Source organism: Mesorhizobium sp. M2E.F.Ca.ET.209.01.1.1 (assembly GCF_004010375.2).
Taxonomy (GTDB): domain Bacteria; phylum Pseudomonadota; class Alphaproteobacteria; order Rhizobiales; family Rhizobiaceae; genus Mesorhizobium.
Map to the genome: position 1 here is coordinate 1 of NZ_SADP02000020.1, position 106,989 is coordinate 106,989.

At 63.9% G+C, this 106,989-nt stretch carries 109 protein-coding genes and 6 pseudogenes; 55 read left to right on the plus strand and 60 right to left on the minus strand.

Translation table 11 applies throughout. From position 1 onward, the window contains the following. Positions 1–81, plus strand: a pseudogene (locus EN852_RS27770) (IS3 family transposase); the annotation flags it as partial. Between the two features lie 283 nt (positions 82–364). After that, the gene (locus tag EN852_RS27775; protein ID WP_127879069.1) at positions 365–883 is read left to right on the plus strand and encodes a TIGR00645 family protein; all 519 of its coding nucleotides are present in this window, start codon (positions 365–367) and stop codon (positions 881–883) included. A 7-nt stretch (positions 884–890) separates the two neighbouring features. Here the strand turns inward: EN852_RS27775 and EN852_RS27780 are convergent, their stop codons facing one another. The 3 genes from EN852_RS27780 to EN852_RS27790 all read right to left on the minus strand — a co-directional run bounded on the left by EN852_RS27780 (position 891) and on the right by EN852_RS27790 (position 3,379). Beyond that, positions 891–1,757 (minus strand): NAD(P)-dependent oxidoreductase, encoded by an 867-nt coding sequence (locus tag EN852_RS27780; RefSeq protein WP_127879067.1) that lies wholly within the window; start codon positions 1,755–1,757, stop codon positions 891–893. Positions 1,758–1,850: 93 nt separating this feature from the next. Continuing rightward, positions 1,851–2,495 (minus strand): response regulator transcription factor, encoded by a 645-nt coding sequence (locus EN852_RS27785; RefSeq protein WP_127879065.1) that lies wholly within the window; start codon positions 2,493–2,495, stop codon positions 1,851–1,853. A gap of 8 nt (positions 2,496–2,503) precedes the next feature. Then, positions 2,504–3,379 (minus strand): S1C family serine protease, encoded by an 876-nt coding sequence (locus tag EN852_RS27790; RefSeq protein ID WP_127879063.1) that lies wholly within the window; start codon positions 3,377–3,379, stop codon positions 2,504–2,506. Positions 3,380–3,539: 160 nt separating this feature from the next. Here EN852_RS27790 and EN852_RS27795 point away from each other — a divergent pair, with 160 nt between their 5' ends. Then, positions 3,540–4,487, plus strand: coding sequence for a trypsin-like peptidase domain-containing protein (locus tag EN852_RS27795; RefSeq protein WP_127879061.1), 948 nt, complete (start codon positions 3,540–3,542; stop codon positions 4,485–4,487). 12 nt (positions 4,488–4,499) lie between these two features. On the opposite strand, the gene EN852_RS27800 is transcribed toward EN852_RS27795, so the two are convergent. Further along, positions 4,500–4,925, minus strand: a complete 426-nt coding sequence (locus tag EN852_RS27800) for a VOC family protein (protein ID WP_127879060.1) — start codon at positions 4,923–4,925, stop codon at positions 4,500–4,502. 66 nt (positions 4,926–4,991) lie between these two features. Between EN852_RS27800 and EN852_RS27805 the strand changes: the two genes are divergently transcribed. Continuing rightward, the gene (locus EN852_RS27805) at positions 4,992–5,618 is read left to right on the plus strand and encodes a TetR/AcrR family transcriptional regulator (RefSeq protein WP_127879058.1); all 627 of its coding nucleotides are present in this window, start codon (positions 4,992–4,994) and stop codon (positions 5,616–5,618) included. On the opposite strand, the gene EN852_RS27810 is transcribed toward EN852_RS27805, so the two are convergent. Further along, positions 5,560–6,507, minus strand: coding sequence for a LysR family transcriptional regulator (locus EN852_RS27810; RefSeq protein ID WP_127879056.1), 948 nt, complete (start codon positions 6,505–6,507; stop codon positions 5,560–5,562). The two genes, EN852_RS27805 and EN852_RS27810, sit on opposite strands and share 59 nt — an antisense overlap. A gap of 115 nt (positions 6,508–6,622) precedes the next feature. Here EN852_RS27810 and EN852_RS27815 point away from each other — a divergent pair, with 115 nt between their 5' ends. The 3 genes from EN852_RS27815 to EN852_RS27825 are packed head-to-tail and all read left to right on the plus strand — an operon-like array spanning position 6,623 to position 8,539. Next, complete coding sequence (locus EN852_RS27815; RefSeq protein WP_126081769.1) at positions 6,623–7,261, plus strand: FMN-dependent NADH-azoreductase; 639 nt, start codon at positions 6,623–6,625, stop codon at positions 7,259–7,261. 6 nt (positions 7,262–7,267) lie between these two features. After that, on the plus strand, positions 7,268–7,585 hold the full coding sequence (locus EN852_RS27820) for a hypothetical protein (RefSeq protein ID WP_246694434.1): 318 nt from the start codon (positions 7,268–7,270) through the stop codon (positions 7,583–7,585). A 21-nt stretch (positions 7,586–7,606) separates the two neighbouring features. Continuing rightward, a complete protein-coding gene (locus EN852_RS27825; RefSeq protein WP_095817398.1) occupies positions 7,607–8,539 on the plus strand; it encodes a 3-keto-5-aminohexanoate cleavage protein in 933 nt (310 codons plus the stop codon). Positions 8,540–8,562: 23 nt separating this feature from the next. On the opposite strand, the gene EN852_RS27830 is transcribed toward EN852_RS27825, so the two are convergent. Continuing rightward, positions 8,563–8,856, minus strand: a complete 294-nt coding sequence (locus tag EN852_RS27830; RefSeq protein ID WP_127879054.1) for an HlyU family transcriptional regulator — start codon at positions 8,854–8,856, stop codon at positions 8,563–8,565. Between the two features lie 67 nt (positions 8,857–8,923). Then, the gene (locus EN852_RS27835; RefSeq protein WP_127879052.1) at positions 8,924–9,565 is read right to left on the minus strand and encodes a TetR/AcrR family transcriptional regulator; all 642 of its coding nucleotides are present in this window, start codon (positions 9,563–9,565) and stop codon (positions 8,924–8,926) included. 178 nt (positions 9,566–9,743) lie between these two features. Here EN852_RS27835 and EN852_RS27840 point away from each other — a divergent pair, with 178 nt between their 5' ends. Together EN852_RS27840 and EN852_RS27845 are read left to right on the plus strand one after the other, a co-directional pair. After that, the gene (locus EN852_RS27840; RefSeq protein ID WP_127879050.1) at positions 9,744–10,421 is read left to right on the plus strand and encodes a PspA/IM30 family protein; all 678 of its coding nucleotides are present in this window, start codon (positions 9,744–9,746) and stop codon (positions 10,419–10,421) included. 41 nt (positions 10,422–10,462) lie between these two features. Then, complete coding sequence (locus EN852_RS27845) at positions 10,463–10,723, plus strand: YiaA/YiaB family inner membrane protein (protein ID WP_127879048.1); 261 nt, start codon at positions 10,463–10,465, stop codon at positions 10,721–10,723. A gap of 84 nt (positions 10,724–10,807) precedes the next feature. Here the strand turns inward: EN852_RS27845 and EN852_RS27850 are convergent, their stop codons facing one another. The 6 genes from EN852_RS27850 to EN852_RS27875 form a co-directional block, all read right to left on the minus strand. Beyond that, the gene (locus EN852_RS27850; RefSeq protein ID WP_127879046.1) at positions 10,808–11,479 is read right to left on the minus strand and encodes a PadR family transcriptional regulator; all 672 of its coding nucleotides are present in this window, start codon (positions 11,477–11,479) and stop codon (positions 10,808–10,810) included. A gap of 136 nt (positions 11,480–11,615) precedes the next feature. Further along, positions 11,616–11,996: a DCC1-like thiol-disulfide oxidoreductase family protein gene (locus EN852_RS27855; protein WP_189546227.1), complete on the minus strand. Its 381-nt coding sequence runs from the start codon at positions 11,994–11,996 to the stop codon at positions 11,616–11,618. 63 nt (positions 11,997–12,059) lie between these two features. Further along, on the minus strand, positions 12,060–12,353 hold the full coding sequence (locus tag EN852_RS27860; RefSeq protein WP_112126880.1) for a GYD domain-containing protein: 294 nt from the start codon (positions 12,351–12,353) through the stop codon (positions 12,060–12,062). Positions 12,354–12,517: 164 nt separating this feature from the next. Next, positions 12,518–14,545 (minus strand): RNA polymerase sigma factor RpoD, encoded by a 2,028-nt coding sequence (gene rpoD, locus EN852_RS27865; protein ID WP_127864612.1) that lies wholly within the window; start codon positions 14,543–14,545, stop codon positions 12,518–12,520. Positions 14,546–14,974: 429 nt separating this feature from the next. Further along, positions 14,975–16,921, minus strand: a complete 1,947-nt coding sequence (gene dnaG / locus EN852_RS27870) for a DNA primase (protein ID WP_127879044.1) — start codon at positions 16,919–16,921, stop codon at positions 14,975–14,977. Between the two features lie 140 nt (positions 16,922–17,061). After that, positions 17,062–17,424, minus strand: a complete 363-nt coding sequence (locus tag EN852_RS27875) for an RcnB family protein (RefSeq protein WP_127879042.1) — start codon at positions 17,422–17,424, stop codon at positions 17,062–17,064. Positions 17,425–17,777: 353 nt separating this feature from the next. Between EN852_RS27875 and EN852_RS27880 the strand changes: the two genes are divergently transcribed. After that, complete coding sequence (locus EN852_RS27880) at positions 17,778–19,442, plus strand: Na/Pi cotransporter family protein (protein WP_127879040.1); 1,665 nt, start codon at positions 17,778–17,780, stop codon at positions 19,440–19,442. Between the two features lie 99 nt (positions 19,443–19,541). Then, a complete protein-coding gene (locus tag EN852_RS27885; RefSeq protein WP_127879038.1) occupies positions 19,542–20,726 on the plus strand; it encodes an MFS transporter in 1,185 nt (394 codons plus the stop codon). Between the two features lie 6 nt (positions 20,727–20,732). On the opposite strand, the gene EN852_RS27890 is transcribed toward EN852_RS27885, so the two are convergent. Continuing rightward, a complete protein-coding gene (locus tag EN852_RS27890; RefSeq protein WP_189546229.1) occupies positions 20,733–22,109 on the minus strand; it encodes a PLP-dependent aminotransferase family protein in 1,377 nt (458 codons plus the stop codon). 114 nt (positions 22,110–22,223) lie between these two features. Here EN852_RS27890 and EN852_RS27895 point away from each other — a divergent pair, with 114 nt between their 5' ends. After that, the gene (locus EN852_RS27895) at positions 22,224–22,610 is read left to right on the plus strand and encodes a DUF983 domain-containing protein (RefSeq protein ID WP_127879035.1); all 387 of its coding nucleotides are present in this window, start codon (positions 22,224–22,226) and stop codon (positions 22,608–22,610) included. 18 nt (positions 22,611–22,628) lie between these two features. Here the strand turns inward: EN852_RS27895 and EN852_RS27900 are convergent, their stop codons facing one another. Beyond that, positions 22,629–23,186, minus strand: coding sequence for a GNAT family N-acetyltransferase (locus EN852_RS27900; RefSeq protein WP_127879033.1), 558 nt, complete (start codon positions 23,184–23,186; stop codon positions 22,629–22,631). 44 nt (positions 23,187–23,230) lie between these two features. After that, entirely contained in the window at positions 23,231–23,941 is a 711-nt protein-coding gene (locus tag EN852_RS27905) for a DNA helicase (protein WP_127879031.1), read from the minus strand. Positions 23,942–24,226: 285 nt separating this feature from the next. On the opposite strand from EN852_RS27905, the gene EN852_RS27910 reads away from it, so the two are divergent. After that, complete coding sequence (locus tag EN852_RS27910; protein ID WP_127879030.1) at positions 24,227–25,225, plus strand: hypothetical protein; 999 nt, start codon at positions 24,227–24,229, stop codon at positions 25,223–25,225. A gap of 125 nt (positions 25,226–25,350) precedes the next feature. On the opposite strand, the gene EN852_RS27915 is transcribed toward EN852_RS27910, so the two are convergent. Continuing rightward, positions 25,351–25,800: a GatB/YqeY domain-containing protein gene (locus tag EN852_RS27915; protein WP_127879028.1), complete on the minus strand. Its 450-nt coding sequence runs from the start codon at positions 25,798–25,800 to the stop codon at positions 25,351–25,353. 261 nt (positions 25,801–26,061) lie between these two features. On the opposite strand from EN852_RS27915, the gene carA reads away from it, so the two are divergent. After that, positions 26,062–27,309: a glutamine-hydrolyzing carbamoyl-phosphate synthase small subunit gene (gene carA / locus EN852_RS27920; RefSeq protein ID WP_127879026.1), complete on the plus strand. Its 1,248-nt coding sequence runs from the start codon at positions 26,062–26,064 to the stop codon at positions 27,307–27,309. A gap of 81 nt (positions 27,310–27,390) precedes the next feature. On the opposite strand, the gene EN852_RS27925 is transcribed toward carA, so the two are convergent. The 4 genes from EN852_RS27925 to mntR form a co-directional block, all read right to left on the minus strand. After that, positions 27,391–28,677, minus strand: coding sequence for a TCR/Tet family MFS transporter (locus EN852_RS27925; RefSeq protein WP_127879024.1), 1,287 nt, complete (start codon positions 28,675–28,677; stop codon positions 27,391–27,393). 164 nt (positions 28,678–28,841) lie between these two features. Next, positions 28,842–29,753, minus strand: a complete 912-nt coding sequence (locus EN852_RS27930) for a neutral zinc metallopeptidase (protein ID WP_127879022.1) — start codon at positions 29,751–29,753, stop codon at positions 28,842–28,844. A 177-nt stretch (positions 29,754–29,930) separates the two neighbouring features. Further along, positions 29,931–30,119: a hypothetical protein gene (locus EN852_RS27935; RefSeq protein WP_041002355.1), complete on the minus strand. Its 189-nt coding sequence runs from the start codon at positions 30,117–30,119 to the stop codon at positions 29,931–29,933. 95 nt (positions 30,120–30,214) lie between these two features. After that, positions 30,215–30,673 (minus strand): manganese-binding transcriptional regulator MntR, encoded by a 459-nt coding sequence (mntR, locus tag EN852_RS27940; RefSeq protein ID WP_041002353.1) that lies wholly within the window; start codon positions 30,671–30,673, stop codon positions 30,215–30,217. A 221-nt stretch (positions 30,674–30,894) separates the two neighbouring features. Here mntR and EN852_RS27945 point away from each other — a divergent pair, with 221 nt between their 5' ends. From EN852_RS27945 to EN852_RS27960, 4 genes are all read left to right on the plus strand, one after another. Further along, positions 30,895–32,253 carry an Nramp family divalent metal transporter gene (locus tag EN852_RS27945; protein ID WP_127879020.1) on the plus strand — a complete coding sequence of 453 codons (1,359 nt, stop codon included), beginning with the start codon at positions 30,895–30,897 and terminating at the stop codon, positions 32,251–32,253. Between the two features lie 36 nt (positions 32,254–32,289). Then, positions 32,290–33,138 carry a methyltransferase domain-containing protein gene (locus EN852_RS27950; RefSeq protein ID WP_127879018.1) on the plus strand — a complete coding sequence of 283 codons (849 nt, stop codon included), beginning with the start codon at positions 32,290–32,292 and terminating at the stop codon, positions 33,136–33,138. A gap of 85 nt (positions 33,139–33,223) precedes the next feature. Continuing rightward, positions 33,224–33,874 carry a dihydrofolate reductase family protein gene (locus EN852_RS27955; protein WP_127879016.1) on the plus strand — a complete coding sequence of 217 codons (651 nt, stop codon included), beginning with the start codon at positions 33,224–33,226 and terminating at the stop codon, positions 33,872–33,874. Positions 33,875–33,974: 100 nt separating this feature from the next. Next, complete coding sequence (locus EN852_RS27960) at positions 33,975–34,625, plus strand: glutathione S-transferase family protein (protein WP_127879014.1); 651 nt, start codon at positions 33,975–33,977, stop codon at positions 34,623–34,625. Between the two features lie 12 nt (positions 34,626–34,637). On the opposite strand, the pseudogene EN852_RS27965 reads toward EN852_RS27960, so the two are convergent. Beyond that, positions 34,638–35,504 (minus strand): annotated as a pseudogene (locus EN852_RS27965) (LysR substrate-binding domain-containing protein). A gap of 99 nt (positions 35,505–35,603) precedes the next feature. Here EN852_RS27965 and EN852_RS27970 point away from each other — a divergent pair. Beyond that, a complete protein-coding gene (locus EN852_RS27970) occupies positions 35,604–36,203 on the plus strand; it encodes a LysE family translocator (RefSeq protein WP_127879012.1) in 600 nt (199 codons plus the stop codon). A gap of 177 nt (positions 36,204–36,380) precedes the next feature. Here EN852_RS27970 and EN852_RS27975 read toward each other — a convergent pair whose 3' ends face one another. Continuing rightward, a complete protein-coding gene (locus EN852_RS27975; protein WP_127879010.1) occupies positions 36,381–37,175 on the minus strand; it encodes an SDR family oxidoreductase in 795 nt (264 codons plus the stop codon). 188 nt (positions 37,176–37,363) lie between these two features. Here EN852_RS27975 and EN852_RS27980 point away from each other — a divergent pair, with 188 nt between their 5' ends. Then, on the plus strand, positions 37,364–37,828 hold the full coding sequence (locus EN852_RS27980; protein WP_127864593.1) for a MarR family winged helix-turn-helix transcriptional regulator: 465 nt from the start codon (positions 37,364–37,366) through the stop codon (positions 37,826–37,828). A gap of 31 nt (positions 37,829–37,859) precedes the next feature. Here the strand turns inward: EN852_RS27980 and EN852_RS27985 are convergent, their stop codons facing one another. Next, positions 37,860–39,038: an MFS transporter gene (locus tag EN852_RS27985; RefSeq protein ID WP_127879008.1), complete on the minus strand. Its 1,179-nt coding sequence runs from the start codon at positions 39,036–39,038 to the stop codon at positions 37,860–37,862. A 193-nt stretch (positions 39,039–39,231) separates the two neighbouring features. On the opposite strand from EN852_RS27985, the gene EN852_RS27990 reads away from it, so the two are divergent. The 5 genes from EN852_RS27990 to EN852_RS28010 all read left to right on the plus strand — a co-directional run bounded on the left by EN852_RS27990 (position 39,232) and on the right by EN852_RS28010 (position 46,410). Further along, positions 39,232–39,588 (plus strand): helix-turn-helix transcriptional regulator, encoded by a 357-nt coding sequence (locus tag EN852_RS27990; RefSeq protein WP_127879006.1) that lies wholly within the window; start codon positions 39,232–39,234, stop codon positions 39,586–39,588. Between the two features lie 3 nt (positions 39,589–39,591). Next, positions 39,592–40,350, plus strand: a complete 759-nt coding sequence (locus EN852_RS27995; protein WP_127879004.1) for a metallophosphoesterase family protein — start codon at positions 39,592–39,594, stop codon at positions 40,348–40,350. 92 nt (positions 40,351–40,442) lie between these two features. After that, entirely contained in the window at positions 40,443–41,246 is an 804-nt protein-coding gene (locus tag EN852_RS28000; protein ID WP_127864589.1) for an SH3 domain-containing protein, read from the plus strand. 159 nt (positions 41,247–41,405) lie between these two features. Beyond that, a complete protein-coding gene (gene carB, locus EN852_RS28005) occupies positions 41,406–44,909 on the plus strand; it encodes a carbamoyl-phosphate synthase large subunit (protein WP_127864588.1) in 3,504 nt (1,167 codons plus the stop codon). 28 nt (positions 44,910–44,937) lie between these two features. After that, positions 44,938–46,410: an HAD family hydrolase gene (locus tag EN852_RS28010; protein ID WP_127879002.1), complete on the plus strand. Its 1,473-nt coding sequence runs from the start codon at positions 44,938–44,940 to the stop codon at positions 46,408–46,410. Between the two features lie 70 nt (positions 46,411–46,480). Here EN852_RS28010 and EN852_RS28015 read toward each other — a convergent pair whose 3' ends face one another. From EN852_RS28015 to EN852_RS28030, 3 genes are all read right to left on the minus strand, one after another. Beyond that, positions 46,481–46,873: a RidA family protein gene (locus EN852_RS28015; RefSeq protein WP_127864586.1), complete on the minus strand. Its 393-nt coding sequence runs from the start codon at positions 46,871–46,873 to the stop codon at positions 46,481–46,483. A 332-nt stretch (positions 46,874–47,205) separates the two neighbouring features. Further along, positions 47,206–47,766 carry a DUF4142 domain-containing protein gene (locus EN852_RS28025; protein WP_127864585.1) on the minus strand — a complete coding sequence of 187 codons (561 nt, stop codon included), beginning with the start codon at positions 47,764–47,766 and terminating at the stop codon, positions 47,206–47,208. A gap of 112 nt (positions 47,767–47,878) precedes the next feature. After that, positions 47,879–48,634, minus strand: a complete 756-nt coding sequence (locus EN852_RS28030) for a DUF899 family protein (protein WP_127864584.1) — start codon at positions 48,632–48,634, stop codon at positions 47,879–47,881. Between the two features lie 159 nt (positions 48,635–48,793). Here EN852_RS28030 and EN852_RS28035 point away from each other — a divergent pair, with 159 nt between their 5' ends. Then, a complete protein-coding gene (locus tag EN852_RS28035) occupies positions 48,794–49,132 on the plus strand; it encodes a hypothetical protein (RefSeq protein ID WP_127864583.1) in 339 nt (112 codons plus the stop codon). Positions 49,133–49,193: 61 nt separating this feature from the next. Here EN852_RS28035 and EN852_RS28040 read toward each other — a convergent pair whose 3' ends face one another. The 5 genes from EN852_RS28040 to EN852_RS28060 form a co-directional block, all read right to left on the minus strand. Then, complete coding sequence (locus EN852_RS28040; protein ID WP_189401077.1) at positions 49,194–50,012, minus strand: carbohydrate ABC transporter permease; 819 nt, start codon at positions 50,010–50,012, stop codon at positions 49,194–49,196. Positions 50,013–50,019: 7 nt separating this feature from the next. After that, on the minus strand, positions 50,020–50,892 hold the full coding sequence (locus EN852_RS28045; RefSeq protein WP_127879075.1) for a sugar ABC transporter permease: 873 nt from the start codon (positions 50,890–50,892) through the stop codon (positions 50,020–50,022). 71 nt (positions 50,893–50,963) lie between these two features. Next, positions 50,964–52,226 (minus strand): ABC transporter substrate-binding protein, encoded by a 1,263-nt coding sequence (locus tag EN852_RS28050; RefSeq protein WP_127879000.1) that lies wholly within the window; start codon positions 52,224–52,226, stop codon positions 50,964–50,966. 429 nt (positions 52,227–52,655) lie between these two features. Continuing rightward, entirely contained in the window at positions 52,656–53,153 is a 498-nt protein-coding gene (locus EN852_RS28055) for an N-acetyltransferase (RefSeq protein WP_127878998.1), read from the minus strand. Positions 53,154–53,187: 34 nt separating this feature from the next. Next, a complete protein-coding gene (locus EN852_RS28060; RefSeq protein ID WP_127878996.1) occupies positions 53,188–54,186 on the minus strand; it encodes a transglycosylase SLT domain-containing protein in 999 nt (332 codons plus the stop codon). Between the two features lie 165 nt (positions 54,187–54,351). On the opposite strand from EN852_RS28060, the gene EN852_RS28065 reads away from it, so the two are divergent. Continuing rightward, positions 54,352–54,921, plus strand: coding sequence for a methylated-DNA--[protein]-cysteine S-methyltransferase (locus EN852_RS28065; protein ID WP_127878994.1), 570 nt, complete (start codon positions 54,352–54,354; stop codon positions 54,919–54,921). A gap of 15 nt (positions 54,922–54,936) precedes the next feature. Here the strand turns inward: EN852_RS28065 and EN852_RS28070 are convergent, their stop codons facing one another. Beyond that, positions 54,937–55,266, minus strand: a complete 330-nt coding sequence (locus EN852_RS28070; protein ID WP_127878992.1) for a hypothetical protein — start codon at positions 55,264–55,266, stop codon at positions 54,937–54,939. A 280-nt stretch (positions 55,267–55,546) separates the two neighbouring features. Here EN852_RS28070 and EN852_RS28075 point away from each other — a divergent pair, with 280 nt between their 5' ends. Next, positions 55,547–55,759: a cold-shock protein gene (locus EN852_RS28075; protein ID WP_027168154.1), complete on the plus strand. Its 213-nt coding sequence runs from the start codon at positions 55,547–55,549 to the stop codon at positions 55,757–55,759. Positions 55,760–56,164: 405 nt separating this feature from the next. On the opposite strand, the gene EN852_RS28080 is transcribed toward EN852_RS28075, so the two are convergent. From EN852_RS28080 to EN852_RS28090, 3 genes are all read right to left on the minus strand, one after another. Beyond that, positions 56,165–56,776, minus strand: coding sequence for a glutathione S-transferase family protein (locus EN852_RS28080; protein WP_127878990.1), 612 nt, complete (start codon positions 56,774–56,776; stop codon positions 56,165–56,167). A gap of 117 nt (positions 56,777–56,893) precedes the next feature. Beyond that, positions 56,894–57,754 (minus strand): EAL domain-containing protein, encoded by an 861-nt coding sequence (locus tag EN852_RS28085; protein WP_127878988.1) that lies wholly within the window; start codon positions 57,752–57,754, stop codon positions 56,894–56,896. After that, entirely contained in the window at positions 57,751–58,644 is an 894-nt protein-coding gene (locus EN852_RS28090) for an EAL domain-containing protein (RefSeq protein WP_127878986.1), read from the minus strand. Before EN852_RS28090 ends, EN852_RS28085 begins: the two co-directional genes overlap by 4 nt. A 219-nt stretch (positions 58,645–58,863) precedes the next feature. On the opposite strand from EN852_RS28090, the gene EN852_RS28095 reads away from it, so the two are divergent. Then, a complete protein-coding gene (locus EN852_RS28095; protein ID WP_127878984.1) occupies positions 58,864–60,066 on the plus strand; it encodes a pyridoxal phosphate-dependent aminotransferase in 1,203 nt (400 codons plus the stop codon). 64 nt (positions 60,067–60,130) lie between these two features. Here EN852_RS28095 and EN852_RS28100 read toward each other — a convergent pair whose 3' ends face one another. Both EN852_RS28100 and EN852_RS28105 read right to left on the minus strand, forming a co-directional pair. Beyond that, positions 60,131–60,526, minus strand: a complete 396-nt coding sequence (locus EN852_RS28100; RefSeq protein ID WP_127864573.1) for a cupin domain-containing protein — start codon at positions 60,524–60,526, stop codon at positions 60,131–60,133. 39 nt (positions 60,527–60,565) lie between these two features. Next, entirely contained in the window at positions 60,566–61,120 is a 555-nt protein-coding gene (locus EN852_RS28105; protein ID WP_245519494.1) for an isoprenylcysteine carboxylmethyltransferase family protein, read from the minus strand. 148 nt (positions 61,121–61,268) lie between these two features. Between EN852_RS28105 and EN852_RS28110 the strand changes: the two genes are divergently transcribed. The 3 genes and pseudogenes from EN852_RS28110 to EN852_RS28120 all read left to right on the plus strand — a co-directional run bounded on the left by EN852_RS28110 (position 61,269) and on the right by EN852_RS28120 (position 65,677). Next, a complete protein-coding gene (locus EN852_RS28110; protein ID WP_127878982.1) occupies positions 61,269–62,126 on the plus strand; it encodes an alpha/beta hydrolase in 858 nt (285 codons plus the stop codon). Between the two features lie 328 nt (positions 62,127–62,454). Further along, positions 62,455–64,503, plus strand: coding sequence for an elongation factor G (locus EN852_RS28115; protein WP_127878980.1), 2,049 nt, complete (start codon positions 62,455–62,457; stop codon positions 64,501–64,503). 676 nt (positions 64,504–65,179) lie between these two features. Then, a pseudogene (locus tag EN852_RS28120) lies at positions 65,180–65,677 on the plus strand (isoprenylcysteine carboxylmethyltransferase family protein). Positions 65,678–65,828: 151 nt separating this feature from the next. Here the strand turns inward: EN852_RS28120 and EN852_RS28125 are convergent. Both EN852_RS28125 and trxB read right to left on the minus strand, forming a co-directional pair. Beyond that, positions 65,829–66,725, minus strand: coding sequence for a LysR family transcriptional regulator (locus EN852_RS28125; protein ID WP_042646207.1), 897 nt, complete (start codon positions 66,723–66,725; stop codon positions 65,829–65,831). 72 nt (positions 66,726–66,797) lie between these two features. Further along, the gene (gene trxB, locus EN852_RS28130; RefSeq protein WP_095817347.1) at positions 66,798–67,772 is read right to left on the minus strand and encodes a thioredoxin-disulfide reductase; all 975 of its coding nucleotides are present in this window, start codon (positions 67,770–67,772) and stop codon (positions 66,798–66,800) included. Between the two features lie 238 nt (positions 67,773–68,010). Between trxB and EN852_RS28135 the strand changes: the two genes are divergently transcribed. Further along, on the plus strand, positions 68,011–68,487 hold the full coding sequence (locus EN852_RS28135) for an Lrp/AsnC family transcriptional regulator (protein ID WP_127225967.1): 477 nt from the start codon (positions 68,011–68,013) through the stop codon (positions 68,485–68,487). A gap of 66 nt (positions 68,488–68,553) precedes the next feature. On the opposite strand, the gene EN852_RS28140 is transcribed toward EN852_RS28135, so the two are convergent. The 5 genes and pseudogenes from EN852_RS28140 to EN852_RS28160 all read right to left on the minus strand — a co-directional run bounded on the left by EN852_RS28140 (position 68,554) and on the right by EN852_RS28160 (position 72,545). Next, positions 68,554–69,183, minus strand: a complete 630-nt coding sequence (locus EN852_RS28140) for an HAD family hydrolase (RefSeq protein WP_127864569.1) — start codon at positions 69,181–69,183, stop codon at positions 68,554–68,556. After that, positions 69,176–69,748: an SIS domain-containing protein gene (locus tag EN852_RS28145; protein WP_127878978.1), complete on the minus strand. Its 573-nt coding sequence runs from the start codon at positions 69,746–69,748 to the stop codon at positions 69,176–69,178. Before EN852_RS28145 ends, EN852_RS28140 begins: the two co-directional genes overlap by 8 nt. 7 nt (positions 69,749–69,755) lie before the next feature. After that, positions 69,756–71,240 (minus strand): D-glycero-beta-D-manno-heptose-7-phosphate kinase, encoded by a 1,485-nt coding sequence (rfaE1, locus tag EN852_RS28150; RefSeq protein ID WP_127878976.1) that lies wholly within the window; start codon positions 71,238–71,240, stop codon positions 69,756–69,758. A 150-nt stretch (positions 71,241–71,390) separates the two neighbouring features. Continuing rightward, positions 71,391–72,022: pseudogene (locus tag EN852_RS28155) on the minus strand (LysE family translocator). Between the two features lie 61 nt (positions 72,023–72,083). Beyond that, a complete protein-coding gene (locus EN852_RS28160; protein ID WP_210238263.1) occupies positions 72,084–72,545 on the minus strand; it encodes a thioesterase family protein in 462 nt (153 codons plus the stop codon). 162 nt (positions 72,546–72,707) lie between these two features. Here EN852_RS28160 and rfaD point away from each other — a divergent pair, with 162 nt between their 5' ends. The 3 genes from rfaD to waaC are packed head-to-tail and all read left to right on the plus strand — an operon-like array spanning position 72,708 to position 75,615. Next, positions 72,708–73,658 carry an ADP-glyceromanno-heptose 6-epimerase gene (gene rfaD, locus EN852_RS28165; protein WP_127864566.1) on the plus strand — a complete coding sequence of 317 codons (951 nt, stop codon included), beginning with the start codon at positions 72,708–72,710 and terminating at the stop codon, positions 73,656–73,658. After that, the gene (gene waaF / locus EN852_RS28170) at positions 73,631–74,638 is read left to right on the plus strand and encodes a lipopolysaccharide heptosyltransferase II (RefSeq protein ID WP_127878974.1); all 1,008 of its coding nucleotides are present in this window, start codon (positions 73,631–73,633) and stop codon (positions 74,636–74,638) included. Before rfaD ends, waaF begins: the two co-directional genes overlap by 28 nt. Continuing rightward, on the plus strand, positions 74,635–75,615 hold the full coding sequence (waaC, locus tag EN852_RS28175) for a lipopolysaccharide heptosyltransferase I (RefSeq protein WP_127878972.1): 981 nt from the start codon (positions 74,635–74,637) through the stop codon (positions 75,613–75,615). Before waaF ends, waaC begins: the two co-directional genes overlap by 4 nt. 249 nt (positions 75,616–75,864) lie before the next feature. On the opposite strand, the gene greA is transcribed toward waaC, so the two are convergent. Both greA and EN852_RS28185 read right to left on the minus strand, forming a co-directional pair. Next, positions 75,865–76,338 carry a transcription elongation factor GreA gene (greA, locus tag EN852_RS28180; RefSeq protein WP_027168132.1) on the minus strand — a complete coding sequence of 158 codons (474 nt, stop codon included), beginning with the start codon at positions 76,336–76,338 and terminating at the stop codon, positions 75,865–75,867. Between the two features lie 261 nt (positions 76,339–76,599). Next, entirely contained in the window at positions 76,600–77,145 is a 546-nt protein-coding gene (locus EN852_RS28185) for a tetratricopeptide repeat protein (RefSeq protein WP_127878970.1), read from the minus strand. 178 nt (positions 77,146–77,323) lie between these two features. Between EN852_RS28185 and EN852_RS28190 the strand changes: the two genes are divergently transcribed. The 7 genes and pseudogenes from EN852_RS28190 to EN852_RS28215 all read left to right on the plus strand — a co-directional run bounded on the left by EN852_RS28190 (position 77,324) and on the right by EN852_RS28215 (position 83,010). Then, entirely contained in the window at positions 77,324–77,749 is a 426-nt protein-coding gene (locus EN852_RS28190) for a DUF3775 domain-containing protein (RefSeq protein WP_127878968.1), read from the plus strand. A 114-nt stretch (positions 77,750–77,863) separates the two neighbouring features. Next, entirely contained in the window at positions 77,864–78,874 is a 1,011-nt protein-coding gene (locus EN852_RS28195; protein ID WP_127879071.1) for an extensin family protein, read from the plus strand. A gap of 139 nt (positions 78,875–79,013) precedes the next feature. Continuing rightward, positions 79,014–79,844, plus strand: coding sequence for an extensin family protein (locus tag EN852_RS28200; RefSeq protein ID WP_127878966.1), 831 nt, complete (start codon positions 79,014–79,016; stop codon positions 79,842–79,844). 126 nt (positions 79,845–79,970) lie between these two features. Beyond that, positions 79,971–80,663: pseudogene (locus EN852_RS28205) on the plus strand (LssY C-terminal domain-containing protein); the annotation flags it as partial. A gap of 476 nt (positions 80,664–81,139) precedes the next feature. After that, a complete protein-coding gene (locus EN852_RS28210) occupies positions 81,140–82,450 on the plus strand; it encodes a hemolysin family protein (RefSeq protein WP_127878962.1) in 1,311 nt (436 codons plus the stop codon). 49 nt (positions 82,451–82,499) lie between these two features. Continuing rightward, positions 82,500–82,676 (plus strand): hypothetical protein, encoded by a 177-nt coding sequence (locus EN852_RS41040; RefSeq protein ID WP_189546233.1) that lies wholly within the window; start codon positions 82,500–82,502, stop codon positions 82,674–82,676. Positions 82,677–82,815: 139 nt separating this feature from the next. Then, on the plus strand, positions 82,816–83,010 hold the full coding sequence (locus EN852_RS28215) for a hypothetical protein (RefSeq protein WP_127878960.1): 195 nt from the start codon (positions 82,816–82,818) through the stop codon (positions 83,008–83,010). A gap of 854 nt (positions 83,011–83,864) precedes the next feature. On the opposite strand, the gene EN852_RS41045 is transcribed toward EN852_RS28215, so the two are convergent. Continuing rightward, the gene (locus tag EN852_RS41045; RefSeq protein ID WP_189546235.1) at positions 83,865–84,491 is read right to left on the minus strand and encodes a hypothetical protein; all 627 of its coding nucleotides are present in this window, start codon (positions 84,489–84,491) and stop codon (positions 83,865–83,867) included. Positions 84,492–84,505: 14 nt separating this feature from the next. Here EN852_RS41045 and EN852_RS43370 point away from each other — a divergent pair, with 14 nt between their 5' ends. From EN852_RS43370 to EN852_RS28225, 3 genes are all read left to right on the plus strand, one after another. After that, complete coding sequence (locus EN852_RS43370; RefSeq protein ID WP_348643480.1) at positions 84,506–85,246, plus strand: autotransporter outer membrane beta-barrel domain-containing protein; 741 nt, start codon at positions 84,506–84,508, stop codon at positions 85,244–85,246. Then, entirely contained in the window at positions 85,153–85,905 is a 753-nt protein-coding gene (locus EN852_RS43375) for an autotransporter outer membrane beta-barrel domain-containing protein (protein ID WP_348643483.1), read from the plus strand. Before EN852_RS43370 ends, EN852_RS43375 begins: the two co-directional genes overlap by 94 nt. Positions 85,906–85,983: 78 nt before the next feature. Then, entirely contained in the window at positions 85,984–86,235 is a 252-nt protein-coding gene (locus tag EN852_RS28225; RefSeq protein ID WP_127878957.1) for a hypothetical protein, read from the plus strand. Positions 86,236–86,265: 30 nt separating this feature from the next. Here EN852_RS28225 and EN852_RS28230 read toward each other — a convergent pair whose 3' ends face one another. The 5 genes from EN852_RS28230 to EN852_RS28250 all read right to left on the minus strand — a co-directional run bounded on the left by EN852_RS28230 (position 86,266) and on the right by EN852_RS28250 (position 90,909). Beyond that, positions 86,266–87,828: a DHA2 family efflux MFS transporter permease subunit gene (locus tag EN852_RS28230; RefSeq protein ID WP_127878955.1), complete on the minus strand. Its 1,563-nt coding sequence runs from the start codon at positions 87,826–87,828 to the stop codon at positions 86,266–86,268. A gap of 7 nt (positions 87,829–87,835) precedes the next feature. Continuing rightward, on the minus strand, positions 87,836–88,789 hold the full coding sequence (locus EN852_RS28235) for an HlyD family secretion protein (protein WP_246694435.1): 954 nt from the start codon (positions 88,787–88,789) through the stop codon (positions 87,836–87,838). Positions 88,790–88,925: 136 nt separating this feature from the next. Beyond that, positions 88,926–89,465 (minus strand): helix-turn-helix domain-containing protein, encoded by a 540-nt coding sequence (locus tag EN852_RS28240; protein ID WP_127878953.1) that lies wholly within the window; start codon positions 89,463–89,465, stop codon positions 88,926–88,928. Between the two features lie 250 nt (positions 89,466–89,715). Next, positions 89,716–90,081, minus strand: a complete 366-nt coding sequence (locus EN852_RS28245) for an avidin/streptavidin family protein (RefSeq protein WP_127878951.1) — start codon at positions 90,079–90,081, stop codon at positions 89,716–89,718. A 222-nt stretch (positions 90,082–90,303) separates the two neighbouring features. Next, positions 90,304–90,909, minus strand: a complete 606-nt coding sequence (locus tag EN852_RS28250; RefSeq protein ID WP_127878950.1) for an NADPH-dependent FMN reductase — start codon at positions 90,907–90,909, stop codon at positions 90,304–90,306. Positions 90,910–90,999: 90 nt separating this feature from the next. Here EN852_RS28250 and EN852_RS28255 point away from each other — a divergent pair, with 90 nt between their 5' ends. Continuing rightward, positions 91,000–91,368, plus strand: coding sequence for a helix-turn-helix domain-containing protein (locus EN852_RS28255; protein ID WP_095817326.1), 369 nt, complete (start codon positions 91,000–91,002; stop codon positions 91,366–91,368). 170 nt (positions 91,369–91,538) lie between these two features. Here the strand turns inward: EN852_RS28255 and EN852_RS28260 are convergent, their stop codons facing one another. Together EN852_RS28260 and EN852_RS28265 are read right to left on the minus strand one after the other, a co-directional pair. Next, positions 91,539–91,742 carry a hypothetical protein gene (locus tag EN852_RS28260; RefSeq protein ID WP_127878948.1) on the minus strand — a complete coding sequence of 68 codons (204 nt, stop codon included), beginning with the start codon at positions 91,740–91,742 and terminating at the stop codon, positions 91,539–91,541. A 107-nt stretch (positions 91,743–91,849) separates the two neighbouring features. Further along, the gene (locus EN852_RS28265) at positions 91,850–92,245 is read right to left on the minus strand and encodes an acyl-CoA thioesterase (protein ID WP_042646168.1); all 396 of its coding nucleotides are present in this window, start codon (positions 92,243–92,245) and stop codon (positions 91,850–91,852) included. Between the two features lie 191 nt (positions 92,246–92,436). On the opposite strand from EN852_RS28265, the gene EN852_RS28270 reads away from it, so the two are divergent. The 3 genes from EN852_RS28270 to EN852_RS28280 are packed head-to-tail and all read left to right on the plus strand — an operon-like array spanning position 92,437 to position 96,175. Next, a complete protein-coding gene (locus tag EN852_RS28270) occupies positions 92,437–94,053 on the plus strand; it encodes a GMC family oxidoreductase N-terminal domain-containing protein (protein ID WP_127878946.1) in 1,617 nt (538 codons plus the stop codon). Beyond that, positions 94,050–95,261 (plus strand): mandelate racemase/muconate lactonizing enzyme family protein, encoded by a 1,212-nt coding sequence (locus tag EN852_RS28275; RefSeq protein ID WP_127878945.1) that lies wholly within the window; start codon positions 94,050–94,052, stop codon positions 95,259–95,261. The genes EN852_RS28270 and EN852_RS28275 overlap by 4 nt, the downstream gene beginning before the upstream one ends. Continuing rightward, positions 95,258–96,175: an NAD(P)-dependent oxidoreductase gene (locus tag EN852_RS28280; RefSeq protein WP_127878943.1), complete on the plus strand. Its 918-nt coding sequence runs from the start codon at positions 95,258–95,260 to the stop codon at positions 96,173–96,175. Before EN852_RS28275 ends, EN852_RS28280 begins: the two co-directional genes overlap by 4 nt. A gap of 71 nt (positions 96,176–96,246) precedes the next feature. Here EN852_RS28280 and EN852_RS28285 read toward each other — a convergent pair whose 3' ends face one another. Then, positions 96,247–97,185 (minus strand): diacylglycerol kinase family protein, encoded by a 939-nt coding sequence (locus EN852_RS28285; RefSeq protein WP_127878941.1) that lies wholly within the window; start codon positions 97,183–97,185, stop codon positions 96,247–96,249. An 844-nt stretch (positions 97,186–98,029) separates the two neighbouring features. Between EN852_RS28285 and EN852_RS28290 the strand changes: the two genes are divergently transcribed. Next, positions 98,030–98,545: a hypothetical protein gene (locus tag EN852_RS28290; protein ID WP_042646161.1), complete on the plus strand. Its 516-nt coding sequence runs from the start codon at positions 98,030–98,032 to the stop codon at positions 98,543–98,545. A 58-nt stretch (positions 98,546–98,603) separates the two neighbouring features. Here EN852_RS28290 and EN852_RS28295 read toward each other — a convergent pair whose 3' ends face one another. After that, the gene (locus EN852_RS28295) at positions 98,604–99,230 is read right to left on the minus strand and encodes a hypothetical protein (RefSeq protein WP_127878939.1); all 627 of its coding nucleotides are present in this window, start codon (positions 99,228–99,230) and stop codon (positions 98,604–98,606) included. Between the two features lie 232 nt (positions 99,231–99,462). Here EN852_RS28295 and EN852_RS28300 point away from each other — a divergent pair, with 232 nt between their 5' ends. Then, complete coding sequence (locus EN852_RS28300) at positions 99,463–99,864, plus strand: DUF2314 domain-containing protein (RefSeq protein ID WP_246694436.1); 402 nt, start codon at positions 99,463–99,465, stop codon at positions 99,862–99,864. Positions 99,865–99,867: 3 nt separating this feature from the next. Here EN852_RS28300 and EN852_RS28305 read toward each other — a convergent pair whose 3' ends face one another. Together EN852_RS28305 and EN852_RS28310 are read right to left on the minus strand one after the other, a co-directional pair. After that, a complete protein-coding gene (locus EN852_RS28305; protein ID WP_127878935.1) occupies positions 99,868–100,839 on the minus strand; it encodes a DUF3137 domain-containing protein in 972 nt (323 codons plus the stop codon). 81 nt (positions 100,840–100,920) lie between these two features. Further along, on the minus strand, positions 100,921–101,964 hold the full coding sequence (locus EN852_RS28310) for a CapA family protein (RefSeq protein ID WP_127878933.1): 1,044 nt from the start codon (positions 101,962–101,964) through the stop codon (positions 100,921–100,923). 157 nt (positions 101,965–102,121) lie between these two features. On the opposite strand from EN852_RS28310, the gene EN852_RS42565 reads away from it, so the two are divergent. From EN852_RS42565 to uvrB, 3 genes are all read left to right on the plus strand, one after another. After that, positions 102,122–102,541: a hypothetical protein gene (locus tag EN852_RS42565; protein WP_246694437.1), complete on the plus strand. Its 420-nt coding sequence runs from the start codon at positions 102,122–102,124 to the stop codon at positions 102,539–102,541. Then, the gene (locus EN852_RS28315) at positions 102,511–103,371 is read left to right on the plus strand and encodes a hypothetical protein (RefSeq protein WP_246694438.1); all 861 of its coding nucleotides are present in this window, start codon (positions 102,511–102,513) and stop codon (positions 103,369–103,371) included. Before EN852_RS42565 ends, EN852_RS28315 begins: the two co-directional genes overlap by 31 nt. A 306-nt stretch (positions 103,372–103,677) precedes the next feature. After that, on the plus strand, positions 103,678–106,773 hold the full coding sequence (gene uvrB / locus EN852_RS28320; protein ID WP_127878932.1) for an excinuclease ABC subunit UvrB: 3,096 nt from the start codon (positions 103,678–103,680) through the stop codon (positions 106,771–106,773). 71 nt (positions 106,774–106,844) lie between these two features. Here uvrB and EN852_RS42570 read toward each other — a convergent pair. After that, a pseudogene (locus tag EN852_RS42570) lies at positions 106,845–106,989 on the minus strand (IS110 family transposase); the annotation flags it as partial.

The following is a 106,989-nucleotide window of genomic DNA, read 5'->3' on the forward strand; positions in this document are numbered from 1 at the left end:
TACATCGACTATTACAACCACCGCCGCATCAAATTGAAACTGAAAGGGCTGAGCCCTGTGCAATACAGGACCCAGCCCTTAAACCTACCCAGCTCAATGAACCGTCCAACTTTATGGGGTCAGTTCAGCTCGGACGGGCCTTTCCTTTCCTGGCTCAACAAGATTTGTCCTGTCGATTAGAGCTAACTCATTGAATTGCCGCATTGCGACACCAGATTCAAAGCAGGGCGTTCCCTGCCCTGTCCCGACTCCAGCGGGACATGACTGAGCCCCGCCGGTCCCCCTCTCCGGCGGGGTTTTTTGTCTTGAAAACCGGCCCCGTCTGGCCGAAATACCCTCTATCGCAACTTGACCGGAACCCTTCATGAAGCGTCTCGAACTCGCCATCGAATCCGTCATCCTCGCCTCGCGCTGGCTGCTGGTCGCCTTCTATCTCGGGCTCGGCGTCGCACTCGCGACATATGCCCTGTCCTTCGGCAAGAAACTTTACGAGTTCGTGATCAGCGCCTTCACGCTCGGCGACACCGACACGATCCTGAAGATGCTCGGCCTGATCGATGCCGCGCTGGTCGCCTCGCTGGTGGTGATGGTGATCATCTCGGGCTACGAGAATTTCGTCAGCCGCTTCGACGATCAGGATGGCGAGGTCCATTGGCTGGGCACGATCGATGTCGGCTCGCTGAAGGTGAAGGTGGCCTCGACCATCGTCGCGATCTCGTCGATCCATCTGCTGCAGATCTTCCTCAACCACGCTTCTTACACGGCGGAGCAGTTGATGTGGCTGACCATCATGCATCTGGCCTTCGTGCTTTCGGCGCTGATGCTGGCCTATATCGACCGGGTGATGGCGCTGGCCAAGGGCAAGAAGGCCGCGGCGGAGTAAGGTCCCTTCAGTAGATTCTTCTGACTTTCGTCTGCGAGTTCGCAAACACCTCGTCTGGAACGAAGAAGTCGCCCGCGAGCTGATCGGCCGCGCCAGGCGCATAGACCGAAAAATCGGTCACACCTTCGGCGCGCAGCACCTCTTCGTCGATATAGAAATTGCCGGTCGCCTCGCGCGAGGGACGCAGGAAGATCGCATGCGCCGCATCGGCCATGATGTCGGGCGAGCGGCTCATCGCCGCCACCGTCGCTCCGCCCAGAAGATTGCGTACCGCGGCCGTATCGATGGTCGAGATCGGCCACAGCGAGTTGACGGCAATGCCAGCTCCAGCGAATTCGGCGCTCATGCCAAGCGTGCACATCGACATGCCGAACTTCGCCATCGTGTAGGCGACGTGGTTCTTGAACCACTTGGCCTTCATGTCGAGCGGCGGCGCCAGATTCAGGATGTGAGGGTTCTTGGCCAACTTCAGGTGCGGAATACACATTTTGGAGACGAGGAACGTGCCGCGCGTGTTGATCTGATGCATCAGATCGTAGCGCTTCATGTCGGTCTCCAGCGTGCCTGTGAGCTGGATGGCGCTGGCATTGTTGACGCAGATGTCGATGCCGCCAAACCGCTCCACGGTTTTCGCCACCGCATCGGCGACCTGGGCCTCGTCGCGGATGTCGCAAAGCACAGGCAGCGCCTTGCCGCCGGCCTGCTCGATCTCTTGCGCCGCGGTGTAGATGGTGCCCGGCAGCTTCGGATGCGGCTCGGCGGTCTTGGCCGCGATCGTCACATTGGCGCCGTCGCGCGCCGCCCTGAGCGCGATGGCCAACCCGATGCCGCGCGATCCGCCCGAGATGAACAGGGTCTTTCCCTTGAGCGACATCTTTGCCTCCCTCTGCAACAGGGAGGCAACTTGCGCGGTGGACCGGCTCGGCGCAAGGGCCAAGGCGGATTACGCAGCGTCGTTCCGGAAGGGCTAGACCAGCACCAGCCCCTGCCTCATCGCGATTGCGATGGCATCGGTGCGGTTGGCGGCGCCGAGCTTGATCAGGATGGCGGCGACATGGAACTTCGCCGTGTGGACCGAAATATTGAGCCGCCTGGCGATCACCTTGTTCGGCGCGCCTTCGGCGAGCAGCGCAAGCACCTCCGCCTCGCGCGGCGACAAGGCCGGGCGCGCCTGGTTGTCGTCCGGTGCGTCTTCTTCGGCGAGCCCATCATGGAAATCGCCATGCGCGACCTCCGATGCCCCAGCCCTTTCGATGCGATAGCCGGAGGCGGCCAGCCGCGCCCCGGCAGCGATCAGCAAACCGTCGGCAGATGGCGGCAGCACGGCGACCACATTGCCGGGAAGCCGCTCGTGCTCGCTGCGGCGGGACAAAAGCACAACAGGTATCGTCGAGCCGACGGCCCGGCTTTCCAAGGCCGCATCGTCGGTCACCGCGACATCCGCTAGCTGGTCGGTGCTGCTCCCGGCCAGTATCGGCAGCAGATCGTCACTGGCGGCAAGCGCATCGGCAAGCTGCTCGGCGCGCTGGGCATCGCCGAGCGCCACCAGCACCGTCAGCCGGTGGGCTGACGGTTCCGGTCGTGCGATCATCTGTGCCGCGCTGCTTGCCATCGATCCTCTCAGCTCAGCGGCTTCTCGCCGATGGTGATCGAAACGTCGCGTTGCGTACCGCCGCTCGAGATACCAAGCGTCACGGTGGTGCCAGCGCTGTCCGGCCCGAGCTTGCGGATCAGTTCGCGCGGGCCATGCACGGCCTCGCCGTTCCAGGCGACGACGATGTCGCCGACATGCAGGCCGGCGGCCTTGGCCGGACCGTTGTCGTCGAGGCTCATGACCATAGCGCCTTTGGTGTCGCCGTTGCGGATCGGATGCAGCCCGGCGCCGAGATAGCCGCGCGCGACATGACCTTTCTCGCGCAACGTGGCAACCGCGCGCTCGATCGTCTCGTAAGGCATGACCAGCGCCCGCCGGCGCGGCCCGAACAGAAGCATGCCGACCAGGCCGCCCTTGGCGTCGAGCACCGGCCCGCCCTCGAAGCGACCGCCGGTATTGATGGCGAGGTTGATGCGCCGGTCGATCGTGCCGCCGCGCATCGAGCGCCAGGCCGGCCCGACCTCGCAGACCGTACCGAACACGGCAAGCGATGCGCCATCGCTGTTTCCGATGGCAATCGCCAGATTGCCGGGCCGCACCGCGCCGGCCTGAGTGAGTTGCGGCAAACCGGCGGAAGCGAAAGCCGGCTTCAGCAGCGCAACGCCTGTCGACGGATCGCGGCCGACGAGTTCGGCCTTGGCGGTTTCGCCGGAGGCAAGCGTCAATTCGATCTCTTCGCCGGCTTCGACCGCTTCCTCGGCGGTAACGAAGTAGCCGTCGCGCCAGTGGAAGGCGCTCGCGGTGCGGTGATGGTGCGTGACGAAACTCGCGAGCGCGGGCGCAGCGGTGGCCGCGACATCGGCGATCGCGTCGGAAAAGGCACTGAGATTGAAGTCGCTCATAAGACTGTCTCCTGGGTTCGGTGACCCAGATATCGCTCCACAATGCCGTCGCGGATACTCGCCTGACGGCTAGTCACCGCCCCGACTGGCCATCTGGTCAGGTCGCGGCAATTGCGGCCGCTTCGCACATATAGTCATCATTCCACGAGGGAACACACCGATGGCCTTCGCAGCCGAAAAACTTCCATCCGATGACGCTTTGCTCGACGCTTACTCGGTATCCGTTGCCGACGCCGTCGACCGCATCGGACCGGCCGTCTGCCGCATCGAACGCATCGGCGCCGGCGGTCACGGCTCCGGCTTCGTCATCGCGCAGGACGGGTTGGTCGTCACCAACTTCCATGTCGTCGGCGACGCGCGCGCCGTGCGCGTCACCATGCCGGATGGCGCCTCGCGCGAAGGCCACGTGCTTGGCCGCGATCCGGACACCGACATCGCGCTGGTCCGCGCCGACGGCAGTTTCGCCGATGTCGCGCCGCTCGGCGACTCCAAGCGCCTGCGCCGCGGCCAGATCGCGATCGCCATCGGCAATCCGCTCGGCTTCGAATGGACCGTCACCGCCGGCGTCGTCTCCGCGCTCGGCCGCTCGATGCGCGCCTCGACCGGCCGGCTGATCGACGACGTCATCCAGACCGATGCCGCGCTCAATCCCGGCAATTCCGGCGGACCGCTGGTGTCGTCGGCCGGCGAGGTGATCGGCGTCAACACCGCCATGATCCACGGCGCGCAAGGCATTGCCTTCGCGGTTGCCTCCAACACCGCCAATTTCGTCATCTCGGAAATCATCCGCTTCGGCCGCGTGCGCCGCGCCTTCATCGGCGTCTCCGCCGATACCACCAACCTGCCGCGCCGGGCGGCCCTGTTGTCGCAGGTGACCACGAACACGGCGGTGCGCCTGCGCAGCGTCGAGAAGAACGGCCCCGCCGCCAAGGCAGGCCTGAAGGAAGGCGACATCATCGCGGCAATAGACGGCCGGCCGGTGACCGGCGTCGATGACCTGGTGCGCATGCTCGATGCCGAGCGCATCGGCCGCGAGACGCTCTGCACCGTCGTGCGCCGCACCGGTGTCAGCCAGGTGGCGGTGACACCGGTGGCGCGGACGAGCTAAGCCTCGCTGGCTTTAGCTTCCCGCCATCCCCTCGGCATATTGGGCCAGGAATTCCTCGCTTGGCGGGATTGGTTTGATGACGTCGATCAGGACACCATTGGGGTCCCTGGTGATGAAATGGCGCTGGCCGAACGGCTCGTCGCGCAAGCTGCGCAGGATCGGCAGGCCGGCGGCGACGGCACGCTCATAGACGGCGTCAGGGTCGCGGACCTCGAAATTGATCAGCAGGCCGGACGTGAGTCCCCGCCCCTCCTCCGGGATCGTCTCGTGATCCCCTTGCACGACGCCTAGATTGACGCGCCTGTCCTCAGCCGATTGCAGATGCACATACCAGTCGCTTTGGAAGAGCAGCTTGAAGCGGAAATGCTCGACATAAAAGGCCGCCGTGCCTTCGACATCGCCCGTCATCAGCACCGGATAATAGCTGGTCGTCTTCATCTTTCCTTCTCCTCGTATCCAACATACAGTCTGTATGTAAGTGAAAATAACATACAGGCTGCATGTATGCAACAACAGTCCGGACGCCGCTCCAACCGCGACCGCACCGAGGCGACGCGCGCCGATCTGATCCGCGCGGCGCGAAAGCTGTTCACGGAAAAATCCTATGCCGAGACCGGCACGCCGGAGATCGTCGCCGAGGCCGGCGTGACGCGCGGCGCGCTCTATCATCATTTCGCCGACAAGCAGGCCCTGTTCGCCGCGGTCGTGGAACAGGAAGCGGCGGCCGTGGCGGCCGAGATCGATCATGCCTCGCCGCCGCCGCTCTCCGCGCGCGACGCGCTGATCGCCGGATCGGACGCCTATCTCGAGGCAATGCGGGCGCCCGGCCGCACGCGGCTTCTGCTGCTCGACGGACCGGCCGTGCTCGGCCGCGCCGCCATGGACGAGATCGACAACCGCCACGGCAACCGCTCGCTGCGCGAAGGCTTGGTCGCCGCGATGCGGGCGCAGCAGCTGACCAGATTGCCGGCCGAGGCGCTGACCGCCCTGCTTGCCGCCGCCTTCGACCGGGCGGCTCTGGCCATCGAGGCCGGCGCGCCTGCCGAGGATTATCGCGCGGTGCTGATCGCGCTCATGGACGGGTTGTCTCCGGTTCCTCCTCCGTCCACACGCCCGGCTCCATCTCGTTGAAGCAGCCCAGCTGGCGCCTGAACTCGTCGATAAGCCAGGTCGCCGCCGGCTTGGGGCTGCGATCGTTGCGGTGCATGGCATAGAGCGGCGAGCGCACCTCGCGATAGGGCTCCAGATCGAGTTCCACCAATCGGCCGCTGGCTAGGTCGTCGGCGATCAGCCAGCGCGGCAGGCCGCCCCAGCCGAGGCCCTCGCGCATCAGCGCATGCTTGGTGCGCATATCGGTCAGCCGCCAGGTGCGATAGGCAAAAACGCCATAGTCTCGCCCGCGCGTCCGCTCCGACTGGTCGGTGACGACAAGCTGGATGTGCTCGCGCAGGTCCTCGACACCGACCGGCTTCGGCAGTTTGGCCAATGGATGTTCGGGCGCCGCCGCGGGCACCAGGGAGGTGAAGCCGATGCGCAGTAGATTGACGTCGGCATCGCCTTGCAGGCCGCCGAAGCCGAGATCCACCTGGCCGTTGACGACCTGGTCGACGATCAGGCCGAGCGAGCCGATATAAAGCCGCAGCATGACCGCGGGGAACTGCGCCTCGAAGGCCTTGAGCACGCGCACCAGCGCCGGTGAAGGCAGCGTCACGTCGACCGATATCGCCACTTCCGCTTCCAGCCCTTGCCGGTAGCCGTCGGCGCGCGAGCGGATGCGCTGCAGCACGCCGATCATGCGCCGCGCATCCTCCAGCATCGCCTTGCCGACATCGGTCAGCTGCGGCTCGCGCACGCCTTCGCGCTCGAACAGCTTCAGCCCAAGCTGCGCTTCGAGATTGGCGATGCCGTAGCTCACCACCGACTGCGCCCGGTTGAGCTTGCGCCCTGCTGCCGAGAAGCTGCCGGTATCGGCGACTGCCACCAGGATCTGGAGTTGGTCCAATGTCGGGTTCGGCTGCATGGCTATGTATCCATTTTGTTGATGGATTGTATACATATTATACCAGTTATCCTGATGGAGCAGCAATCCCATATTGGCGTGGAAAGTTTCAATCCAACCCCAAGGGGACACCGCCATGTCTATTCTTCTCGTTACCTCCAGCCCGCGCGGCGCCGCTTCGCACTCGACCCGCGTCGCCACCGATCTCGCCCGGAAGCTTGTTGCCGCCGATCCGTCCAACACGCTTGTCGTGCGCGATCTGGTCGCCAATCCGCTGCCGCATATCGACCCTGACTACGCCACCGGCATCTACACGCCGGCCGAAGCCCGCACGCCGCGCCAGGCCGAGGTCGTGGGCGTTTCCGACGCCGTGCTCGACGAGGTCTTCGCCGCCGACACGATCATCCTCGCCACCGGCTTCATCAACTTCAACATCTCCTCGACGTTGAAGTCCTGGGTCGACCACGTTGCCCGCTCCGGCAAGACCTTCGCTTACGGCGAGAACGGTCCGAAGGGCCTCGTCGCCGGCAAGAAGGTCTACATCGTGCTCGCTTCCGGCGGCATCTATTCGGAAGGCGCCGCGGTGCAGATGGACCATGCCGTCCCGTATCTGCGCAGCGTGCTCGGCTTCCTCGGCATGACCGACGTTGAAGTGATCCGCGTCGAGGGCGTCGGCATGGGCGCCGATGCCGTGACCGCCGCGCTCGCCAAGGCCACCGCCAAGGTCGACGCGATCGCTGCTGCCAATGCCAACCAGGCCGCCGCCGCGGCCTGATCGCCGATGGCAGGACATGAAAAGGCAGGCGCCCGCCAGCGCCTGCTTTTTTTTGCATTTGGCCTGGCGCGGCTGGCGCTGGTAATCGTGGCGATCCAGAACGCGGTGCCGATCTGGAACGACTTTTTCTTCCCCCTGGTCCTGATCACCTCCGACAATTTGAAGACACTGCCGCAAGGGCTGACCGTGTTCGTCGGCGAATTCACCACCGACTGGGGGGTGCTGTTCACCGGGCTGACACTGGCGGCACTGCCGATTACGCTGCTCTATATCGTGCTGTCGAAGCAGTTCATCTCCGGCATCACGCAAGGCGCGGTCAAATAGCGAAGAGATCGAGGATCATAAGTGGCGAACCAGAACAAGATCATCATCACCTGCGCCGTAACCGGCTCGATCCACACGCCATCGATGTCGCCGCATCTGCCGGTGACGGCGCAGGAGATCGCCACCGCCGCAATCGAGGCGGCCGAGGCGGGTGCTGCGATCGTCCACCTTCACGCCCGCAATCCGGTCGATGGACGCCCCGACCAGTCGACCGAAGCGTTTGCCCCCTTCCTGCAGGTCATCAAGCAGCGCTCCAACTGCGTCGTCAACATCACCACCGGGGGTGCGGCGACGATGAGCGTGGAGGAGCGTGTCAGGCCGGCGAAGGTGTTCGCTCCGGAAGTCGCCTCGCTCAACATGGGCTCGATGAATTTCGCGCTGTTCCCGATGCTGGAACGCTTCAAGACCTTCGAGCATGACTGGGAGCGGCCCTATCTTGAATCCTCGCGCGACCGCATCTTCCGCAACACCTTCGGCGACATCGAGCACATATTGCGCACCTGCGCCGACAACGGCACGCGCTTCGAGATCGAGTGCTACGACATCGGCCATCTCTACACACTGGCGCATTTCGTCGAGCGCGGCCTGGTCAAGGCGCCGTTCTTCGTCCAGAGCGTGTTCGGCATCCTCGGCGGCATCGGCACGCATCCGGAAGACGTCGCCCATATGAAACGCACCGCCGACCGCCTGTTCGGCAACGACTATCACTGGTCGGTGCTTGGCGCCGGACGTCATCAATTGCCCATCGCCACGCAGGCGATCGCGCTCGGCGGCAATGTGCGCGTGGGGCTCGAGGATTCGCTGTGGATCGGCAAGGGCAAGCTCGCCCGCTCCAGCGCCGAACAGGTGACCAAGGTGCGCCAGATCATCGAAGGCCTCGGTGCCTCGATCGCCACGCCCGACGAAGCGCGCCAGATCCTGCAGCTCAAGGGCGGGGACAAGGTCGCGTTCTGATCGGGCAAAAAGGACCGCGGCGGCTATCCAAACATCCGCTCGCCCTGCTCGTCGACCAGCTGTATGCCCTTCTTGATCGAGATGTCGACGGCGTCGTCCAGCCCGGCGAAGCGGTCGGCGCGGATGAAGCGGTGTTCTTTCATCACGCCGTCCACTTCCTTGGAGACGACGCCGCAGGTCTGGTACTGGCCCTCGGCCTTGTAGGGCGTCGCGCTGACCAGGAAGCCCTTGTGCTCGACCTGCTTGGCCGGCTTGGCGCTGCCGGCTTCCGTTGCCTCGCCACCGCCGCCGCCAAAAAGCTTCTTCAGAAAAGACATTTTTCAAAACTCCCATTTCAGCGGGCACCAGGAAATCGCGGCGCCCCTTGTTCACGCTGGCCCCTGTTCACGCGGGCTTTGTCTCAGCATGCGCGAATGCGCCGCCGTGTTCCAGTCCCTTGACGAAGACGCCGACCAGCAGCTCGACCTGATGCCAGATCTCCTCGGCCTGGCGGCTGTCCGAATTCGCGACATAGCCGCTGGTCACGATGCCATGCACGCTTGACCACAAGGTCCGCGCCGCAAGCGCGCGGCGCTTGTCGTCGAGGCCGAAGTCTCCGGCCTTGAGCACGCCGGCGACGATGTCGAACAACTCGTCGAGCAGCGCGTCATAGGCGTCGGGGCCCGGCCGCGTCGCGCGCCGGCGGTTGAAGGCAAGCACCGCTGGCCAGCTGCCGGGATGCGCCTCGACGAACCGCACATAGGCCGCCGCCATCGCCAGGATGCGATGCTGGACATCGGTCACCCCTTGCCTTTCGAGATCGGCCATGGCCGCGAGGCCTGTCGCGCCGAGCCGGTCGAGCAGCCGCATGTTGACGGCGCGGTGCACTTCGTCGAGATCGGCAAAGAGGTTGTAGACCGATCCGACCGAAATGCCGGCCTGCTCGGCGATGGTGCGCGCTTTCAGGTTCTCGGCGCCGCCCTCGTTCAGCAGCGCCTCGGCGATGGCGAGCACTTTCTCGCTCATCTCTTCCTTGTCCAGCGCCATGCTCTTTCCTGTCTTTCTGTCCGGAAACCGGCACGCAAGGCCCGGAATTCATCTCCATTTCTCTCCGTTTACCATGTCCCACGCCTCATGAACAGCGTTCAAAATAGTTCTTGAACAATGTTCATTTCCTGATATGTTGGCTTCGTGAACAATGTTCACGCCAACAGGGAGATGACCCATGTTTAGCCTGATCAAGACATTGCTTGACGGCGCCAGCGCTCGCGCCGAGGACAATCTGAAGGACCGTTTCGCCATCGACCTCCCGGCGCAGCGCATCCGCGACGCGGAGGCGGGCCTCGCCGCCGCCAAGCAGACGCTCGCCTCGCTGATCGTGCGTCAGCGTGCCGAGCAGACCAGCCTCGACCAGCTCGACCGCCGCATCGCCGATCTGGAGGCCCGCACGCTGAGCGCGCTTTCGGCCGACAACCAGGCGCTCGCCGAAGGCGGCGCTTCGGCGATCGCAGAACTCGAGAATGAGCGCGAGGTGCGCCGCGCCACCGTGAAGAGCCTCGGCGAGAAGACCTTGCGGATGCGCCTGTCCCTCGAGCGGGCGCATCGCCGCATCATCGATCTCAACCAGGGCATGATCTCGGCGCGGGCGATCGATGCAGAGCGCAAGGCGCAGTCGCGCCTCAACCGTTCGATCGGCCGGACCGCAAGCATCAACGAAGCGGAAGAGCTGCTGGCCCGCATCAAGGACAGTCCCGACCCGTTCGAGGAAGCGGACATCCTCGACGAGATCGACGGCGAGCTGCGTCACGAGGCGATCCGCGAGCGCCTCGCCGAAGCAGGTCACGGACCGGCCACCAAGGTGCGCGCTGAGGACGTTCTGGCGCGCCTGAAATCCCTGAACTGAGCCCGAAATTTCCGAAACAGATCAATCCAAGGAGCAATACGATGAACGGCAATCAGACCTATATACTGTTCAACACCGTCTCGGTGGGCACCGCCTATTTCATGCTCGGCCTGTCGCTGTGGCTGGCGCCGGTCGACCTCTCGACCAAGGGCTACTGGGCCATGGGCGTCCTCCTGCTCACCGGCAGCCTCGTGAACCTGGTCAAGTACCGCACCGACGAGCGGATTGCGGCCGAGACAACCGCCAAGATCGAGAAGGCGCGCAACGACAAGCTGATCAGCGAATATGTCGGCAAGGATTGACCTGCCTTGCTGATCGCCAACCGAACGAAATTAGCCTGGATTGCTCCGGGCTTATTTCGTTGTTCTGAAGAATTGCGGAGAGCGTTAGCGCCGTGCCAGCGCCTCGATCGCCTCGGCTGCGTCTTCGAGGATGCTGATCGCCTCGGCCTGCTTGTCTTCCGGCGCGTCGGCGATGTCGCCGAGCGCGGCGCGCAGCCGGTGGCGCAGCGCGCGGAACTGGTCGCGCTTTTCCGAACGGCCGCGGCGCCCCTCGTCCTTGTCGTCGCCCCAGCCGAACCATTCGCGCGCCGCCGCCATCTTGCGGCCGAAGCGCTCGAGATGGTCGAGCACGCCGTCGATCATCTCGCGGTTCTCCTCGAGATGCGCCTTGCCGGCCTCGGTGATCGAAAACACCTTCTTGTTGCCCTCGCTGGACGACACCGCGTAGCCCGCCTCTTCCAGGAAGGTCAGCGTCGGATAGACCACGCCCGGGCTCGGGCTGTAGACGCCGCTGGTGCGCTCTTCCAGCGCCTTGATAATGTCGTAGCCGTGGCGTGGCGCATCGGCCAGCAGCGACAGCGTGATCAGCTTGAGATCGCCGTCGGCGAGCATCCGGCCGGCGCGGAACATGTCGCCCGGGCCGCGGCCGCCGCCCCTGCCCCCAAACGGACCGAAACCGCCGCCCCCTCTGCCACCAAATTTGCCGCCGAATCTGCCGGCCATATGCATGAACATGCGCTCGCCGAAATGGTGCCCGGAATGGTCGTGTCTGTGCATGAATTGCTCCTTGAGTATATCTTACGATATATCTTAAATAAAGCGCGTCGCCCATTGTGTCAAGATATATCTTACGATGTATCGCAGGATGCGCCAAGACCCCTTATAACGCTATAGTTTGGGGTGGAGTTGCCGCCTACCAGCGGCCCTTGCGCCGGTTCCAGGCGTAGAGAAGGTCGGCGAAACGGTCATAGGCGATGCGCGTCAAAGGCAGCGCGATCACGTTGCCGAACAAGCTCGCCAGCCACCCCTCGCCGGGCGTGAGCCGCCAGACCGCGATCGCCACATCGGCGCCGACCAGCAGCCGGCCTTCGCTATCGGTCGCGTGCAGGCGCCGGCGGATATCCTCAAGCGAGGCGCCGAAGGCCGAAAGCGCTTCGGGTTCGAAATTGATGTCACGGAATTCGAGGCGGCCCGCCTTGACCGCCTCGATGAGCCGCCGCCTCTGACGATTGATGCCGGCGTCGCACACCGGGCAGCGCGTGTTGTACCAGACGGTCAGCAAAGGCTTGGGCATGGCGCGGCTATCGGGAATGCGGCGCGGCTTCGCAACAGCCGCGCCGGTCCCGGCTTCAGCCGCCTACCCGAGCGAACTGATGATCTCGCGATAGGCGAATTCCGGAAACGCCTTCAATGTCCGCGTCCGCACGCTGCCACCGGAAGACAGCATGAGCGCGAAGCGCGCCAGCACCGCGTCGTCAGGCGCCTCGACCACGGCCACCATGTCGCATTCGCCCATGGTGAGATAGAACGCCTTGAACGACCCACCCATATCGCCGAGCTGCTTCTTGGCGGCATCGAGCCGCTTCGGCGACTCTCGCACATTCCTGGCGCCCTGCTCGGTCCAGTTGAGAAGCAAGATGTAAGTCGTCATGGCACACCTCCCATCGGAGCGGAGTGGCCGGGGCATCCGGCCAACCGTCCGGAAATGCGTTCGACATTGAGTATCCTACCGCCTGCCATTCTCGGCAAGCGCGGGTGGAAATGAAAAAGGGCGCCGGAGGGCGCCCTTTCGATCTCGTATGGTTGCGCTTGCGCTCAGCTGTCGAGGAAGCTTCTCAGCTTGCGCGACCGGCTCGGATGCTTGAGCTTGCGCAGCGCCTTGGCTTCGATCTGGCGGATGCGCTCGCGCGTCACCGAGAACTGCTGGCCGACTTCTTCCAGCGTGTGGTCGGTGTTCATGCCGATGCCGAAGCGCATGCGCAGAACGCGCTCCTCGCGCGGCGTCAGCGAGGCCAGCACGCGCGTCGTCGTCTCGCGCAGATTGGCCTGGATCGCGGCGTCGATCGGCAGGATCGCCATCTTATCCTCGATGAAATCGCCAAGATGCGAATCCTCCTCGTCGCCGACAGGCGTTTCGAGCGAGATCGGCTCCTTGGCGATCTTCAAGACCTTGCGCACCTTTTCCAGCGGCATGGCGAGTTTTTCCGCCAGTTCCTCCGGGGTCGGCTCGCGGCCGATCTCGTGCAGCATCTGGCGCGAGGTGCGCACGATCTTGTTGATCGTCTCGATCATATGCACCGGAATACGGATGGTGCGCGCCTGGTCGGCGATCGAGCGGGTGATGGCCTGCCGGATCCACCAGGTGGCATAGGTCGAGAACTTGTAGCCGCGGCGGTATTCGAACTTATCGACCGCCTTCATCAGGCCGATATTGCCTTCCTGGATGAGGTCCAGGAACTGCAGGCCGCGGTTGGTGTATTTCTTGGCGATCGAGATGACGAGACGCAGGTTCGCCTCGACCATTTCCTTCTTGGCGATCGCGGCCTCGCGCTCGCCCTTCTGCACCTGGTTCACGATCTTGCGGAATTCCAGGATCGAGATCGCCGTTTCGGTGGCAAGGTTCTGGATCTCGGCGCGCAACTCCTTGATCGTGTCCTTCTCGTTCTTGGTGAATTCCTTCCAGCCGCGCGAGGTCAGGTTGGCGATCGAGCGGGTCCAGTTCGGATCGAGCTCCGAGCCCTGATACTCCTTGAGGAATTCCTCACGGCGCACGCCATAGCTTTCGGCCAGACGCAGAAGCTTGCCCTCGTTCTGCACCAGGCGCTTGTTGATGTCGTAGAGCTGCTCGACCAGCGCCTCGATGCGCGCGGCATTGAGCGACAGCGACTTCACCGCCTTGATCAGCTGGTCCTTCAGCTCCTTGAGCCTGCGGTCCTGGCTGGGTGACAGCGTGCCGGCGGCGGCGAGGCGATTCTCGACCTGCTGGTCCTGCAGCTTGCGCAGCTTCTTGTAGGTGTCTGCGATGACGTCGAGCGTCTCCATCACCTGCGGGCGCAGTTCCGCTTCCATCGCGGCCAGCGACAGGCTCGCCTCGTCCTCGTCGTCTTCCTCTTCCTCCAGCCCGCGCGTGTCGCTGCCGACATTGGTGATGTCGTCTTCTTCCTCGCGTGCCGCCGCGCGGCCGCGCGGCTTCTCTTCGGGCTTAGGCGCTTCCTCGACGCGTTCGACGACGGGCGCCTGCTTGGCCTCGGGGCCGGCATAGGTCGCTTCGAGGTCGATGATCTCGCGCAGCAGGATCTTCGATTCGTTGAGCTCGTCGCGCCAGATAATGATGGCCTGGAAGGTCAGCGGGCTTTCGCACAGACCCGCGATCATCGTCTCGCGACCGGCCTCGATACGCTTTGCGATAGCGATTTCGCCCTCGCGCGACAGAAGCTCGACCGAGCCCATCTCGCGCAGATACATGCGCACCGGGTCGTCGGTGCGATCGGTCGGCTCTTTCTTGGTCGTCGTGGCGGCCACGGCGGTGCCGGTCTGCTCGGCAAGCTCGTTGGCGTCTTCCTCGCTGTCGCCGGCAGGCTCGGCCTCGGCCTCTTCGCCCTGCTCGTCATCCTCGACGACGTTGATGCCCATGTCACTGAGCATCGCATTGATGTCTTCGATGCGGTCCGGATCCGTCTCTTCCGAGGGCAGCACCGCGTTGAGCTCGTCGAGCGTGACATAGCCGCGTTTCTTCGCGGCCTTGATCATCTTCTTGACAGCATCGTCGGAAAGGTCGAGCAGAGGGCCATCGGTGGCGCCTTCGCGTTCGGTCTCGACCTCTTCCTTTTCCTTTGTCGCCATTCTTTGTCGTCTCCAAGCGGCCCAATATCGAGGCCGCGTAAACTGTCGGACCGGTTACGCCGGATGTGCTCGTACCGGAATGCTTTTTACCGGTCCGGCAACCGCGTCATCTCTTTTGTTTTGTGCATCTCGTTTGCCCCAAACCGGTTTTCACTTTTGGGCGACATGCATTAAGTCCAGATTAACCCTGATATCTGGAGCAGGCATTTTGCCTGTCCAGCCGTCACCGGCACCTCACATCGCTCAAATTTCCCGCCGACGCCGGGGCACGGTTAACGTTTCGAATCGTCCTGATTCCGCCAATCTGCCAGAAGGTCAAGCGCCTCTGGCATGATTCGCATGAAAAAAGCGAATCAATTACCCGACTTAGAGGCGTCGATTCGACGCGCTATGCATTTCCACTTCACTTCCAATGGGTGGTGCTCGGCCCTAAACGCGGCCAACCCTGCCCGATGAAACGCCGAACCCTTCGATCAGCGCTTCCGTTGCCTGCACATCGTTGAATTGCGCTTGAATCTCGACGAGATGCCGGAAATTTTCGTCCGAAGGGTCTGCATCGAGCGCCGCCTGCGCCTGTTTCAGCTCTCTATGTAAGGTGCGGGCGCTGCGCTGCAAGTGCATCGCCTGGTTGAAGGCGTCGCGGGCATCGTCGAGCGCGGCGGTCTCCAGCGCCGGCCATTGCCGTGCGCGCTTGATCAGTTCCACCGCCCGCTCCCAGATGCCGCCGCATCCGGCGCGCTCGATGGTGGCGATGACCGCGCCGCGCTCGTCGGCAGCGTCATGCGCCATGGCGTCGAGGATGGCCGCGTGGAGCTTGCGCAGATCAGAATTGGCAAGGTCGAGGAATTCGACATGCGCGAAATTCTCGTCGATCAGCGCCGGATGGTTGACCAGCGCCACGATGATCGTCGCCTCCCGAACAGACATGCCTTCGCCGCCGCGCTTGACCAGCGCCGACTGGCCGAGGCTTTCGGTGATCGCGATGCGGCCGCTTCCGCCCTTGGCGAACTGCCCGCCGGGCGCCGCGGGCTTGCCCTGGCCGCGCTCCCCTAGCCGGCCGCCATCCTGGCGACCCTGTCTCGTGTCGCGCTGGGTGCCGAAGAAGCTCCGCACCCGTTCGCGCATCACCTGCTGATATTCGTAGCGCACGCTCTCGTCGCGGATACGACTGGCGAGCTCATTCAGCCTCTTTCCCAGCTCGGCGCGACGTTCCGGCGTTTCGAAGACACCGCCCGCGGTCTCCCGCATCCACAGGAGATCGACAAGCGGCCGCGCCTCCGCCAGCACCGCCCGGAACGCGTCCGGCCCATCGGACTTGACCAGATCATCGGGGTCCTTGCCTTCAGGCAGCAGCGCAAACCGTGCCGAGCGTCCCGCCTGCACTGAAGGCAGGGCCAGATCCGCGGCACGCCATGCCGCTTTCAACCCGGCCTTGTCGCCGTCGAAGCACAACACCGGCTCCGGCGCCATGCGCCACAGAAGCTCGAGCTGGTTTTCGGTGAGCGCCGTGCCGAGCGGCGCCACGGCATTCTCGAAGCCGGCCTGCGCCAGCGCGATGACGTCCATATAGCCTTCCACCGCGATCACCGTGCCGCCCTTGGCGAGTGCCTTGCGGGCACGAGCGAAATTGTAGAGCACGTTGCCCTTGTGGAAGAGCTCCGTCTCCGGCGAGTTCATGTATTTGGCCAAGGCATCGGGCGCCAGCGCCCGCCCGCCGAAGGCGATGATCTTGCCGCGCGAATCCGGGATCGGGAACATGATGCGATCGCGGAACCAGTCATAGGAGACCGGGATATCGTCGCCATGCCGCACCAGCCCGCAGGCCTCGATATCGGCCTTCGGCACGCCCTTGGCGGCAAGATGCTCCTTGAGCGCGTTGCGGCTGTCGGGCGCATAGCCCAGCCGGAAGGATTGCTGCGTCGCCGGCGTCAACCCGCGGTCGCGCAGATACGCGCGGGCCTTGGCGCCGTCGGCGCTCTGCAGACGCTCCTGGAAGAAGAGGGTCGCCATCTCCATGACGTCGGTCAGGCTGGCGCGTTCCTTCTCGCGCCGTTCTTCCCGAGCGTCGCGCACCGGCATCGGCACGCCGGCCATCTCGGCGACCTTTTCGACAGCCTCGGGAAAGCTCATTCCGTCGAGTTCGGTGAGGAACTTGAAATGGTCACCCGACACCGAGCAACCGAAGCAGTGGTAGCGGCCCTTCTTGTCCTCGCAATGGAAGGATGGGCTTTTCTCGCCGTGGAACGGGCAGCAGGCCCAATAGTCGCCGCGCGACGTGTTGGTCTTCTTCCTGTCCCACGCGACGCGCTGGCCGATGACCTGCGAAATCGGCACGCGGTCGCGTATCTCGTCGAGGAAGGCGGGCGGAAAGCGCATCTAAGAAAGCTCGTTTGCCCTCCATATAATCAAGCCGCCCGGGCACGGCGACTCTGTCCGGCACATCGTACCCGCTTTTCACAGACGAAAAGAAGGCGGCCGGGGCGGCCGCCTCCTTTCCGCATACCGATTGTCGCGGATTACTGCGCGGCGATCGCGCCGAAGATGATGCCGGACAGGATGCTGACCAGCACATAATCGTTGCCGACGCGGATCCATTCCTGGCCGGGTCCGGGACGGCGCAGGCCGTAGCGGTTCCAGTCGCGGACCGGCTGGTGGCGCTTCCAGTTCGAATATTTCTGGCCGTTGCGCCAATGGCTGCGCTTCACGACGACCTTCTTCTTCACGACCCGTTTGTCGACATGCCTGCCGGGCTTCTGCCAGTCGACCTGGGTGTAGTTCGACCGCGGCGCGCCCGGCTGGGCGAGAGGCGCGGCCTGGCCGGAGAGGGCCGAGGCGCCCAGCACCGAGGCGGTGACGGCGCAAAGTATGAGACGCTTCATGGTCGGTATTCCTTGTTGTCGATAGATAGAGGGGTAACCGCCAACGGATGAACCGAAACTGAACGCTGGAATTATAATTCTGTAATGGTTTCAGTGGTTTGCGGACATTCAATGGTTCGGAGTGCGTCCGCCCTGGCGCCCAGACATCAGGCGATCTGAGCCGACGCATTGCCGCAAGGACGTGCAACCAAAGCGGCTGCTGTTCATTTCCGACATGCGCCGTCGAGCGGAGACGATCGCCGCATCACAAAATCTATTACCCGGCTAATCTTAATTGGTGTATTTCCAGGCCTCGAGATGGCTAAGATTCGTACCTCTCTCCGCGCCGCCAGAGCCACCCCGCGGGGTGGGCTGTGAGCGGCTCCGTCGTCCTCCTGCACCTTGCCGGCGCGGTGGCGCTGATGCTGTTCGCCACCCGTATGGTGAAGACTGGCGTCGAGCGGGCCTATGGCGACGTGCTGCGCCACAGGCTGCGCGCCACCATGCGCAATCCGATCATGGCGGTGCTGGCCGGCTGCGGGCTGTCAATCGCGCTGCAGAGCTCAACCGCGGTGACGCTGCTGGTCGGCTCCTTCGCCGGCGCCGGCATCGTTTCGGGCGCCGCCGGCCAATTGGCAGTGCGCGGCGCCGAGATCGGTTCGGCGCTGGTGGTCAAGCTGCTCACCTTCGATCTGACGCTGCTGGTGCCGCTCTGCCTAATCGCGGGAACGGTCATGTTCATGGCCACGGAGCGGCGCGACTGGCGGCAGCTGGGCCGTATCCTGATCGGTATCGGCCTCTTGATCCTGTCGCTGGAGATGATCGGGCAGGCGTCGGAACCGTTGCGCCAGAGTTCGCTGATGCCGCTGATCATCAGCTATTTCTCCGGCGATTTCGTCACCGCCTATCTGCTCGCAGCACTGGTCACCTGGCTCTTTCATTCCTCGATCGCCGCCGTGCTGCTTCTGGTGACGCTGGCGGGGCGCGGCTTCATCCCTCCGGAGCTCGGCATCGTGCTGGTGCTTGGCGTCAATCTCGGTTCCTCCGTTATCGCGCCCTTGCTCACCCGCAATGCCGATCCGGGCATTCGCGTCGTGCCGATCGGCAACCTCTTGATGCGCGGCATGGGGTCGCTGTTGATGCTGATCCTATTTATGACGGTGAAGCCGCCGATCGGCTTCCTTGGCGCCACGGTGCCCGACCAGATCGTAAACGCGCACATCCTGTTCAATGTGGTTATCCTGCTCGCCGGCCTGCCGCTTGCCGGTCTTGTCTACCGCGTTTCCGAGAAGATCGTGGCTGTCGGCGCCAAGCCGGACCCGGCGGCGGCGCTCGACGTCATTGAGCTTTCGGCGCTGAACGAAAGCGCTCTCGACACGCCGAGCCAGGCGCTGGCCAACGCGACGCGCGAGGTGGTGCGGGTCTGCGAGACGGTCGAGATCATGTTGAAGCGCATCATCGAGCTTTACGAGGATGCCGATCCCGCCAAGATCAAGGCGCTTGCCGCGCTCGACGACCGCGTCGACAGGAAGCACGCCGCGATCAAGCTCTATCTCGCCAAGATCACCAGGAACCCGCTGACCGAGGACGAGGCATTGCGTTGCCAGGAACTGATCGGCGCCTGCGTCAAGCTGGAGCAGGTCGGCGACATCATCGTGCGCAACATGCTGGTGCATGTCAGGAAGAAGCTGGAGCGTGGCCTGGAGTTCACGCCGGAAGGCTGGCAGGAGCTTTGCGCCTTCCACTCCTCCGTGCTCGCCAACGCGCGGCTTGCCTTCAACGTGCTGGTCTCGCGCGACCCCGAGACCGCGCGCCAGCTGGTGTTGGAAAAGGATCTTTTGCGCGAGCGCGAGAAGGAAACCAGCGCCAGCCATTTCCTTCGCCTGCGCGAAGGCACCGCCAAGAGCGTCGAGACAAGCTCGATCCATCTCGACACCATCCGCGACCTGAAGCAGATCAACTCGCTGCTGGCCTCGATCGCCTATCCGGTGCTCGAGGAGCGCGGCCTGCTCGGCGGCTCGCGACTGAAGGCCAGCTAGCCCTACGCTCAAGAAAAGCTAAAGCGGCATCGACAATTTCTCCATTGCCGCGCCCGTCAAGGCATGGTTTGAGGCGTGTATTCCTCGCATATGTTTTGAATCATGCTGCCGCTGATTGCCCTTTTCCTTGCCGCCTTCGCCTTCGGCACCACCGAATTCGTCATCGCCGGCGTGCTGCCCGAGGTGGCGCAGGGCCTCGGCGTTTCGGTGCCGACCGCCGGCTATCTCGTCTCCGGCTATGCCTGCGGCATCGCCATCGGCGGCCCTCTGCTGGCGCTGGCCACCGGCAAAGTCTCACGCAAGACGCTGCTGATCGGGCTGACGATCGCCTTCACCCTCGGCCAGGTGGCCTGCGCGCTGGCGCCCGATTTCACCGCGATGCTTCTGCTGCGCATCGCGACCGCCGTAGCGCATGGCTGCTATTTCGGTGTCGCCATGGTGGTTGCGGTCAGCCTCGTGCGTGAGGACCAGCGCGGCCGGGCGGTCGCGATCATTCTCTCGGGATTGACGGTTTCCAACGTCATCGGCGTGCCGGCCGGCACTGCGATCGGCAGCCTGTGGGGCTGGCGCGCGACCTTCTGGGTGATGGGCGCGCTCGGCCTCGTCGCGATCCTCGCCATGCTGGCGCTGTTGCCGCGGACGGCCGGCGCCGCGAACCGACCAGCCGGCTTGGCGCGCGAGGTTCGTGTGCTCGGCCGCCAGCAGGTCTGGACCTCGCTGATCCTGATGCTGATGCTGATGATCGGCCAGTTCGCGCTGTTCACCTATATCACGCCGATGCTGCTCGAAGTGACCGGCCTCGACGAGAGCCTGATCCCATGGATGCTTTTGCTCAACGGCGTCGGCGCTACGATCGGCGTCCTGGTCGGTGGCAAGCTCGCCGACTGGAAGCTGATGCCCTCGCTCATCGTCATGCTCGCCCTGCAGGCGGTAGCGCTCGGCGTCATCCATCTTGTCAGCCCCTACCCGGTACCGATGATCGTCGCCATCGTCATCTGGGGCGGTCTCAACTTTGCCATCGGCGCGCCGATCCAGACACGCATCCTGGCCTGGACGGCCGATGCCTCCAACCTCGCTTCCGCGCTGATCCCGTCCGGCTTCAATGTCGGCATCGCGCTTGCCGCGTCGCTGGGTGCTGCGATGCTCAATGCCGGCTACGGCTATCGCAGCCTGCCGCTCGCCGGCGCCCTGGCCATGCTGGTGGCGGTGGTGGTGGCTGTCGGCTCGCAAGCCTGGGAATGGCGCAGCCGCGCGACGCCGCCGCTGCCCGCGGCGGCTGAATAGCGGGCGTCAGATCTTCAGTCGCGAGGCGCCTGGCGCTCCCGAAAGGATGGAAGCCAGGCTTTGCAGGCCTTCCTTCAGCCGCTCGCGGTTGGGGGTGGCGCCCAGCGCCAGGCGGAAGCCATTGGCGAAGTCCGGCCCGACAGCAAACTCTTCCGCGGGGCTGATGGCCAACCCCCGGCGGCGGGCGATGTCGGCGAGTTCGGCTGAACGCAACTGGTTCTGCAGCGGATACCACAGATGCAGGCTGGACTCCGATGCCACAAAGCCTTTGGGCAGGATGTTGCGTGCGATCTCTTGCCTGGCCTGCGCTTCGGCGCGCACGGCGGCAGTAATCTCCCCGGCAAGGCCGCTTCGCAGCCACTCGCAGGCAAGGCCCGTCATCAGCGGCGGCGCCATCATCGTCGTGCCGCGGATCGCTGCCGCGACCCGCTCCGCAGCCTGCGGGTCGGGCGCTGCCAGGAAGGCCGTGCGCAGGAAAGGCGAGAGGCATTTCGCCAATGTCGCGACATGGAAGGTTCGTTCGGGCGACAAGGTCAGAAATGTCGGCGGAGGTGCTGCCAGCAACCTTCTGTAGGGATCGTCCTCGACGATGATCAGGCCGAGCTTGTCGGCCATGCGGGCGAGTTCCCGCCGCCTGCTTTCGGGCATGACGGATGCGGTCGGATTTTGCAGCGTCGGGTTGAGGTAGAGGACACGGGCGCCATGCCGTCGCGCCGCCTCTTCGAGATCATCCGGCCGCATGCCGTCACCGTCGTTTGCGACAGCAGCGAGCTTGCGCCGCGTGGTCCCGGCCAGCGCGATCAGCCCGGGATAGGTCAGCGCATCGGCAAGGATCGTGTCGCCCTCGCGCGTCTCTGCCAGCACGACGGCGGTGAGCAGCGCCTGCGCGCCCGAGCCGACAACGACCCTGTCGACCGGCAGCCTGTCTCCAGCCGCGGCAAGCCATGATGAACCGGCGGCGCGCTCCGCCGGCGAGCCCGGGCCGGGATGATAGGAAAGCAGCGCTTCGGCGCTGTAGCGCTTGAGCAGCCCTTCGACACCCGTCCGGATCAGTCCCGGCAGGTTGAGGCCGGCGGGCGCCGGCGGGATGTTCATGCTGAGATCGAGGACGGGCTCTTCCGGTTCGCCCGGCGTGACGAAGGTGCCCCGGCCAGCCGTCGCGTCGATCAGGTTCCTGCGTCGGGCTTCGGAAAACGCCCGCGTGACGGTCGTAAGGTCGACCTCGAGCAGCCGGGCAAGCTCCCGTTGCGGCGGCAACCTGTCGCCCGGCTGCAAGCGGCCGTTCGAGCGGGCATCCGCCAGGGCATCGACGATCTTCAAATAGACCGGTCGCGGCCCTGTCTCGAGAACCGGAAACCAGCTGATATCGCTTTCACCGGTCACTTGTCGCCTATCCATACATTTTGTCGCATTGTCTGCATACAATAATGATATATGTATGTATCCGAGATCTCAAGGCCGGCTTGGCCTCACGCGAGATCCACTGGAGCGACGATCATGGAAGACCATGCGCATTATCCACCCCTGGTGCCTTGGCAGGTGGGAATCCGGGGCCGCTGCCCGCGCTGCGGAGAGGGCCACCTGTTCGACGGTTTCCTGAAACTGGCGCCGAAATGCGATGTCTGCGGGCTCGACTATTCCTTTGCCGATCCCGCCGATGGCCCGGCCTTCTTCGTCATCTGCTTTGCCTGTGTGCCTTCGGTGTTGTTCGCCGTCTGGGCGCAGGTGACCTTCGAGCCCTCCATGTGGCTCCACGCCTTCGTTTCGATCCCGATCGTTCTCGCGACCTGCATCCCGCCGCTCAGGCCGCTCAAAGGCTGGCTCGTGGCGAGCCAGTTCTACCACAAGGCGGAAGAAGGAAGGCTGGCCAGGCCCGGCGAGTGACCGCCCAACCGCTTGGATCTAAAGATCGATCCGATATTTGAGGCTTTCAGCGCCGCCATAGGCGGCTACCTTGGTGAAGCGCCCGACAAGGATGCCGCCATTGGCGAGGGTCACCTTCTGGGATGCAAGATTGTCGAGGTCCGTGGTGATCTCGACATGGTCCAGGCCCACTGCCCTCGCCTCGCCAAGCATCAGCCGCAACGCTTCGGTGGCGTAACCGCGCCCCTCTTTCCACGGCACCACCGCATAGCCTATATGGCCAAGCACGTGCGGCGGCAGCGCCGATGTGCCTCTTTGCCAGCGCAGCCCTATGGAGCCGGCAGCCTCGCCATCCCAAATCCAGCGCCGGAAGCCGGGCAGGCGCGGCACGGTCGTGCCGTCGGGCAAGGTGATGGGCGGCCCCTTGGCCTCGGGGTCGTCTAGGCTGGCGAGAAATTCGACGGGATCTTTCTCGATCGCCGCAAGCTGCTCGCGCGTCGCTTCCAGAAGCCGCACATTGTCGGGCGACCAGCCGCGCTCCAGCGCCACCTTGTAGGATGGCAAATGTTCGAGCGCGGGCTTGACGATTTCGATCATGTTCGTTCCTGTCGAGATCGGCATAGCCGCGGCGCGGATCGCCCTCAAGCCGCCTGGAACTGGATTTCGCCCTTGTTGAGGAAACAGGCCTTGTCGAACAGCGACAGGTCGAGCGGGTTCGGCAGCCGTATATCACCCATATCCGGGAACGGCTTCCGGGCGGAATCGTATGATCTGTCGATCTGCGAGATGAATACCAACACCAGTTCACGTTTCCGAGCGAACGACCTCAAGGCGCCGATCTGGACCATGAGCTCGGGATTGTCCCGCTTCTGGTCGAGCAATTGTAGATAGTCGACGACCGCCAGCGTGCCGCGCGGCGCGAATTGCAACCTCTCGATGATGTAGGCCGCGCAGATGGCGTCGGAATTGTCGAACTCGAACAGCTGGTCAAAATCGGCAGGGTCGGCGCCGATGTCCCGGTACCGATTGAGGATGTCGGCATGCACATATTCCAGGGTGAAGAATACGGCGCGATTGCCCTGTTTCATGGTCGCCACGGCAAGTTCGAGGCTCATCAGAGTCTTGCCCTGGCCTGGCCGCGCCGCCACGAGCACCATGTCGCCGGGCATAAGCCGCGCCAGCAGCTTGTCGCCAGGCGTCGCCTCAGCGGCCTTGGCCGCAAGCAGGCTCCAGTTGCCAAAGCCTTCCTTGGCGGCAATGCGGTCGAGCGCCTCATGAAGGGGAACTTTTTCCCGGCGGGACAGGAGCCTCGCCTGGCGTTTCAGACGATAAACGGGCGCGGAAAGCCGCATCGAAAAACCTCATGCCGCGAGCAGTCTCGACAACCCCTCCTTATGCCTGGCGCTCGAACATTTGGTTGGGTGATGGACTGCCCTGCATGAACGATGCTTCCCGATGGAGGGAGGAGGCGTGGGCGCGCCGAGAATCAGATGATAGCTCAATCGAAGCGGACGGAAAATCCGACCTCCAAAAGGCGTCGCTAAACTAGAAGTGTTTCGCCGATGGATGCGAGACCTTCTATGATTAGTCTAGGGTGATTCACGGGTACGAGACATTTCGACAGGAGGGGCAAAACGGTGCGGTTGAGATCTGTTCCGCCGGGTGTGGCCATCTTTTGCCTTCTCGCAATCCTGGCCGCGCTGACGGCATCGGTCAGCTCATTTGCCGCCTTGCGGCCGTCGACCATTCCCGATTGGCTGCAGCGCCATGTCGGCGATGGCGAGGGCCAGATCTCTGAGGTTGTGCTGGAGCGGGCGCGCGCGCTCTACCAGAAGAAAGTCAGCGACGGTTCGGTCAGCAACCCATGCTATTTCGCCATGGATGCGACGCGCCCCGGCGACTTGGGCAGCAGCGTGCTCGGCCAGCGTTACTACATCATTTGCGAAGCCAAGCAGCTGTTCCGCGCGGTTTCCTCGGGCCATGGCGGCGGCCGCAACCTGAAAGGCGTCGCCGATTTCTCCAACGGCAGGCGCTGCGCGAAGAACTTCGGCAACGCGATGGATTCCGAGCTGACGGCGGGCGGCGCCTATATGACGGCGGAGACCAAGACCTCGTTCAAGGGCTATTATCGCGTCGGCGCGCAGAACGCCGTGTTCATGCGCAGCTTCATCCAGTTCGACGGCGAAGGCGAGACGGCGAACGCCAGGCAACGCGTCATCGGCGGGCATCCGGCGGCGATCCTGAAGGGCTTGTGCATGCGCAAGAACCCGCAAAGCTCTTACGCCGACCACGACGGCTTTGTGCCCTACGGCAAGCTGGTGAATTATGCCGGCGGCCGCAGCAATGGCTGCACCAGCTGGTCGCCGGCCGATGCCGAGCAGATCATCCCTCTCGTGAAGAACAGCCCGACGACACTCTACATCTATCCGGAATCGCGCGACATCGCCGCGGTCGCGCACGCCAAGTCGAGCGGCCAGGCGCTCTCAGCCGCGGGAGCCTATTGGAACGCCTCCTGCCTGAAGGAGATCGGCACTCCAAAGTTCTGGCCGAAGAAGATGCTGGAGCCGATCATCGCGCAATACAAGAAGGACCATCCGGCGCCACCGCCGCAGCCGGTGCCGATCTGCAAGGACTGAGGCAATTCCAGTAAAAGTGTCTAATGGTTTCCGTCCGGAATTGCGAAAAAACAGAGAGCGAAAAAGCAGAGAGATAGAGCGGTTCGCCGGTTCCCTGAAACGGCGAAACTTTGTGAGGCTGCCGCTTACTGCAGCAGCCCCTTAATGATGGCGCTCGCCTTGGCGAAGTCCATCTGGCCCGCATGTTTCTGCTTCAGCGCGCCGATCACCTTGCCCATGTCCTTCTGGCTGGCGGCGCCTGTCGCCGCGATCGCCTCGCGCGCCGCGGCCGTGATCGCCGCGTCGTCGAGCTGCGTCGGCAGGAATTCGCGGATGATCTCCATCTCGCCGCGTTCCTGCGCCGCCAGTTCCGGCCGCTTGCCGTCCTCGAAGGCCTTGGCCGATTCCTCGCGCTGCTTCACCATCTTGGCGAGGATTTGCAGGATCTCCTCCTCGCTCGCTGGAGGCTTACCGGCGCCGCGATTGGCGATATCGCGGTCGTGGATGGCGGCCTGAATCAGCCGCAGCGTCGGCAGGCGGTGCTTGTCCTGCGCCTTCATCGCGCTCTTCATGGATTCGGCGATTTTCTCGCGCATCGTGCTTCTCCCTTCGAATGCGGCGGACAATAGCTTTGCCGGCCGCGTGACGCAAATCCCGGCAAGCCGCTGATATTGCTGGACGAATGGAAAACAGGGCTGGCTGGCGGCGTCCGCATTGACCGTTCGGATGCCATCGCCTATGTACTCGGTCCTGCATGAGACAATGAGTTTACGCGCGGAGGCTGGGAAATCCTGCTTCGCGCTTTGCTGCGCGAGTGGTCCCGTTGACCAGTCGCAGCGCCTGACAGGAGTGCCGCCATGGCCACGACCACCGCCCCCTGGGCCACCGAAAAGCCGACCGCCCTTCTGGTGCTCGCCGACGGCACGGTGATCGAGGGGCGCGGTCTCGGCGCCACCGGATCGGCCGTTGCGGAAGTCTGTTTCAACACCGCGCTGACCGGCTACGAGGAGATCCTCACCGATCCCTCCTACGCCGGCCAGATCGTCACGTTCACCTTCCCGCATATCGGCAATGTCGGCACCAATGACGAGGATATCGAGGACTTGCATCCGGCGGCCCGCGCCGGCGCTGTCGGCGCCATCTTCAAGGCCAATGTCACCGACCCGTCAAACTATCGCGCCGCCGGCCATCTCGACCAGTGGCTGAAGCGGCGCGGCATTGTCGCGCTGTCCGGCATCGACACCCGCGCGCTGACCGTGCTGATCCGCGAGAAGGGCATGCCCAATGCCGTCATCGCGCATGCGCCCGACGGCGTTTTCGACATCGAGGAGCTGAAGCGGCAGGCAGCGGCATGGTCGGGCCTGATCGGCCTCGATCTCGCCAAGGAAGTGACGTCCGGCCAGTCCTCGGTGTGGCGCGAGACGCCCTGGGTCTGGAACGAGGGCTATGGCGAGCGGGGCGTGCCGTCGATGCATGTCGTGGCCATCGACTATGGCGTCAAGCGCAACATCCTGCGCCTGCTGGCGGGCCTCGGCGCCAAGGTCACCGTCGTCCCCGCGAAGACCGACGCCGACGAGATCCTGGCCATGCAGCCCGATGGCATCTTCCTGTCGAACGGCCCCGGCGATCCGGAAGCGACCGGTGAATACGCCGTGCCGGTGATCCAGAACATCTTGAAGACCGACATCCCGGTGTTCGGCATCTGCCTCGGCCACCAGATGCTGGCGCTGGCGCTCGGCGGCAAGACCGAAAAGATGCATCAGGGCCATCATGGCGCCAATCATCCGGTCAAGGACCACACCACCGGCAAGGTCGAGATCGTCTCGATGAACCATGGTTTCGCCGTCGATGCCGACTCGCTGCCCGAAGGCGTCGAGGAAACCCATGTCTCGCTCTTCGACGGCTCCAACTGCGGCATCGCGCTGACCGGCCGTCCGGTGTTCTCGGTCCAGCATCATCCCGAGGCCTCGCCCGGCCCACAGGATTCGCACTACCTCTTCCGCCGCTTCGTCAACCTGATCCGCGAACGGCGCGGCGAGGAAGCTCTGGCGGAACGGCCTAGCTCAAACAGCAGCCAGCCTAGAGCAATTCCAGGAAAAGTGTGAGCGGTTTTCCGTCCGGAATGCGTAAAAACAAAGAGTTAGTGTGTTTCACCGTTTCCGCGAAACGGTGAAACACACTAGGCTTCAGGCAGCGTCGGTTGCTGTTTCCTGCGTATGCGCCGGCTCCTGCGCGTGCATGCGCTCGACTTCCTTCGGCGTCGGCTTGGCCACCTTCGTCACAAAGACGATGACCGCCAGCGTCAAGAAAATCGCGCCGAGCACATAGGGCGCGCCGCCGAACACGACCGGCGCGCTCGGTCCGGTGAACCAGGAAAAGATCGCCGTGTAGAGCAGCGGCGTGACGATCGAGGTGATCGAGAAGATCGAGGTCATCGCGCCCTGCAATTCGCCCTGCGCCGAAGGCGGCACCTTGGCGGCGGCGAGGCTCCTGAGCGGCGGGTCCGCCAGCGATTCCAGGCAGCCGGCGACGATCACCGCATAGATCATCCAGCCTTGCGTCGAAAACGCATAGCCGAAGGCACTGAGCGCGGTGAAGGTCAGCCCGATCGCCGCCGTCTTCCATTCGCCGAGCTTCGGGATGACGCGGGGCAGCACCGTCGCCATGACGATCGCTCCGCACAGTCCGAAAACGCCGAGCGAGAACCCGATCTGCTGCTGGTTCCAGCCGTAGCGGTAATTGGACACGAACGACCACACCGCCGGATACATCATGTGGCCGAGCGTCATCAGGAAGAACACCAGCCCGATCCAGCCGATGCCCGGATAATTGCGCATCTGCATGAGCGTGCCGACGGGATTGGCGCGCTTCCAGTCGAAGCGGCGGCGGTGTTTTTCGTCCAGCGTCTCCGGGAGGAAGACCATCGCGATCAGGAAATTGACCAAAGCGAGCCCGGCGGCGAAATAGAACGGCACGCGCGGCCCGAAGGTGCCGAGCACCCCGCCCAGCACCGGGCCGATGACGAAGCCGACGCCAAAGGCGATGCCGAGCAGGCCGAAATTCTTCGACCGGTTCTCGTCGTTCGAGATGTCGGCTACGAAAGCGGACGTCGTCGAATAGCTGGCGCCGGAAATACCCGCGAGCACGCGGCCGATGAACAGCATCGGATAGGACCAGGCGATGGCGCAGATCAGATTGTCGATCGAGAAGGTCAGCACCGAGGCAAGCAGGACCGGCCGGCGCCCGAAGCGGTCGCTCAACCCGCCGATGATCGGCGCGAAGAAGAACTGCATCGCCGCATAGACGAAGAACAGCCAGCCGCCCTCGATCGCGGCCTCGCTGACGCTGACGCCGCTCAGTTCCTCAAGATAGGCCGGCAGCACCGGCATGATGATGCCGAAGCCGATGATGTCGAGCAAAAGCGTCGTGAAAACCAGCGCAAGGCCCCGCTTGGCGGTTTTAGGGTCGATCATGACGATAAGCTCCTCATCCACCCGGGGCACCGGCGGGATGGACCTTATAGGCGAGGTTGGCTGCGGGAACAATCCGCGAACGAACACGAATGCCTTATGCTGACATCACTTGCCAGCTGTCGCCGATCGCGGATCGTCATCCGAAAAGGAGCGGCAGCGCCGCCTCAGATCGGACCGCTCATCGTGTTGCAGTCGGACAGCTTGCCGCTCTTGAAGCCGCGCGCCAGCCAGGTCTGCCGCTGCTGCGAGGTGCCATGGTTGAAGCTCTCCGGCACGACATAGCCTTGCATCTTCTTCTGCAGCGTGTCGTCGCCGATCTGCTTGGCGGCATTGAGCGCGCTTTCGATGTCACCTTGCTCCAAAATACCCTTCTGCTGGGTGAAATGCGCCCACACCCCGGCGAAGCAATCGGCCTGAAGCTCGATGCGCACCGAGAGCTGGTTGGCGTCGACTTCGCTCATGCCCTGCCGCATCTGGTTGAACTTGTCCATGATGCCGGTGAGGTTCTGCACGTGATGGCCGACCTCATGCGCCACCACATAGGCGCGCGCGAACTCGCCTGAGGCGCCGAACTGCTGGTCAAGCTGCTGGAAGAAGGTCATATCGAGATAGACCTTGTGATCACCCGGGCAGTAGAACGGCCCGGCCGCCGCCGAAGCGAAGCCGCAGGCCGAACGAACCTGGCCGCTGAACAGCACCAGCTTGGGATCTTCGTAGGTCAGACCTTGGGATTTGAAAATGCCGGTCCAGGTGTCCTCGGTATCGGCAAGCACGGTCGCGACGAACTGCTTCATCTCGTCATTGGCGGGCGCGTTGCCCTCGTCCTGGGTCTCGGTGATCTGGCCGCCGCCACCGGGCAGCAGGCCGCCGTCGCCGCCGCCCAGGATCTGCGACGGGTCGAAGCCGAAATACCATCCCGCGAGCACAACCAGGATGACCAGCAGGATGCTGCCGCCACCGCCTGTGCGGCCGCCGATCGGAACGCGGAACTGGCCGCCGCCACCCAATCCGCCGCCACCGCTGTCGCTGCGGTCATCCTCGATGTTGTCGCTCTGACGACGGCCTCTCCAAAGCATGGCAACTCCTCGCAATGCGAATGTCCTGGAGGGACTGGCCCGCGACCACCCCCTTCAGACAATTATCGCAACGGCTGGCCCAAGTCACAGAATTTCTTGCGCCCGAACAATGCGCGGGCAGGGGGAAACTCCGATCGGGCCGGTTAATTTCCACTCCCGATAAACCGGCTGAAAACCTCAGCTTTTCTGCTTGGCGCCGGCGCTTTTGCCATCCGAACTCTTCGAACGTTCCTCGAAGCGCGCCGCGCCTTTCTTCAGCGGATGGCCGGTCTCGGCCTCGGTCTTGCGCTCGTCCCTGGCGGCAGCCTGGCGCAACCCCCGGGCCGCCTGTTTCCCCTTGGCGGTCGGTGCCTGTTCGATACCCATTGCTTCCTCCCTAAGCGCGATGATCGCGCGATGTGGGAAGTAATGCGGCGAAGATCAGTCGGTTCCGCTTCAACGCGGTCGGATGGATCGAATGCCTACGCCTGGCGATGCGTCATCGCCCGGCGGAAGGCGTCCAGCGTTTCGGCGCTGACATGGTGCTCGATGCCCTCGGCATCGATGCGCGCCGTCTCGGCGCTGACGCCCAGCGAGCGCAGGAAGGCCTCCACAGTCTGGTGCCGGATGCGGCTTTCCTCGGCGACCTTGCGGCCGGCCTCGGTCAGGAACACGCCGCGATAGGGCTTTCGCGAGACCAGTCCGTCGGCGCACAACCTGGTCAGCATCTTGGCAACCGTCGGCTGCGCGACGCCGAGCCTTGCCGCGATATCCACCTGCCGCGCCTCGTTGCCGTCCTCGATCAGGTCGGCGATCAGCTCGACATAGTCTTCGACCAGCGCGCTGCGGCGCGCCTGGCGCTGCTGCCGGAATCCTTCCGAATGGATTTCGGCATCGGGAAGCGGCTCCTCGCGTCGAACTGGTTTGTTCCTAAGCGCCAATATGCGCTCCTCCTGAATCGGGATCGCATCCATAGCACGAAACCCCTGATGATCCGGCCGTTTATTTGCATTCCCGCGCGGGCGCAACCGGCGTTTCCGCCGCCCGCCCTGGAGCTTGCTCCCGCGGATCACGAAAGCATTATCAATGAAATATAGCCTATTGCATAATGTTGAGCCATGGCATAGATAAAAGGTACTTCGATAGTTCCAGCGGAAATCCCATGTCCGATGCCGATGCAGCAACCGTAGCCCGACCCGCGTGGCGATTCGACAGGCCGGACGACGAGCAGCCCAGCCTGCGCGAGGTGAACGCCTCGATCGCGGTGCCGCGGACCGGCATCTGGTTCCGCCGCCTGTTCGCCTTCATGGGACCGGGCTACATGGTTTCGGTCGGCTATATGGACCCCGGCAATTGGGCGACCGACCTCGCCGGTGGCGCGCAATTCGGCTACACGCTGCTTTTCATCATCATGCTGTCGAACCTGATGGCGATCCTACTGCAGGCGCTGGCGGCACGTCTCGGTATCGCCACCGGCCGCGATCTTGCCCAGGCCTGCCGCGCCTACTATCCGCGCCCCGTCAATCTGATGCTCTGGATCGCCTGTGAACTGGCGATCATCGCCTGCGACCTCGCCGAGGTGATCGGCACGGCGATTGCGCTGCAGCTTCTGTTCGGCATTCCGCTGGTCGGCGGTGCCATGCTCACCGCGCTCGACGCATTCCTGGTGCTATTGTTGATGAACAAGGGCTTCCGCTATCTCGAGGCCTTCGTCGTCGCGCTGCTGATCATCATCTTCGGCTGCTTTGCCATCCAGATCTTCGTCGCCGCGCCGCCGGCCGGCACCATCCTGCACTCAATGTTTGTGCCGTCATCCGAAATCGTCACCAATCCGGCGATGCTCTACATCGCCATCGGCATCATCGGCGCGACGGTCATGCCGCATAACCTCTATCTGCATTCCTCGATCGTGCAGACCCGCGCCTATGAGCGAACCGATGCCGGCAAGCGCGACGCCGTCAAATGGGCGACGGCGGATTCCACCATTGCGCTGATCCTGGCGCTGTTCGTCAACGCGTCGATCCTGATCGTCGCGGCGGTCGCTTTCCACGATACCGGCCATCACCACGTCGCCGAGATCGGCCAGGCCTTCGAGCTGCTGTCGCCGCTGCTGGGCTTGAGCATCGCCTCGATCCTGTTCGCGGTCGCGCTGCTTGCCTCCGGCCTCAACTCGACGGTCACGGCGACGCTCGCCGGCCAGATCGTGATGGAAGGCTTTTTGCGCCTGCGCATCCCGCAATGGGCACGCCGGCTCCTGACGCGCGGCATCGCCATCGTCCCCGTCGTGATCGTCACCGCGCTCTATGGCGAGAAGGGCACGGCCGAGCTTCTTGTGTTCAGCCAGGTTGTGCTCTCCATGCAACTGCCCTTCGCAGTCATCCCGCTGGTGCAGTTTGTGTCCGACAAGAAGAAAATGGGCAGCTTCGCCATACCGCGCGGCGTTGCAGCGCTGGCATGGGTAGTGGCCGCGATCATCCTCGTTCTCAATTTCAAGCTGCTCTACGATACCTTCGCCGGCTGATCGCGACATTCCAGCCGGACGCGCTATCTTGGCGCTATGGCAGAACCGGACGAAGCCCGCAGATTCTACGCCAGGCTGATGGCAGCGCAGGCGCGGTCGGCCGATCCGCGCATCGAGGAGGTCTTCGCCTCGGTGCCGCGCGAGGCCTTTCTCGGCCCGGGACCGTGGACGGTGTTTGCCGGCGAAGGCCGGTTCGAGACGCCGAGCGCCGATCCGAGCTACATCTATCAGAACGTGCTCGTCGTGCTCGATGCCGACAAGGGCATCAACAATGGCGAGCCGCTCCTGCACGCCATGTGGCTCGGCAAGGTCCAGCCGAAACCGGGCGAGGCCGTCACCCATATCGGCGCCGGCACCGGCTATTACACGGCGCTGCTGGCGAGACTGGTCGAGCCGGGCGGCAGCGTCACCGCCGTCGAGATCGAGCCCGACCTTGCCGCGCGCGCCAAAGCAAACCTTGCAGCTTACGACAACGTCGAAATCGTCCAGGCCGACGCCGTCGCCAATCCATTGCCGCCCTCCGACATCATCTATGTCAATGCCGGCGTCGTCGCCCCGCCCGCAGCGTGGCTGAAGGCGTTGAAGCCCGGCGGTCGCATGATCTTCCCGTGGCGCCCGTCCGAAACCGTCGGCCTCGCGGTCCTCATAACCTGCCTGGGAAACGGCTTCGCGTGCCGGCCCTTCATGGGCTCCTGGTTCATCCCTTGCGTCGGCGCCTCCGCTGTCGAGCCGGGTGCGAAAATACCGAATCGCGAGCGCGCCGCGCGCACGCGATCGGTCTGGCTGATGGCGGACAAGGCTCCGGACCGCACGGCGACCGCCGTCTTCGAGCAGGTCTGGTTCTCGTCGCGCCGCATCACGGGCCCTAAATCCGGAAAAATTTGATGGCGCATGTCGTGAAGCCGCTCGCTCGTTCGTCGTTACGTTGAACCCGCTGTGACGGCGGAGGAACAGCAAAGGAGAAGAGCACATGCGCAAGATCATCGCCGCCACCTTCGTCAGCCTCGATGGTGTGATGCAGGCACCGGGCGGGCCGGAAGAGGATCCGGTCGGCGGCTTCAAATTCGGCGGCTGGACGTTCCATTATTTCGACGAGGTCGCGGGCACGGCAATGGAGGAACTGTTCGCCAAACCCTTCGACCTGCTGCTCGGCCGCAGAACCTACGACATCTTCGCCGCGTACTGGCCGTATCAGAAAGATTCGATCGCGGATGTTTTCAACCCGGCGACCAAATATGTGGCGACGCACCGGCCGGATTCGCTGACCTGGCAGAACACCCAGTCGCTCGGGCCCGACATCGTCGCCAGGCTCAAGGAACTCAAGCAGGAAGACGGGCCGGACCTGCTCATCCAGGGCTCAGGCGATCTGATCCAGACCCTGCTCGCCAACGGGCTGATCGACGAGATTCGCCTGATGATCTTTCCGCTGCTGCTGGGTAAGGGCAAGCGGCTATTCGACGACAATGCGATGCCGGCGGCGTTCAAGCTCGTCAAGTCGCAGGCTACCACCACCGGCGTCATCATGGCGACCTATGCGCGCGCCGGCGAAATCCGTACGGGCTCGTTTGCCCAGCAGGAGCCTTCGCAAGCCGAGCTCGAACGACGCAGGACCTGGAAGTAGCAATGGATGCGGGCGGGGCCGGCCTCGCCGCCGCCTCGCCCGCGACCGATGCCTTTCCCGGGACCACGAGACATTCGACGCCATCACAAGGACCCTGCCGATGATACCCACCATAACCGCCTTTGAACGATCGCCCGATGGCGGCAGGGGGCTGGCGCGCGACATGCAAGTGCGCTGGGCGCTCGAGGAAGTCGGACAAGCTTACGACGTTCGTCCCGTCTCGTTCTCTGCGATGAAGCAGCCGGCGCATCTCGCGCTCAACCCTTTCGGCAGTATCCCGACCTACGAAGAAGGCGATCTCGCTCTGTTCGAGTCAGGCGCGATCGTCCTCCACATCGCGGTGCGTCACCCGGGACTGTTGCCCGACGAAGCGAACGCCCGGGCGCGCGCCGTCGCCTGGATGTTCGCCGCGTACAGCACGGTGGAGCCGACGATCCTCGAGCGCGCAACCGCCGTGATCCTGGAGCGCGACGCGCCGTGGCACGATGAGCGCTTGCCTCTGGTCGACGACCGGATCCGCAAGCGGCTGGGCGAGCTCTCCCGCCATCTCGGCGATTCCGACTGGCTCGATGGCGACTTCAGCGCCGGCGACCTTGTCATGGTGGCCGTGCTGCGCCGGCTGCAGCGATCGGGACTGCTGAACGAATTCCCGAACCTTGCCGCCTATGTCGCCCGCGGCGAGGCGCGGCCGGCCTTCAAGCGCGCCTTCGACGCGCAATTGGCGGTCGCCATGGCGGCAGCGAATGGCTGACCGACGGCCGCGTCAGGCCGCCTGGCGATAGCGCGCCAGTCCCTCGCGGATGTGGCCGGCAAAAGCCTGCGCGGCCGGCTGGGCGGCATGTTTCGGCAGATGCAGGTTGACGGAGAAATTCGGCAGCGCCGGGAGCCCGGCATCGGACAGGATGTCGAGATCGGCCGGCACCGTCGAGGCAAGCCAGGTGGTCACCGCAAGGTCGGAGCGCACCGTCGCGGTCGTGGCATCGATGTTGCCGTTTTCGAACACGGTGCGCCAGTCGAGCCCATGCTCGGCGAGCGCCGCCAGCACCGCCGGCCGGAAGGCGCAGGTGTCGGCGACGATGGAGACCGGCAACGGCCGCTTCAGGCGGGCCGCGCCGCCCCTTGCGCCGACCCAGACCAGTCAGTCGACGAGCAGGCATTCGCCGGCGCTGGGACCGACGCGTTCCTCGATGACGGCAAGGTCGATGGTCCCCGCAGCCAAGGCCGCCGCGAGTTCCGGCGACGAGGCGCAGACCAGCGAGATCTCCACCTGCGGATAGGCTTCGGCATAGGCTTTCAGCACGGGCGCGAGCAGCGTGCCGACGAGATCGTAAGGCACGCCGATCCGCACCTGTCCGGCGACCACCTTGCCCTTGATCTCGCTGAGGATCTCGTCATTGAGCTGCAGCAGGCGCCTGGCCTTGTCGAGCAGCCGCTCGCCGGAACGCGTCAGCTTCAGGCCGCGGCGGTCGCGCTCGAACAGGCTTTGCCCCAGCACCTCCTCCAGCCGCTTGACCTGCTGGCTGACGGCGCCTTGCGTCAAATGAAGCGCATTGGCCGCCGCCGTCATGCTGGCCTTGTCGGCGGTGGTGACGAAGGTGCGGACGAGGGTCGTGTCGAGATCGCGGATCATGGCTTCCATTATAATTGCTAATGCAAACCATATCAAACATTGCATTTACTGATGCCGTGAAGCGCCTAAGCATGCCGGCTTCTCGAATAGGAAGACCGCATGTCCGAAACCATCATCCCGCTGGTCCTGTTCGCGCTGATCTCGACCGCGACGCCCGGCATCGCCACAACGCTCTCGACCGCCTCCGGCGCGCAATTCGGCTTTCGCCGTTCGGTGCCGCTAATGGCCGGCAGCGCCGCCGGTTTGGCTACCGTGGCCGCCGCGGGGGCGGTGGGCCTCGCCGGCCTGCTCGCCGCCGTACCATCCCTGCAGCTTGCGATGAAAATTATCGGCTCGCTCTATCTGATCTGGCTGGCGATCAAGATCGGCCGCAGCGGCCCACCCAACCTCGACATCAGCATGGCCAGGCCGAACAGCTTTTTCGGCGGCGCCGGCATCCAGTGGATGAACCCAAAAGGCTGGGCGATGGGGCTGGGCGCTGCGGCGTCCTTTGCCGCGCTCGCCGACGGCCCCTTGCAGCTAGCGCTGCTGCTGGGCGCCGTGTTCGGCCTCGCCGCTGCCTTCTCGCTGTCCTTGTGGTGCGTGGCGGGAACCTTGCTTGCCCGCCTCCTCAAGACGGAGCGCCAGTGGCGGGCGCTCAACATCGTGCTCGGCCTGCTGCTGGCCGCCTCGATCCTGCAGATGTGGCGGCCCGCCTAACGCTGGTTCCTCGCCCCCACGAAGGTGGGGGAGAGGTGGCTCGGCGAAGCCGAGACGGAGAGGGGGACTGGCGCCACAGCACCCAGTATCCCGCGACGAACTCGCCCTACGAAGACCCCCTCTCCGGCCGCTTCGCGGCCACCTCTCCCCCGCTTTGCGGGGGCGAGGAACCTGCTCTCAGACCGCGTAGCGCGCCGCCGGCTTGCCTGAGAACAGGCTGCCGAAGAACTGGTCCCTGGCGCCGAGATAGGTCGCCAGCCCGGCCGCGTCGGCAAGGCCGGGCGCGGTGACGGTCTCGCCCTGGGCGAACCCGGCAAGTGCCGCGTCGACCAGATCTTCGGCGCTCATGATCCAGTCAGGATTGATCCTGTCGAGGCTGATGCCGGAGACGTCCCACAACTCGGTGCGGATCGGTCCAGGCACCACTGACTGGACCTTCACATTGGTGCCGGCGACTTCCTTCTGCAGCGCTTCGGTGAAGTTGGCCACATAGGCCTTGGTGCCGCTGTAGATGCCGCCGACGGCGATGCCATAGGCAACGACCGAGGCGATGTTGATGATGCCGCCGCGATTACGCGCAAGCAAGCCCGGCAGCACCGCGCGGGTCAGCCTTGTCAGCGCAATGACATTGACCTTGATCATGCGCTCCGCCGAGTCAGCGTCGGCGTCGGCAATCGTCTCCAGACCGGCCACGCCGGCATTGTTGATCAGCAAGGTCACGCTATCATCCGTCGCGACCGCCTGCTCGACGCGGCGTAGATCGGCATCGACGGAGAGATCGGCGACAATCGTCTCGACCTTGCGGCCATAGGCATAGGCGAGCCTGTCCGCCACCTCCTGCAGCCGGTCGGCGCGGCGCGCCACCAGCACCAGATCGTAGCCCTGCCCCGCCAGCCGGTCGGCATAGACCGCGCCGATGCCCGACGATGCGCCGGTAATCACGGCCGTGCCCTTGTTGTCCTTCGTGCTCATTGTCCTGTTCCTTTGTTCGCTTCGCTTGGCCGGGCGCCGATGATCGCTTCACCGGCCGAGCCTTGATTTCCATTAGTGGCATATGCCACTTTCAGGGAAGTAGGTATATGCCACTATCTTGTCAACGGCGGCCGCGAAAACTATTTTTGCAGTAGGCTGGCGCGTCCTTGCGCCGGCAAGGAGTGATTATGACCGAAGCTCGGAAGCCCGGATTCAGCGACTGCAACAACGCCACGCTGCGCCGCGCCGCGCGCAGCCTCGGCCGCTTCTATGACGACGCGCTGGGGCCAACAGGTCTGAAGAGCACGCAGTTCGGTATGCTCTTCCAGATCCACATCAGCGATGAGCCGGCGATGGGCACCATCGCCGAGGCGCTGATCATGGACCTCTCGGCGCTCGGTCACACGCTGAAGCCGCTGATCCGCGACGGTTATGTCGAGACCTTTCCCGACAAGGACGATCGCCGCGTCAAGCGCGTGCGGCTGACGCCGCAAGGCCAGGCCAAGCTCGACGAGGCGCTCAAGCTCTGGAGCGTCGCGCAGCGGCAATTCGAGAACAAGGTCGGCGCGGAGCAGGCGGCAAAGCTGCGCGCGGCGCTGGACGCCGTGGCGGATCTCGATCTGGAAATGCCAGCGGCCGCTCCTTCGAACTGAAGAAGCGGCCACCGATCAGGATTAAAAGCAGTTATTCGGCTGGCATCGCGACCGGGCGCGCGAACACACGACCAGCCAACACGATACCCAGACCTAGGATCGGGAATACTGCGGCGATCAGGCCGAGATCGGCCGGTGCGCCGAAGCGCAGCACGGCGGCGCCGACCACCGCGCCCAGCGCCACGCCGAAATAGAGCGCCGAAGCATTGAGCGACAGCACGATCGGGGCGGCGTCGGGCGCGATCTTGAGGATGCGGCTCGCCTGCGCCGGCGGGAAGGCCCAGCCGACAATGCCCCAAGGCACCATCATGGCCATCAGCGCTGGCCCGGCGATCGAATGCGGCAGGAAGGTCGGGATCAGCGAGAAGGTGACGAGCATCGCGGCCGACAGCGTCAGCGACCAGGCGACGGTGCGGGTCGCGCCGAAGCGGTCGGCGGCCTGGCCGCCGGCGATGTTGCCGATGACGGCGCCGACGCCGAAGGCGAGCAGCATGCCCGGCAGCGCGATCGGCGAGAGCCCGCCACCCTGAATGGCCAAGGGCGCGATGAAGGCAAAGACGGTGAACGCGCCGATCAACGCAAGCGCAGTCGTCAGCAGGATCGGCATCACGCCGGGGCGCACAGCCGCCGCCAGCCTGCGCTTCAGCGGCAGCCTGGTGCCGATGATGCCGCGCGGCAGGCGCCACCACAGGATCGCGCCCGACAGCGCGCCGAGCGCGGCGATGGCGAAGAAGGTGCCGCGCCATCCGGCGATCGCCGCGACCAGCGCGCCGAGCGGCGCACCGACCGCCACTGCCACGGTGGTGCCGCCAACGACGACGGCGATGGCGCGCGCCCGGTGGTGGTCGTCGACCAGCGCCACGGCCGTGCCTTGCGCGGTCGCCGCGAACAGGCCGGACGACAGCGCCATGACGATGCGGGCGATCAGAAGCAGCTCGAACGACGAACTCACCGCCGCCACCAGATTGCCGATGACGAAGAAGACCAGCGTCCACAGGATGACGCGCCGCCGGTCCCACTCGCCGGTCAGCGTCGCCAGCACCGGCGCGCCGATCGCATAGGCGAGCGCGAAGGCGGTGATCAGCGAGCCGGCGAGCGGCACCGAAATGCCGGCGTCGGACGCGATATCGGGAAGAAGGCTTGAGATGACGAAGCCTTCGGTAGAGATCGCAAACGATCCGAGCGCCAGCCAGAAGATCCGCTTGTCCATGGGGATTGTCCTTAGTTCAAAAGTTATTGAACAATTGGACATAGCAGGGCATGATGTCAACCGAGCCGGGATAAAATAGCTGAACCCTGCTGACAGCCCTGTGTCAGGACGGGGCCGAAAGAAGGAGGCTGCGTCTACCGGCAGGGAAAGGAGCCGCGTTGAAGTTCGTTCAGTTTGTGCTTAATTCTGGGTCATGACCTTGCCCCATCCAGCCACCGACCAGATCAGCCTGCCGATCGTGCTTGCCGTGCTCGGCGACCCGACCCGGCTTTCCATCGTGCGCTATCTGGCTCGCGAGGAAGGCGTGCCGATGAACTGCAGCAAGTTCCTCGACCTCGCCTCCAAGACCAATCTCAGCTACCACCTCGCCAAGCTGCGCGAGGCGGGCGTCACCCGCAGCGAAGCGGTCGGCACCAGCCGGCTGATCACGCTGCGCCGCGACGATCTCGACAAGCGTTTTCCGGGCCTGCTCGACAGCGTGATCGCCGCGGCTGACGGCGACAAGGATCTGCCGGCGGTCGGCACCGCCGAAGTCGAGGTTTCGGCCTGATCCATGCGCATCGCAGTCCTCGCCGACATCCATGGCAACGTACTCGCATTGGATGCCGTGCTCGACGATCTCGAGCGCCGTGGTGGCGCCGATCTCACCGTCAATCTCGGCGACTGCGTCTCCGGACCGCTCTGGCCGCGCGAGACGATGGAACGGCTGCAGGCGCTGAACCTGCCGACGGTGCGTGGCAATCACGACCGCCGTGTCGCGCAAGACCCGGCCGACGAAACCATGTGGCCGTCCGATCGCTATGCAAAGGAAAGGCTGACATCAGCGCAACGCGAGGCCTTGCTTGCCTTGCCGCTGACATTGGAGATCGCGCCCGGCGTCGTCGCCTTCCACGCCCGCCCGGACCATGACGAAAAATATCTTGCCGACGCCATTGTCGGCGGCCAGCTGGTACGTGCGCCGCTGGCCGCCATCAGGCGCCGGCTTAAGCCGCTCGATCCGGCCTGCCGCCTGGTGCTGTGCGGCCACAGCCATCGCAGCGAACTGGTCCGCATCCCCGGCGGTCCGGTCATTTTCAATCCCGGCAGCGTCGGTTGCCCGGCCTATGACGACGACACGCCGCCGGCGCATGTCTCCGAACAAGGCTCGCCGCACGCCCGCTACGGCATTGTCGAGCTGGGCGCCGACGGCCGTCCCCGCCGCTTCGAGACCATCGCCGTCGACTACGACCATGAAGCCGCCGCAAAGCAAGCCGAACAAGCGGGAAGACCGGAATGGGCGCAAGCGCTGCGGACAGGTTTTATGAAGGATTGAGCGAAGCTCATATCCAGGATTGAGCGCGCCTCATATCCAGGATTGAGCATGGCTCGTATCGATCGCCACGATTTGAAGTGCATGGCCGAGGGATGAAGCGCAAAGTTACGCTCCGATCGACGCTGCTGATCGCCGCTCCTTTGTGTCTGGCCGCCCTCCCGGCCCTGGCTCAGGATGCGCCAGGCACAATCATCTCGATCATCGGCGGCCTCGCGCCGGATGATTTGCTCAACATCCGCGCCACCGCTTCACCGGGCGGAAAGATTGAAGCCCGGCTGCCCAACGGCGCGGCGGTGAAAAATTACGGCTGCAAGACGGTCAACAACAATCCATGGTGCAAGGTCGAGGACACGCAGGACGCCCGCATCACCGGATGGGCGCCGGCGCGCTATCTCAGCCCCAATAACCCGGCGTCGCCCCCTGAAGACAGCGCCGCGCCGGCGGCTGCGGCTGCCGCGCCTCAGCCACCTCCTCCCGAAGAGCCGCAGGCTGACATGGCGGCGCGCCTGGGCGGCGAGCCGGCCGATCCGCCTTCCGCGACCGAGATCGTCAGGACCGCCATGCTGGACGCCTACGGTCTCGCTTTCGTGACCTCGGCGAGCACCGAATCCGATGCCCCTGCCCCGGACGCGGCCGGCGGCATTCCCTGCGCGCGCCACATCGGCCAGCCGATGACCCGCTGCGCGGTGACTGTCGCGCGCAAGGATGGCGACAGCGATGTCACGGTGACTTGGCCGGATGGCGGTGTGCGCATCATCACCTTCCATGGCGGCCAGCCGAGCAGCTCGGACTCGTCCGAAAAATTCCGCTTCACCCGCGAAGGCACGCTCAACATGATCCGGATCGGCGTTTCAGAGCGCTTCGAGATCACGGATGAGCTGGCGCTGGGGGAATAGCGGGCCAACCAATAACCCGCATTTTCGGGGTTACATCCCGCAAAACTCTTCCCTATAAGGCCCTCCTAGCCTGATACCAGAATCGCAAGCACAACCGGCCGGGTCCTCCCCCCGTCCCGGTTTTTCGTGCAAGCCGCTCGCCGAACGGATTTTTCGACTATGCCAAGACGCACCGACATCAAGTCGATCCTGATCATCGGGGCCGGCCCCATCGTCATCGGCCAGGCTTGCGAGTTCGACTATTCCGGCACCCAGGCCTGCAAGGCGCTGAAGGAAGAGGGTTTCCGCGTCATCCTGGTCAACTCCAATCCGGCCACCATCATGACCGATCCGGAGCTGGCCGACGCCACCTATATCGAGCCGATCACGCCCGAAGTGGTAGCCAAGATCATCGCCAAGGAGCGGCCGGACGCGCTGCTGCCCACCATGGGCGGCCAGACGGCGCTCAACACCGCGCTTTCGCTGCGCCGCATGGGCGTGCTCGACCGCTACAATGTCGAGATGATCGGCGCCGATGCGCATGCCATCGACAAGGCCGAGGACCGCGCGCTGTTCCGCCAGGCGATGAGCAAGATCGGGCTCGAGACGCCGCGCTCGATGCTGGCCAACGCCACCGACGTCAAGAACGCCGACCGCAAGACGCATGAGGCCGAGCGCGCCGCGCTGAAGGCCGAGAACCCGGAAAACCTCGACGCCGCGCTCGATGCGCTGGAAACCCGCTGGAACCTCGGCGAAGGCGACCGCAAGCAGCGCTATATCAGCCACGCCATGGCGATCGCCGCCCAGGCGCTCGACCATGTCGGCCTGCCGGCCATCATCCGCCCCTCCTTCACCATGGGCGGCACCGGCGGCGGCATCGCCTACAACCGCGCCGAATTCTACGACATCGTCCAGTCCGGCCTCGACGCCTCGCCCACCACCGAGGTGCTGATCGAGGAAAGCGTGCTCGGCTGGAAGGAATATGAGATGGAGGTCGTCCGCGACAAGGCGGACAACTGCATCATCATCTGCTCGATCGAGAACCTCGATCCGATGGGCGTGCACACGGGCGACTCGATCACCGTCGCGCCGGCGCTGACGCTGACCGACAAGGAATACCAGATGATGCGCAACGCCTCGATCGCGGTGCTGCGCGAGATCGGCGTCGAGACCGGCGGCTCCAACGTCCAGTTCGCCGTCAACCCGGCCGACGGCCGCCTGGTCGTCATCGAGATGAACCCGCGCGTCTCGCGCAGCTCCGCCTTGGCTTCGAAGGCCACCGGCTTCCCGATCGCCAAGGTCGCCGCCAAGCTTGCCGTCGGCTACACACTGGACGAGCTGGAGAACGACATCACCGGCGGCGCGACGCCGGCCTCCTTCGAGCCGACGATCGACTACGTGGTCACGAAAATCCCACGCTTTGCCTTCGAGAAATTCCCCGGCGCCGAGCCGGTGCTGACCACCGCCATGAAGTCGGTGGGCGAAGTGATGGCCATCGGCCGCACCTTCCAGGAATCGCTGCAGAAGGCCCTGCGCGGACTGGAAACCGGCCTGACCGGTCTCGATGAGATCGAGATCCCCGGCCTCGGCCATGGCAGCGCGCCCGCCAGCCACACCGACGACCGCAACGCGATCCGCGCCGCGCTCGGCACGCCGACGCCCGACCGGCTGCGCATGGTGGCGCAGGCGATCCGCATGGGCACTTCGCTGGAAGACGTGCACGCCATGTGCAAGATCGACCCGTGGTTCCTCGAGCAGATCGCCGGCATCATTGCCATGGAAGAACGCATCCGCGAGCACGGCCTGCCGCAGGATGCCGTCAACCTGCGCATGCTGAAGGCGATGGGCTTTTCCGACGCCCGCCTCGCCTCGCTGACGAAGGCCGATGCCGAAGCCGTCCAAAAGGCCCGCGAAAAGCTCGACGTTCATCCGGTCTACAAGCGCATCGACACCTGCGCCGCGGAGTTCGCCTCGCCGACCGCCTACATGTACTCGACCTATGAAGTGCCTTTCGTCGGCGAACCCGCCAACGAGGCGCGCGTGTCGGCGCGCAAGAAAGTCGTCATCCTCGGCGGCGGCCCGAACCGCATCGGCCAGGGTATCGAGTTCGACTATTGCTGCTGCCACGCCGCCTTCGCGCTGCGCGACGCCGGCTATGAAGCGATCATGGTCAACTGCAATCCGGAGACGGTCTCGACCGACTACGACACTTCCGACCGCCTCTATTTCGATCCGCTGACGGCGGAGGACGTGCTGGAGATCCTGCGCGCCGAGCAGGCCTCGGGCGAGCTGGTCGGCGTCATCGTCCAGTTCGGCGGCCAGACGCCGCTGAAGCTGGCCGATGCGCTGGAAAAGGCCGGCATCCCGATCCTCGGCACCTCGCCCGACATGATCGATCTCGCCGAGGACCGCGACCGCTTCCAGAAGCTGCTGCACAAGCTCAACCTCACCCAGCCGAAGAACGGCATCGCCTATTCGGTCGAGCAGGCCCGCCTCGTCGCCGGCGAGCTCGGCTTCCCGCTGGTGGTGCGCCCCTCCTATGTGCTCGGCGGCCGCGCCATGCAGATCATCCATGACGAAAGCATGCTGCAGACCTACCTGCTCGACACCGTGCCCGGCCTGGTGCCGGAGGACATCAAGCAGAAATACCCCAACGACAAGACCGGCCAGATCAACACGCTGCTCGGCAAGAACCCGCTTCTGTTCGACACTTATCTGAAGGGCGCCATCGAGGTCGATGTCGACTGCCTGTGCGACGGCAAGGAGACCTTCGTCTCCGGCATCCTGGAGCATATCGAGGAAGCCGGCATCCATTCTGGCGACAGCGCCTGCTCGCTGCCGACGCATTCGCTGCCGTCCGACCTCGTCGACGAGCTGGAGCGGCAGACGGCGGCACTCGCCCGCGCGCTCAACGTCGGCGGCCTGATGAACGTGCAATACGCTATTCAAGACGGCACGGTCTATGTGCTTGAAGTGAACCCCCGCGCGTCGCGCACCGTGCCCTTCGTCGCCAAGACCATCGGCCGTCCCATCGCCAAGATCGCAGCGCGCATCATGGCCGGCGAGACGCTGGAAAACGCCTTCGCCCATTACGGCGCCATGCCCGACCCGCGCAATCCCGGCCACATCGCGGTCAAGGAAGCCGTCTTCCCCTTCGCCCGCTTCCCCGGCGTCGATATCCTGCTCGGCCCGGAAATGCGCTCGACCGGCGAGGTCATGGGCCTCGACCGCGACTTTGCGCTGGCCTTCGCCAAGAGCCAGCTCGGCGCCAATGTCGACCTGCCCCGCTCCGGCACGCTGTTCGTCTCGGTGCGCGACGAGGACAAGAAGGGCATCCTGCCGGCGGTCAAACGCCTGGCCGGCCAAGGCTTCAAGGTGCTCGCCACCTCGGGCACCGCCCGCTTCCTCGCCGAGAACGGCGTGGTCGCCGAGAAGATCAACAAGGTGCTCGAAGGCCGCCCCCACATCGAAGACGCCATCCGCAACCGCCAGGTCCAGATCGTCTTCAACACGACAGACGGCCAGAAGGCGGTGTCGGACTCGAAGTCGCTAAGGCGTGCGACGCTGATGCAGAAGGTGCCGTATTACACGACGCTTTCAGGCGCGGCGGCCGTGGCCGAGGCGATTGCGGCGTTGAGGGCGGGGAATTTGGAGGTACGGCCGCTGCAGGAGTATTTTGGGTGAGCGAATCATCTTGGGTGGGAGATCTGCTTTGAAGAGGAAGATCGTCGATACACTTATTATTGACCTCGACAACACTATCTATGACTGGTTCGCGATCTGGTATTCGTCGTTTAATCCCATATACGAAGAAATAATCAGGACAAGCGGCAAGAGCGTCGAGGATGTTCAGAAGTCAATCAGAGACGTACATCAACGGCGACGAACATCTGAATACACATTTTTAATTGAGGAAATCGACGCACTGCAAGAACAAAGGCAGAGCGGTGATATAAGAAAGAAATTTGAAGAATCTATACGAGCATCTCAACAGGCCAGAGATAAAAATCTCAAGCTATACCCAGGTGTTTTTAGGAGTCTGTGGGCTATTAAAAACTCCGGAACAAAGATAGTAGCTTATACAGAGTCTATGGCCTTCTACTCGGCATACAGGCTAAAACGAGTTGGCCTTGACGGCGTCATCGACGTACTTTTTAGTCCCCAAGATCATGATATTCCAGTTGGAGTTTCCATAGAGAAGCTCAGAAGCTTGCCTGACGATTTTTATGATTTACAAGTAACGGAGGCTAGGCATACGCCAATTGGAGAGCTTAAGCCGAATCCTCGCGTCCTACTTGATATAATCAGGTCAGTCGGATCGCAGCCAGATAGATGCGCATACGTGGGTGATAGCATCTACAAAGATGTGGCAATGGCAAGAGACGCCCGGATATTTGATATTCATGCAAAGTATGGGGAAAGTCAGCGCCTGCCTGAATATGACCTTTTGAGGAGCGTATCTCACTGGACTCAACACGATGTCGAACGGGAACGCGCAATCGTCCAACAAGGCGCCGATTTCAAGCCAACAGCTATCTTAAATGAAAGCTTCTCTGAAATTTTTGCTCACTGCGACTTCGTCTCGTTTTCCGACGCTGAGCAGAATACGGTTTTATCTCGCAAAGACGAGCTGAACTTAGCGGTAGACGCATGGAAGAAAACCGTGGACGTTCAACAGCATTTCAACGATCTTGAAATGAGAGTTAGAAACTTTGCCATTACGGTAGTCGGCGCACTTATCGCTTCGATGAGCTTCACATATCAGCTCGGCTTAACGAGCGAGATATGGGGGATTGTCTTTCCTGCGGGAACGGTACTTGTGGCCGCAGCCATCTGTGCTTGGGCCGGGTTCTACTTCATGGATCGATATTGGTACCATGTGCTCTTGAAGGGGGCTGTGAACCACGCGGCTGAAATTGAAAGACTCTATGGTGACGATGTGCCATCGATAAAGCTCGGATCAACAGTATCCGAGGTAAGCCGAGGGGTTGAACTGTTTGGCTTTAAGGTAAACTCCACACGCAGATTGCAAATATTCTACTACGGAGGATTTGCAATTCTCGTTTGTGTTTTGGTCGCTTTGTTCTTCGCTAAGGCAGAGAAGAAGGGCATTCAGACACAGCGGATCGAACTGCAGAGCCCTTTGGCAGTTGAAATATTGCCGCCTTCTAAAAACACGCCGTAGCGGTCGCTAGCTCTGAGCGGTGTTTCGCTGGCAACCGACCGGCATCAGTTCAAGCACTAAGCGCTGGTCATCACGCCACCGCCACACACTCAATCTCGATATCAAACTCCATCGGCCAAGACGCCACGGGCACGAAACTCCGCGCCGGCGGGTTGGTGGCGAAATACCTCGCATAGACCCGGTTGATGGCGTTGTAGAAGCCGGAATTGACGGCATAGATGCGCACCATCACCACCTTGTCCAGCGAGGTGCCGGCCGCTTCCAGGCAGTGTTTCAGCGCCTTCAGCGACGCCTCGGTCTGGGTCTCGATGTCGCCGCGCACCATCTCGCCGGTCACCATGTCCACCGGCGGCGTCGCCGAAATGAACACGAAGCCGTTGGCCCGCACCGCCGTCGAGCACGGCAGGCCGAGCGCGCGCACCTTTGCCGACATCACCGGCACTTCGATGACTTCCTTGTCCATGGGGGTCCTCCCTGATTGGCAAAGGGAGCTTATCGCGGCGGCGAGGGAACGCCAGGGGCTTCCCTTCCCCCCTTGTGCAGGGCTGTTCGGCATTTTGCCAGGGCTGGTGGAAAACGCGCAACGTAGCGTTCCTTCGCCCCCCTCTCTGTCCTGCCGGACATCTCCCCTCAAGGGGGGAGATCAGCCGTCACGCCGGCTTTCGCCAATCTCCAACGTTGCAGGAAAGGCGAGGCGCCGAAGCTGCCAATCTCCCCCCTTGAGGGGGAGATGTCCGGCAGGACAGAGAGGGGGGCCTCGCGCCGGCGCAGGCCGATTAGCTTCCCCCAAAACCTTCACTGATGCGCGACCGCCAGGTCCTTCACATGCTTCTCATGCATCTTGAGCACCGGCAGCGTCTTCTTGGCGAATTCCTTCATCGCCGGGTCGTCGCCGGAATTGGCGTAGGTGGAAAACAGCGCCACGGCATCCCTGTGCGCGTCGCTCTGCATCTTGATGTATTTGGCGTCGAAATCCTTGCCGCTGGCAGCCTTCAATTCGTCGAGCATCTGCTGCTCCTTCGGCTGCAGCGCCGGGCCGGCGGGCTTGGTCGACGCGGTGGTCTGGCCCTGGCTGAGCGCCTCCTTGAAGTCGTCGCCGGCCTTGGTGTGATCCTTGATCATATCGGCGGCGAAAGCCTTGACGTCGGCCGACGCCGACTTCTCCTGCGCCAGCCTGCTCGACTCGATCTCGAACATGTTGGCATTCGGCACCGTTGTGACGAAGGTCTGGGTGTCGACCTTGTTGTCGGTCACCATCGGTCCCACGGCATCCGTATTGGTGTCGTTCGATTGGGCGAACGCGGCGGGCGCGCCGGCAAGAAGCGCGACGGCGACCAGGGGCAGCAGCGTTTTCATCTCGATCTCCGATCCGAATAGCCCCTCCGCCCTCCCCAACGCGGCACCGGCCACGGGGTTGCCTAAAGCTTGCTTGAAAGGGAACGCGGGCGGCCGACCGCCCGCATCGCCATCAGTGGCAGTGTGCGCTGGCGGGCTGCCCGGCATATTGCAGTTGCTCGTCCCAGTCCGGCCGGCCCTCGGGCGTGAAATCCATCAGGTTCCACAGGATCTCGCAGGTGCCGATCGCGCGGGGGTCTTGCCCAGGCTCGGACGGCGCGAAGCCAAGCTCCGACGACCAGAAATGGCGGATGCCGTCGGCATCGCGGTGGAACACCGAGAGCAGCGGAAGCTGCGCGCCCTCAGCGTCTTCCGCATTGTAGTCGCGCTTGAAATTGTTGCCGGCTGACGAGACGAGCCGCATGTTTTTCCAGCCGCGGTCGCGGGCGAGCGCGGTCAGATTGTCGAGCCCGGTTTTCGCCACCACCGCGAAGTTGAAGCCTGCCGCTTCGAGATGACCGATCGCGCCGTCGAACTGGTCGAGCAGCGCGGTGCAGGACGGGCATGGCTGGTCCTGCCGGGCAAGTTTTGCCGTCTCGCCGCTCGCCGCCACATCGCGCGTTTCCTGCGGATGGCGTGGGAACATCATCTGGTAGAGGATCAGCGTATCCTTGCCGGGCGCGAAGAGGTCCGGGAACTTGACTTTCGTCGCCCGGCCCCCAGCATCCAGCGCGTCAAAGACATAGTGCTGCGACACCAGCCCGCCCGGCGGCAGGGCGCGTCGCGCTTCGGCCACCGCCTCCATGGCGCGGCGCAGCTCGATTTCCTTGCGCAGCAGCTTTTCGCGGGCAGTGCGATATTTAGCGGATTCATTGGGAAAGGTGATCATGATCGTCTCCTTCGTGCCGGCGTCCCGGCGCGGGTTGCTCTACGACCCAAGGACGCGCCGCCCGGACGCGTTCCGACATTTTTTCATCACCGGAACCTGCCCCGCTTTGCGGCATTCTTTTGCGTGGCTAAAACCGTTCGGAATACCGGGGGAGAAAAAATGACCGACAGCGACGAGATCGACCTGCGCTGCCCACAGGTCGTCGCCGACAACGCCGCCAAGGGCCTCAGGCTGCGCCAGCAGTTCGGCCGCGGCGGCACCGAGATTGGTGTCGCCCGCGCCACCGAGCTCAAGAACCGCCGGAACCTGTCGCCCTCCACCATCCGGCGCATGGTCAGCTATTTCGCTCGCCACGAGGTCGACAAGAAGGGCAGGAACTACGGCAACGAGGACAATCCAACGGCCGGCTATATCGCCTGGCTGTTGTGGGGCGGCGATGAAGGGCGCGCCTGGGCGCTCGAGATGAAGAAGAAGGTCGGCAACGCGCCCGACATCTGAGAGCAATTCCAGGAAAAGTGTGCAGCGGTTTTCCGTCCGGAATTGCGTCAGGCAAATAGCCTCACCCCTTCACCCCGCCGGCGGTGAGGCCGGAGACGATGCGGCGCTGGAAGATCAGCACCAGCGCCACCAGCGGCACGGTGACGATCACCGAGGCGGCCATGATGTTGCCCCAGGGGATCTCGAACTGCGAGTTGCCGGACAGAAGCGCGATCGCCACCGGCACGGTGCGCTGTGTGTTGGTGGAGGTGAAGGTGAGCGCGAAGAGGAACTCGTTCCAGGCGCTGATGAAGGCGAGCAGGCCCGTGGTGGCGAGCGCCGGCCACATCAGCGGCAGGAAGATGCGCGTCAGGATGGTCCACGGCCCGGCGCCGTCGAGGATCGCCGCCTCCTCGACCTCGACCGGCAGGTCGCGCACGAAAGTGGTGAGCACCCAGACCGTGAACGGCAGCGTGAAGATCATATAGGACAGGATGAGCGCCAAGAGCGAATTGTAGAGATGCAGCGCCCGGACGATCTCGAACAGCCCGGCCAGTGCCGCCACCTGCGGAAACATCGACACCGACAGGATGGCGAGCATCAGCGCCGCGCGCCCGCGGAAACGGATGCGTGCCAGCGCATAGGCCGCGGTGACCCCGAGCAGCAGCGAGATCGCGACGACCGCGCCGGAAACGACGAGCGAGTTGACGAGATTGCGCAGGAAGGGCCCTTCGGTCAGCACATTGCGGTAATTGGCAAGGCTGAACGATCGCGGCCAAAGGCCCGCCTGGAACAATTCGGTGCCCGATTTCAGGCTTGTGACGATGGCGTAATAGAACGGAAACACCGCGACGAAGACGATCGCGAGAAGCAGCAGATAGAAGGCGGCGCGCCTCAGCATCTTCACCTCAGCGCCCTCCCTCGAAACTCAGCCGTCCAAGCCGGATATAGGCGATGGTGAGCAGGCCGATGATCAGGAAAAGCAGCGTCGAGGCGGCCGAGCCATAGGCGAACTTGTCGAACTCGAACAGGTTCTCGCGCGTGAAGATCGACATCGACTTGGTCTGGACGTTGTTGGGCGTCAGCACATAGATCAGGTCGAAGATGCGCAGCGCGTCGAGCGCGCGAAAAATCACCGCCACCATCACCGCCGGGCGGATCAGCGGCAGGGTCACCCGCCAGAAGATCTGCCAGGGATTCGCGCCGTCGAGCTTCGCCACTTCGAGGATCTCGCGCGGCAACATTTGCAGCGCCGCGAGGATCAACAGCGCCATGAACGGCGTCGTCTTCCAGATATCGACAATCAGCACGGCGATCATCGCGGTGTCGGCGCTGGCGGTCCAGGCGATCTTGCTGTCGACCAGGCCGAGATTGAGCAGCACGACATTGATGATGCCGAACTGGTCGTTGAGCATCCACTGCCACATCTTGGCTGAGACGATGGTCGGGATCGCCCAGGGGATGAGGATCGCGGCTCGCACGATGCCGCGTCCCTTGAATTCGGCGTTGAGCGCCAGCGCGACAATCATGCCGAGCACCGTCTCGCAGGCCACCGAGATAACGGCGAAGCGCACCGTGTTCCACACCGCCCGCCACCAGACCGGATCGACGAGCAGCCCGTCATAGAGCAGCCGCCCGCTCGGCAGGCGCAGCACCGAGAAATAATTGTCGAAGCCGACCCATTGCCGTGCGTCGAGATCGGCCAGCGAAGCATCGGTGAAGCTGTAATAGACCGTGCGCAGGAACGGCCAGCCGGCGACGACGGCGAGCACGAAGAGCATCGGCGCCAGGAACAGCCAGGCCGTGCGCACGCGCCGGCGCGCCAGCGGCGATGGCCTTACGCTGGCCGCGCTCACCAGCCCTTGCCTTTCAGCCTGGTCAGCCGCGCCTCGAGATCGGCGAGATTGTCGGCGGCGGTGCCGTTCCCGGAGATCGTGTTGTGGACCGCGGTCCAGAACTGGCTCGAGGCCTCATTGTATTTGATCCTGGCGGTTGCCGAGGGGCGCGGCTGCGCGTTGAGGAATATCTCTTTCCAGCGCGGCACGATCGGCTGTTGCCTGGCGATGTCGGGGTCGTCATAGAGCGCCGCGATGGTCGGCAGGTTGGCCGTCTTCAGCGTCCGGTATTTCTGCATTTCGGGCGAGGCGATAAACTTGACCAGATCGATCGCCGCGTCGGGGTGCTTCGAATATTTGGAGACCGCAAGGTTCCAGCCGCCGAGCGTCGCGACCGGATGCCCGCCATCGCCGGCCGGCAGCGGCGCCACGTCGAACTTGCCCTTGATCGGCGAATTCTCGCTGTTGCCGAGCGCATAGGCATAGGGCCAGTTGCGCATGAAGACGGCGTTGCCGGTTTGCCAGACGCCGCGCGACTCCTCCTCCTGATAGGCGAGCGCGCCCGGCGGTGCGATCGTGCCGATCCAGCCCTTGACCCTGTCGAGCGCCGCGGCCGCCTTTGGATTGCCGATGGAGATTTCGCCGTCCGGCTCGATGATCCCGCCGCCGCCATTCGACATGACCCATTCGAGCGCGTTGCAGGTCAGCCCCTCATAGGCATTGCCCTGGAAGACATATCCCCAGATGTCCTTGTTGCCGGCCGCCCGTTCCCTGTCCATGACGCGCTTCGCGGTGTCCTGCAATTCCTGCCAGGTGGACGGTACCTTGAAGCCGTATTTGTCGAGCAGATCCTTGCGGTAATAGAGCGCCGGCGCGTCGGTGAAGATCGGCAGCGCGACCAGCCTGCCATCGACGGTCTGCGACCGGATGATCGACGGGAAATGCTCGCCCACCACATCCCTGGTCGCCTCAGTCAGGTCGACCAGTTGGCTGGCCAGTTGCGGCGCCCAGATGACGTCGGTCTGGTAGACATCGATGTCGCTGCTGCCGGCGGCAAGCCACAGCCTGTATTGGCCGAACTGGTCGGTGGTCGAGGGCGGGATGACGACGATGCCGACCTTGTTGCCGCTCTTTTTCTCATAGAGGTCGAGGATCTCGCGCAGCACCTTGATGCCATTGCCGGTGTCGCCCGACACGATCGACAGTTCCACGGCTCGCGCCTGGACAGCGCCCAGCAGGATGACGACGGCCAGCACAAGGAACGCGCAAACAGGCTTCACGGGGTTGCGGGCCTCCCTCAGCGGCCGGCGGCGCCATCCAGGCGTCGCGGCTCATCAAGGCCCCTGCGATGAATGCACGATGACGCTTAGGGTTCCATGCGCTCATGCGTGCCGGTTCAGGCCGACAGGTCGGTGAAGCCGCCTCGGTCGGCTCGACCGCGTCGGCGGCCTGCTTCCTTCACCCGCTTTCACGAAAGCGGACGGGCTCCGAAACCCCCGCCCCGGAGCCCGTCTGGGAGTGGCTGACGCATGCCGGCACAGCCGCCTCCGACGCCTTGCCCGCGTCGATCCGCCGATCGGCCGCCCGGCACGACGACGCATTAGCATGCCCTAACGTCAGCCTATGTGAAGGAGTTCACAATGCGTGCGCGCAAGTGGTTGCAACACAGCGCCGGGAGCCCGATCCAGCCCGCCGCCGCGCTTTGCCCGTCAGCCTTCCCAGCCGACCGGGATCATGCCGAGCCGCTCGTAGAGCCTGAAGGCCGCGGTGTTCTTCACCGTGTTGGTCTTGAGATCGACATGGGCCGCGCCCCGCTCGCGAAAAGTCTGGAACACGTGCCGCATCAGCGCCTCGCCGATGCCCTGCCTTCTGGATTCCGGATGGACGGCGAGATCCTTGACGAAACCGGATGTCCAGCACAGCGCCGCGCCCGCAAGCAGGCCCTTGCCGTCGATGACGAGGAAACAGAGAGCGGGATCGAACTCGGCGTCGCCGGCAATGCGCGGCCACCAGTCGTCGAACGGCCCGTCGGCGCCGTCGTCGAACACCTCTTCCAGCAGCGCGTGCAAAGCCTGCGCATCACGATGTTCGAAAGCGCGCATGACGAAGCCTTCCGGCCAATGCGGCGCGGCGAGCGTATCGTCGAGCAGCTTGCGCAGGCGGATGTCGTTAGGAGCCGGCGGACGAGGCGTCGTGTTTTCAGGCATGGCGCTGTCTCGAAACGTCGCGCGGACCGTCCGCTCAGGCGTCGGGTGGCAGGCGATGCCGCTTGCGGTCGGCGCCAAGTCCCGTCGCCTCGAGCAGGCCCTTGCGCTTGGCATCGTAGTAATAGCCGGTCTGGTAGAGCGTATCGGCCCGCTTGGCGTTGCCGCCCGAGACCAGCCAGGCGCCACGCAGATATTTCACGGCATATTTGAGATTGGTCTCGGCGTCGAACAGGCCGGTCGCCGGGCCGTCATAGCCCATGCCGCGTGCCGTCGCGTGCTTGATCTGCATCAGTCCCCAATGGCCGTGATTATAGGCTTTCGGGTTGAAGGTGCTCTCGCGGTTGACGACATGGCGCACCAGCTCGACCGGCACTTCGTAGAGCGCCGAATATTTCTCGATCAGCTGCTCGATCTCGCCGCGCGGGCCGCTGGCATGCTGCTCGGGCTGGCCGGGTGCCGCCAGCAGAGCGGGGTTGTCCGGCGCCACGTAAGCAACCTGCTGGACGCCCGGCATCGGGGCGATTTTCGCCGACTGGCCGGTGACCGGCATGGCGACGCCCGCGGTCGTATAGACCGCCGCTTGCTTGATGGATCCTGCCTGTTTGATCGATCCTGGGCCGGTCGGCGAGCCGCCGGCCGTCAGCACCGGCGGCGGCGGAAACTGGCCGGCCATCGGCGTCGCCCCGGCGAAAGCCGCGGGCTGAGCCAGCGCCGCCCCGGGCTGGACAGGCGGCGGCAAAAGCGCGCCTTGCGTCGCAAGCGCGCTTTGCGTCGCCGGCGCGCCGGGCGTGGTCGCCATGGCAACGGCATCGCCGGTAAGCGCGGCGGTCTGCACCTGCGCGAGGCCGGAAGGCTCGGGCAACACGGCCACCGTTTCGGGCAGCGCGACCGTCGGCGTGTCGTCGGCCACGACAGGCGTCGAGGCTTCCGCAAGCGCGGGCGCGGCCTTCATCTGCGAGGTCGAGGTGCAACCGCTCAGACCAGCAGCGGCAACGAGCACGCCGATCGCGGTGAATATGATTTTAGCTGGCAAGCCGTGAGGGTCCGGTTTGTCTGTTGTTAAGGAGTCCTTACACCAGCGATTCACACCCCGCAATCGGGGCCACCAGGCGGTTTTCGGGTGGCGGGAACAGGGCAAAAATGCCATATTGTTCTGGATATGTACTCGTTTTTCGCGGTTTTGCGGAAGGAAAACGCCATGAAACCCACATCTGAGATCACGGCCGGCCACGCAGTGTTAGAAACAGTGATCGGCTTCATGGGCATCGCCTGGAACGAGAAGGGCCTGATCCGGCTCTGCCTGCCCGAACGCAGCCGCGAGGCGGTCGAGCGCCGGCTGTTTCGCCACGCCGGTGTTTCGACCTCGACCGACCAGCCGCAATGGGTGGTCGAACTGATCGCCTCGATCAAGGCCTATGCGGCCGGCGAGGACGTCGATTTCTCCGACGTGCCGGTCGATCTCGACGGCGTCGACGATTTTCGCCTCGCCATCTACGATGCCGCGCGCAAGCTCGGCTTCGGCGAGACCACCACCTATGGCGAGCTGGCCAAGCGCGCCGGCCATGCCGGGCTCGCCCGCGAGACGGGTGCTGCCCTTGGCGCCAACCCGGTGCCACTGGTCATCCCCTGCCACCGCATCCTGGCGGCCGGCGGAAAGATCGGCGGCTTTTCCGCGCCAGGCGGCTCGGCCACCAAGGAAAAGATGCTGGCCATGGAAGGCGTTCGCGTCGGCCCGCCGCCGGCCGCGCAGGCTTCGTTCGGGTTCTGAGATCTCGCCGGATTATCAGTGGCGATGGGGGAAAAATCGCCGCCGGAAATGGTCGAAGTCCAGCCGCTTGCAGACATAGACGGCGCAGGACCTTGTGTCGGCGCTCGGCACATAGGCGCGCGCCCTCACCTCGCCCGCGTTGCAGAAGCGCTCGTCGCGCACATAGCGATCATAGAGCGGCAGACCCGGCACCCGCGTCGACTGGTAGCGCAGAATGACGGCGCCCTGCCTTGCGATCGTCGCCTGTACCCGGTCGCAGCTCATGCGCGTCGGATCGTAGCGCGACGCCGCCTGCGCCTCGGCGGCCAGAAGCAGGAAGCAGGCGGCAAGCAGAATAGTCTTCATGGTTGCTCTCCCTGGAACGGCAAGCATCTCATCTCTCCACAACGTGGGACCGGTGTCAAAACTTCCGTGCGCCGCTTCCAAACGCCCGAGACTGCACGCCGGCAGCGCGCAAGCGAACGTCTTGTTTTCTTGCAAAAACTATCCTATATCCGAGGCATTGAATTTGGCCGATCGATCGGGCCGCGATCTTCGCGTTTGCTGACGTCTATCTCCAAAGTTTCGATACCGCCGGCCGGACGTTGGTCCGGTCAAACAAAAGCAAATGTGAAGGACTTTCTATATGGCAACTGGTACGGTCAAGTGGTTCAACGCCACCAAGGGCTACGGCTTCATCCAGCCTGACAACGGCGGCGCGGACGTTTTCGTCCACATCTCCGCCGTCGAGCGCGCTGGCATGACGAGCCTGGCTGAAGGCCAGAAGATCAACTTCGAGATCGAGCAGGACCGCCGCACCGGCAAGTCCGCTGCTGGGTCTCTGAGCAAGGCAGCCTGATTTGGCTTAAGCATTTTTGCGGCAAAGCGTAGCGCTTAGTGCTGCGAAGGTGCGATTGAGTAAAGGCGCGCGCCGGACGAAGGTTCGGGGCGCGCGGCAAGTCACGGATGTACTGACGGTCGCGCGATAAGCGCGCCGGAGCGGAAAGACCGACAAGCTGGAACAGCAGATAGCTGCCAGCCCGGACCGGACGCTCCCAATCAGGCTACCGGCACAGGAAGGCGGGCATTGCCCGCCTTTTTTGTTGCCTGGATTTTGGCGATTGGCTTCCTTCTCCCCGTTCACGGGGAGAAGTGCCCGGCAGGGCGATGAGGGGCAGCGCCAACGCTTCAGGACTGTCATTTTGCCCAACCAGGAAAGGCTGGCGCAGGACGCAGTCGCCTAGGCCTTCGCCGACCGCCAGCGTCAGTCAGGCGCCCACTCTATCGGCACATGCCCCTTGTCCGCCTCGACCCGCTTCAGCCACGCGGCGACCGCCGGATAGGCGTCGAGCTGGAAGCCGCCCTTCTCGGCGGTGTGTGTGTAGGCATACAGCGCGATGTCGGCGACGCTGTAGGAATTGCCCGCGAAGAATGCGTTCTGCTCCAGATGCTGGTTCATCACGCCCAGCGCCTTGTTGCCGCGTTCCAGCGTTTGCGCCAGCCGTTCCGGCGTGGCGTCCTTCGCCCGCTCAGGAAAAGTCAAAAGCGCCTTGCGCACCGCGATATAGGGCTCGTGGCTGTATTGTTCGAAGAACAGCCATTGGTAAGCCAGCGCGCGTTCGTATTTGTCGGCAGGCAGGAAGCGCGTGCCCTCGGCAAGATAAAGCAGGATGGCGTTGCTCTCGGCGATGCGCCTGCCGTCGTCGAGCTCCAGCATCGGCACCATCGCGTTCGGATTCTTGGCGACGTAGTCGGGCTTGCGCGTCTCGCCGGTATGCGAGCTCACCTCGACCCGGGTGAAGGGGATGCCGAGCTTGGCCATCAACAGCCGCGGTTTGTAGCAATTGCCGCTGTCGGCCATGTCGTAAAGGATCATGCCTCTTGCCCTCTCGAGTTTCCTGGGAACGCTCTAACCCGCGCGGCCAAGCCCCATCCAGTGATTTGTTTTTGCGAAAAACCATCAGCGATGCTGATGTGTCTTTCGGATCCAGCATCAGCGTTGCTGGTGCAGCGGCACAACCTTGTCGCCGGCGTCGAGCAGGGCGTCGACGGAAAGCGGCTCTTCCTTGAAGATCGTGCCTGCGAGCGCCGGGCGGGCGAGATGGAAACCCTGCAGCAGGTCGGCGCCGCCCTCGAGCGCGACGCGCAAGTGCTGGGCATTCTCTATGCCCTCGACCAGCACTTTGGCGCCGCGCTCCTGCAGCATGCCCACCAATGGCCGGAAGAAGCGCTCGGCGGCGGCGTGGCGGCAGAGCGCGCCGAACCAGGCGCCGTCGATCTTGACGATGTCGGGCGCGAGCAGATTGATGCGCGCCTCGGTGGAATGTCCGGTGCCGAAATCGTCGATGGCGATGCGGATGCCGTCGCGCCGCATTTCGCGCACCAGGCTGGCAAGAACCTGATCGTCGGCCGCTTGTTCGGTGATCTCGCAGACCAGCAGGCCCGGCTCCAGCTCGAAATCGCCGAGATGCCTGGTCATGAGCCGGATTTCGGCCAGCGCCCGCCCGAGATGATCGTTGATCATCGGATTGTAGTTGAAGAACAGCGTGAGCCCCTCGAGGCCGATGTTGCGGTAATTGCCGAGATGCAGCATCCGGCACATCGTTTCGACAAACAGCCGGTCGGATGCGGGAACGCCCCCGAAGAAGATCGATGGAGCCACCGGCTCGGCGATGCGGCGCGGCTCGATCAGCCCCTCGACGGCGACCGCTCTGAGCACCCTGTCCTGCAAGGCGAAAATCGGCTGGTAGGCGCTCCACAGCCGGAATTCGCCATAGATGCCGAACTGAAGGCCGATCTCGTCGGCGAAGATCGCCTTGGCGACGTTGCGCCGCCTCTCATGCCTTTCGTTCATGGCGCGACCTTGCGCCCGAATACCCTTGCCGGCCGCGACCGCGTCGCCGGAGGGCTTGCGGCAGCCGATACCGTGCTCTCTTCGGCCGGAGGCTGCACGCCCTTGCCGAAGACGCGAAAGCTGGTGGGAGCAAGTTCGGGCCGGGCAAGCACATAGCCTTGCACCATGGAAGCGCCGGCTTTCTCGGCAAGCTCCAGTTGCCAGCCTTCCTCGAGACCTTCGAAGACGGTGTGGATGCCCTGGGTTTCGAAGCCGTTCACCATGGCCGTCAGCAATGCGAAGCCGGCGCCGGACTCCATCAGATGCGTGATCCACTGCGCATCGAACTTGACGATGTCGGGCTTGAGTTCCTTGATCCGGTGGATGTCGGATTCATCGGCGCCATAGTCGTCCACCGCGATGCGGAAGCCATTGGCCCTCAGCGCCTCGACAAAATCATAGAGCGCTTCCTGCGAGGCCGACTTCTGCTCGGTAACCTCGCAAACGATGCGGCGCGGATCGATACCGGCTTCGTGCAGCACCAGCCGCATATCGCGCAATGCCTTGTCGGCAATGCCGCGATCGGTGAAGACGGACGGGTCGAAATTGATAAAGATGGACGCCTCCTGCGGCAGGCAGGCACCGGCGTTCAGAAGATGCAGCGTGCGCGTCAGCGCCTCGATGTGCAGCCGGTCGGCCGCCGGGCAGGTGCCGAAGAACGCCGCCGGCGACTGCGGCTCGCCGTCGCGGAACGGCCGGATCAGCCCCTCGAAGGCGGCGACCGAAAGCTTGCCTTCCTTGAAGGCGAAGATCGGCTGGAACGCGCTTTGCAGCGTATAGATGCCCCAGACACCGGTCGAGGTGCCGTCATCATGACGGATGATGTGGGCAAGCCCGATGCTGCGCGACAAGGTTTCTCGCTCCGCGAATTGGCGCAATCCGATCTGCGATCCTGCCAGCCAAGGGTTTACCGGCCGTTGATGAATTTAGCGTTGCCGCTCACGCAGGCGGACTTTGGTCACGCCTCCTTGACCTCTGGCTCATCGCACAATGCTTGCGCTCCGCGCCATGATGCGACATGAGAGGCGCCGCGGCCGCTCCTGGCCGCCTTTCCTAGGAGACTTCTTGTCATGGCCTTTCTCGCCGACGCCCTTTCCCGCGTTAAGCCTTCCGCGACCATCGCGGTGACGCAGAAAGCGCGCGAGCTGAAAAATGCCGGTCGTGACGTGATAGGCCTCGGCGCCGGCGAGCCGGACTTCGATACGCCCGACAACATCAAGAACGCGGCGATCGAGGCGATCCGCCGCGGCGAGACCAAGTATCCGCCGGTGTCGGGCATCGTGCCTCTGCGCGAGGCGATCGCAAAGAAGTTCAAGCGCGAAAACAATCTCGACTACCGGCCCGAGCAGACCATCGTCGGCACCGGCGGCAAGCAGATCCTGTTCAACGCCTTCATGGCGACGCTGAACCCCGGCGACGAGGTCATCATCCCGCGCCCCTACTGGGTGAGCTACCCCGAAATGGTGGCGATCTGCGGCGGCACGTCGGTCTTCGCCGACACCTCGATCGACAACGGCTTCAAATTGACGGCGGATGTGCTCGAAAAGGCGATCACGCCGAAGACCAAATGGCTGCTGATGAACTCGCCGTCCAACCCGTCGGGCGCCGCCTACACGGAGGCCGAGCTCAGGGCGCTGGCCGATGTTCTGCTCAAGCATCCGCATGTCTGGACGCTGACCGACGACATGTATGAGCATCTGACCTATGGCGACTTCGTCTTCAAGACCATGGCCGAGGTCGAGCCTAACCTCTACGAGCGCACACTGACGATGAACGGCGTGTCGAAAGCCTATGCCATGACCGGCTGGCGCATCGGCTATGCCGCCGGCCCGGTGCCGCTGATCAAGGCGATGGACATGATCCAGGGCCAGCAGACCTCGGGCGCCTGCACCATCGCGCAATGGGCATCCGTCGAGGCGCTCAACGGCCCGCAGGACTTCATCGCCAAGAACAAGGCGATCTTTCAAGGGAGGCGCGACCTCGTCGTCTCGATGCTCAACCAGGCGCGCGGCATCTCCTGCCCCTCGCCCGAAGGCGCCTTCTACGTCTACCCGTCCTGTGCCGAGCTGATCGGCAAGAAGACCAAGGCCGGCAAGGTGATCGACACCGACGAAGCCTTCTGCTCGGAACTGCTCGACGCCGAAGGTGTGGCGGTGGTGTTCGGCTCGGCCTTCGGCCTCGGTCCGAATTTCCGCATCTCCTATGCCACGTCGGAAACCTTGCTCGAGGAAGCCTGCACGCGCATCCAGCGCTTCACCGCGTCGTTGACTTGAACGGCGCAGGAAGCACCGAACGCGAAGAACCCGGCGTCACGCCGGGTTTTTTGTCGGGTTCGTCCTAACCGCCATATTGCTCGTCGGAAACCTGCTCGAGCCAATCGGCGTGGACGCCGTCCATCGCCTCCTGCATGGCGATATGGGTCATGGCGGTTTTCGCTCCGGCGCCGTGCCAGTGTTTCTCGCCCGGCGCGAAGGAGATGACGTCTCCTGCCCTGATCGTCTGGGTCGGCTCGCCCCAGGTCTGGGCAAGTCCGGCGCCGGCCGTGACATAGAGTGTCTGCCCGAGCGGATGCGTGTGCCAGTAAGTGCGCGCGCCGGGCTCGAAACTGACCAGCGTCGCCCTCAGCCGCGCCGGCGCTTCTTTCTCGATGATCGGCGTCTGCAGCACCCGTCCGGTGAAATAAGTCCCCGGCGCGATGATCGTCGGCACACTGCCGCACGCAATGATCTTCATCTGGCAATCCTTCCGTTGGGCAACCCTGCCTTGTCTCGGCTACCACCCCAGCCGCGGCCAGAACAGGCCGGCTCGACCGCGATAGGCCTGGTAATCGCCCGCCAACAGCGTACGCGAAAATTTCTTTTCTTCGCCCAGCGCCGCAACCACATAGAGGACGGTGATCCCGGCGACCGGTACCACCGCCCAGATCGACCAGGTCGCGATCCCCCATCCAATCCAGAAGATGATGTATGACGAGTAGAAAGGGTGGCGGATATAGCGGTAGGGACCATCGGTCAGCAGGCTGTGCGGATTATCGGGCGCGAAGGCGAAATGCAGCCGCGCCCTCCGCGACGTGACGATCGCCCACCAGAAGAGGACAGAGCTTGCCAGTTCGACGGCGAGCCCGGCGAGTTTTGCCGGAACCGGCTGCGATTGGATCCACAGGATGGCGAGAAAGAAAAGCGCCGTGGCAATCACCACTGCCGAAATCGCCATGGCGCCTGGAGACATGCCCTGCAATTGAAAATGCGCCCGCATCGACCAGACATATTGGCCAATGGTCGCGATGCTGCATATCGAGACGAGAAGATCGAGCAATGGTTCCATCATAGGGGGTTTCCGCAGGTGCTTGTCATCCAGCCGGTAGCCACACCGGCCGTTCATTTCCAGGAACCCTCTCTTAACCACATGCTTAAAGAAGATATAGAGCCCCGGATGCGATGTTGGCCACCAGCCAAATCCGAGGATTTAATACAGCATGAGCGTCACTGACCGCACGATCCGCACGCCGCAGGCCGATTTGCGCCTCAGCCAGTCCTCTGGTTCCGGCATGCCCATCGTCATGGTCCACGGCTCGGGGAGTTCGCGCGCGGTTTTTGCGCGTCAGTTCGACAGTCCGCTCGCCGATGCCCACCGGCTGATCGCTTTCGACCTTCCCGGCCATGGCGACTCCTCCGATGCTCGCGACCCGGCCGCAACCTATACGATCACCGGCCTCGCCCAGACCACAGCCCGCCTTCTCGATGCCCTGAACATCGGCCACGCCATCATCTTTGGCTGGTCGCTTGGCGGCCATGTCGCGATTGAACTTGCCAGCTTCCATCACGCGGTGAGCGGTCTTGTGTTGACCGGGGCGCCGCCGGTGTCGAGGGGACCGCTCGGCATGTTGCGTGGCTTTCATGCCAACTGGGACATGCTGCTCACCTCCAAGAAGGTTTACTCCGAACGCGACATCGAGCGCTTTGAGGCGTTTTGCTTCGGCGACAGCGCAAGTCCGTCTTTCCGCGAGGCCATAAGGCGCACCGACGGCAGGCTGCGCTCGGGCGTGGCGTTCGGCATGTTTGCCGGCAAGGGCGCCGACCAGAAGCAGGTGGTTGAGAATGCTCCGTTCCCGGTCGCGGTGATCAATGGAGAGCATGACCCGCTCGTGCGCCTGAGCTACTTCGAGACACTGGCCTACGCCTCGCTGTGGGAACGGTGCCATGTCATATCCGGCGCCGGCCATGCGCCATTCTGGGAAAAGCCGGACCTGTTCAATCCGCTGCTGTCACGCTTTGCCGAGAGGGTAGTGAAGCAAGGCGCAGCCAGACCGGTGCGCCGAACCGAGGCCGGCTGAGCCTTTATTGACATCTCCGGTTCTGGCTTCTCAACCACCGCCAGCATCGATGGTGGCGCTGACGGCCCAATTGGTAGGTGCCAGCTTGGCTTCTAGCGGCTGACGAACAGGAAATCGTGGCCTGACAAACCCAAGCCGGCGAACATCCTATTTTTCTTGCCCTCCCGGCGAACCCGTGTGACGATGGCCTTGGGAAGGGGTGGATAAACCCCGCTCGCGACGGCCGAACAGGCCGGCCGCCGCTCTGCACAGGGTGCGATCGGACGCAAAAACCGGTTTCCACTTTTGCTGATCGCTCTCTTGGGAAACGCCTGAGTGGAGGTCAGCCATGGGTACTCGCGCCGGAGGACGACGCACGGGACCGAAATGCATCGCCATAGTCGGTCCCTTTGCAAGCGGTAAGACGACACTTCTCGAAGCAATCCTCGCCCGCACGGGCGCCATTCCCCGCCAGTCACCCGTTTCATCGGGCAACACCGTCTCCGATCATTCGCCCGAAGCCCGCGCCCACGCCATGAGCGTCGAGGCGACCTTCGCCACCACCGATTTCATGGGCGAGCAGATCACCTTCGTCGATTGCCCCGGCTCCATCGAATTCGCCTTCGAGGCCGAGCCCGTGCTTGCCGCTTGCGACCTTGCGGTCGTCGTTGCCGAGGCCGACGAGAAAAAGATTCCGGCGCTGCAGCTGATCATGCGCAAGCTCGACGATCTCGCCATTCCCCGCATCTTGTTCCTGAACAAGGTCGACAAGGCGATCGCGGGCGTGCGCGAGACGCTGAAGATGCTGCAGCCGGCGAGTTCGGTACCGCTGCTCTTACGCCAGATTCCGGTGCGCAAGGACGGCATCGTCATCGGCTCGATCGATCTGGCGCTGGAACGCGCCTACATCTATCGCGAGTACGCCGAAAGCCAGGTCGCCGAGATCCCGAACGACGACAAGGCGCGTGAGCTGGAAGCGCGTTTCTCCATGCTGGAGACGCTCGCCGATCACGACGATCATCTGATGGAGCAGTTGCTGGAGGAGATCGAGCCGCCGAAGGACGCGATCTTCGACGATCTCTCGGCTGACCTGCGCGCCGGCGCGGTGACTCCGGTGCTGATCGGCACGGCCGAGAAGGGCAATGGCGTGCTGCGCCTGTTGAAAGCCATTCGCCACGACGCGCCGGACGTCGAGGCGACGAGGAAGCGCCTCGGCGCGCCGGAAGGCCAGACGGTGGTGCAGGTGATGAAGACCATCCACACCGCGCATGGCGGCAAGCTTTCGGTGTCGCGTGTGCTTTCAGGCCAGTTGGCCGACGCGGCCGAGCTTTTCCTTTCCAACGGCGACACGACGAAGGTATCCGGCATCTACAAGATGCTTGGCAAGGACCAGATCAAGCAGACATCCGCCAAGGCGGGCGACACTGTCGCGCTCGGCAAGCTCGATAACGTCAAGACCGGCCAGACGCTGAGTTCGGCCAAGGGCGGCATCCGGCCATTGGTCACGTTTGATCCGCCGCAGCCTGTCTTCGCCTTCGCGCTTCGCCCCAAGGAGCGCAAGGATGAGGTCAAGATGTCGGCCGCGATCCAGCGGCTGGCCGAGGAAGATCCATCGCTCAGCCTGCGCCACAACCAGGACTCTGCCGAAACCGTCCTGTCGGGCCACGGCGAGATGCATCTGCGCGTGGTGCGCGAGCGCCTCGAGGGCAAGAACCAGATTCCGATCGAGGGCCATGCACCGGCGGTGCCTTATAGGGAGACGATCCGCAAAGGTACGCAGCAGCGCGGCCGCCACAAGAAGCAGTCCGGCGGCCACGGCCAGTTCGGTGATGTGGTGATCGAGATCAAGCCGCTGCCGCGCGGCTCCGGCTTCCAGTTCTCCGACACCATCACCGGCGGCGTGGTGCCGAAGACTTATATCCAGTCGGTCGAGACCGGCATCCGTGACTATCTGAAGACCGGCCCGCTCGGCTTCCCGGTCGTCGACGTTGCCGTCAACCTGTCGGACGGCTCCTACCACGCTGTGGACTCCTCCGACATGGCCTTCCAGATGGCGGCGAAGCTGGCGATGAAGGAAGGCATGGCCGCCTGCTCGCCGGTCCTGCTGGAGCCGATCATGAAGGTCGAGATCGTCACGCCTTCCGACGCGACCTCGAAGATCATCGCGCTGATCCCGCAACGGCGCGGCCAGATCCTCGGCTATGACGCGCGGCCGGACTGGCCAGGCTGGGACGTCGTGGAAGCGACCATGCCGCAGGCCGAAATCGGTGACCTGATCATCGAGCTGCGCTCGGCAACCGCCGGCGTTGCCAGCTACAAGGCCGCTTTCGACCATATGGCCGAGCTCACCGGCAGGCTCGCCGACGAGGCGATGAACGCGAATGGCAAGGCCGCCTGAGCAGGTCGGCCTGCCTGACTGTTGAAGATATGAAAACGGCGTCCGGATGATCCGGACGCCGTTTTATTGCGGACCGTTTTCCTGGGAGGCAACGGCTGGTCCGCCGCAAAAAATGGTTCGGACGCGGTAGCTGCCTGAGCCCGGCCATCTCGAGTGATGCCCCCATCTCTCGAACCGACCAACCGCGTCCTATAATCTACTTAAACCATAGACTGCGTCTGCGACATGTTACCCGATGTTACATGTCACTGTTACGTGGCGGATTTGGTCGTGTTTTTGCCGGCTCGAAAGCGTGCGGGCAACAAAAAAGCCGGATCAATAAAGATCCGGCTGAGTTTGATTGGAAGTGCCGATTAGGGCTAACCTCCAGAGGGGAACACTCAAGGGCGCTAATGGGAGGAGAACGCGCCCCGGAGATGTGACTATATATGTGCTCATCATGCCCAAGAAACAAGCATCTATTTTGCAACACACGCATGCAAAAAGACGCAGGCTGTGGTCCAACCTATTCGAGGAAGCCATAGGACCAGAAAAATAGGGCGATTCCGCCGTATTTTCGGATCAGAAGTGACTGCTGAAATGCAAAATGCAGCCAATTTTGCTCTGAACCGCGCAAATCGGCGAAATGATGCCGACTTCGGCAGGCCAAGTTTATTTTTGCGGCAGGGGTCCCCGGATGCGTAGTTTTTCAGCAATCGCCGGCAACGCGCTGTTTCTGGTCGTCGCGCCGGGGGTCGTTGCCGGGCTGGTGCCGTGGCTGCTGACCGACGGCTACCACACGCCACTGTCGGCGGTACCGGGCTTCGTGGCTGCCGGCTCGATCCTGGTGGCCGTGGCGGCCGCGATCCTGCTTCATGCCTTCGCCCGCTTTGCTCTCTAGGGCCTGGGTACGCCCGCTCCCGTGGCGCCGACCGAGAGGCTGGTGGTCGGCGGCATCTACCGCCATGTCCGCAACCCGATGTACGTGGCCGTGCTGGCGATCCTCCTCGGCCAGGCACTGATCTTTTCGAGCTGGACGGTCCTGGTCTACGGCCTCATCGCCGCGGCGGCGATGATCTCCTTCGTCAAGCTCTATGAAGAGCCGACGCTCGCCAGCCGCTATGGCGAAGAATACGAGGCCTACCGCCGCGCCGTGCCCGGCTGGCTGCCTCGGCTGACGCCATGGCGCGGATAAACCGCGCTGAGGGTGCGCCGAGATTCAGGTCAGGCCGAGTCGAAAATGGTGGTTTCCGAGAACCGGAGCGGAGCGTACTTGAAGTACGTGAGCACCTGAAGCGCAGGAAGCCGCCATTTGCAGGCCGGCCTCACCTGAATATCGGCGCACCCTAATAAGACCAGCTGCGCGCCTTGGCGATAACGAAATCGCGAAAAACGTGCAGCTTCGCCTGGTTCTTCATCGCGTCGGGATAGGCGAAATAGGTGTCGAAGGACGGCACCTCGGTCTCCGGCAGCAGCTGCACCAGGTTCGAGTCCTTGTTGATCACATAGTCCGGCAGCATGGCGATGCCCGCGCCGCCCTGCACCGCCCGCTTGATCGACAGGATGTCGTTGATCTGCAGCGTCGGCACCCGCTGCGCGCCCTCGAAATCGCCGACTGTCTCCAGCCAGTTCAGCTCCGACAGATGCGAAGGCACCGGCACGCCGAAGGTGACAATGCGATGGTTCCTGAGCTCCGCGATCGAGGCCGGCCTGCCGAACTTGGCGATATAGGACGGCGCCGCGTAGAGGTGGAAATGCACCGTGAACAGCCGCCGCTGGATAAGATCGGGCTGCTGCGGCTGGCGCAGCCGGATCGCGCAATCGGCCTGGCGCATGGTGAGGTCCAGCTCCTCATTGGCCAGGATCAGCTGCAGGCTGATCTCGGGATAGAGCTCGATGAATTCCTGCACGCGCTCGGTCAGCCAGCCGGCGCCCAGCCCCACCGTGGTCGTCACCCGGAGCACACCCGACGGGCGGTCCTTGGTCTCGGTCAGGCGCGTCTTGATGGTTTCCAGCTTCATCAGGACGTCATGCGCCGTGCGGAACAGCATCTCGCCCTGCTCGGTCAGCACCAGACCACGCGCGTGACGGTGGAAGAGTGCTACGCCGACATCATGCTCCAGCGCGCTGACCTGCCGCGAAATGGCCGATTGCGACAGATGCAGCGTCTCGGCGGCATGGGTGAACGACCCAGCCTCCGCCGCTGCGTGAAATACGCGTAGCTTGTCCCAGTCCAGCGCCATGATTCCCCTCGCGTTGCCTTTGGCGTCTGAATGAAAAATCAGGTTTTTAAACGGCTTTTTTCGGCCGATTTGTCACTCCGCCGCTTCGCGGTGGACCTCGATGCCCGCCAGATACTTTTCCGCCTCGAGCGCCGCCATGCAGCCAAGCCCCGCGGCCGTCACTGCCTGGCGGTAGACATCGTCGGTCACATCGCCGGCGGCGAACACGCCGGGCACGTCGGTGCGGGTCGAATCCGGCGCCGTCCACAGATAGCCGTTCGGCTTCTGCTTCAGCTTGCCGACGAACAGCTCGACCGCCGGCGCGTGGCCGATCGCAACGAACACGCCGTCGACCGGCAGTTTCGATTCCTGACCGGTCACGACATTGCGCAGCGTCAGGCCTTCGACGGAAGGCGGCAAGGGTGCCTTGCCTGGACGTCCGGTGATCTCGTCCACCACCGTGTCCCAGATGACACGGACATTGTCCTTCGCAAGCAACCGCTCGCGCAGGATGCGCTCGGCGCGGAAATCGCTGCGCCGATGGATGACGGTGACGCTTTTGGCGAGGTTCGACAGATAGAGCGCTTCCTCGACCGCGGAATTGCCGCCGCCGATCACAGCGACGTCCTTGCCGCGGTAGAAGAAGCCGTCGCAGGTGGCACAGGCCGAAACGCCGAAGCCCATGAAGGTCTGCTCCGACGGGATGCCCAGCCACTTGGCCTGCGCGCCGGTGGCGATGATCAGCGCATCGGCCGTGTAGACCGTGCCGGAATCGCCGGTGGCGCGGAACGGTCGCACATTGAGGTCGACCTCGGTGATGATGTCGTTGATGATGTCGGTGCCGACATGCTCAGCCTGCTTCAGCATCTGCTCCATCAGCCAGGGGCCCTGGATCGGATCGGCGAAGCCCGGATAGTTCTCGACATCGGTTGTGATCATCAATTGGCCGCCTTGCTGCAGGCCGGCGACCAGCATCGGCTTCAGCATGGCGCGGGCGGCATAGACCGCCGCCGTATAGCCGGCCGGGCCGGAACCGATGATGAGAACGGGTGCGTGCTTGATGTTCATGAAAAAAGTCCCCTGCGGCTCAAAGGCCGTGGTTTGTCGCGGTTAATGTAAGGGTTGCCAATCACGGCAGCAAGACGAACGGGCCGTCGTCCCCGGAAAGCTGCGATCCACAGGGTATTCGCGAAAATCGCGACTTTTGTTACGCCCGAAAAATCGCTTCGCAGAGGGGCTGGCGCGGACACAAAAGTCGTTTAATTACAAATTTGCGAAAGATTCTTGCGCAAGAGCCGAGACAGCCATGCCGCTCAAAGCCGACCTCGACGCCATCGACTGGAAGATCCTGCGCGAGCTGCAGAGCGACGGCCGCATGACCAATGTCGAATTGTCGAGCCGGGTCGGCATCTCGGCGCCGCCCTGCCTGCGCCGCGTCAGGCGGCTGGAGGAGGCCGGCATCATCCGCGGCTACCGCGCGCTCCTCAACGCGCCGGCGCTCGGCATGGATGTCGTCGCCTTCTGCCTGATCGGCCTGCATCACCAGGCCGATGCCGAGCTGAAAACCTTCGCCGAGCGCACCCGCGGCTGGCCGATCGTGCGCGACGCCTGGATGGTCTCCGGCGAATCCGACTTCCTGCTGCATTGCGTGGCAAGCGACCTCGGCACCTTCCAGACCTTCGTCATCGAGCAACTGGCTTCGGCCCCGAATGTCGACACTGTGCGCACCGCGCTGACCATCCGCCGGGTCAAGGATGAAGGGCTGGTGGCGTTCCCGACTTAATGTCCGGCTTCAGAAGAACCCGCCTAAAAACAGCGGTTTGTCGCCCGGTTTTGAATCACGCTGCGATCAAAGCGACCGTATCGCAGTGAGCAGTCCACCAAGGTCCGCCGCGTCGCGCAACGGCAACACCGAAAGCCCGCCCATCGTCGAACCCTTGCCCTCGACAAGCCAGCCGCGCTCGAGGCCGGCACGCTGACCGGCTTCCATATCGGCGGGCTTGTCGCCGACGATCAGCGAGCGCTTGAGGTCGAGGCCAAGCCGCCGGCCCGCCTCCAGCAGCATGCCCGGATTGGGCTTGCGCATCGGATGGTCGGCAACCGCCAGCGCGCCCGTGCCTTTCTCGTGGTAGCCGCAGGCAAGCACCATGTCGACCAAGGCATTCTTTTCGCCCAGCAGATCGACCACCCGCTCGTTGACCCTGGCGAACGCGTCCCAGCCGAAATAGCCGCGCGCGATGCCGGACTGGTTGGTGACGACAACGACCGGAATGCCGCGCTGGTTCGCGGCCGCGATGACGGGCGCGATGCCGTCGCGCAGCGCCATCTGCGCCGGATCATCGGGATAGCCGGTGTCGAGATTGATCGTGCCGTCGCGATCGAGGAACAGCGCCGGCCGGCCGGCTGGAAAGCTCCGGTCACCAACCCGCTCGACCCAAAGGCCCGGCTCGACCAGCGGAAAGCCTTCGCTCTCAGCCATTGCTGAGACGCGCTTCGACCGCCTCGCACAGATGGTGATAGAGGCACAGATGCCCCTGCTGGATGATCGGCGTCGAGGTCGACGGCACATTGAGCAGGATGTCGGTCAGCGGCCGGAGTTTGCCGCCGGTCTCGCCTGTCAGGCTGATCACCGTCATACCCATCGCCCGCGCCTGCTCGGCGGCGGCAAGGATGCTCGGCGAATTGCCGCTGGTCGAGATGGCAAGCAGCACGGCGCCTTCCGATCCATGCGCCTCGACCTGGCGCGAAAACACGGTATCGAAGCCGTAGTCGTTGCCCCAGGCGGTCAGCACCGCGGCGTTGGCCGGCAGCGCGATGACGTTGTAGGCCTTGCGTTCCTTCAGGAAGCGGCCAACCAGCTCGCCGGCGATATGGATGGCATCGCTCGCCGAGCCGCCATTGCCGCAGATCAAGAGCGCCTTGCCTTGTGACAGCGCGGTCACGACCGTGGTCACCGCGCGTTCCATCTCACCGGTCAGGTCGCGCTCGACCATCGCCGAGATCGCGGCCGCGGAGCGGACCAGATAGTCGTTCAAATCGGACATGAGACCCTCAGTTTGCGGCACGCAGCTTGCCGATCGTGTTCGTCGTGCTCTTGCCGGCGACGAGATCGACCAGCACCACGCGCCCGCCCGCCTTCTGCACCACATCGGCGCCGACCACGGTCTCGATCGTGTAGTCCGCGCCCTTGACCAGGATGTCCGGCAGGAGCGCCTCGATCAGCTTGAGCGGCGTATCCTCCTCGAAGACGACGACGGCGTCGACCGATGCAAGTGCTGCCAGCACGCAGGCGCGGTCATGCTGGTTGTTGACCGGACGCCCCGGCCCTTTCAGCCGGCGCACCGAGTCGTCGCTGTTGAGGCCGAGCACCAGCCGGTCGCACTGGCTGCGCGCGGCATGCAGCAGGCTGACATGGCCGGCATGCAGGATATCGAAACAGCCATTGGTGAAGCCGACTGTAAGCCCCTCTTCCTTCCAGGCGGCGACCATCCTGGCCGCGGCGTTGGCGTCAAGAATGGCATCGGTGTGAGCCGTCGGCCCATGCGAGCGGAACAGCGCGCCGGACAGTTCCTCGACATTCAATCGTGCGGTGCCGCGTTTTCCCACCACGACGCCGCCGGCCGCATTGGCGATGACGGCGGCATGCACGCGGTCGGCGCCGGCGGCGAGCGACAGCGCGAAGCTCGCAATGACCGTGTCGCCCGCGCCGGAAACGTCGAACACTTCGCGCGCCTGGGTGGAAATGTGGCGGGCGTCCTCGGCCGAAACCACGCTCATGCCCTTTTCGCTGCGCGTGGCGACGATGAACTCGAAGTCATGTTCGGCGATCAGGTCGCGCGCCGCGGCTACGATCTCGTCGTCGCCGAACACTTTGCGCCCGACCGCCTCGCCGAGTTCCTTGCGGTTCGGCGTCACTGCCGTGGCGCCGGCATAGCGCGCGTAATCGCGTCCCTTCGGATCGACCAGCACCGGCTTGCCGGCGTCGCGGCAGATCGCGATCAGCTCGCCGGCGACGCCGTCGAGCAGGATGCCCTTGCCGTAGTCGGAAAGGATGACGATGTCGGCGCGGCCAAGCGTCGCCTGGAAATGATCGATGAGCTTCGCCCGCTCGGCGGAGGTGAGCGGCTTGATCTCTTCCTCGTCAAACCGCAGCACCTGCTGGTTGAGCGCGCTGAAACGGCTTTTTGACGAGGTCATGCGGTCCGACCGCTGCACAAGCCCGTCCGTGTCGACGCCGATCTCGCCCAGTATGCGCATCAGACTGTTGCCCGCCTGGTCGGCGCCGATCACCGAAACGGGTATGGCGGCGGCACCCAACGAAACGATGTTGGAAACGACATTGCCGGCGCCGCCCATGTTCAGCGTCTCGCCCCGTCCATGCAGCACGGGGATCGGGGCTTCCGGCGAGATGCGCTCGATCACGCCGCTGACGAAACGGTCGAGGATGAAATCGCCCACGACCAGCACGGTGACGTCGCCGAACCGGGCGATGGTGCGATGCAAAGGTTCCGGAGAAGGCGGATTGTGCTTGATCATCTCGCTCGACACATGCCTGAAGAAGGCCGGACTTGATTAGGTTTCAGCGCCGGAATTGTGGCGCAGGCTGCTTAAAGCGATGCCGATATACCGCAATTTGGGCGAGCGCAACGGCAGGCTCGGCGGCCCCAGCCGGAGCCTGCTTGGCAATCAGCTTCTCTGAAGGGCCACATGGACGCCGAGGCCGACCAGCACGGCGCCGCCCGCGCGCTGCATCAGCCGCTGCGCCCGGCCCGAGCGCCGCAACCGTGCAATGAGAACGCCTGCTAGGAAAACGCAGACGATGTCGGCCGAGGAGAACATCAGATTGACGATGGTTCCCAGGATGACGAACTGCAGCCAGACCGGAAACGCAGCCGAGACATCGATGAATTGCGGCAGGAACGCCATGAAGAAGATCGCTGTCTTGGGATTGAGCACTTCGACAGCGATGCTTTCGAAAAAGGCGCGTCGGGCCGATTTCCGCTCGATGGCGGGCAGAGCCGTATTGCCGTCCGTCCGTTTGCGGAACATGGAGACGCCGAGCCAGATCAGATAAAGCGCGCCGCCGAGCTTGACCGCCAGATAGAGCGGCGGCACCGCATGGAACAGGACGGACAGGCCGGCGGCGGCCGCGAAGACATGCACATAGCCGCCGAGATGGATGCCGAGAGCCGCCGTCAGCCCCGACCAGCGACCCGCGCCATGGTCTGGGCGGCGGCGTAAAGCATGGCGGGGCCGGGGATGTAAGCGAAGATCGCCGTGGTGGCGAAAAACGCGATGAGCAGTTCCATCGACGGCATCTTGGTCCCTCACGCTACGCCAGAGATGGCGGAGGCTGACTGAAGCGGAAGCTTTGCGGCCTCACTGTGGCGAGGAACCGGTCTGGCCTGATTTGGCCAGGACGCGCGCCATGAACTTGTCATGGTCGATCACTGCGCGCTCGTGGAACCCTTCCCCGATCAGTCCGCCTTCGTCGCTGCACGACACCTTGAATCGCAGCTTCCTTCCCTCCACGGCGACAAGCTCGACATCGGCGGTGACAGTCATGCCGATGGGCGTGGCGGCGACATGGCTGACGTCGACATGGGTGCCGACCGTTCTCTCGTGGCTGCCAAGGAACGGACGCAATGCCTCGATGCACGCCCATTCGATGAAGCCGACCATGAAGGCGGTGGCGAAAACCGGCGGCATGTCGCCAAAACCCGAGAAGGCTGGAGTCATGGCGGGCACCGTCAGGGTGTCGTCCACACGCAGGGTTTGAAGATGGCGAAGGCCAGGCTTTAAATCGGACGTCATGGTTGCACCACGGGCAAGGACCGGCACCCTGGCCCCTCGCCGCGGTGCTCGCAGGCAGCTTATCCCGAAGGCCCCTCCGACGATCCATCCCTACATTCGTCGTAGCCGCGGCCGGCGAGCTTTATCGACAGTCCAGCCCACCTCCCCTATAAGGGCCGGAATCGGCAACGGAGCAAGGCTGAAGAAAGAATGATCATCGTCACGGGCGGCGCCGGCATGATCGGCTCCAACATCGTCGCCGCTCTCAATGCCGAGGGCCATGACGACATCGTCGTCGTCGACGATCTCACCGACGGCCACAAGATCGCCAACCTGGCCGACCTTCGCATCGCCGACTATCTCGACAAGGACGATTTTCTCGCCCAGCTCGAGAATGGCTCGCTCGGCCGCATCGAGGCCGTCTTCCATCAGGGCGCCTGCTCGACCACCACCGAGTGGAACGGCAAGTTCATGATGGAGGTGAACTACGCCTATTCGAAGCGCCTCCTGCATGCCTGCCTGAAGCTGCGCGTGCCCTTTCTCTATGCCTCATCGGCTTCGGTTTACGGGGGCGGCAGCGAGTTTCGCGAGGAGCCCGACTTCGAGCGTCCGCTCAACGTCTATGCCTATTCGAAGAAGCTGTTCGACGACTACGTCCGCCGCAACGTCTTCGACACCGACCATTCGCAGGTGGCGGGCCTGCGCTATTTCAACGTCTACGGGCCGCGCGAGGCGCATAAGGGCGCCATGGCCTCGGTCGCCTTCCATCTGTTCAACCAGGTCGAGCGCGGCGAAAACCCGAAACTCTTCGGCGCTTATGGCGACTTCGGCCCGGGCGAGCAGAGCCGCGACTTCATTCATGTCGGCGACGTCGCCGACGTCAATCTCTGGCTTTGGAAACGCGGCTTGAGCGGCATCTTCAACTGCGGCACCGGTCGCGCGCAGCCGTTCCGCGCTATTGCCGAAACGGTGATCGACACACTTGGCAAGGGCGAGATCGAGTTCATCCCCTTCCCCGACCATCTCAAGGGGAGCTACCAGAGTTTCACGCAGGCTGATATGTCCCGCTTGCGCGCGGCCGGCTACAATGGCCAATTCCGCACAGTCGAAACCGGCGTCAGGGACTATGTCGAATGGCTGAAGGCCCAACGATCCTCGTGATCGGCCCACGCTGGGTGGGCGACATGGTCATGGCGCAGTGCCTGTTTGCGGCGCTGAAGGAAAAACATCCGCATGCCGCGATCGACGTGCTGGCGCCGGCCTGGGCCGCGCCTTTGGTCAGGCGTATGCCCGAGATCCGCAGCCAGATCGACTTTCCGCTGATGCCGGGCGCGCTCGAATTCCGCAGCCGCAGACGCTTCGGCCGCCTGCTGCGCGGCCGCTACGACATGGCTTATGTGCTGCCGGGAAGCTGGAAGTCGGCGTTGATCCCGTTCTTTGCCCGCATCCCGCTTCGTGTCGGCAATCTGCGCGAGATGCGCTACGGCCTGCTGACCGACATCGTGCCGCTGCCCGAAGCGCTGAAGCGGCGCACGGCGCGCGCTTATTTTGGCCTAGCGCGCGGCGGCACGTTTCGCGCGCCGAAGCTTATCGTCGACAAGGCCAACCAGGCCGATTTGCTGGCTCGGTTCGGGCTGACAGGAAAGAAATTCGTGGCGCTCATGCCCGGCGCCGAATTCGGCCCGGCAAAACGCTGGCCGAGCGACCACTATGCCGGGCTGGCGCGGGACATGATGGCGAAGGGTTTGGGCGTCGTGCTGCTCGGCTCGAAGAATGATGCCAGCGTGACCGGCGAGATAGCGGCGCTCGCGCCCGGCGTTATCGACCTTGCCGGCAAGACGCGGCTCGAGGACGCCATCGACCTGATCGCCGCGGCGAAGCTTGCGGTCTCGAACGACAGCGGGCTGATGCATGTCGCGGCCGCCGTCGGCACGCCGATCGTCGCCGTCTACGGTTCGACCTCGCCGGAAAACACGCCGCCGCTCAGCGAGCACTCCGAGCTGATCTGGCTGCATCTGTCCTGCTCGCCCTGCCACAAGAAGGTCTGCCCGCTCGGGCACCTCAACTGCCTGAAGACGCTCGACGTCGCGCGCGTCTCCGCCGCGGCCGACCGCCTGCTCAAGGTTCCGGCCGCCGCATGAAAGTGCTGATCGTCAAGACATCGTCGATGGGCGATGTCATCCACACGTTTCCGGCCGTCGAGGACGCGATCCACAATCGCCCCGATATCAGCTTCGACTGGTGCGTGGAGGAGCCGTTTGCCGGGATCGTGGCACTGCATCCGGCGATTGGAATGATCCACAAGGTGGCGGTCCGGCGCTGGCGCAAGACGCTTTTCGACGGCGGAACATGGCGCGAGATGGCCGGCTTGCGCAGAGCGTTGCGCGCCTCTCACTACGATCTCGTCATCGACGCCCAGGGCTTGTTGAAGTCGGCCCTGGTCGCCATGCAGGCCGGCGCGCCGATTGCCGGCTTCGATCGCGCGAGCGCCCGTGAGCCTTCGGCGACGCTGTTCTATCAGCGCAAATTCGCCGTGCCGCGCGACCTGCACGCCATCGAACGCACCAGGCGGCTGTTCGGACTGACGCTGGGCTATCAGCCTGACCTGTCGACGCTCGAGTCAGGCATCGTGCCGCCGGTGGGCGCGCTGCCCGGCGTTGAAGGCAAAACCGCCTTCCTGCTGCACGGCACCAGTCGCGATGACAAGAAATGGCCGGCCGAGGATTGGATCGAAACCGCGCGCGGACTGGCCGACCGACACTTCACGCCGGTGGTCACCTGGTCGAATGAGGCTGAAAAATCCGTCGCAGAAGCCATTGCCGGAGCCGTGCCAAGGACGGTGCTGGTTGCGAAATCGCCGCTCGCGGATGTCGCCGCGATCCTCGGCCACTCGGCGCTGGTCATCGGCGCCGACACCGGCCTGACGCATCTCGCCAGCGCCTTCGGCCTGCCGACGGTCGCCATCTTCCTGGCGACGGAACCCGGTCTCACCGGCCCGCGCGGGAAGTTTGCATCGACCTTGCTTGCGCCAACCGGCGGCAAGGTGACGCCGGTTGAGGTCGTGGCGGAGGCGGAACGGCTGATGCAGCGGCAGGCACTCGATCAGGCGGCCGGTTGACGCTGGTTGCTCAACAAGCGGGCGTCGGCGCCGCCCCTCATTGCCCTGCCGGGCATTTCTCCCCGTGAACGGGGAGAAAGCGGCTGGCCGCGATGCCGGCGCCTATCTGCAAACGTCGAAAATTAGCGAAATCATCACCGACAGGTGCCTTCTCCCCGTTTACGGGGAGAAGATGGCGGCAGCCAGATGAGGGGCAGCGCCGGCGTTTGGAAATTGAAATCAAGGCTGAAGGCCCGGCTTTCAATACCTTTAAATAAACTGCACCTGGACGATCTCATACCCCCGAGCGCCGCCCGGAGCGTTGACCTCGATCGCGTCGCCGACTTCCTTGCCGATCAGCGCTCGCGCGATCGGCGAGGAGATCGAGATGCGGCCGGACTTCACGTCCGCTTCCTGGTCTCCGACGATCTGGTAGGTCTTCTTTTCCTCAGTGTCCTCGTCGACGAGCACGACGGTCGCGCCGAACTTCACCTTGTCGCCGGAAAGCTTGGAGACGTCGATAACCTCGGCGCGCGCGATCAGATCCTCGAGCTCGTTGATGCGGCCTTCATTGTGGCTCTGCGACTCCTTGGCCGCGTGATATTCGGCATTTTCGGACAGGTCGCCATGCGAACGCGCTTCGGAGATCGCCTCGATGATACGAGGCCGCTCCTCTTGCTGGCGCCAACGCAGTTCTTCCTTCAATGACGCGAACCCCTCGCCTGTCATCGGGACCTTGATCATATGCCTGACCTTTCCTGCCGCCACCCCCGATTTCGGGAGCGGCCTTGTCAATGGGTACAAAAAGAAAACGGTCCGGCAGCCTCGGGCTAACGGAGCCGTTTCACCACAATTTCCCCGAATATAGCGATCTTTGCGCGGTTTTCACGCCCAAAAATGAAGTTCGGCAAATTGATCACCGCTTTCGCGAGCCCCTTGCCGGCTGCGGACAACAAAAAACCGGCTGCGACGGCTCGCAGCCGGTTGAACAGTGTCGGAGCCGTATCAGCTCCGCAGGAAATGATCGATCTGTTCGGACAGCATGCCGTATTCGCGCGAGCCCGTGCCGGTCCGCTTTTCGATTTCCTTGAGCTGTTCCTGAGCACCGGCGAGATCGCCGATCTGCAGATGCGCTTCGCCGAGATATTCGCGCACCAGCGTGTAGTTCGGGTCGATGCGCAGCGCTTCCTCGTAATAGCCGAGGCCGACCGTGACGCGGCCGGAATGGCGATGCGAATAGCCGAGATAGTTGAGGATGCGCGGATCCTGCTTGTTGGCGGCGAGCGTCAGCACGGAGATCGCCTCGTCATAACGCCCCGCCATCGCCAGATCATGGCCGGCCTCGTAGATGCTGTCGTCATCCAGCATGCCGTATTGCGGCTTTACGCATTTGTTCTTCTTCTTGTCCCAGACCTCGCCCTTCTTGCAGGTGGTGGTCGTCTGGCCGCCACTGCCGCCACTACCGCCGCTCTCACCTGCTGTGAACGCCGGCGCCACGAACAGCGGCAGCGCCGCAATGGCCAGGACCTGAACAAGTAAACGTCTGCGCATCGAAGCCTCCTTGAGGGTGACAATGGCAGATTAACGCCACCTCATTGCGGTTTCATCCCGAAATGCGGGCGGATGCCGAACTATTTTCAGCGGCCGGAAAGAAGCATTTACCTCCGGACGTGACGCGCGCTGCAAATCCGCTATCATCGGGGCCAAGCGCATCACGTGGAGAAGGACCGTGCAGCAGCGCCTCGAGAAAGAATGGGAGCTTTCCATCGACCCGGACACGGTGCGCCTGTTCATCCTCAAGGCCAAGGCGCTGAGCGCTGCCGTCAACGAGGATTATGACGACGGCGCCGAGCACGAGGTCGAGTTCGACGGCGACGCGCATGCCAGCCACCACCATGACGGCCTTGTCGAGGAAGCCTCGGAAGACCTCACCGAGGAGGAATTCCGCGAGCTGATCAACGATCTCAACATCGACGAAGCGGCTGAACTGATCGCGCTCGCCTGGGTCGGACGCGGCGACTATGACGCATCCGAATGGGCGGACGCGGTGGCAGCCGCCAGGGAGCGCCCCAGGAAGCAGACGGCCAAATATCTGCTCGGCCTGCCGATGTTGGCCGACTGGCTGGAGGAAGGCCTTGAAGCCATAGGCGCGTAACGTGCCGGTAACCGATTGTGATCGGCAAGGCACCCGGCGCAGGCAACTTCGCGACACGATTGCCGTTTCCGGGCGATGGCAACGCTGAGCCTTTCACGACTTTGCAGACTGGCGCTGCCTGTGGCGGCCACGATCCTGCTGGTTACGCCGGCCTTGGCCGCCAAGCATCACCATCGGCATAAAAGGCACCTGCCGCCGGTCAGCCAGAGCGCCGCTCCGGCACCGGAAACGCCCCCGGCGACACCGGTTCCAGGGTCGCGTCCTCAGGACATGGAGAACGGTACTGAGAAGTCGGGGCAAGGCAAAAGCCGCCTTGACAGCAATGACGATTTCCTCAACCAGGAGAAGTCGCATCCGAAATGGGACGCCCGCCCGCCGCGCTCCAAGGGCGCTCAGTCCGCGCCACGGACGCAATCCGAGCCTGAGACGCCGGATGTCGTGCCGACACCACCGGAGAAGCCCGCCGAACTGGAGCCGGAGCCGCCGGAAACCGCGCCGCAACCGCCGGAAAAGCCGGCTGATGCGGGCGAGGAAAAGATGCTTCCCGATCCCCGCTCGGCCGATATGCCGGCCGACAAGATGCCGGCGGAGGAAACCGCGTGCCGCGAGCGGCTGAAGGCGCTGGGCGTCGAATTCGAGGAGCACAAGGCCGAGCACGATCCCGAAATCGGCTGCTCTATCCCCTATCCGATAATTCTGAAGACGCTCGGCAAATCCATCAGCGTAAGCCCCGGCACTGAGCTCAACTGCCCGATGGCCGAGGCAGCGGCGCGCTTCATGGCCGATGTCGTCCAGCCCACGGCAAAGGCCGAACTCGGCGCCGATTTGAAGTCGGTCAACCAGGCCTCGGCCTTTGTCTGCCGCCCGCGCAACGGCACCCGCAAACTGTCGGAACACGCCTTCGGCAATGCGCTCGACATCGCCAGCTTCACCATGTCGGACGGGAGCAAGATCGAGGTCGGTCCAGTGCCTCCGGAGAAGGATGTGAAATTCCTCGACGCGGTGCGCAAGGCTGCCTGCGGACCGTTCAAGACGGTGCTTGGGCCGGGCGCCGACCCCGACCACGCGCTGCATTTCCATCTCGATCTTGAACCGCGCCGGCACGGGGGCACCTTCTGCCAGTAAGAACGATCTCGAAAGTTTTCGGGCCACGCCCCGACAAGAACAACGCCGCATTTCCGCCTCATGCATCAATGCCGGCGCTGATCTTTCCTTTACTCTTGCCCACTAAACTTGTGCCATTCGGGGACAAGGACGCCTTTCGATGGCTCGAAGACTTGGCGCTATGCTGGTGGCGGCGCGATGGAACAAGCGTGCGCGCGTCGCGGCCGTTGGGTTGGTCGCAGGCGCCGCCATCGCGACGATATCGGCCTGCACGACCGGTAATGTCTTTGCGCTGCAGCCGGCCGTCGATGTCGGCAGCCAGACGGCGGCCGTGCCGCAGCCCGATGCGCCGCAATATTCCGGCATGCAGCGTCTCGTGCCGTCCGATCCCTACATGACCCAGGCCGCCTATCCACGCATGGACGAGCCCATGTCGCCGCTCGAGCAGATGCCGGCCAGCGAGATCGACTGCCGCAACGAGCTGAAGCGGATGGGCGTCGTCTATCAGGACGTCCAGCCGATCCATGAGGGACAGTGCGGCATCGATTTCCCGGTAAAGGTCTCGGCGATCGGCAGCGTCGCGATGAAGCCGGCGGCGACGCTGACCTGCAACATGGCCGCGACCTTCGCTGCCTGGACCAAGAACGAGCTGCAGCCGGCAGCCCGCTGGCGCTATTTCTCCGGCGTCAAGGCGATCCACCAGGGCTCCAGCTATTCCTGCCGCAATATCGCCGGCGAAGGCGTGTTGTCCGAGCACGGCAAGGGCAACGCGCTCGACGTCATGAGCATCGAGCTCAACAATGGCGACGACATCGACGTCCGCAAGCCCGGCCTGTTCGCCTTCCGCACCCGCGGCTTCCTCAACAATGTGCGCGCCGACGGCTGCGAATATTTCACCACGGTGCTCGGCCCGGGCTACAACTACGACCATCGCAACCATTTCCATTTCGACATCAAGAACCGCAAGAGCGGCTACCGCGCCTGCCGCTGATTTGGGCTATCGCAACACAACCCGCTTCGTTATCCATATCGACAAAGTATCGTCTCCACAGGCCTCTGCCCAAAAACGGCCGACACAGAGTAAAATGGTCGCGCGTGGATTTTGGAGCGGTTTGTCGTGGGTAAGCGAAGCCTGAGGCGACGGGCGGCGATCTGGCTTGCAGCGGTTTGCGCCTCCTATCTGGCGCTCGCCTATGTCGCCGCGCCGGAATTCTGGACCTGGCGGGAGCGCGGCTTCCGCACCCGCCCCTTCGAGATGGTGACGCATACGCCGCAGGGCATTCCCGGCGACCCGATCAATGTCGGCCTTGTCGGCACCGAGAAGGAGGTGGTCCACGCCTTCGCGGTCGCGGGCTGGGATACGGCTGATGCCGTCACCCTCAGAACCGCGATCGATATCGGTGAAAGTGTCCTGTTTTCCCGCCCCTACCCCGATGCGCCGATGAGCCGCCTGCTGTTGGAAGGCCGCGCCCAGGACCTTGCCTTCGAAAAACCGGTCGGCGACAGCGCCGACCGGCGCCATCATGTCCGCTTCTGGCTGACGGACGCGGTCGGCGACGACGGCCGCCCGCTCTGGCTGGGCGCCGCGAGCTTCGACCGCGGCGTCGGCCTCAGCCATGATACCGGCGCCGTCACCCACCATATCGGCCCCGACATCGACGCCGAGCGCGACTTCCTGATCGGCGACCTGAAGGCCGCCGGCCTGCTCACATCCACCAGCGAGATACCGGGGATCGGCGCAACGAAGTCTGGGCGCAATGGCGGTGGCGATCCCTATTTCACCGACGGCATGGCCGTGATCGGCGTGTTGAGCACAAAAAGCAGTGACGATGCCTGGGAAGGTCATGCCAACGCGATGACGACGCCATGCGTCATCCGGTCGGCGGCTTCAGGCTGTCCCTTATGGCTTTCGCTTCCCGGACCAGCGACGACCAGTTCGATCCGAGCAGCGAGATCAGTTCCAGCGCCTGCGCCTCGGTAATACCGGTCTCCTCCAGAAGCTTCTGGACAAGGCTGCGTTTCGGTTCGAGCGCCAATGGGCAATCCCCCATAAGCCCTTCTAACTATATCATTTGATATTGGTTCCTCCCTATCTCGTTGATTTTCAACGATCCGTTTTTGAGATTTCGCGGGAGTGTCCTGCTCGGATGCCAAACTCGCCACGGCTGCTGACGCGTCTGCCGAACGACCGCCCGGAAGCCGGTGTGTCGCGCGCCAAAGCTGTCATCTGCCAAAAATACCGGCGGGCTATTTTCGAATGCGCTGCAGCAATGCTATTGACCGCCCATGCTTTATGTTGAAATCGCCGTCGTGGCCGTCCTCATCTTGGTGAACGGCCTCTTGTCGATGTCGGAGCTTGCCATCGTCTCATCGCGGCCCGCCCGCCTCAAGGCGATGATCGACCGCAACGTCAAGGGCGCCGGCCGCGCGCTGGCGCTGGGCTCGAATCCCGGCAAGTTCCTGTCCTCGGTGCAGATCGGCATCACCCTGGTCGGCGTACTCTCGGGCGCATTCTCGGGCGCGACGCTCGGCGAAAGGCTGGCGCAATATCTGGCGTCGACCGGCATCCGCGAAAACATCGCCGACCCCGTCGGCGTCGGCATCGTCGTCGCTTTGATCACCTATGCCTCGCTGATCGTCGGCGAGTTGGTGCCGAAGCAGATCGCGCTGCGCGATCCCGAGCGCGTCGCGGTCCGCGCCGCGCCGGCGATGACCATCCTTGCGACCGTCTCGGCGCCGCTCGTCTTCTTGCTCGATCTCTCCGGCCGCGCCATTCTGTGGCTGCTCGGCCAGGCCGACGAGGCGGAAGAGAAGGTCACCGACGAAGAGATCAAGATGCTGGTCGCCGAGGCCGAGCATCACGGCACAATCGAATCCGACGAGCGCCGCATGATCGCCGGCGTCATGCGCCTCGGCGACCGCGCCGTGCGCGCCGTGATGACGCCGCGCACGGAGGTCGACTGGCTCAACCTGCAGTCCGACGAGACGGTGACCCGAAAGCTCTTGATGGAAACGCAGCACTCGCGATTGCCGGTCGGCGACGGCAATGTCGACGCCATGGTCGGCGTCATCCAGACGCGCGACGTGCTGGCCGCCCTTCTTGCCGGCAGGGTTCTGGATCCGCGCCAGCACGTGCGCGCCGCACCCATCGTGCATGATCAGGCCGACGCGCTCGACGTGCTCCAGAAGCTCAGGGAATCGGACGTGCCGATGGCGCTGGTCCATGACGAGTACGGCCATTTCGAAGGCATCGTCACGCCGGCCGACATCCTGGAAGCGATCACCGGCGTGTTCCGCTCCGACCTCGAGGCCGGCGAAGAGGAAAATGCCGTCAAGCGCGATGACGGCTCATGGTTGCTCGCCGGCTACATGCAGGCCGACGAGATGGCCGAGGTGCTGGGCATCGACCTGCCGGAGAACCGCGACTACGAGACCGTGGCCGGCTATGTGCTGTCGCATCTCCACCATCTGCCGACGACCGGCGAGTGCGTCGACGCGCAAGGCTGGCGTTTCGAGGTGGTCGACCTTGACGGCCGCCGCATCGACAAGCTGATCGCCACCCGCCTGCCCGACGGACATCGGCCCGTGGCGCGCTGAGCGGAACTTTGATCGCCTGCTTGCAGTTTCAGGTCATGGGGAGAGATCCATGGCCGAAGACAAGCAAGAACGCGACGCGCGACTGAAGGCGGAGAAGGAGTTCCGGGTCCGGTTTCTCGTGCAGGAAACCGGCATCACCGAGGCCCAGGCCCGCGACCTTGTCGACATGATCGGCATCGACGCCGGTTCGCTGCTTCGCGAGGCGCGGCTGCTGAAGAAGAGATAGGTGGAATTCCACCCTGCGCAATTGACTCGTAACGGTCACATTTCGAGCGTAACCTTCATTCGTCGTCCGTACCGGATAGAGGCAAGCGGACGCTTGAAAGCGGCTATCATGCTTTCGCCCCTGTCAAGGGAGGGCAAGCATGTCAGCATGCGGTGTGGCGGATTCCGCCGAGCTCGACATTCTCACGAAAGCCTTGAACGACTACTGCGCGAGGCACCACATCGCCGACAAGGACGATCGCGAACGGATCGCGATCAGGGTCATGACGCTTTTCAGCCGTGGCGTTTCCGACCTTGTCCAGTTGTCGGTGGAGCTTGAACGCGGTTCCGTTTGATCTGTCTCGGCGCGGGCGCGGACCATCGATTGCCAACGGCAGCCGCCAAAGGCAAAGCTAACCACCTGTTGCCCCGGGCGGCCAAGCCGCGGGGGCAAGGTCCGGTCCGCAAATCCTGTGTCACCATGATAAGGGGCCGGACCGCCCGGGTTCCGCCCGCTCCCCTCTCACCGGTGGCGGTCACATCCCCATAATCAAGTCAAAGCTTATATATTTATACTGCTTATATTCGGCGATGCTAATGTTGCTTTAAAGTAACGGCAAGAAAAAATCGGTAATCGACAATTCAACTTCAATACAGGAATCAAACACCAAGTTAACCTCTTCGCGCTCTGGTCGGCGCGCGCTGTCCAGGTCGCCAGGCAACACGGCATGGGTTGGCCAGGGAATTGCAAGGGGCATTGCCATGAGAACTGTCGACGGCGCGGTTCGGCGCATTCGGGGCAATAGGCTGCTTGCGGGGGTAAGCGGGGTCGCGCTGGCCTGCTGGCTTCCAGGCGAGGCCTCGGCTGCGACCTACTACGCTGACAACTTTGCAGAGCTGCAAGCCCGCATCACCACGGCCAATAGCGACGGCGATCCGACTTCGACGATCGTGCTGACCTCCAGCTTTACCACGCCGTCTTCGGGGGGGGACCCTGACGGTCCCAACCAAGCCCATCACCATCGATACGCAAGGTTTCACCCTTTCCGGCCCGCCGAACAGCGGCATCCAATTCTCGGGCGTAGGCGCCATGAGGACGCTGGTGGGCACGTTCATGGGTACAGACGGCGGGAGCTCGGCAGCAGGGCTGCAAATCCGGAACGGGGCGTCGGTCACGAATATGGGCCTCGTCCAGGGCGGAACAAACTCCTTAGGAAATGGAGGTCCTGGCGTCGATTTCGGCGGCCCCGGCGCCATCGTTACCTTGACCAATCACGGAACCATTCGCGGTGGGCCAAGTACAAGCGGTATTGGGGGCATCGGCGTCTTCGTGCGAACCGGTGCTGGGCAGATCGTCAACACCGGCACGATCGAAGGCAGCGGCAATGGTGGCGCAATCGTGGCCAACGTCGCCACCGCCTCGATCGATGTTGTCAACAGCGGCATCATCCGGGCTGGTACCGGCGCCGACGCGATCGGGTGGAGCGTCACGCCCACGACGGGCACAATGCGCCTGGAGTTGCAGGACGGTTCGCAAATCTTCGGCAACGCGGTGGCAAACGCGACGGCGTTCGGGACCACGCCCGTCGCCGCGAGCGATCTCTTCATCCAGACCGCAATCAACGGGCAGGTCAATCTGATCTCCACGGCCGGGGCAACCCTGGGTTTCTGGGACGGTGGCAATACCGGGCTGCATGACAACGGCGTGATCGACGGCGGTGACGGCGTGTGGGATGCGACGAACCGCAACTGGACGGAAGCCGACGGCGCGATCAACGGCCCTCGCCAGTTCCGCCGTGACGGTTCTGAGCGGCGGCGCGCTCGGCGGCAACGGCACGGTGGGCTACGACGTTGCAGGCCGGCGGCGTCATCGCGCCCGGCAACTCGATCGGCCAGTTCACCATCCAGGGCGATTTCACAGGCGCCGGCGGCACGGTCGAGATTGAAACGATACTCGACGGCGATGTCTCGTCTACGGACAGGCTGGTCATCACCGGCGACACGTCGGGCACCGCCAACATCAAGGTGATCCCTGTCGGCGGCGCCGGCGCGCAGACCGTCGACGGCATCAAGATCGTCGATGTCGGCGGCGCCTCTGCCGGCACCTTCAACCTGCAGGGCGACTACATCTTCCAAGGCGACCAGGCCGTGGTGGCCGGCGCCTATGCCTACCGGCTCTATCAGAACGGCATCAGCACGCCGGCTGATGGCGACTGGTATCTGCGCTCGGCGCTGATCAATCCCGTCGATCCGGGCGGCCCGACCTCGCCGCTCTATTCGCCGGCCGCGCCGGTCTACGAGGCCTATGCCGGCGTGCTGCAAAGCTTCACCCAGCTCGGCACGCTGCAGCAGCGCATCGGTAACCGTTCGTGGGGCGGCGAGGCGCAATCGGCGGCAGGCACCCAGGGCGGCGACCCGATCTGGGGGCGCATCGAGGCCTCGCACAGCGAATTCGAGCCGGGCACGAGCACCACACCGGCACCGATTATGACGCCGATCTGTGGCGGCTGCAGGCCAGCCTGGACATGCTGCTTTCCGAAACCGCCTCCGGCATGCTGGTCGGCGGTCTCACCGTCTACTACGGCACGGTGAAATCGGACGTCTCCTCGTCCTTCGGCACCGGCTCGATCGACGCAACCGGCTATGGCTTTGGCGGCACGCTGACCTGGTATGGCAAGAACGGCTTTTATGTCGACACCCAGGCCGTGCTCACCTGGTTCGACAGCGATCTTTCTTCCGCGACACTCGGCAAGAAGCTCGCCGACGGCAACAACGGCTTCGGCTACGGCTTCGGCGTCGAGGCCGGGCAGAAGATAGCGCTCGCGGGCAGCTGGTCGCTGACGCCGCAGGCGCAGCTCTCCTATGCCTCGGTCGACTTCGACAGTTTCACCGATCCCTATGGCGCGCTGATCTCCAACGGCAGCAGCGACAGCCTGATCGGCCGGCTCGGTCTCTCCGCCGATTATGAGAGCGATTGGAAGGACAGCGAGGGCCAGACCAGCCGCTCGCATGTCTATGGGATCGCCAATCTCTACTACGACTTCCTCGACGGCACCGATGTCGACGTCTCCGGCACCAGGCTGACCAGCAAGCCGCAGCAACTGTGGGGCGGCCTGGGTCTCGGTGGCTCGCTGAGCTGGGCCGACGACCGCTATTCCGTTCATGGGGAGCTGCTGGCGCGCACCAGCTTGGAGGATTTCGGCGACAGCCATGCCTTCGGCGGCTCGGTCGGCTTCAGCGTGAAGTGGTAGGCTGGCGACGATAGGTCCAAAAAAGGCAACCAGCGGTCGCTGGAAACTTTCCGACGCGCATAGGAATTTAATCCTTGGATGGGGCGATTCTCGCGGGAGATCGCGGTGGTTCGGCGCAACAAGGCAAAGCAATTATCGGAGTCGGAGCTTGAGCGGTTCATGATAGCGGCGGGAGAGCTGCATCGCAGTATCGTGGCCCCGTTGATATCGACGCAGTGCGATCACTACCGCTCCATGCAAACCCTGCACGAGGCATTGCTGAAAGCGGTGAAGGACATCACCGGCAAGGACGCTGCTTTTATCCGCTGGTTTGGGGCGGGATCGCAGTAAACTGCGTCGCTCGCAGCACTTGCGCGCGCCTCAATGCGCGTCCGGCGGCGGCGCCTTCGGCGTCACGTTGCGCAGGAACGGCACCAGCGCCGTGGCGATGACGAAGGCCACCATGATGACCAGGAACGCGTCGGCATAGGCCATGGTGGAAGCCTCGCGATAGGTGAGCTGCCAAAGCTGCTTAAGCGCGGCGGCGTGGCCGTCGTCGATGGCGCCGGGCAACTGGCCGTAGCGCTGCGCCACGTTGTCGAGGAGGTGCATGGCCGGCTCGTTCTGCGGCGTCAGATGCGAAGCGATCGTCAGGAAATGGAAGTTGGTGCGGTTGTTGAGGATCGCGCCGCAGATGGCGATGCCGACCGCGCCGCCGAGATTGCGCATGGTGTTGAACAGGCCGCTGGCATATTTCAGCCGTTCCGGCGGCAGGCTGCCGAGCCCGAGATTGACGCTGGGCGCGACGGCGAAGACCTGCGGGAAACCGCGAAAGATCTGCGGCAGGAGGAGCTCGGCCGAGCCCCACTGGCTGGTGATGGCGGAAAAACTCCACATCGAGGCGCCGAAGGAGGCCAGCCCGAACATCATCAGCCAGCGCGTGTCGAAGCGCTTGGCAACGAAGATGTAGACCGGCACGCCCACCATCGAGGCGACGCCGGTTGAGAAGACCGCCAGCCCCGTCTCGAACGCGTTGTAGCCGCGCACATAGCCGAGGAACAGCGGCGTCAGATAGATCGTGGCGAAGATGCCGATGCCGGTGATGAAGGACAAAAAACAGCCGATGGCGAAATTGCGGTTGCCGAAGGCGCGGAAATCGACCACCGGCTGCGCATAGGTCAGGCTGCGAACGACGAACAGGATGAGCGTAACCACGGCGATGACGGCGCCGTTGCGGATCGTGGCGTCGTCGAACCAGTTCCAGCGCGAGCCTTCCTCCAGCACATATTCCGCCGTGCCGAGGCTGACCGCCATCAGCGCCATGCCGATATAGTCCGCGCCCTTCAGCAACGACAGATCGCCCTTGTCGATCTTGACCAGCAGCGCAACGAGGATGGTGATGACCACCCCGGGGATGACATTGACGTAGAACAGCCAGTGCCAGTTCAACGTGTCGGTGATCCAGCCGCCGATGACGGGCCCCAGCGTCGGCGCGATCGAGGCGATGCTGCCGACGACGGCGGCGGCATAGACGCGCCTCGGGCCCTGGAAATAATGGAAGGACGAGGTGAATACCGTCGGGATCATCGACGCACCGAGCAGCCCCTGCAGCGCGCGGAACACGATCATGCTTTCGATGTTCCAGGCGAAGCCGCACAGCATGCTGGCCAAAGTGAAGCCGGCCGCCGAGATGGTGAAGAGCCACCTCGTCGAGAAGACGCGTGTCAGCCAGCCCGACAGCGGGATGACGATGATTTCCGCCACCAGGTAGGAGGTCTGGACCCAGCCGATCTGGTCCTGCGCGGCCGACAGGCCGCCGCCGATATCCTGCAGCGAGGAGGCGACGATCTGGATATCGAGCAGCGCGATGAACATCCCCACGCACATCACCATGAACGGCAGGATGCTGGCGAGGAAAGATTGCGGGGCGGCCGGCGCTGACATGGCGCCCTCAATGCGACCCGGTATCGACGGTGACGACAGTGGACAGGCCGGGCCGCAGCGCGACCTTGCTCGCCTGGTCGGCGTCGATCGCGATCCTCACCGGCACACGCTGCACGATCTTGGTAAAATTGCCGGTCGCGTTCTGCGGCGGGATGACGCTGAAAATCGCTCCCGTGGCCGGCCCCAGGCTGGTGACATGGCCCTTGAGCGGCTGGTCGGGAGCGATATCGGCATAGACCGTCGCGGCCTGTCCGTCGGCCATCGCGCGCAACTGGTCTTCCTTGAAATTGGCGTCGACCCACAGGCCCGAGGCAGGAACGATGGTCAAGAGGTAGCTGCCCGGTGAGACATAGGTGCCGACCTGCGCCAGCCTGTTGCCGACGACGCCGTCGATCGGCGAGCGGATTTCCGTGAAGCCGAGGTCGAGTTGCGCGGTGTCGAGATCCGCCTTGGCGGCCGCGACTTCCGCGGTCGCTTCCGAAATCTGGGTGTTGAGGACGTCGAGCTGTTGTCTCGACGCCGCAAGCGCCGCCCGCGCGGCGGCGACGGATGCCTGCGCCTGGCCGTCGGCCGCAGCGCTTTTCTGGGCATCCTGCTGCGAGCCGGTCCTGGCGCTGGCAAGAACCGCGTAGCGCTTGGCGTCCTGCGCGGTGAACGCCGCAGCGGCGCTCTTGGCCTCGAGATCGGCGCTGGCCTGCTCGATCAGCGAGTTCTGCAGCGAGATCTGGGCACGCAGATTGTCGAGCGCCGACTGCTTCTGCTCAACCGATGCCTGCGCGCGTTCCAGCGCCGCCTTGAACGGCCTGTCGTCGATGCGGATGATCGGCTGGCCGGCGCTGACATGCTGGTTGTCCTGACGAGCACCTGGTCGATATGGCCGGCGACGCGCGGCGCAAGCGGCGTGACATTGCCGCCGACATAGGCATCGTCGGTCGTCACCATGAAGCGGTTGGCCTGCCACCACTCGAAGCCATACCAACCGGCGGCAGCGATCGCGATCAGCGCAGCGCCGAGCAGCAATGGCTTGCGCCGCTTCCTGGCCGGCTTCGGGATATCGACGACCGCGGCCTGCAACTCGGCCGGGGAAAGAGTCTTGTTCATCTGCTTCGCGCCTCTTGGCCACCATTCTCGACCAGCGGCAGGCCTGAGCCCTCGCTGCTGAAACGATAGCGTTGCCGCATGCGATCGCTGGCCCTCGGTCCGGTGGCCAGGGTGAAGCCACCGCTGTCGAGCTCCCTGCCAGTCTCCTTGTCGACCAGGACGGGATCGGCCCAGCGCCCGTCAGCCGTGTCCACCACAACGAGGCTCGGGCCTTCGGGCGCCAGATGCCGGTTGCCCCAGGCCAACAGCGTAAGCAGCACCGGGCGGAAATCGCGAGCCTTGGCGGTCAGCACATACTCATGGCGAAGCGGCCGCTCGCAGTAGGCGCGCTTCTCAAACAGCCCGCGCTCGACCAGGCTGTTCAGCCGCCGCGTCAGGATGTTGGGCGCGATATCCAGGCTCTTCTGGAACTGGTCGAAGCGCGTCAGGCCCTGGAAAGCGTCGCGCAGCAACAGGATGCTCCACCACTCGCCAACGTCGTCGAGGCTGCGCGCGATGGGACATGGGCGCGTTTCGAAGCTTGTCTTGGCAACCATCTTCGTGACTCACTTTCAATATGCAAGTCAGACATAGTCGAGTTGATTGCATAATGCAAGTCACTATGCGGCGCGGGGTTGGAAACAGCCGACACGAAGCCGTGAACGGCGCCTCCTGGGCTGCCGGACAGAAGCGTGAGATTTTATCGCGTCGAGGTAAGCGGAGAGACGGTCAGGCCGGCCGTATAGCGCGGGCGATGGCGCCGTTCCTGGCAATCAAAATGGCGCGCAGTGTCTGCTGGCTGTTTGGCTATTCCCGGACGAAGGTGTCGAGGCTCGTGCCAAAGGCACGCCAGGTTCCGACCCGCTTGCGGGAAGCGATTTCGCCTTCCTTGCCGGTGATGGTGCTGCCCGCCACCGTCAGCCACATCGTCTCCAGCTTGCCGTCCCGCAATATGCCGGTGTAGCTCACCGCGGCCGGGCCGGCCGTACCCTCGCCGGCGGCCGTTACTCCAATGACGTCGCCATGCGCGATGCCGAATATCGGCACGGTCTGCCCATAGAAGCTGCTGTCTTCGAGCGCCGTGCGAAACGTGCCTTCAACCCGGCCGCCATCCTCGCCGGTGATGTCGAGGACAGACCCATACTGGTTGCGCCATTTGCCAAGCCAAGGCATTCCGCTCCTCCGCGACCGTCTTCGTATTTCGGCGGATTCGGGCCTGCATCTAACGCGCTGTTCCGAGCGGTCAAGTGACCGGCAGACGTGATCGGGCCAAACGCGGGACAGTGTGACGCTTAAGGGGACCAAGCAAGATAGGCAGCTTTGGTTCTGGTACATTAAAAGGGGGGGCGCCCGGCGCCGCCCCTTCTTACTGGGAGGACAAACTCGATTGACCGCTCAAGCAGCCTGCGCTTCGCCGGCGATCGCGTCGGCGGCACGCGCCGCCTTCAGCACCTTCGCCCACCAGGCGACGTCGTTGACCAGCGCGGCGGCGGCCTGGTTCAGATGCTCGATGTCCTCGAGCTTCTTGTCGCCCTGGCGCACGGCAAGGTAATCGCCCCAGGCGATATGCACGGCCGACTTGACCGGAGCCATCTGCAGCTCGACCGCGATCAGGCGGAGTTGTTCGACCGCGCGCGCGCCACCGACCGAGCCATAGCCGATAAAGCCGGCCGGCTTCTTGTTCCATTCATTGGCGGCGTAATCGATGGCGTTCTTCAAGACACCGGTCGGAGCGTGATTGTATTCGGCGGCGGTGAAGATGAAGCCGTCGAACTCGGCGACCTTTCTCTGCCAGCGCTGCGCCACTTCGTTCTGCGACGGCGCCCAGGCGGAGGAAGCGACCTCGTCGAAGAAGGGCAGCGGCCAGTCACGCAGATCGACGATCTCGACGTCGATATCGTCGTGCGACTTGGCGATCTTGGCGATCCACTGCGTCGGCGCGTCGGCGAAGCGGGCGGCGCGCGTCGAACCGACGACAATGGCGATTTTGGGCTTGGACATAAGGGGCTCTCCTTGCGGGAATTTCTGGTATCGTTTGGATACCGGCGCTATATGTGATACTGACAAATTATCGCGCAAGGAGGCACGTTTTTGTTACTGAGGCACCCGCATATCACCGAGGACTGCCGCGCCGTCTCGGAAATCCTGCAACGGGTCGGCGACAAATGGACCGTGCTCGTGGTCGGCAAGCTGGGCGACGGCGCGCTGCGCTTCAACGAATTGCGCGCCGCCGTCGGCGGCATTTCGCAGAAGATGCTGACCACCACCTTACGCGGTCTGGAACGCGATGGGTTCGTGACGCGAAAAGTGTTTCCGACCATTCCGCCACGTGTCGATTACGAGCTGACCGAGCTCGGCCACGAGCTGCTCGTGCCGGTCGGCGCGCTCGGCGAATGGGCTCGGAAGAACACCAATCGGGTTCGCGAGGCGCGGGCGAGATTCGACAGCCAACAGGCCTGAAACCCTTGTAGTTCAAAGGTTTCTGAACCATTGGATCAACCGTGCGGCTCGGCACCGGACCTATCGCACATTCCGGCTTCGATCGGATTTGCTGGGGCTCCGCAGCCAGCCTCGCAGGTGTCTGCGTGTATCCGTCTCGACAAGGATGACTGTCTTTAGCCGGCCACCGATCAGGCGCTTACAGCGGTAGTGTTGCAGCACGCCGTCGAGCCGTTTTCCTGCCGCGCGGCCTTCTTGTCGATCGCCTTCGGGTCCCTCACGCAGGCGACGCGTGGAAGGTCCTTCCTGACTTCCACATAGGCCGTTATGCCGAGCAGGCAGACCAGCGCGATAAGGGCTGCCACGAGCCAGCCGTTCAGCATGTGTTGACGCATTGTTTTCCCCCTCGCGACCTCAAGATGGGGCGCGAAGGCAACCATTGGATGTCGCGAAGCGCATCTCCCGCGCGGGCGTTGTTACAAAACCGTGAATCGGAGACCTGTCAGCTCTCGGCCGGAACCGGCTTCGGTTTGCCTTCGCCGTCGAGCGCCACCATGACGAAATCGGCATGGGTGACCTTTTCCATCAGGTCGGAAAGGTATCGCTGCGCCCAGGCCTCGACTTTGAGCACCATCGAGGTGCGGCCGACACGCTCGACATGGGTGTAGATGCAGAGCGTGTCGCCGATCTTCATCGGCTTGGCGAAGGACATCTCCTTGACCGCGGCGGTGACCACCCGCCCCTTGGCGCGCTCGGCGGCGCGGATGCCGCAGGCAAGGTCCATCTGCGCCATAACCCAGCCGCCAAAGATGTCGCCGGCCGCATTGGCGTCGGACGGCATGGCGAGCGTGCGCAGCGTGAGGTCGCCAAGCGGTTTTCCGTCCGCGTAATGCACCATGGGGAAGTCCTTCAGCCGCTGCTTTCCTGAACCCGTAGCAACGCGGTTGCGATGTCGCAAGCTCTGCTGAAAGCGAAAACCACGCCGCCGGAGCAGTCGCTTTTTTCACAAGCGATGCCGGAAGGTCCGGCGACGACGTGAACCGGCAATGTCTAGGCTAGGCCGCGAATTTCGGAGCGCGCCCGCCTATCATGCAGACTTATGACTTCATCATCGTCGGCTCCGGCTCGGCCGGCTCGGTCATTGCCGACAAATTGTCGGCCTCGGGCCGCTTTTCGGTGCTGGTGCTGGAGGCCGGCGGGACCGATCGGCGCTTCTACGTCCAGATGCCGCTCGGCTACGGCAAGACCTTCTTCGACCCGGCCGTCAACTGGAACTACAAGGCCGAGCCGGATCCCGGCTTAGCGGGCAATGCCGACCACTGGCCGCGCGGCAAGCTGCTCGGCGGCTCGAGCTCGATAAACGCCATGGTCTTCATCCGCGGCGCGCGCGAGGATTTCGATGCCTGGGCCGCCGCCGGCAATCCCGGCTGGAGCTATGACGACCTCCTGCCCTCCTTCAAGGCGATGGAAGACAATGAAGCCGGCGCCGATCGATGGCGCGGTGTCGGCGGACCGCTGCATGTCACCGATTGTTCGCGCGCTGTGCACCCGCTGACCAAGCGCTATCTCGCCGCAGCCGAGCAGGCCGGCCTGCTCTTCAATCCGGACTTCAACGGCGCCTCCCAGGAAGGCGTCGGCGTCTACCAGATCACCACCAAGAACGGCCGCCGCATGTCCGCCGCCCGCGCCTTCCTGTGGCCGGCGATGAAACGCGGCAACGTTCGCGTCGAGACCAACGCGCTGGCGACAAGAATCCTGTTCGAGGGCAAACGCGCCGTCGGCATCGAATACGAGCAGAACGGCGAGAAGAAAACCGCACGCGCAGGCCGCGAGGTGATCCTATCGGGCGGCTCGATCAACTCTCCGCAATTGCTGCAGCTGTCCGGCGTCGGCCCCTCGGCGCTGCTTGGCAATCTCAACATTCCAGTGGTCCACGCCAATGACAATGTCGGCGCCAACCTGCAGGACCATGTCGGCATCAATTACACGTTCAAAGGCAAGCTGCCGACGCTGAACCAGATCCTGCGGCCCTGGTGGGGCAAGCTGCTCGTCGGCATGCAATACATCCTGGTGCGCTCCGGACCGCTGTCGCTGTCGATGAACAATGCCGGCGGCTTCTTCCGCACCGACCCGTCGATGACGCGGCCGAACATGCAACTCTATTTCCAGGCCTTCTCGACCGTCATCCCGAAGAGCGGCGAACGTCCGATCCTGACGCCCGATCCCTGGCCGGGCTTCTCGATCGGCCTGTCCAACTGCCGGCCTTCGAGCCGCGGCGAGATCATGATCCGCTCGAACAACCCGCGCGACTATCCGAGGATCACGGCCAATGCCTATTCGACCAATGCCGATGTCGACGAGATGCTGGCGGCGGTGAAGTTCGTGCGCAAGATCGCCGCGATGCCGGCCATGGCCGAGATCATCGAGGAAGAGGTGCTGCCTGGACCGTCGATCCGGTCGGACGCCGACCTGATCCAGGATTTCAGGAAACGCTCGGGCACCGTCTATCACCCGGTCTCGACCTGCCGCATGGGGCCGGACGCCACGCGCGCCGTGGTCGACCCGCGGCTGAAGGTTCACGGGCTGGACGGCCTGCGTGTCATCGACGCTTCGATTTTCCCCGACAACATCACGGGCAACACCAATGCCGCCTCGATCCTGACCGGGTGGAAAGGCGCCGACCTGGTTCTGGAGGACCACACATGAAAATCACCGACGTGAAGACCTGGGTTGTCGGCAACCCGCCGCCCGGCATCGGCGGCAAGTATTTCATCTTCGTCAAGCTCACCACCGATGGCGGCGTCGTCGGCTATGGCGAGGCCTACAACGCGACCTTCTCCGCGCATGTTACCGCCAGGATGATCGAGGACATGGCCGAGCGCTACCTCGTCGGTCGCGATCCGCACGATCTCGAAAACCTGTTCCGCCGCATCTATTCCTCCGGCTTCACGCAACGCCCCGACGTCTCCGGCATGGGCTGCTTCTCGGCGCTGGAAATGGCGTGCTGGGACATCATCGGCAAGGAGGCCGGCAAACCGGTCTACAAGCTGCTCGGCGGCCAGGTGCACGAGACGCTGCGCTCCTACACCTATCTCTACCCGCACACCGGCAGCGTTCACTCGGAGGATGCCCGCGGCAAGAACGTCTACAACGACCCCGACATGGCCGCCGCCTGCGCGCTCGAATATGTCGAGCAGGGTTTCAACGCCGTGAAGCTCGACCCGGCTGGCCCCTACACCGCCTATGACGGTCACCAGCCGCGCCTGATCGATATCGACCTCTCGGCGCGGATGATCAAGGCGATCCGCGAGGCTGTCGGCACCAGAGCCGACATCCTGTTCGGCACGCACGGCCAGTTCACCGCATCCGGCGCGCTGCGCATGGCGCGCGCCATCGAGCCTTACGATCCGCTGTGGTTCGAGGAGCCGGTGCCGCCTGATATGCCCGAGGTGATGGCGCAGGTCGCCCGCGGCACCTCGATCCCGATCGCCACTGGCGAGCGGCTGACCACGAAATTCGAGTTCGCCCGCGTCATCGAGAACCGCGCCGCGACCATCCTGCAGCCGGATCTCGGCCGCTCCGGCGGCATCCTCGAGACCAAGAAGATAGCCGCCATGGCCGAGGCCTACCACATCCAGGTGGCGCCGCACTGCTATTGCGGCCCGATCGTCGGCGCCGCCAACATCCAGCTGGCCGTCACCCTGCCCAACTTCCTCATCCTGGAATCGCTGAAGCAGTGGGACGGTTTCCATGCCACCCTGCTCAAGAAGAAGATCGAATGGCAGGACGGCAATGTCATTCCGTCCAAGGAGCCCGGCCTCGGCGTCGAGCTCGACGAGGCGGTCTGCGACGCGCATCCCTATAGCGGCAAGGACCTGCATCTGCAGATGATGCAGACGCCGCTGATGCCGTGACCCTCGCTTACGCCTTCATCGGCCTTGGCCATCTCGGCGGCAACCTTGCCGCCAGCCTGCCGCGCAACGGCTTTGTCGTCACTGTCTTCGACCGCGACCCGGCGGCGGTCGAGCGCCTCGTCGCGCTCGGCGCCATTGCGGCGGACAGCCCGGCCGAGGCTGCCGCCCGTGCCGGCAATGCGATCACCTGCCTGCCCTCGCCAAAGGTCAGCGAAGCGGTGCTCGCCGACCCGGACGGATTGCTCGAGGGTCTGCCGGCGGGCGGCACCTGGATCGAGATGTCGACCAATGGCCGCGACGAGATTTTGCGGCTCGCCGCGCTTGCTTCGGCAAAGGGCATCGAGACGCTGGAATGCCCGGTCACCGGCGGCGTGCATCTGGCGGCGGCGGGCAGGATCACCGCGCTCGTCGGTGGCGATCCCGCACTCTACGAGAAGCACCGGCCGGCGATTGAGGCGATGTGCGCGAAATCCTTCCTGATGGGCCCGATCGGCTCGGCCGCGGTGATCAAGGTCATCACCAACATGCTGGCATTCATCCATCTGGTCGCCGCCGGCGAAGCGCTGATGCTGGCCAAGCAAGGCGGGCTCGACCTTGCACAGGCCTACCACGCCATCGTCGCCTCCTCCGGCAACAGCTTCGTCCATGAGACTGAAAGCCAGCTTGTGCTCAACGGCTCCTACGATATCGGCTTCACCATGGACCTGGCGCTGAAGGACCTTGGCTTCGCGCTCGCGATGGGCCGGGATTTCGGCGCGCCGCTCGATCTGGCATCGCGCGTCAACGCGATTTTCGAGGAGGGCAAGCGCGCGTACGGCGGCAATGCCTGGTCGACGCAGATCGTCAAGCTGCTCGAGGATGCGGTCGGCACGGAGCTTCGCGCGCCGGGCTTTCCGGCCAGGCTCGAACTGTAATCCGGCTAAAATTAGCCAGCTGTTTCAATCGCCTGACTGCGCCGGTTGAATCGGCCTCTCAAGCAGTTGATTCAGCCTCTCAAGGTCAGCGCGCCTGGCAGGATTTCGAACGTCGCCGGAATCCGGCCCGGCGACTCCCCGTCTATATCCACCAGCGCACCGTTCTTCTCGATATTACCTAACGGCTCGACCAGCACCTTGCGTCCGCGCAGGATGGTGATCGCCGGATGGTCGCGGTGGCGGCCGCCATAGAGCAGGCGGATGTCCCTTATCAGGCCGAGCTTGCCGGCGGCGCGCAGGATGACGATGTCGAACTGGCCGTCGGCAAGTTCGGCGTCCGGGGCGATCATCATGCCGCCGCCGAAGAATTTGCCGTTGGCCACCGCCATCAGCGCCATGCGTGCCTCGACCGGCTCGCCGTCGTCGATGGTGATCCGAACGTCCTGGAAGCGATAGCGGACGAACTCCAGCACCGTGCGCCAGAAGAACAGCGCCTTGGCCGAGACCCTGCCCTTGCGCTTGTCGGCATTGACGGCGCGATCGGTGGCGCCGGACAGGCCCAAGCTGGCGATGTTGATGAAGTGGCGGCTGGCCAGCGCGCCATGATCGTCGATATAGCAGACGCGGCCGGCGTCGATTTTCCGACCCTTGGCATCCGCCATTTGCTTGACCGAGGCGTCTATGCCGCGCGGCAGGCCAAGCCCGCGCGCGAAGTCGATGCCGGTGCCGCAGGGCAGAAGTCCAAGCGCGCTTTCATGACCGATCTCGGATTGCGCCTGCAAAAGCCCGTCGGCCACCTCGCTGGCGGTGCCGTCGCCGCCGGCCGCGATCACCAGCTCGCATCCGCTGGCTGCGAGGTCGATCGCCAGCCGCTCGGCGTCGCCGCTGGCTTGCGTCTCGCGCAGGTCGAAATCGCCGAAATTCGCCTTGAGCGATGCCGCGGCCTCCGCCCAATGCCGCTTGAGCTTGCCGCCTCCGGCAATCGGATTGAGAACCACCCCGACCTTCAATCCGACCTCCCCCGAGGCACATCGCACAAATGCGCGGCGGAGTCCGCGCTGGCGCCCAAGTCCTTTGCCGGTCCAAACTTCAATGCCGGCCCAAACTCTTTTGCCGGCATTGAAACGCGGACCGGCCGGCGGGGCAAGGCTCCAACATCGAAGGTCGGTAAAAAAGCGGGGCAGGCTGTCTAAGGGGTTCGGCCGCCGAGTTCCGAGGCTTTTGCCGTTGGTCCCCGATAATCCCGCTATCCACAGGCGGGTGGGCATTCCGCAAACCGCTTACCCGGCGTACATTCAACCCATCTCAGGCGGCCACTGAACGCCCCAGCCGAAAGGCAAAAGCGCAAGGCGGATTTCCTGAGGCCCGTACGGCCCAGAACGAGAGCAGGTTCGCCTGTTGGAGGGACGGATGCCGAGACCTACGGGTGCCGCGGAAAGCGTGCCAACGCCGACGGGCGGACCGATGCTGCCATGAAGGCCGGGAAAAACCTTCGATGGCACGCTGGGCGAAGCCCGCAAGGGTGGAGATCGGCGTGGTCTGGAACGGGCGCTGCCCTCGGGTGGTGACTGGCAGGACCGTCAAAATCAAGGCTGGCCTGGCGCGACGACTTTACGGAAGTTGCTGCCTTGACCGGTTCCTGATCTGACAGGGAGGCGCTGGGAGAAATCCCAGCGCCGACTGTCTTTTTGGGACGGCCAGGCCTGCCTGAGGCATTTCGGTCACAGTCGCCGCCTGAGCAAACCTTCGGAAACGCCCCGTCATCCACATTTCACAATCGCGGCCAAATCCCGCCTTGTTCGGCGCGGATTGATGCAAGTGGGAAATGGGTAGCGATTTCGAAGGGACAAGACCGTGATCAAGACCGCCCTTGTCGCCATGACCATCGTCGGCTGCGACTGCGACGCCAAGCTGTGCGAATATATCGGCGAGACGCCGGCCAAATGGGCGACGATCGCCGACTGCGAAGCGGCGATGAAGAGCCAGATGCTGCATCAGCGCAATTTCAACTATCCGCTGGTTTCAGGCATCTGCCGCGTCAAAGGCTCGGCCTCGTCGTCCGAACTTGCGGCGAAAGCCTCCAGGCCGGATCTGAAGCCCAGGAACCGCGTCGTCGAAACCATCGCCCCGCTGCCACCCGAGCTCGACCATCGCCCAAGCGTTCCGGTGGGCGGAACGGTGACGGCCAGCGAAACCGAAGCCGCGAAGCCGGTCGCCTTCGATGGGTCGGTCGATGGCGGCCGCGCCGTGCTTTACCGTACCAAGGCCGGCTATGCCGTGGTCAAGACCGATCTCAGCCGCGCCGCCGGCGCGACCGTGGACGCGGCGAAGCGCTCGGCTAGCTGGCTGGCCGGTCTGACCGGGCTGTAGACCTGCCCAAAGTGTGTAGAGATCAGGTCAGGCCGGCCTCACCTGAATATCGGCAGCCTCACAGCTTGATCTTCAGGGTCTCCCAGAACTTGTCGATCAGCGGCTGTTCCGTGGCGTTGTCCTGATCGCCGATGCGCGTGATGAACAGCAGCCCCTGATCGGCAGTGCCGAACCCGACGATCTCGAAATTCGCGCTGTCGGTGCGCGTCTTCACCGTAGCTTTAAGTCCGGTCAGTTCCTTGCCGTCGGCAAGCTTGCGGGTCGTCGGCTGCTGCGTCAACCGCCCGCCCGCCTGGACCGTTTCCCTGGTCATCTCCTGCAGCATCAGCTGGTTGAGGGAGACCGGGTTCATCTCGTCGTATTTCTGCACCACGACGAGGGTGCCGAGCGCAGATGCCATCAGATACTGGGCGATGCCGTCGCCGAGATCGGTCCTCGTGACCGAATAATTGCTTGGATGGACGAAGGAGAAGGTGCCGCCGGAGAAGGTGGCGAAGTCATTGTGCTCGAGCCTCACCTTGCTGGTCTTGCCGCTGGGGAGCTTCACATCGATATCCTCGCCCGGATCGATGTCGACGGTCACGCCATCGATGGTCAGCTTAAAGGCCTTCGGGTCTTCGGCACGGACAACCCCGGCGCAAAGCATGATCGCGCCGAACGCCGCAGCCGCAATTCTCAGTCGCATGTCCTGTCCTCTCCGCGCAATTTCGACGTAGCGCTTATCATTTTTTGAAGACGGTTGAGGTTGTCACTCTGCAACACCCGGTTGATCACATCCCCGCGATGCGGAAAGATAGCGGCCTTTCGAAAATGGGGGCCCTTCGATGACCTTGGCTGTTCGCGCCGCACTGTGTCTTGTCTCTGTGTTGGGGTCGGCGACGGCCGGCGCTCAGGCTACCGATCCGAACGATGACCACGTGACCATATTCGCTCCCGGCGATCCGGAAATGGCAGCCGCGACAAAGCAGGCGCTTTCCAGCCTCGACGAGTTCCTCGCGCTCGCCGACAGCCCTCCAGCCGGCACATCGCGCTTCAAGCTGAAGGTGAAGGTAAAGGACGGCAATATCACCGAGCATTTCTGGGTCGTGCCCTTCCGCCGCACCGAAGCCGGATTCGTCGGAATCCTGTCGAACCAGCCCGCCGAGGTGCATAACGTCGTGCTCGGCCAGAACATCGAATTCACCAGGGATGACATTTCCGACTGGGGCTACACCAGGAACGGCCATCAGGTCGGCAGCTTCACCGTCTGCGTGATGCTCAAGAAGATGTCGAAGGAAGAGGCCGAGTACATGCGTACCCAATACGGCTTCGACTGTTGAGCTTCACTCGGCAGCTTCATCCCTTGCGCCGGTCTTGCGCACCAGCGCTGCCGTCGCCAGCATGGCGCCGAGATCAGTGATCATCGGCGCGACATGCCTGTTGTAGTCGATCGGTTCCGAAATATCCGGCAGCTCGAAGAAGTTCTGCGAACGCGGCATCAACAGAAAGCCGTCGCTGCCGCTGAGCGCCACCCGCGCCTGGTCGTAGGGCCACGTCTCGCGCAGCCAGGTCAGCGCCTGCGCCATCCGGCCGGTCACCAGCGGCCGCGCCGCCTCGACATTGTCGGTGCGGAATTCATAGGTGGCATCCAAGTCCTCGACGCCGGATGACAGCTCCTGCATCTTCGAGGCGAACATGCCGCGGAAGAAATGCGCCACCTTACCGGCCTTGCGCGCCGCAACCAGCGTTCCCGGGAACGGCTCGATGGTCTCGAAGGCGACGATGACGCCCTTGAAGGCGGTCGTCTCGCTCTTGCCGGAACCCTCCCAGAGCTTCGCCTCATAGAGCTCGAAGGGAAAATCTTCGTAGCGCCCCGAAATGACGTCGTCGAAGCTCTGCCGGTTGAAGGCGCCGACCGTTTCCCGCGGCATCCTGTCGAAGGAGTTCGGCCGCGCGCCATGCTGGTAGCGGACATCGCGCACGAAGCCGAAGATCATCGGCAGCAGCGTGTCGCGGAACGACTGCTGCAGCCGGGTCGCTGGCCGCAGCGCCTGGAAATAGAGCACCACCGCAACGATCACGCCGCCGAGATAGAGAAAGACATGCGGCGTCGAGAGCCACTGTTCGTGCGGATCGGCGGCGGCGTTGAACAGCCAGGCTATCAGCGCGACAAAGACGACGACCAGGCCGACGAACACCGGCACCCGCCAGCGAACCTGTCTCTGAACCGACGCCCGTTTCGCCTCATACGCCTCGATGCCGCGCCTGATGCCCGCGATCACCGCCTCGCTCGGCATGAAATCCGCTGCTTCCATGGCCACCCCCGGCCGCCGCTGAGATCGGCTCATGATAGCGGCTTTTGCGCGAAAGTCGCCTGCGCTCGCGGCTATGTGCACCTAGTTCGCGGCAGCTGGAAAAATCGCCTCGAGCCGCGCCGCAACCCTTTGCTTGAGGGGGCCATCCAACGCCTCCACCGGCACCAGCCGCTCGTGATTGCCTGCTCGCAGCCGCATGAAGAAATGCTGCCGGTAGGCGGCGATCATGCCGCGCGTGGCGGGATCGGCGCTGACATCGACGACGAATATCGAGCCGATCCGTGCCGGCCATGGCAGCCTGGCCAAGGCAGTGCCGAGGAAATCGCCGAGCCCATAGGCGGTGACGCTGCCGCCGATCCGTTCGACCGGTTGCACGACATGGGCGTGATGCCCGACGATCAGCCCAGCGCCATAGTCCGCCAGCCGCTTCGCCAACGCCCGCGTCGCCGGCCTCGGAAAATGCCGGAACTCCCAATCCCAATGCGGCACCGCGCAAAGCAGGTCGATGTCGGAAGCAGCCTCGCGCGACCATTTGGCGGCACGCACGGAGATACGTTCCTCAAATGGCACGGTGCCGGTGTTACGCCAGAGCGTGAAGGCCGCGAAGCCGATGGTCAGCGATCCGGCCGCATGACGCTGGACCGGTCCGCCGGCAAGCGTGCCGATGGTCCGGATCCCGAGCCGGCTGAGCGCCGCGATCGTTTCCTCGAAACCGGCAATCCCCTGGTCGAGCACATGGTTGTTGGCCAATGACAGCACGAGCCTGTCGCGCGCGATGCCCGCGACTGCGAGCGCACCGGCCAGGAAATTCTCGCTCATCGCATGATGCGTGCCGAGCCATGTACCCATCGCCGCGCGTGGGCGCTCGACGATCGGGCTTTCGCAATTGCCGACCACGAGGTCGGCGGATGAAAGCAGCGCGGCGATCGCCGGATCGCATTCTGGGACATCGCGATTGGCGACCGCCGAGATGTCGCCGACGAACGCCAGCCGCACCGTCCGCATCGGCGGCGGATCGATCAAGCTCGCCGCCGGCACCGCGAAACCGCTTCCGTCGCCGCCAAGCGAGGGTCTCAGCAAGCGCGGCAGCCATGACAGCTTGTAGGAAAGTGGATAGTTCGACACGGGCAGGTCCAGTTTTATCCTCTGTAGACTGTCTGTCCGGCCGGTTGAAGCCGGACGCCATTGCGAAAGTGCGCTCGCCGGTCGGCACGGACTGGGAGGGACGCCTTGAGCCAAATATGTGTATGCTCGCGACATGACGCAGTGGAGGGCGATGACGATGCGTAGAGCGATCCTTGTAGCAGCCTTGTTTGCATTTCTGCCTGCGTCCTTCGCCTGGGCGGAGATGCCGGAAGCAGCCAACACAATGTTCGAGGCCAGGAGCGTGAGCGAACGCAACGCGGCGCTGTCGACGCTAGAGACGGCAGCAGCCAAGGACCCGGCATCGGCCTATGCCGCCGGCGCCGGCGAATTCTTCACCGCCCTTGAGCTGCTGGCCGGCGGTCTGCATCGCCACGGTTTCGAAAGCCCGAAATCCTTCATGCTGCCGCTGATGCAGTTGCCTGTGCCGGACAACCCCGACCCGCAACCGCTACCTATGAAGAATTCCGTGCCATCCTGGTCGCCTTTCGCGACCGGCTGGAAAAATCCGCCGCCACGCTGGGCTCCGTGCCGAACGATGCCGATATCGGCATGGTGATCGACCTCACCCGCGTCGGCATCGATCTCAACGAGGATGGCAAGCTGGTGCCCGACGAAAGCATCGCCGCGATCATGGCCTCGCTTGCCCACGGCAGCATCGACACCAGCAACACTGCGCCGTCGCTGACCTTCCGCTTCGACCGCGCCGACGGTTTCTGGCTGCAAGGCTACGCCGAGTTCCTGATGGCGCAGGCCGATTTCTGGCTGGCGCATGATTTCAGGGCCATGTTCGACGGCTCCTTCCACATGCTGTTCCCGCGCGCCAAGCTGCCCTTGCAGGATGCGCTGGTGCCGCCGGATGGCGGCATGAGCGGCAACATCTTCACTTCCGAATGGCGCTTCGCCGACTTCGTCTCACTGGTGCATCTCGTCAACTGGCCGGTGGTCGAGCCGGAGCGCCGGCAGGCCGCGCGCCGCCACCTTCTGGAAATGATCCGGCTGTCGCGCGAGGACTGGAAGGCGATCCTGGCCGAGACCGACAATGACCGCGAATGGCTGCCAGGGCCGCAGCAGAAAGGCGCCAATCCCCTCACCGGCCTCGAGGTCGGCCAGGAGCAGGTGACGGCCTGGCTCGCCACGCTGACCATGGCCGAGGACCTTCTGGAAGGTCGCGCGCTGCTGCCGCATTTCCGCATCGCCGGCAAGGGCATCAACATGAAGCGCTTCTTCGACGAGCCGAAACCCTTCGACCTCGTGCTGTCGATCACCGGCCCCGGCATCGCGCCTTATCTGGAAAGCGGCAGGATCCTCACCAGCGACGATTTCGGCCAGATCCGGCGCGAGTTCGGCGGCGCTGGGTTTTTGACATTCGCGCTGTGGTTCAATTGAGTCTTGGGTTCCTCGCCTCCACGGACGTGGGGGAGGTGGCTCGGCGAAGCCGAGACGGAGCGGGGGAGCGCCGGTTCGGGCAGCGCCTCGACGAGAAGGGTTCCGACCTTACGAAGCCCCCTCTCCGTCCGCTTCGCGGACACCTCTCCCCCGCCCGAGGCGGGACGAGGAATCGGGTCGGCGTTAGCCTCGCCCAGCGGATCATGACGTCTCTCCTGACAGCCTTCTGTCAGCAGCGTCCGCGCTTGGGCAGCGCCGTTTCACTCGCCCCTTTCCATTTCGGCCGAGTCCACCCATATTCGGCCCATGGCCAGACATCCTGACAAGAAGACGCCTTCGCAAGACGGCGCGCCGAAGCGGCGCAGCCCGCTGACCGACTTCCTCGACGCCGCCGAGCCGTTGAACCCCGGTGGCTTCGCCGAGGCGCCGCAGACCGAGTTTTCCGGCGCGCCCCTGACCGGCTCGATCTCCGATTGGGCCGGGCAGATCGAGCGCGAGGCGGAAAAGCAGCCGAAGGCCAAAGCCCCGAAGAAGATCCCCGAGCGCTCGTCGGCGCCGGGGCGTACGGCGCGCGGCACCTCGATGGGCGGCGCGGCTTCGGCCAAGGAACGCGCCGCCGCCGGCCTCAACCCGGTCGCCGGCCTCGACATCAGCCTGGAGGATGCCGAGACGGTTTCGTCGAGCGGTGTCACCGCGACTGTTGCCGCCCTGTCGGCGCTGATCGAATCCGGCAATCCGCTGCACAAGGACGGCCAGCTCTGGACGCCGCACCGTCCGGCCCGGCCGGAAAAGTCGGAAGGCGGCATCGCCATCAAGATGGTGTCGGACTTCGAGCCCGCCGGCGATCAGCCGACCGCCATCAAAGACCTCGTCGAAGGCGTCGACCGGAACGACCGCACCCAGGTCCTGCTCGGCGTCACCGGCTCGGGCAAGACCTTCACCATGGCCAAGGTGATCGAGGAAACGCAGCGCCCTGCCCTGATCCTGGCGCCCAACAAGACGCTGGCCGCGCAACTCTACGCCGAGTTCAAGAAATTCTTCCCCGAGAACGCGGTCGAGTATTTCGTCTCCTACTACGACTATTACCAGCCGGAGGCCTACGTCCCGCGCACCGACACCTATATCGAGAAAGAATCCTCGATCAACGAGCAGATCGACCGCATGCGCCACTCGGCAACGCGCTCGCTGCTCGAACGCGACGACGTCATCATCGTCGCTTCCGTCTCCTGCATTTATGGTATCGGCTCGGTCGAGACCTATACGGCGATGACTTTCCAGATGCAGGTCGGCGACCGGCTCGACCAGCGCTCGCTTCTCGCCGACCTCGTCGCCCAGCAGTACAAGCGGCAGGACATCAACTTCGTGCGCGGCTCGTTCCGCGTGCGCGGCGACACGATCGAGATCTTTCCAGCCCACCTCGAGGACCGCGCCTGGCGCATCTCGATGTTCGGTGACGAGATCGAGTCCATCACCGAATTCGATCCGCTGACCGGCCAGAAGACCGGCGAGCTGAAGAGCGTCAAGATCTACGCCAATTCGCACTATGTGACTCCGCGCCCGACCTTGAATCAAGCCATCAAGTCGATCAAGGAAGAACTCAAGCATCGCCTGCAAGAGCTTGAAAAGGCTGGACGCTTGCTGGAGGCGCAGCGGCTGGAGCAGCGCACGCGCTTCGACCTGGAGATGCTGGAGGCGACCGGCTCCTGCGCCGGCATCGAGAACTATTCGCGCTATCTCACCGGCCGCGCCCCGGGCGAGCCGCCGCCGACTTTGTTCGAATATGTGCCCGACAATGCGTTGATCTTCATCGATGAGAGCCATGTCACCGTGCCGCAGATCGGCGGCATGTATCGCGGCGACTTCCGCCGCAAGGCGACGCTGGCCGAGTACGGATTCCGCCTGCCCTCCTGCATGGACAACCGGCCGCTGCGCTTCGAGGAATGGGACGCCATGCGCCCGCTGTCGGTCGCCGTTTCGGCGACGCCCGGCGGCTGGGAACTGGAGCAGTCCGGCGGCGTCTTCGCCGAGCAGGTCATCCGCCCGACCGGGCTGATCGATCCGCCGGTCGAGGTGCGCCCGGCCAAGAGCCAGGTCGACGACGTGGTCGGCGAGATCCGCGATACGACCCGGGCCGGCTATCGCACGCTGGTTACCGTTCTCACCAAGCGCATGGCCGAGGACCTCACCGAGTATCTGCATGAGAACGGCATCCGCGTCCGCTACATGCACTCCGACATCGACACGCTGGAACGCATCGAGATCCTCCGCGATCTCCGCCTCGGCGCCTTCGACGTGCTGGTCGGCATCAACCTTCTGCGCGAGGGTCTCGACATTCCCGAATGCGGCTTCGTCGCCATTCTCGATGCCGACAAGGAAGGCTTCCTGCGTTCCGAAACCTCGCTGATCCAGACCATCGGGCGCGCCGCCCGCAACGTCGACGGCAAGGTCATCCTCTATGCCGACCAGATCACCGGCTCGATGGAGCGGGCGATGGCGGAGACGAACCGCCGCCGCGAGAAGCAGATGGAGTGGAACGCCGCCAACGGCATCACGCCGGAATCGGTCAAGTCGCGCATCGCCGACATTCTCGATTCCGTCTACGAGAAGGACCATGTCCGGGCCGACATCTCGCAGTTCACCGACGATGCCGGTGCGATGATCGGCAACAATTTGAAGACCCACCTCGAGGCGCTCGATAAGCAGATGCGCGACGCAGCCGCCAATCTCGACTTCGAGAAGGCCGCGCGCATCCGCGACGAGATCAAGCGGCTGCGCGAAATGGAGCTTGCCATCTCCGACGACCCGCTGGCGCGCGAGGTGGAAAGCCAAAGCCCCGCTTCGGGCCGCGAGAAAGGCAAGCACAACAAGGGCGTCGCCAAACATCGCACGGCCGAGGAGCAGGAGCGTTTCCGCAGGCTCGATGAGGCGCGCGCTGCCGAAGAAGCCGCCAAGGCGGCCAGGCCCAACATGTTCCGCAAGCCGCATCTCGACGAGATGGGCGCCGACGGCGCCGTGCCGGTGAAGAAGCCACTCTTCGCCAAGCCGTCGCTCGACGACATGGGCCCCGGCACGGACATGGCGACGCCGGCAGGCGCGGTATCGCGCTCGCTGTTCAAGAAGCAGTCTGCGCAGGAGGCGCATGGCTCCGACTTCGGTATTCCCGGCGACCGCGCCAAGCCGCTGTTCAGGAAAAACTCGCTCGACGAGATGACGGTGCGGCGGACGGAAAAACCCGTCGAGGGAAAAGTGCCGGCGAAGCCAAAGCCGATTTCTCCCACGCCGGAAGGCCGCGACGACAAGCCGATCGTTCGCCAACGTTCGGGCATCGGCTCCTACGAAGACCCGGCCGACGAGCGCCGCCAGAAGCGGCGTCCGGGCAAGACTGGACGGCCGGGGCAGTAGCGCCTTCTTCCTTCTCCCCTTGCGGGAGAAGGTGGCCGCGCAGCGCCGAGACGGATGAGCAACTGTGTTTGTCAGAGCCTGTTTGGATTCCAAGGTTCGTTGTTTCGGATCATTGCACTGAGGATGGTCAGGATCTTTCGCGCGACGGCGACGAGCGCGACCTTGGGCTCTTTGCCCTTGGCAATGAGACGCTGATGGAAGGCCTTGAGGACAGGA

What these genes read in the sequence shown, in the direction of transcription:
- EN852_RS27795 (WP_127879061.1), top strand. Translation starts at nt 3,540, where the DNA reads ATGGCCTTCGCAGCCGAAAAACTTCCATCCGATGACGCTTTGCTCGAC.
- EN852_RS28145 (WP_127878978.1), bottom strand. Translation starts at nt 69,748, where the DNA reads ATGTCCGATTTGAACGACTATCTGGTCCGCTCCGCGGCCGCGATCTCG.
- EN852_RS28275 (WP_127878945.1), top strand. Translation starts at nt 94,050, where the DNA reads ATGAAAATCACCGACGTGAAGACCTGGGTTGTCGGCAACCCGCCGCCC.
- EN852_RS27950 (WP_127879018.1), top strand. Translation starts at nt 32,290, where the DNA reads ATGGCAGAACCGGACGAAGCCCGCAGATTCTACGCCAGGCTGATGGCA.
- EN852_RS28215 (WP_127878960.1), top strand. Translation starts at nt 82,816, where the DNA reads ATGTCAGCATGCGGTGTGGCGGATTCCGCCGAGCTCGACATTCTCACG.
- EN852_RS28110 (WP_127878982.1), top strand. Translation starts at nt 61,269, where the DNA reads ATGAGCGTCACTGACCGCACGATCCGCACGCCGCAGGCCGATTTGCGC.
- EN852_RS28080 (WP_127878990.1), bottom strand. Translation starts at nt 56,776, where the DNA reads ATGATCCTTTACGACATGGCCGACAGCGGCAATTGCTACAAACCGCGG.
- EN852_RS28075 (WP_027168154.1), top strand. Translation starts at nt 55,547, where the DNA reads ATGGCAACTGGTACGGTCAAGTGGTTCAACGCCACCAAGGGCTACGGC.
- rpoD (WP_127864612.1), bottom strand. Translation starts at nt 14,545, where the DNA reads ATGGCGACAAAGGAAAAGGAAGAGGTCGAGACCGAACGCGAAGGCGCC.
- EN852_RS27980 (WP_127864593.1), top strand. Translation starts at nt 37,364, where the DNA reads ATGACCGAAGCTCGGAAGCCCGGATTCAGCGACTGCAACAACGCCACG.
- EN852_RS27800 (WP_127879060.1), bottom strand. Translation starts at nt 4,925, where the DNA reads ATGAAGACGACCAGCTATTATCCGGTGCTGATGACGGGCGATGTCGAA.
- EN852_RS27845 (WP_127879048.1), top strand. Translation starts at nt 10,463, where the DNA reads ATGAACGGCAATCAGACCTATATACTGTTCAACACCGTCTCGGTGGGC.
- EN852_RS27875 (WP_127879042.1), bottom strand. Translation starts at nt 17,424, where the DNA reads ATGAAGCGTCTCATACTTTGCGCCGTCACCGCCTCGGTGCTGGGCGCC.
- EN852_RS27810 (WP_127879056.1), bottom strand. Translation starts at nt 6,507, where the DNA reads ATGCAGCCGAACCCGACATTGGACCAACTCCAGATCCTGGTGGCAGTC.
- EN852_RS27990 (WP_127879006.1), top strand. Translation starts at nt 39,232, where the DNA reads ATGACCTTGCCCCATCCAGCCACCGACCAGATCAGCCTGCCGATCGTG.
- EN852_RS27900 (WP_127879033.1), bottom strand. Translation starts at nt 23,186, where the DNA reads ATGATCGAAATCGTCAAGCCCGCGCTCGAACATTTGCCATCCTACAAG.
- EN852_RS28125 (WP_042646207.1), bottom strand. Translation starts at nt 66,725, where the DNA reads ATGGCGCTGGACTGGGACAAGCTACGCGTATTTCACGCAGCGGCGGAG.
- EN852_RS28250 (WP_127878950.1), bottom strand. Translation starts at nt 90,909, where the DNA reads ATGTCCAAGCCCAAAATCGCCATTGTCGTCGGTTCGACGCGCGCCGCC.
- EN852_RS27895 (WP_127879035.1), top strand. Translation starts at nt 22,224, where the DNA reads ATGGAAGACCATGCGCATTATCCACCCCTGGTGCCTTGGCAGGTGGGA.
- EN852_RS27905 (WP_127879031.1), bottom strand. Translation starts at nt 23,941, where the DNA reads ATGCGGCTTTCCGCGCCCGTTTATCGTCTGAAACGCCAGGCGAGGCTC.
- EN852_RS28135 (WP_127225967.1), top strand. Translation starts at nt 68,011, where the DNA reads ATGCCGCTCAAAGCCGACCTCGACGCCATCGACTGGAAGATCCTGCGC.
- EN852_RS27995 (WP_127879004.1), top strand. Translation starts at nt 39,592, where the DNA reads ATGCGCATCGCAGTCCTCGCCGACATCCATGGCAACGTACTCGCATTG.
- EN852_RS27820 (WP_246694434.1), top strand. Translation starts at nt 7,268, where the DNA reads ATGGCAGGACATGAAAAGGCAGGCGCCCGCCAGCGCCTGCTTTTTTTT.
- EN852_RS41040 (WP_189546233.1), top strand. Translation starts at nt 82,500, where the DNA reads ATGGCCGAAGACAAGCAAGAACGCGACGCGCGACTGAAGGCGGAGAAG.
- EN852_RS28225 (WP_127878957.1), top strand. Translation starts at nt 85,984, where the DNA reads ATGGGGCGATTCTCGCGGGAGATCGCGGTGGTTCGGCGCAACAAGGCA.
- uvrB (WP_127878932.1), top strand. Translation starts at nt 103,678, where the DNA reads ATGGCCAGACATCCTGACAAGAAGACGCCTTCGCAAGACGGCGCGCCG.
- carB (WP_127864588.1), top strand. Translation starts at nt 41,406, where the DNA reads ATGCCAAGACGCACCGACATCAAGTCGATCCTGATCATCGGGGCCGGC.
- EN852_RS28085 (WP_127878988.1), bottom strand. Translation starts at nt 57,754, where the DNA reads ATGAACGAAAGGCATGAGAGGCGGCGCAACGTCGCCAAGGCGATCTTC.
- EN852_RS28200 (WP_127878966.1), top strand. Translation starts at nt 79,014, where the DNA reads ATGGCTCGAAGACTTGGCGCTATGCTGGTGGCGGCGCGATGGAACAAG.
- EN852_RS27985 (WP_127879008.1), bottom strand. Translation starts at nt 39,038, where the DNA reads ATGGACAAGCGGATCTTCTGGCTGGCGCTCGGATCGTTTGCGATCTCT.
- EN852_RS28270 (WP_127878946.1), top strand. Translation starts at nt 92,437, where the DNA reads ATGCAGACTTATGACTTCATCATCGTCGGCTCCGGCTCGGCCGGCTCG.
- waaC (WP_127878972.1), top strand. Translation starts at nt 74,635, where the DNA reads ATGAAAGTGCTGATCGTCAAGACATCGTCGATGGGCGATGTCATCCAC.
- EN852_RS28040 (WP_189401077.1), bottom strand. Translation starts at nt 50,012, where the DNA reads ATGCTGAGGCGCGCCGCCTTCTATCTGCTGCTTCTCGCGATCGTCTTC.
- EN852_RS27790 (WP_127879063.1), bottom strand. Translation starts at nt 3,379, where the DNA reads ATGAGCGACTTCAATCTCAGTGCCTTTTCCGACGCGATCGCCGATGTC.
- EN852_RS27930 (WP_127879022.1), bottom strand. Translation starts at nt 29,753, where the DNA reads ATGCTTTGGAGAGGCCGTCGTCAGAGCGACAACATCGAGGATGACCGC.
- EN852_RS28260 (WP_127878948.1), bottom strand. Translation starts at nt 91,742, where the DNA reads ATGCGTCAACACATGCTGAACGGCTGGCTCGTGGCAGCCCTTATCGCG.
- EN852_RS27840 (WP_127879050.1), top strand. Translation starts at nt 9,744, where the DNA reads ATGTTTAGCCTGATCAAGACATTGCTTGACGGCGCCAGCGCTCGCGCC.
- rfaE1 (WP_127878976.1), bottom strand. Translation starts at nt 71,240, where the DNA reads ATGATCAAGCACAATCCGCCTTCTCCGGAACCTTTGCATCGCACCATC.
- EN852_RS28115 (WP_127878980.1), top strand. Translation starts at nt 62,455, where the DNA reads ATGGGTACTCGCGCCGGAGGACGACGCACGGGACCGAAATGCATCGCC.
- EN852_RS28305 (WP_127878935.1), bottom strand. Translation starts at nt 100,839, where the DNA reads ATGGAAGCAGCGGATTTCATGCCGAGCGAGGCGGTGATCGCGGGCATC.
- rfaD (WP_127864566.1), top strand. Translation starts at nt 72,708, where the DNA reads ATGATCATCGTCACGGGCGGCGCCGGCATGATCGGCTCCAACATCGTC.
- EN852_RS27925 (WP_127879024.1), bottom strand. Translation starts at nt 28,677, where the DNA reads ATGATCGACCCTAAAACCGCCAAGCGGGGCCTTGCGCTGGTTTTCACG.
- EN852_RS27780 (WP_127879067.1), bottom strand. Translation starts at nt 1,757, where the DNA reads ATGTCGCTCAAGGGAAAGACCCTGTTCATCTCGGGCGGATCGCGCGGC.
- EN852_RS27915 (WP_127879028.1), bottom strand. Translation starts at nt 25,800, where the DNA reads ATGCGCGAGAAAATCGCCGAATCCATGAAGAGCGCGATGAAGGCGCAG.
- EN852_RS27850 (WP_127879046.1), bottom strand. Translation starts at nt 11,479, where the DNA reads ATGCACAGACACGACCATTCCGGGCACCATTTCGGCGAGCGCATGTTC.
- EN852_RS28095 (WP_127878984.1), top strand. Translation starts at nt 58,864, where the DNA reads ATGGCCTTTCTCGCCGACGCCCTTTCCCGCGTTAAGCCTTCCGCGACC.
- EN852_RS28015 (WP_127864586.1), bottom strand. Translation starts at nt 46,873, where the DNA reads ATGGACAAGGAAGTCATCGAAGTGCCGGTGATGTCGGCAAAGGTGCGC.
- EN852_RS28000 (WP_127864589.1), top strand. Translation starts at nt 40,443, where the DNA reads ATGAAGCGCAAAGTTACGCTCCGATCGACGCTGCTGATCGCCGCTCCT.
- EN852_RS28100 (WP_127864573.1), bottom strand. Translation starts at nt 60,526, where the DNA reads ATGAAGATCATTGCGTGCGGCAGTGTGCCGACGATCATCGCGCCGGGG.
- EN852_RS27835 (WP_127879052.1), bottom strand. Translation starts at nt 9,565, where the DNA reads ATGGCGCTGGACAAGGAAGAGATGAGCGAGAAAGTGCTCGCCATCGCC.
- EN852_RS28045 (WP_127879075.1), bottom strand. Translation starts at nt 50,892, where the DNA reads ATGCTCTTCGTGCTCGCCGTCGTCGCCGGCTGGCCGTTCCTGCGCACG.
- EN852_RS27955 (WP_127879016.1), top strand. Translation starts at nt 33,224, where the DNA reads ATGCGCAAGATCATCGCCGCCACCTTCGTCAGCCTCGATGGTGTGATG.
- EN852_RS28210 (WP_127878962.1), top strand. Translation starts at nt 81,140, where the DNA reads ATGCTTTATGTTGAAATCGCCGTCGTGGCCGTCCTCATCTTGGTGAAC.
- EN852_RS27935 (WP_041002355.1), bottom strand. Translation starts at nt 30,119, where the DNA reads ATGGGTATCGAACAGGCACCGACCGCCAAGGGGAAACAGGCGGCCCGG.
- EN852_RS28030 (WP_127864584.1), bottom strand. Translation starts at nt 48,634, where the DNA reads ATGATCACCTTTCCCAATGAATCCGCTAAATATCGCACTGCCCGCGAA.
- EN852_RS28240 (WP_127878953.1), bottom strand. Translation starts at nt 89,465, where the DNA reads ATGGTTGCCAAGACAAGCTTCGAAACGCGCCCATGTCCCATCGCGCGC.
- EN852_RS28055 (WP_127878998.1), bottom strand. Translation starts at nt 53,153, where the DNA reads ATGCCTGAAAACACGACGCCTCGTCCGCCGGCTCCTAACGACATCCGC.
- EN852_RS28295 (WP_127878939.1), bottom strand. Translation starts at nt 99,230, where the DNA reads ATGCGACTGAGAATTGCGGCTGCGGCGTTCGGCGCGATCATGCTTTGC.
- EN852_RS28035 (WP_127864583.1), top strand. Translation starts at nt 48,794, where the DNA reads ATGACCGACAGCGACGAGATCGACCTGCGCTGCCCACAGGTCGTCGCC.
- EN852_RS28025 (WP_127864585.1), bottom strand. Translation starts at nt 47,766, where the DNA reads ATGAAAACGCTGCTGCCCCTGGTCGCCGTCGCGCTTCTTGCCGGCGCG.
- EN852_RS27945 (WP_127879020.1), top strand. Translation starts at nt 30,895, where the DNA reads ATGTCCGATGCCGATGCAGCAACCGTAGCCCGACCCGCGTGGCGATTC.
- EN852_RS27815 (WP_126081769.1), top strand. Translation starts at nt 6,623, where the DNA reads ATGTCTATTCTTCTCGTTACCTCCAGCCCGCGCGGCGCCGCTTCGCAC.
- dnaG (WP_127879044.1), bottom strand. Translation starts at nt 16,921, where the DNA reads ATGCGCTTTCCGCCCGCCTTCCTCGACGAGATACGCGACCGCGTGCCG.
- EN852_RS28065 (WP_127878994.1), top strand. Translation starts at nt 54,352, where the DNA reads ATGAAACCCACATCTGAGATCACGGCCGGCCACGCAGTGTTAGAAACA.
- EN852_RS28070 (WP_127878992.1), bottom strand. Translation starts at nt 55,266, where the DNA reads ATGAAGACTATTCTGCTTGCCGCCTGCTTCCTGCTTCTGGCCGCCGAG.
- EN852_RS28265 (WP_042646168.1), bottom strand. Translation starts at nt 92,245, where the DNA reads ATGGTGCATTACGCGGACGGAAAACCGCTTGGCGACCTCACGCTGCGC.
- EN852_RS27785 (WP_127879065.1), bottom strand. Translation starts at nt 2,495, where the DNA reads ATGGCAAGCAGCGCGGCACAGATGATCGCACGACCGGAACCGTCAGCC.
- EN852_RS28230 (WP_127878955.1), bottom strand. Translation starts at nt 87,828, where the DNA reads ATGTCAGCGCCGGCCGCCCCGCAATCTTTCCTCGCCAGCATCCTGCCG.
- EN852_RS42565 (WP_246694437.1), top strand. Translation starts at nt 102,122, where the DNA reads ATGCGTAGAGCGATCCTTGTAGCAGCCTTGTTTGCATTTCTGCCTGCG.
- EN852_RS27975 (WP_127879010.1), bottom strand. Translation starts at nt 37,175, where the DNA reads ATGAGCACGAAGGACAACAAGGGCACGGCCGTGATTACCGGCGCATCG.
- EN852_RS27805 (WP_127879058.1), top strand. Translation starts at nt 4,992, where the DNA reads ATGCAACAACAGTCCGGACGCCGCTCCAACCGCGACCGCACCGAGGCG.
- EN852_RS27960 (WP_127879014.1), top strand. Translation starts at nt 33,975, where the DNA reads ATGATACCCACCATAACCGCCTTTGAACGATCGCCCGATGGCGGCAGG.
- EN852_RS28140 (WP_127864569.1), bottom strand. Translation starts at nt 69,183, where the DNA reads ATGGCTGAGAGCGAAGGCTTTCCGCTGGTCGAGCCGGGCCTTTGGGTC.
- EN852_RS28105 (WP_245519494.1), bottom strand. Translation starts at nt 61,120, where the DNA reads ATGATGGAACCATTGCTCGATCTTCTCGTCTCGATATGCAGCATCGCG.
- EN852_RS27860 (WP_112126880.1), bottom strand. Translation starts at nt 12,353, where the DNA reads ATGACGACTTACATCTTGCTTCTCAACTGGACCGAGCAGGGCGCCAGG.
- EN852_RS27830 (WP_127879054.1), bottom strand. Translation starts at nt 8,856, where the DNA reads ATGTCTTTTCTGAAGAAGCTTTTTGGCGGCGGCGGTGGCGAGGCAACG.
- EN852_RS27775 (WP_127879069.1), top strand. Translation starts at nt 365, where the DNA reads ATGAAGCGTCTCGAACTCGCCATCGAATCCGTCATCCTCGCCTCGCGC.
- waaF (WP_127878974.1), top strand. Translation starts at nt 73,631, where the DNA reads ATGGCTGAAGGCCCAACGATCCTCGTGATCGGCCCACGCTGGGTGGGC.
- EN852_RS27855 (WP_189546227.1), bottom strand. Translation starts at nt 11,996, where the DNA reads ATGCCCAAGCCTTTGCTGACCGTCTGGTACAACACGCGCTGCCCGGTG.
- greA (WP_027168132.1), bottom strand. Translation starts at nt 76,338, where the DNA reads ATGATCAAGGTCCCGATGACAGGCGAGGGGTTCGCGTCATTGAAGGAA.
- EN852_RS28245 (WP_127878951.1), bottom strand. Translation starts at nt 90,081, where the DNA reads ATGCCTTGGCTTGGCAAATGGCGCAACCAGTATGGGTCTGTCCTCGAC.
- trxB (WP_095817347.1), bottom strand. Translation starts at nt 67,772, where the DNA reads ATGAACATCAAGCACGCACCCGTTCTCATCATCGGTTCCGGCCCGGCC.
- carA (WP_127879026.1), top strand. Translation starts at nt 26,062, where the DNA reads ATGGCCACGACCACCGCCCCCTGGGCCACCGAAAAGCCGACCGCCCTT.
- EN852_RS27970 (WP_127879012.1), top strand. Translation starts at nt 35,604, where the DNA reads ATGTCCGAAACCATCATCCCGCTGGTCCTGTTCGCGCTGATCTCGACC.
- EN852_RS28185 (WP_127878970.1), bottom strand. Translation starts at nt 77,145, where the DNA reads ATGCGCAGACGTTTACTTGTTCAGGTCCTGGCCATTGCGGCGCTGCCG.